The following is a 114,979-nucleotide window of genomic DNA, read 5'->3' on the forward strand; positions in this document are numbered from 1 at the left end:
CCAGGCAGCATCTTCGTAGGAGACAAAAGGCCCGGCATCCCGGTTAATCCGTATCGTTGCCTGCACGTCCGGGCTGCGGCGTCCGGTTCCCTGCATACGGCCCGGACAGAAGATAACATAGTTGATACCTGCCTTGCGGATGATATCAATACATGCACCATGAAGGGCGTAGGCCTGTTCAACCCAGCTGCCCAGGTGCTGCAGCTCTTTGTAATTCGGCGTGATACCGTCTTCAGCCATGACATTGGTTGTACCACCGGGCCAGCAGAGTTTTTTAACACCGTTGCGCTTCACAGCTGCTGCTAACTCACGGGCCAGATCAGGAGCCGCCCCTCGTCCTGAAAGAACAACATCAATATCCTGCATTGCTTTATCAAGCACCTGTGCATCTGTTCCATCACCAACATGGATGTTTTCCAGTTTGGCAAGGGTGGCTTCTCCAAGGTCATCCCGAAGCTTTTCCTGATTTCTCACCAGAACAGATACAGGCAGGTCGCGTTCCAACGCCTCCAGAACCAGGCATTTACCCAGACCCCCCACACCAACAATTAAAACACGCAAAGGCTTCATACTTCTCTCCGGATAAAAAGATATGGCGGCCTCTGGTTGCAGCCGCAAATCTGGAGTGCAGGCTGCGTTTGCAAGGCCAGGGAACGAACAGACCAGACAACAACTATACCTGGGCAACCGATACCACACAAGCATCCAGGCATCTGCAGCCGCCACTTTGTGTGGTCACCGGGCAAAACAGCAGACGACTCGTTGCATCTATTCTTCAATTGGAAAATGGCAAAGGAAAGGGAACGTATGGGGTAAAACTCATTTTCCAAACCATGCCAAAGGCGAAGTAGAAGCTGTGCACTCACTGCTGAGGGCCCGGCAGTGGCGGCAAGCCGAGTTCTTTAAGAAAGGCATTATGCTTTGTCGCTGCCGCCAGAATGTCTTTTTCAATGGCTGTCAGTTCCTGGTGTACGCTCGTCAGGTCGATTTCCGGTTCCGGTTCGGCGGTGCTGACATAGCGGGAGATGTTCAGGTTCCAGTCATTGGCCTTGACCTCATCCATCCCGACGCGCCGGGCATACCGCTTAATGGGCTCTTCCGGGCGCTCTTTATAGGTGTCGATAATCTTTGCAATGTGCTCTTTGTTGAGATGGTTCTGGCGCTTACCCTTTTCAAACTCCTTTTCCGCATTGATGAACAGCACGTCATCTGATTTTTTACACTTCTTGAGTACCAGAATACATACCGGGATACCTGTGGAATAAAACAGGTTGGCCGGCAGACCGATCACTGTGTCGATATTACCGTCTTCCAGCAACTTCCGGCGGATGCGTGCTTCTGCTCCGCCACGGAATAACACACCATGGGGCAGGATAATGGCCATTACGCCGTCATCCTTGAGGTAGTGGAATCCGTGCAGCAGAAAGGCAAAATCTGCTGCAGATTTTGGTGCAATGCCATGGTTTTTAAAGCGCATGTCTTCGCTGGCCTCGTCCCGCGGTTGCCAGCGATAGCTGAAGGGCGGATTGGCCACCACGGCATCAAACTTTGGTTTTTTTGCCGGGTTGGTCTCGCGCAGCCAGTCCCACTCGTTTGTAAGCGTGTTGCCATGATAGATCTCAAACTCGGTATCCTTCACCCCGTGCAGCAGCATGTTCATTCGTGCCAGGTTATAGGTGGTAACGTTGTACTCCTGGCCATAGATTTTGCCAATGGTGCCCCCGGCCGCGAGCATACGCCGCCGCACATTCAAGAGCAGCGAACCCGAGCCGCAGGCGAAGTCTAAAACGTTATTGAGTTTATGCCGTGGACCGGTCTCCGGCGATTGACTGTCCAGAATAACAATGCCGGAAAGAATGTCAGATATCCGCTGCGGTGTGTAGAATTCGCCGGCTTTTTTGCCTGAGCCGGCAGCAAACTGATCCAGTAAGTACTCATAAGCGTTGCCGAGCATGTCTGTATCAATCGAGAACTCAGCCAGCTCTTCGGCAATCCGCTTGATAATGGTGCAGAGTTTGTCGTTGCGATCGGTATAGGTTTTGCCAAGCTTATCCGAGGCCAGGTTGATCTCGGAAAACAATCCGGCAAAAGTGCTTCCAAAGGACTCGTTCTCAATGTACTTGAATCCTGCCTGCAGGGTGTTCAGCAGTTCGTTGTTCTGTGTGTTGGCAAGGTAGGCAATGCTGGTCCACAGGTATTCGGGCTTGATGACATAGTGAGCCTTGCGGCGCATCTGTTTTTCAAACATCTCAATGTCATCCGGGTTTTCCTCATACCACACTGACAGGGATGTGCGTCCGCTATTTTCAACACTGTTCGGGTCTGGATAGTCCCTGCCAAGTTCCTTTTTTGACGCAGTCTCGTAGTTGTCCGAGAGATAGCGTAAAAATAAAAACGCGAGCATATAGTCGCGAAAGTCATCGGCATTCATGGAGCCACGCAGATCGTCTGCGATCTTCCACAGAGTTTTGCCAAGTTCCTGCTGGTCGTTTTGAGTCATAAGATATTTCTTATTTTTGAGAGCTATCTATTCGGGAATAACTCCCGGTTGAAAGGATAATGGTTGATGAAGTCGTGAAGAATCCTCCGAAAGTGCTCTTTGTTTTCTGCGAGCATTTCCCGTGGCTCATAGAGCGAATAATTGCCGTGATTAAGAATGTTGATCAGTCGTGTGTGCAACACATCTTCCACGTCATCGTCACCCTGCCGGATACAAGCGGAAAAGTTGTCGTAGCCGTGAAAGCTGGCGGTTTTTTCCAGGATGGCTCGGAGCATATTGAAGTGATGTGTATAAAGCTCGCCACTTTGTTCAGCCTCGTACAGTCCGGCCAGTGCTGCCACATGATGAAAAAACGGCGTTTCGCCGGTATCACGGAGAGTGTACTCGTTTGACACCCGATCGCACGCTAGAAAAAACCGATCGCGCCGATTCTTCTTTCGTTTAATTTCGTTGTACAGTACGTTGAAGAATAGCGCGTGGTGAGTGGAAATTACTGTTTTAAGTTTGCTTTCTGGATTCTTCAACAATCTGGCCAGGTGTGTTGCAACGGCAACCGCATTTTGATCATCCAGCGACGATATCGGGTCATCAATATAGATATACCGAACCCAGTTATAGGGGCCATTGCCATCGTCGTCCAGTGTGAGTTGGACAATGGCAAGGAAAAAGCACCAGATGAAGATATTCTCTTCGCCGCGTGAGATCTTAATACCATCTTCGATACGATGTCCGTCACCATCCGACACTTCGCGCGAAAAGCTCACTTCCCACCTGTCGGTGTTGATACGAAAGTCAAAATCTACGTAGCGGCTGAGCAGGGGACGGATGCGGGTATCCATCTCCAATTCTTCGAGCCCGGCAAAAAATCGCGATTGGGAATTAAGACGCAAAACTCGTTCGCTGTCGTTATCCAGGTCGTTATCCCATGTGAACAGATCTTCGGTAAAAGCGTTGAAATAGAGCGTGTCACGTTTGTCCTCATCAGCAACATCTTTACCAAGATTCTTGAACGCGGTGGACAGTCGCGTTTTGCCAATGCCGTTGTAAGCGTAGAGCAGGATGAATTTCTTGTTCATCAGCTCATCACGCAGGTGTTGGGCCAGCGCAGGCAGGTCCGAGAAAGGCTGAATGCTCATATCTGTCTTCTTCGCAGCCAGGCCATACCCTTGCTCGTCAATCGATATTTCTGCAAAGGACTGCGGGGCTTGTCAGGGATGGTCATTTCCATCAAGCCCTGATCAATAGCTGTTTGCTGATAATGTTCACGAAAATGTTTCTCATCCTTCAGCCCCAGAGCGGCCATCAGTTCAGCGCGGCTCATTTCACCCTGAAGTGTCTCAAGCAGTCGACCTACTTCAGGGGTAGCTTCGGGGGTAGCTTCGGGGGTAGCTTCGGGGGTAGCTTCGGAATTTTGCTCCTCAACAAAGCCTGGATGTATGGGCAAACGGATCAAGAATGAACTGCGCTCATCATCACTTTCAAACACGGGCCCAGGTGAGCCGTTAGCTTGCATTACCCGAAGAATTTTTGGAATACCCGTAGATCGGCCTTCAGTAAGATTCAATTCTTTTAAAAATTCACCGATACGGCGATTGCGATAACGACGACTGACGGCACGGCCTGCCTGCAGGTCTTCCATGCGGATGGAACGATCTGGGCCGGGAAAGCTCAGCACCATCAGTTCTTCCGGGGTGATGCGCACCTCAACCGGTTCGCGGATCTCATAAGAACGGTGATATACTGCATTCACCACCGCCTCTTCAACGGCCGCCAGCGGAAAGTTCCAGAAACGCTCTGCCTGGGGGCGATCAGGATGTTTGATAACCGTTTCCTTCAGGTAATTGCGAGCAATGTAATCCACTGCATCGCGGGTAATATGTCCCAGCGGCCCGATAAATTCCTTTTCTTCAAAGCGGTCGCCGCCAGCACCCTCGGGAAAATACACCACGTCAATCTGGCTGGCCGGGAAAAATCGATCTGGGCGGTCATTGAAAAACAACAGTCCAACATTCTTCGGAAATGCCATCTCCACCGGACCGCCAACAATATTCATGCGCCGTCCCAACTCTTCAACACTCAATGTTGCCGATCCATCTGCCAACTCACTGCCGATTTCCTGTAGGAACTCACGTATCAGGTGCGTTGACAGATCGGCAAGACCGGCACCCTGATGGTAACGGTCGTCAAAAGGCACCGTGGCGGCCAGCGATAACAACTCACGTTCATCGGCACCTTTTGCCCGCACGGTACTGGTGTGCCTGCGCAGGTAGAAAGCCCACTCGGCATTCTTATCACCCAACCGGACACGCGCCTTATATGGGCGGGTCTCTCCACCCGGCACCCATAACACCAGAATCAACCTGCCCCGCACCTCATAGGTGGCGGTCAGTGGATGATAAGGCGGCTGGATTGCTGCATTCCCCAGGTTCAGCAGTTCCTTCTGGATACGGTCAATCTGCTCCGACAGTAAGCCCGCAGGCGGCAAGACCGGCTGACCGTTTTGTTCTTCAACACCAACCACCACATAGCCACCGCCCAGATTGTGAAAGTCATTGGCAAAGGCACAAATACTGTGCAACACCGCTTCAGGATTCCAGCCCGTCTTGTATTCCACCCGCTCGCTTTCAATGGTACGCAGATGAAGCAGGGAATTAAGGTTGATGGGGAGTTTGGTGGTCATGACAGTCCCACCTCTTCCAGCACTGGAAACAGTTGCTGCATCAGGCCTTTTTTGTGGTCTTTCAGGGCGTCGATGCGTTTGCTTTGGGCAATGATTTGGTCGTCGAGTGAGGAGAGGCAGTCAGCGATTTTTCGTTGTTCGGTGTTGGTCGGTGGAAGTGGAATCACGAATGAGCGTATTTGCGCAAAATTTAAGCCTTGGCGGTTTCCGCCTGCCTGGAAACTGTCTATCTGCCTCTGCCCACGTTCGGAAATCAGGAACTGATTAAGCAAAATGGGGTTCAATTCTTCTATCTTTGTTCGAATAATACAAACGTGTTGATTTACATTCCCACCAGCAATTTTGTCATCAGCTACGGCGCTACGACCGATGGATGCGCCGGTAATATTCAATAGGACATCGAGCATGTGAATCTCAGTGGCATCAAATGAAGAGTGGGTACTTTCATCTATAAATACCAGATCATCGAGAAAAAGTTCGCCACAGCCAACATTTTGGCTACGTATGAACGGTCGTCCAGTTGTCTTATAGTTTTTGTCCCCACCGCGTGGCGTGATGCCACTTCCAACTTTGGTTGTTATGTTATGAAGGACATGCTCTTCCCATTTTCCCCTATCCTGAAACTCAGGAAAGCGGAGGCGGGGGCGGGTTTTGCCTTCACGGGGGAAGAGCTGTTGCATCAGCCCTTTTTTGTGATCCTGCAAAGCTGCCAGCTTCCGCCCTTCTGCCGCAATCAGATCATCCAGCGAACCCAGACAGTCAGCGATTTTTTGTTGTTCGTAAAGGCCAGGGAAGAAAACATGTATTTGAGAAAAAGCCTCAAACTTTAGGTTGAGAGTATCTTTGACCAAACCTTGAGAATAGCGTCTGAACTGTCTAATTAGTTGTTTAGTCTTGAAGTAATAGGAGAAAAAACGACTATCGACTTGGTCTTTGGGGGTACAAACGGTATAGGCTGGACTTACAAGCCCCTCGTTTGTCGCCAGTGCACTCCGACCTTCCCACATCCGCATGGTGTTATATGCAATATCTCCAGCGGAAACACGTAAATACTTTGATTTATTCGCACTAGAATTGTCTTTCCGACCGGAGTTCTGCTGCAAAATCAGCCCCTCTTTTTCCGTGAGCGAGAGTAGTGGAATGTCTTCATCTCCAGTTTCCTTTCTCTCCACGAAAAGATTCCCGAGTGCATCATTATTCCACTCTCCCGCATCCCTAAACTCCGGAAACCGCAGCCTTGGCACCAGCCCTTTTTTTTGTGTCTTCTGTTTATTCATCTTCCTGCAGCTTGTCGGGATTATTAAGGGGTCTTTTTTCAGCCAAGGTCATGCTGTGTATCAGTTCATTTTGCATGGTTATTCTTCTCTGATTTTCTGCACCAGTTGCTTGCCCGCTTCTGTCAGGCGGTATTGCTGCAATCGGCTACTGGGTTTGTCCGGCCGAGTCATTTCAATCAAGCCCATATCCAGCAGACGGCGAATTTGTTTGTGCAGTTCGCCCGAAACGCTCTGGTGACCAAGTTGTCGAGCCAATGCCTGCTTGCCTGCTTCGGCCTGCGCGATCAGTAATACCAGTCTGGCAGCCAAACGTGACTCTAGCTGTGACTCTAGCTGTGACTCTAGCCGTGACTCTAGCCGCTCGGCCTCGATTGGTGACATGATGGTTGTTGCGGTCAGATCTCTACTTGTTTGCCATTGGGGTGCGGGACGACGGATGAGTGCTGTAAATTGATTGCCACTGACCTCACTTTTCAGCTCTATCTGCGGCCACTCTTCCAGCGCACGAGGGATGCCGCTGCCAACTCCCCTGTAGGGCAAAATACGAAACGCATGTTCGCTCAGAGTGGGGTTGCGTCGGTTGGTTTTGCCGTGGCGGATATCGTCAAGACTCAAGCTGTCAGGCAGGTGGCCTGGGCTGATGATCTCGATACGGTCGGTAAAGATCAGGATGCGAATAGAGGCACTGGTAAAATAGTCACGATGTACCAGTGCGTTGACCAGCAGTTCCTGCAAGGTAATTTCTGGTATTTCCAGAATGCCGGGCGAATTAAAATCCTGCTCGCCTTGCACGCGGTGCAGGTTGCGTTTGATAAAGGCCAGTGCCTCGGTGTATTGGTGCTTTAGTGTGCCGCCGATATCCAGACTGTCCAGATAACGGGTATCTGCGATGCTCGTGCCGGGGAAGGTGACGGCTTTGATAGAGCATACCGGGCGCCAACGCTGAGGGTTACGACCAAACAACAACAAACCTGATAGATTCAACTCACGACCATCGCCCAACCCCAGATTTTGCAAAATAGCGTCCAGAGGCAAGTTGATTATGCTGTTACGGTCGCCATAGTGTTGGTTTAAGTATTGTCGGAAGACGGTTTCATCCAGATCCGCACTGGTGGTGTCGGCCACGGGCACAATATCAGCGTATACCAGTCCGGCACGCTGAAACATTCTTTGTAACTCTTCACGGGCAATCAGTTGACGCTTGTCTGCCCCCTGTTTGATCCAGATACGGCCCTGATGATCGAGATAGGGCTTGGAAACACCATCGGGAATGGTAACGATGATGACCATCCCTTGCTCGGTCAGTACATTTTCCGTTAGAAAACTGATAGGTGGGCGCATGTGCTGGCTGGCGGTATTGCTCAGCATTTGGTTGGTACGGCGCACCTCGGCAGTATCCAAGCCAGCGATACTGCCATCGTCATTAACGCCAATCAGCAAGGTACCACCTCCGCTGTTGGAAAAAGCCACCAACTCAGCGGCCAGTGCGTCCGGATGGTTGATGCTGCGCTTAAACTGCTGACGACTGTATTCTCCTAAGGCGATTTGCTCCAGCAATTGCGCGATGGCGGATTTATTGCTCATAGGCACTTAGTCCCGAGATGGTGCGTCCTGCCGCCTGTTTTTTGAGCAGCGGCACCAGGTCTTCCATGAGGGCCAGTTCGCGTATGCTACGTTCGCGCCAGCCAAGATCAAGCGGGGCCAGCAGATCGGAAAGCTGCTCACCGTCAAAGATCATGCGCTGCAGGATAGCATCCACAAAACCGGTCAAGGCTTGCGGCAACAGACCGTGTTTATCTGCAAGATCAGAGAGTTCCCTGGCCCGCTTCTCGGCCTTAAACTGTTGGTAGCCGTCTCTGATCTGCTTCTCGTCAAGGGGCTTGCCGGTTTCCAGTGAGCGGACGTACTCGCTGATTGTCTGGAGCTCATCAAGAAACTTGGCATCAGACTCGATCAGAGCAATGAGCTGTTCGCGGGTCATCTTGGCTGTTTTCTGGTCCTGCTTTGTGAAGCGGGCAATCAGATTCATGATGTAGTCATAGTCAATGGTTGCCGAGGCAAAGAGGACAAACTCAAAATCAAGCTGCTCAACCAGCGGGTTGCCTGAGCCGCCCGGTTTTTCGCGCTGCTCGCGCAGACGCTGGGCAGTCTCCAGATAGGCGCCGCGAAAGCCGCGAAGATCGTCTTTTGGAAGTATCTGTTCGATCTCTTGTTTTTGCTCGCTGGTGAGGTCGGTATACTGGTCGAGCTGGGTCTGCAGGCGTTGAATCTCCTTGAAGTGACTGATGAATCGGGCACGGAGGTCGTCGCCCTTGAGATTGGCAATGGCCTCGGGCCTGGGCTCAAGGCTCTGGGATTTTAAAAATGTATCCAGGCCGGCCTTGGCCTGCTTGAACTGTTCAATGACCTTGGGCGCCTTGTCCACCAGCCAGATCTCCCGACCCTTGTCAGCCTGGGTACCGGAGAACAGGGCAATGGCCTCGTCAACGCTATCCTGCTGACCCCGAAAATCGAGGATATGGCCATAGGGTTTGGAAGCGTTGAGGATGCGGTTGGTGCGGCTGAAAGCCTGAATCAGGCCGTGGTGTTTAAGGTTTTTGTCCACGTACAGGGTGTTGAGGTACTTGGAGTCAAACCCGGTTAAAAGCATATCCACAACAATGGTGATATCGATTTTTTCCGCGCCTTTTTGCGGTAGATCAGCGTTAGGGTACTGCTGGTCTTTGATGCGCTGCTGTACATCCTTGTAGTAGTCGTCAAATGTATGGATGGAGTGGTTGGTGCCGTAGGCGGTGTTGTAAGCGGCGATGATCTTTTCAAGTGCGGCTTTCTTCTTTTCCGGCTCGGTGATGTTGTCTGCTTTTTCCTGGGGCAGATCCTCCTGCAACTGGCGGACATCGGCATTGCCTTCTGCAGGTGGTGAGAAGACCGCAGCAATCTTGAGCGGTTTGAAGTCAGGGTTTTCGGTCTGGAGCCTGGCCTGCATCTCTTTAAACAGCTCGTAATAGGCAATGGCGTCATTGATGCTCGCTGTGGCAAACAGTGCATTGAAGCGCCGGTCTGCAGTGGCGGCATCGTGTTTGGCAAGAATGGCCTCGATGATGGCCTGCTTGGTCAGCGTATCACCCGGGGCAGGTGGATTCTGACTGTCGGGTTGGTAATAGTCCACGTGAAAGCGCAGGACATTGCGGTCTTCAATGGCATGGGTAATGGTGTAGGCGTGGAGTTTCTGCTGGAAGACATCTTCGGTGGTTCTGAGCGTTTGAATATTGCCGTCGATCTGTCTGACCGTGGCGTTTTTATCAAAGATGGGCGTGCCGGTAAAGCCAAAGAGCTGCGCCTTGGGAAAGAAGTCTTTTATGGTCTGATGCGTATCACCAAACTGGGAGCGGTGACATTCGTCAAAGATGATGACCATGCGCTTGTCGCGCAGCGGTTCAAGCTGGTCGGAATACTTTTCCCGGCCTCGCTGCTGACGTCTTTTGTTGCGCTGGCTTTGCTCGTCCAGGGCAAGGCCGAGCTTCTGGATGGTGGTAACAATAACCTTGTCGGCATAGTCGTCGGAAAGCAGCCGTCGCACCAGCGTGGCAGTGTTGGTGTTCTCTTCAACGCAACCTTCCTGAAAGCGATTGAACTCCTCTCGGGTCTGACGGTCCAGGTCTTTGCGGTCAACCACAAACAGGCATTTGTGAATGTTGTGATTGTCCTTAAGCAGCGTGGAGGCCTTGAACGAGGTGAGTGTTTTGCCGCTGCCGGTGGTGTGCCAGATATAGCCGTTGCCGCTGTTTTCCTCAATGCACCTGACAATCCGATCCACGGCATAGATCTGGTAGGGTCGCATCATCATCAGCTTCTGCTCGCCGGCCACCAGCACGATGTAGCGACTGATCATATCGCCGAGCGTGCATTTAGCCAGGAAGGCCTCGGCAAAGTCGTCGATATGTGTAATTTTGATGTTATCCTCGGTGGCGAATTGATAGATGGGGAGGAAACGTTCCTCGGCATTGAAACTGAAGTGTTGGGTGTTGTTGTTGGTGAAGTACCAGGTGTCTGTCCGGTTACTGACGATAAAAAGTTGCACAAAGCATAGCAGCGTGCGCGTATAGCCGTTACCAGGGTCGTTCTTGTAGTGGGCAATCTGCTGTATGGCCCGCCGGGGACTGATGCCGAGATTCTTGAGTTCGATCTGAACAGCAGGAACACCGTTGATCAGAAGGATCACATCGTAACGATGGTGGCTGTAGTCGGTGTTGATGCGCAGTTGATGGACAACCTCAAAGGTGTTTTTGCACCAGTCTTTAATGTTGACTAGGGTGTAATTAAGCGGCGTGCCGTCATCGCGGGTAAAGCTGTTGATCTCGCGAAGGAGGCGTGAGGCGGTAAAGACATCTGAAGTGACGATCCCGCCGAGCAATCGGTCAAACTCGCCATCCGTCAGGCTGACCCGGTTGAGGGCCTCAAATTTTTCACGAAAATTTTCTTCAAGGGCAGCCCGGTCGCGAATATCAGAGCGGATGGTGTACTTTAAATTGCTCAGCAGTTCGATGAACGCGGTTTCAAGATCCACTTCACGAACTGTTGGCGGCGTGTAGGTTACCGAACTGTCATATCTGGTATGAGAAGAGTGCATAATCGGGTCCTATGGATACAGGTACGGCAGCGCGTGGTAAGGTATCTTGCGTTCAGGTCCACTGTATCATCAATCCGGTGGCTTTGAACCCGTTGAAAATACAATTGATGCCTTTGACCTGATTGGCAGCTGCGCTTCATTCGGCGACCGCTGCATTAGACCACAGCAGTCTTAAAAACCAAGGGAAAAACACGGGCGAACTCCTTTCTGATAAAAGGTAAAAAACTCGTTGGGAAGCTGGAGAACGCGTTAGGACAGAGTGTTTAACCGGGTTCAATACACGTCTAACAGATTGACTTGCTAACCAGTAACCAATGCTATGAACCGAGTCACCCAATTAGTAACCAATGTTATGAGCTGAGTCGCCCAACCCGAAAGCAATGCTATGGGTTGAACTGCTTGCTCCGAAACCACAAGCCACCAGACACCACCTATATTTGCCAGAACTGAGAGCCAAAAGACAAACTGAAAAGACCCTTTGACGGTTTTATGATGCAATATCTGCTGGGCAATGATGCCCCCCGGCCAACCTCCCAGAAAATCAAGCAGATGTAAGGTGCTTTCGGGAGTACGCCACGCACCCCGCTTTGCTGCACGTTTATCGCCCGTGTACGCTAAAAATGAGATCAGGCTGCATAAGAAATATGAGCCGGCAATGATCAGGGGCAGCTTATGCAGAGCAGAGGCCAAGGCAACCAGCACCAATGCAAAAAAACCGAGGGTAATTCGTAGCCAAAAGAAGACTTGCGAACCTGAAATTCGCTGGGCTGCGGCCAAGCTGACCCTCGTGGCTTGCAGGCGCCCCTGAGAATCTTTGACCATGGAGTAAGTAACCGGATCTTCAATTATTGGTCTGCGAGATCGTGATTTGACGTTGCTGATGTGCACAAACACTCTGTTGCCGCCGCCCTTGGGCTCGATGAACCCAAAACCCCGATCATCGTTCCATTCTGTTATTTTTCCCGCGTATTTCAAGAATCCCTCCATGGACGGTCAGTCGTATTTTTGTCAGACTGCAGGCAACGACATCTTCCAATCCGTACTTTGGCAGCTGTTCAACTGCAACCGGCAATCTTTAGGCAGTGCAACATACCTTTGTGGGCCTGTCCTGTCCGGGACAGTTAATCTTGATCAGCACTTCCCAAAACGTATCACCCGTGCCTGGGATGGACCAAAGCACGGGTGCATTCTCTTACCAATACCTGCCCGGATCAATGTGCAGGTCTTCCGGGGCCTCAAAGGTCAAGGCAACGCTTACTTTCTGCGTTGCGCCGGCATTCACACTGCCTTCCCAGATCAGGATATTGGGATCATCCTCCTGGACGGCAGGGGGTGTGGAGGTCAGGTTGAGCTTAATACGTTCATCCCGAGACAACGGTTTGGGTTCTTCCAGGCGATAGGTCAGGGCATGGGGCGCTGCATTGGTAATGACCAGATCCCACTGACGTGCAAAGGTTTGCTTGCTCTTAAACAACCCCTTGTCCCCGGTTTTTTTATCCCGCAGGGTGGTCTTGCAGGTCAGGAAAGGATCCACACCAAAGAACAGGGTGCTTTTGGTATCAGATAAGGCAAACTGCCTCTGATCCACTGTGGCCCCGTCAATGAGAAAAAAGGCTGAGCCTTTGGGAAAGTCCCTGGGTTCGTCAAAACTGATCTTGGCCTGCACATAGGCCTTGGCATCGACACTGGGACGAAGCAGATGCACAAACTCTGCCGGCCAGCGCTCTTTTTTAAGACTGAAAACCCGTGTTTCTCCGGCAGGCAGGCTGCGCTTGCCCATATCCCAGGCCGCATAGGTGGTGTAGCGTACTTCCTGGGGCGCAGCAGGTGCAGCAGACACAGCTGCTTCCTCCGGGGTACTGCGCATGCGCATGGCTCCGGCGGCCGCATCCATTGCAGCTGCTTTACGCACTACACGGGGCTGGATCTCCCATGGCCTCAGCTTCCCGGGTTCCCCGCGAAAATCCGGCTGCATGGTGGCCAGGTGCAAGGCGACCTGGGACCAGTTCTGGCCCGAGCGTTGCCACACCTTGGCCTGCCAGGAAAAATCAATGACCTTTTCCTGCGGCCTGGCTTCCAGACGATACAGTGGTGTCCACCCACAGTCAGCCATGGTGTAGTCAAAGGAAAGCTCCTGCACTGCCGGTCCATGGGACAGTACAGTGACCTCCCACACACGGCGATTCTGCCCCGCAGCCTGATTTATTTCCTCTTCCACTCTGGTTATGGCCTGATTCACTTCCTCAAGTTGCTGGTCTAAAATCAACAGCTTCTGCGTATTTGCTTCTAAAGCCTGCCCTGTTTCAGTGGCCAGCTGCTGCAGGGCGGCTATGCTCTGTTCCACAGGTTTATTCTGCGCTTCCCAAAAAGATATCCGCCCCCGCAGCCCGGCTTGTTCAGCCAAAAGAGTATTGCGTTGGGCTTTGAGTGCAGCCAGACGGGAGTTTAGGGTGGTTAAGGCTTCCTGGTTTGGTTCTTGACGTGAAATCCACGTCACATCAGCAATGGTTGTCTCCCTGGGTAAGGCTCCAAAACGCAGGGTTGCCGGGTCGACCTGGTCAGGCAAGGTCAAAATATAGGACGTAAAACCGTCCTCACCAGCCACAGGGGTAACCCTGGCAACTTCTTCCACCACTGCTGAGGCGGGAAAAAGAGTCACCTGGACCGGTGCTGCCCAGGCTGTCAGGGGCATCAGAAGTAACACAAACACAGATACAGGAATCATACATCCTCCTTTGCTGTTGTTCTTTCAAGCCCAACGCCTGCATTAAGCCGTACCTTGAAGCGGCGTTGGTGAAGTGAGCGGTTGGGGAACTACTGCTTACGTTTGCGGGGTATCACGGCGGAAGAGTTCCCACTCCTCCACAACGGAGCCGTCAGGCAGATGGCACATGCCCTTTTCGCCGGACGCATCTTTGACAATTTCGAGCTTGCCGCCTTTTTGCACACAGTGCTCGGAAGCAGGATTGGCGATTGCCGCATCCGGGCCAGGCTCTTTGGAGCTGCACGCCATGAGCAACGGCAGAATAAAGAAGCTGGAGACAAGGGCACGGTTGCTTAAAAAACTCTTCATACAGCCTCTCTTTTGGTTGGTGGCCGAGTGTTGCTATTGAGCCGTGGTGCAAAGCAGCGTCGGCTTGAATGAACTGTCAGCACCGTTATCCAGGAAGTGAGTAGGTGACTTTTGTGTCATTGATGATGACAAGTCCTTGCTTCTCCATGAGCTTAAGAAGGGCGGCAAGTTCTTCCTCTACAAGTGCCTTCTGAAACAGCGAGCTGATCGTGCTGGACAGAGTCTTGACTGTACGGGGTTTGGAAGCGCCGCGTTGTTTGAGGTTGGCGACAACCACGGCGATCTTTTCCGATGGTATTCTGGAGTTCGCTGCTTTGACTATAGGCATGTCGGTAATGTCTTGAGAACGGCATGCTAAGATTTTTTTGGCTTTTAGGTGAGCAATGAGAGGGTCAAAGCCTGTGTCCTTTGAAATGATGTGGAAGTAAGCGTCAGGATCTGTGGCAGCCAGATGGCCGATGTAGTAAGCGATATGGAAGTCTAGGGCATTAGGTCCATTGCCTGAAATTTTGATGTAGCTGGCGCTTGATCCCAGTCGTTGAAGCTGTGCTGCCACATCAAAGGTAATCTTGGCTTGATTGGAACCTACAAAGACAATGACCTTGAAATGCTCTTTTTCAAGAACGGAGAGTGCAGAAGGCTGCACGTTCTCGTAGTCAATGAGTACATAGTTTGTCCGCATCCAGTCCCCTCAATATGCGTTGCCGGCAGTATAACAGGTGGAAACAGCTCCACCTTTTTTAATCAGATAGATGAAGTACAGGTCATAGACGAAATGACAGTTCAATACACTGATTATACGCCAAACCTAAATTCCACCAACTCTAAAATTCAGATGAATAGAGCAGTATTTGAGAGGCTTTGCAGAGTATCACGATACCAGTCGCAGCGGGCAGGTGGGGTGATGTGAATTTTTTGTTCCGGCTGTTCTCCGGGCGGTACGATCCATCCTGTCCGTTTTGGTTTTTGGGCAGGATGGCTGTGTAAGGTGGCAGCATCGGCTATATCGACAGCCGTCTAAAAGTATGTTCCCACACCAATACCAAAGTGGAAGCGCGGCTCGGTCGATTCAGCGGGCGGCCACTTCTTTATTTCGATCAGCCTGATAACCGGGTACTCGTAATCCATCTGCCCGATGGTGCGATGCTCACTGCCGGTCACCGTGCCCACCACCGAGATCAGTGTCCCCTGCGGGTAGATCGCCGGATCGGTAAACTGATCTGTCTGAATGATAAAGCGACCTTCAGAACTGATCTCGTCGCGCGGTCGGCCGCTGTTGTCCAGGGCCAGGTGCAGTACCAGCAGACGGGTGTCCGCCGCACTCACCTCGGAGGAGATGATCTTACCGCCCAGCATCACCACCGTGCTTGTATGGAGATAGGATTGTTGCTGCAGGGCTTGAAACGTACCGCTGTAGGTGACCTGCGAACGTGCCTTTTGCGACAGGCCACCGGCACAGGCTGAAAGGAACAAAATCGCTGCCAGCAGCGCAACAAACCTGATTGATTGAGCCATGCCACGCCTCCGTGTTGTAGGCATTGCCTGTTTTTTTGTTTTACCGCCAGCGGTGGTAGCGATGACGCCAGTGCCAGGGGTAGGGGCCCCACCAGGGGTCGTAGTAGTAGGGGTGGTGCCAGTAATCGTAAGGCCGGTAGGGCTGTATCGTTGGTTTGGGCCACAGGTACAGCTGCTCGATCTGTAAGCGCAGAAAGGGATACTCTGTTTCGGTGTGGCGTTCTGTGGTTGAGCTGCCTGCAATGGTACCGGCAACCGTGATCTTGCGCTCTTTGGTGTAGACTTCAGGATCGAGAAAACCATTGTACAGCAGAATCAGGCGTCCTTGAGACAGGTCCTTTGATTGGGGCTCCTGCCCCGAGCTCAGAGGTGTTTGCAGGGCCACTATACGGGTGTGATCAGCTTTGTTTTCAATAGAGAGCACATAGCCGCCCAGAATGACTGTTTTGCCGATGTGCTGTTGCGCTGCAGCAACCAGATCGGCAAAGGAGCTCTTCCTGAGTGTTGGATCGGCAACAGTTGTCAGCGGCAGATCAGCACAGCCGTACAGCAAAAAGATAACGATTGGTAAGACAGCTATCCATTTCAGTTGCATGGCAATCGACCTCCTCTTTGTGCGGAAACATTACCACAGCAGCCAGCACACATTCAATGAGAGCTGTCAGCCACGAAGATGATTTTGCTGTGAGGTAACCAGGGTTTTTCCACACCTCTTTTATAACCAATGAGTTCTTGACGCTGTTTTTGCAAGTTTTATGAGAGAGTAGGGGACCGTTCTGTGCAATTAAAATAACCGGTTGGCTTGACTGTCAAACCAACCAGTATGATTTTAAAAGGAATTGAATGGAAACAGGTTCCGTTCATTTTTATTTATATATCCTGTGGAGGTTTGTCATGGCATTGAGCGCAAGGAACCAGATAAAAGGCAAGGTCAAAGATGTGAAGAAAGGTATGGTTATGGCTGAGGTCACTGTGGAGGTAGCGCCAGGCGTTGAAATTGTGGCAGCCATCACCACCAGCTCTGTGGAGCGGCTTGGTCTTGCTGTTGGAAAGGAAGCTCAAGTGGCTATCAAGGCGACAAGTGTCATGCTGAATGCCTGAACCCCTCCTGACCGCTGACTCTCTTTCCTGACTGCGTCAGGAATCTTCCTCTTTCCGTGTTTATTCTCCTGCGCTATTGATCCTTGGAATACTGCAGGAGAATGCTTTTTCGGCATTGAGACGATCAAAAATAGTCTGATCGTCCACTATCAGACAGCTCTTTGATTGAGCTGTTTTTTTATTGAAATACCCGGTTTATAAGGCCTTAGAAGTGGAACCGAGGCAGGATACCGCACGGGTGATTACCCTTTAAAAATATTCTCACGATGGTAGTTGAGATAATGTCGATGGGGTCGTACATCGGTTCGTGGTGGCAAAATAAGTCTGCGATTTTCATTTAAAAGCCGCATGACGGTGTCGGGTAAACGATCCATTGCCACAAGGATGGAATAATCATCGTCGATAGAAACTAAACCACGATCAAACATCCAGTGCACTGTGCCGGAAAGGGCTATACCATTTCTGATAGAGTCAGGTCCATTTTGAGAGACCGGTTGGATATGCGCTGCTTGCACTTCTGCACGACCGCCACCGTTGATAATTTTAAGCCCGGTCATTGCGCAGGTATCTTGATAGACTTCTTTTACCGAGACAGCAAAGGCAACATCACGGAATGGCCGGGCGACAATTCGTTCAATGATAGAACGTTCATAGTGAGTCATTTCCTCCCCCAGCTCATAAGGGGTTACCGGCAGTGTCTGGTTTTCATCTACCGTTGCCTCTAGAGATTTTGTAAAGCCGGCTTGTAGAATGAGGTCATACTCTTTGTCGGGAATCAACCTCACCGCACGACCAAATGCTCCCCTATTCGTCTTCCCATCATTCTTCCGTTGCAGGCTGCTTTCATAATAATGATGCCCTTCTTTGAAGGGGACGGCGTGATCGAATTCAAGATAATCTGCAACAAAGGCATAGTAATGATTTTTGTGGATATGATCGCGTTCAATGCTCAATAAACGGGCAGTGGCGAAATACGACTGTCTTCCACCTCTACTTGACAGGTCCCCGGAAATTCGCCGAGGTTCGTAATATATAATCCAGTCGCCAATGGCTTTTTCTATTTGGCCTAGATAGGTGCCGGGGAAATGATAGCGTTCTTCTGGAAGGTCATCATAGGTTGGATTGACCTTGGTTGTTAAAACAGCCTTTGTCATAAAAAATATCTCCTCGCTCTCCGCCGGCTGAAGACACCTTGAATTCGTTCATCTCAAATAGCTTTCAACATCCTGTTTTCACGTATTTATGAGACCTGATCGTTCCCGTCGTTGTGAGTGTCTTCTTCTCTCGATAGACCGCTGCGCAACTTAGGAAGGCCTTTCCGAACAGTTTCGGCATTTACCGGATTCTTCTATTTTAACAGATCAGTGCAAAACAGCACCCATATCTTCACGTATTTTGAGAAGAATCACGCTGCAGCAAGCTTGAGGAGTACCATGATTTTTGCTCATGACGAGAAAGTCAGCCGGCAAGAAACCAGACGGACTGCTATGTAGCGGGCAGGAGTGTCCAGAGAATAGATTTTATATTTAAAGGTTGGCTATTTTTCAGTGCGGTCAGAGGATCGTGAAGATCTCTGAGAATATGATGAACAGTGCTGCTCTTGTTTGCTTTGGCATAAAAGCAGTCTCTTCACATTCTCCATGACAAAAACAGATGGTCAGTGTCTGATCATGGCCAAACATGAAGATATCAAGCTTCGGTGCAGTGACAGGGGGAACTCAAGTCTTTTCAGCAAAGCATTTTTTTCAAGTTAAACGTCATTTGCCTTTCAATATGAAAGCCGGAGCAGCCCGAAGTCACGAGCCGCTCCGGCTGCAAATCAGTTCGCTTCCTTCGCAAACATGAATCCGGCAGTCATGTCCAGGTAGTTCAGACCGGCATAATCAGGAAAGGCCTTTTTCACGCGAGCAACAAAGTCATCCCTGTCACTGCTTTGCGCGGCCAAAGTCTGTACTGCCTTGATATAGGCGATTTTGGTGTCCACATCGGCCAGGGTTTCCGGCGTATGGTGACTGGAAAGGATCAGGACATAGCTGTTGGCCTTCATGCTCTCCAGCGAAGCCAGAACCGCTTTGATGTGCTCTTGCCCGGCAAGAATGGAGTGGGTATCAGCTCCAAGCATGTGGGTATAGATAACCTTGATGGCCGGGAGCGCAATATCATAGCCGTCACCGGCTTCGATGATTTTAACATCAATGCCGCCGACCGTATTGGCTCCCGCCTTGAGCAGAGAGTCTATAGCGGGGATTTGCGTATTGAAACCCGCACCGAAAGTCTGGCTGAGATTGGCAATAAGCTCCTTGGTGGCCCCGGCAGTCATGGCCTGTTTGGCTTTTGCGGTGGCGTGACTTTTGGCGTCGCCGTACCATTTGCCGCCAGTGGGATGATAGGAAAGGAGAATGTCGGTGAGCGGCTTGCCCAGGCTGCCGACATAACTTTTCCACTCCGCGATGTCGGCGTCAAAGGACGGAGACTCCATGGCCACAAGGTTCTTTGTTGTTTCCAGCAGGAAGGACGCATCATGCATTGGGTCGTCCGTCTGGTAGGCATGGAGTTTCAAAGCCCCAAAGTCATAGACCTGAACTGTCCCTTGCCCGAGTTTTTTCTCCTGCATGGAGTTGAACCCGGCCGCCAAGGCGCTGCCAGCAAATAAGGTCATGGCCAGCACAGCGGCCAACTTGATAATCAATTTGCCTTTCATCATGTTCTGTTCTCCAGAGAGTAAGAGGTTATTATAAAAACGATTCGTCAATCGTCCGGTCTGCGCCTAAAAATACAATGCAAAGAACGCACTCAATCACTTTGAGTTTCCAGCTATCTTTATTTGTTGACAGCCAGGAGCGTCTCCCAGTGGCAGGTGTTTCCAGGCCGATTATTTTTCAGGGTGTATCAACTTCGACAGCATTACGAATGGCTTGAATCTCCGGCCACAGGCGAAATGCGTTCTCGCGCTGATAGACAAAGACAATGCCAAAGTGTCCTGTCTTACGCTCCACCCAGGGGTAGACCCCGAATGCGCCGATGCTGGAACTGCGCAGACAGACACCTGCTTCATCCCAGGACTCACACCAGTTGCCCAGGCTGTAGTGCCCGCCCTTGATGGGGTTTTCGGGCGCGGGAGTCATGAACGCTTTAGGTGTCTGGTCTTTCAGCATCTCATCGACGCTGTTTTTTGAGAGTACGCGTTTGCCTTCAAACACACCTTCATTGGCCATCATGCTTAAAAAGCGCAGATAGTCTGCTGCTGTGCTGACTGCGCCGCCCTGCAGCACGGGATTAAGCGTTTCCGCCAAGGGCAGCTCTGTGGCCGAATCCAGTCGCAGATGCGTCCAGTAGGTGTGGCTCATGCCTAAGGGAGTGGCGATTTTTTCCTGAAAGACCTGGGCCCAGCGCTTCCCGGTTGCCGCTTCCACCACCGCGCCCGCCACCTGGAATCCCGGCGCGCCATAGGCAAAAACTTCACCCGGCACACTTACCAGCGGCCGCTGGGCCACGTCCAGAGCCGATTGCTCCAACGTTATGCGGTGGTCCTGGGCCAAGTCGTAGTACTCGCCCCTGGCACCTGCCAGCCCGGAGGTTTGTGACAGCAGTTGGCGCAGCGTCAGCTTGCCGGCAGCAGGCGGCAATTTCGGCAGCCAGGTGGCAATGGGCGCATCCATTTGCAGCTTGCCCTCATCCACCACAGCCATGACCGTTGCTGCGGTCAGGAACTTTGATGCCGAAGCAATGGGGTATTGGGTGTCAGCTTTGATGTTGCCGAAGCTAGTCAAGGCAATGATCTTGTCCCTTATGCCGATACCAACACTGAAACCCCCGGATCCTTTGGCGATCATGGCCTCGGCTGCCTGCACTGCTTTCGGCGGAAGTACTGCGCCTTGTGCAATGGTGCTGTTTCCGGTTACTTCCGTTGCCTGTGCCCCGACGGTTGATCCCAACACAAGGCTCAGGGACAAAAAGAAAATACTAAGCATGTTCATAGGCCTTCTCCTTAAACACGTTTATTGTTCAACATAAGCAGCAGATGGTAGAGGCCACTGCTTTTACAGCTGCACAAGGGCCAGGCGTACCGGTACTGTGCCTGCGTTCCAGCTGTTATGGCCTTTTCCGCGGATGTCAGTGGTCAGGATACAGGTCCCGGGATGCAGCGTGAACACGGTGCCGTCGCCGGCTTCATAGCCCATTTCTCCGGCAAGGCAGATGACCCACTGCTTTCTGGGGCTGGGATGCCAGCCACCCTGCCAGCCCACCGGCAACTCGATCATTGCCAGTGATTGCACATCCATAGGATGGGAGACAAACATGGGCGGTGCCGGTGGCGCAAACTCGATTGCCGTCAGTTCCTGGGTAAAGTGAGGATCAACGCGGGAAACATCGTCCTCGTCAACAAACAGATGTAAAAAGGTCCAGTTGTGCATGATCACTCCTCTTTGAGGTTCTATTGTATCAGGCAATCAGCTTGACCCTGTTTTCTTTGCGGGGTTTGCCGGCAGGCACAGTACCGTCCGGATAACCCAGGGTCACAAAAGCCTTGGCCTCAAAATTTTCATCAATACCCCATTCTTTTTGCAGCCTTTGCCCAGGCTCACCGGCAAAGGTGGCTTCAGCGCGCATGACCATGCAGGAGCCAATGTTCAGCGAGTATGCCGCCAGCATCATGTTTTCGGCCATCATGCAGCAGTCAGCCACAGAGTAGATAAAATCTTTCGGGCCGAAAAAAATCAGCACTGTGGGCGCCCCATAAAACCCGCTGGCAATCTGCGGATCATCTATAATACTCGGCTGCTCTTTGGATACATGCCTGCCGGGTTTTGGTGTGCCGAAAGCCTGTTTGTTAATTTTGCCAAGCTCATCATTTATGGCCGCATTCTGACAGGCAACGACCAGACAGGATTGCCTGCCGCCCGCATTGGGCGCATAGAGTCCTGCTTCCAGAATCGTGTTGAGTTCGTCTTTGCTAATCTGATCGGGACGATACCTGCGGATAGCGCGACGTCCCAGAATGGTTCTCATAGTCTCGTTCATGGTCTTTCCTTATTTTTATCTAATTGGTTAAACTGTGATACTTTTCCAGCATTGCGGATCAGCACTGTAGTGGCTGCCGGTGTAGCCGTAGGCCACGGCCGGACATCCCCTGCAAAAACGCATGAGTTCGCACTGTGCACATTTTTCAAACCTGGCATAATTACGGTAGGCATCCATACGGTTTCCCAGGAAAATTTCCGTCAGTTTGTTGTTGAAGACGTTGCCGACAGCGCTTTCCATGCGACGGCAGGCGTACACCGTGCCGTCCGGTAAGATGGTCAGATGGGAGATGCCGCAGTTGCAGCCGTCGTAAATGGTGGCAGCGTCCAGACCTTCCGGAATTTGGAATAAACCCTTTTCATACAGAAACAGGGTCCACAGGTGATCCTTGAGATTGAATACTGTGCCGGAGTCCTTGTGCTTTTGAAATTTTCCCCAGCAAACCTCCAGCAGAGCACGATAATCTTTCGGGGTGATATGAGTGCTTTTATCAGGACTTGTCGGACTTGTCGGGCAATACCGGGTAAAGGCGAAAACATCGGCACGGTGTTTAACAACAAGATCAATGATCTCCGGAAGTTCACTGCTGTTCAGGCCGGAAACGGTTGTCATCACAACGCTTCTGATACCAGCCGTGCGGAGGCAGGCTATTTTTTCCAGGGTGGTTGCAAAAGAGCCGGGTTTCCTGATGGTGTCGTGGGTCTGCTCCAAGCCGTCAATGGAGAGCTGGTAACGCTCACAGCCGAAAGAGCGCAGTCTGTGACAGACAGCTTTCCAGCGTTTTTTCCATGGCCTCCCACGGCATGGTCCGGATGGGAATATGGTTATCTTTGGCAAAGATATAACAGTGCGCACAGCGCTGGTCGCAATTGTCTGTAATATGCCACTGAAAAGAAAAATATCTGTCCATCTGGAGTTACCTCAATACATCAGGAGAATGCGCTGCCCCGGTTGCAGAAGACAGGGCCGGGGCAACGCATCTTCCCACTTGCCTACTTGTCGTCACCGGCTCCGCAGGAGGCGGTTGTAGACGCTTTTGGCTTGTCATCACCCGCGCCGCAGGAAGAACCGCAGGACGCTCCGATAGCCATACAGGCTGTTTTGCTGTTCAGATAGCCCTGGGCACTCTTGGGAGAAGAAAAGCCGCCTTTGTTGTTCCATACGTTCAGTTGTGCAAGTTTGTTCATGTGATTACCTCACTGATTCAGGGTTTATGGATATGCCGCCGCAACAGGAGCGGCCGGCCTGGTTGGGTGATTAAGGTAGTTGCCGCCTCTTTTTTCGTAGTTGTTTTCTGTTTACAGACCGTGCACCTGGCTTCGATAGTTGCGCAGCCAGGCCTCTCCACGGTCTATAAGCTGCTGCAGCTCGCTGGTCATGCGGTCGAGGTCTTCTGGAAGGTTGCCGCGGATAGGCGAGGGCATGGTCACATGTTCCGCCTTGAAGACGGTCGGTACGGTGATACAGCGCAGAAATTCCTGCATCTCCTCAAAGCGCTCCACTTCGGTGGCTTCTGCAAACTTGCCTGCCCAGACATCCTGCATCAGCGGCGTATCCGGGAAGAGCGTCAGTTGTGAGGCGTAAATCATCGTCGGCCGGATGATGTTGCTCACACGAGCCGTCTCACGGGCATGACTCGGTCCGTATCCCCGGCCTCCCAGTCCACCGAGAAAGTTGCCGACAAAGTCCATGCCTGCTTCGCCCAGCTTGGACATCTGCTCAATGATCACATCAGAGGTGTAGCCCTTGTTCATGCGCTTGAGCAGAAAATCATCACCGGTTTCTATGCCAAAGTAAAAGCCGCCGTAACCCATCTTGGCCAGCTCACGGAGTTCTTCCACGCTCTTGTTTGCAAGATTGTCCACCCGGGCATAGCCACCGATGGTTTTGACCCAGGGCAGATGTTCGTGAATGAGATCGGCAATCTCATGCAGCCTCTTGGACGACAGAATGAACGGATCGGCTCCCTGGAGAAAAATACGGTTGTATCTGGCTCCATGTATTGCCAGTTCCCTGATGTCGGACACTATCTCTTCCATGGGCGAGGCCTTGAAGGGGGCATCTTTGTAAAAGGTACAGAAGACACAGGCGTCATGACTGCAGCCGCTGGTCACCTGAAGATACGCATCATCAGCCTCGTAGGGCGGACGGTTGATATCACTTGAAAAATGCATCTCTTGACTCCTTATCTTTCTCCGGATCGGATAAATATTTGCCATGGTGGAAAACGTGGGGCCATCTTCCTGCCTCTGTACACTAATGCATTGCCAAGGCTTTGAAAGTACGCACTTTTTTATCCGGTTAGTTACCTTTGGGTTAGAATTGTGTGAATCCAGCAGGTTGGCGAGGAAAACTTTTTTTGGACAAAATCAGCGGATTGAAGGCGGTATCCCGGTGTGGTATATTGTACGGGACGTGCGGCATCCATTGCTGTATGCAGCATCACCTCACAAGCTTTGGGGGAGTAATGATTGTAAAAAAAGACTTACCGGCCTGTCCTGTGGCGACAACGGTTGGACTGATCGGCAACAAGTGGAAACTGCTCATCCTGCGGGATGTGCTTGGCGGCGCAAAACGCTTTGGCGAACTACATAAAAGCCTGGAAGGCATCAGCCAGAAAGTGCTGACAGATAACCTGCGCTCCATGGAAGAAGACGGCCTGCTGACGCGCACGGTATTCCCGGAAGTACCGCCCCGCGTGGAATACAGCCTGAGCCGGCTTGGCGACAGCATGCGGCCGATTATCAAAAATATGGAAGAGTGGGGATTGAAGTATAAGGAATTGGCCGCAAAGGCGACGCAGGAGTAAAAGGCGGGCAGGGCATCTGTCCCGCCTATCTTCATTTCCCGCTCAATCAAGAGTGCGGCGGAAGAACCGGGCGGACAAAAGCATGACCACAATGCCGAACAGGGCCACGGGCCAGATTGAAGGCCAAAGGTCGGCCCAGTCACTGCCTTTGAGGAAAACGCCCCGCACGGAGCGGTTAAAACAGGTCAGAAACAATACACTCCCAAGGCCCGGCTATCTCTTTTTATTTTGTGGTCGTACCCCTGTTCTCGAAATTCGCCCAGCATTTAAGCCCGAAGAGCGGGGCGGCATTCTTTACAGCAGAGACAATGGCTTTCTCCACTACTCTTGCCGCCAGCAGACCAAGCGTGCTCAGATCCGCATCAACCTGTCCAGTCGCCATGGTGAAGACAGTGTCTCCATCGAACATGGAATGTGCGGGTCGCATCGTTCTCGCATAGCCGTCATGGGACATGGACGCCAGTTTGGTTGCCTGTGATTTGGTCAGCACGGCGTTTGTGACGACAACCCCGATTGTTGTGTTCCCGGCAAAGAGGTCTCTTTTTGAGGCATAAGACCGGATCATCACTGTTTCTGTGTCGGCGGGTCCATTCAGATCCTCGTTCAGCAGGCCGGCCAGCCGCTCGCCTGTTTCCGGATCAATCACATCTCCAAGACAGTTGACCGCCACAAGCGCTCCGATCTTCAATGTATCCACCTGCATGGCATAACACCCAAGCCCGCTCTTCATGGCCCTTTTCATGCCCAGTATCTTCCCCACTGTTGCACCTGTACCGGCACCAATACTGCCATTCGCACAGGTCCGGTCTGCAGCGTTCCGACACGCCTGATACCCCATCTCCCTGTCCGGCCTTACTCTATGATCGCCCACTGCCAGGTCGAACAAGGCTGCTCCGCATACAATCGGGACTCTGGTGACCTGCACGTCAAAACCGATGTCTCTTTCTTCCAGGTACTGCATCACACCAGAGGCCGCATCAAGACCGAACGCACTGCCTCCTGTCAGGAGGATTGCATGTACCTTCTCCACCAGGTTGACGGGATGCAGCAGGTCGCTTTCCCGGGTCGCCGGAGCACCGCCCCTGACGTCGATCCCAGCGGTTACGCCTTTTTCAGAGATGAGCACAGTGCACCCTGTGCCGGCATCCAGATTGTGGGCATGACCTGTTTGTATATCTTCTATTTCGGAAAAATCTATTTCCTGCATATTGATTCTCTCCCTGTCTCTGACATACATGCAATGCGCTTCATGCCGAATGCCCGAAATCAGCCGCTGCCATAAACGGCCGGTTGCGTTGAACTGTTCGGCACACAGCTCATTTCTTGCATTCCGGCACTGGAGCCGTCCACACAACAAATTGTTCGAGCGGTTCCAGCTTGTACGGTAGCGCCTCAATATCAAACGGCAATGATTTTTCCGAGACTGCGGCCAGAGTTTCATCCATGAGGCCATGTTTTTCGCAAAAGAAAGAAACCAGTTTAAGGTATCTGCGTAAAAGTAGAATTGATGGACGCCTGTTTTTTTCTTCCAGCCTGAAGTGGTTTAATTCAAACGGACACCCTGCTAAGAGTGAGTCAACCGAAAGTGAGGTGTTCGATGAGTGAGAAAAGAAACAGGCAGCGATTTACCAAAGAATTCAAAGAGGACGCCGTCCGACTGGTTTTGGAGCAGGGCTACAGAGGTTGGTCACGGAAGATTGGACAAGCCGTTCAGTGGAAAATCTGCTATCCGTAACGCCCTGAGATGGGTAGAACAAGGAGCAGAACATGGCAAAAGGAACGAGACGGAACCATTCAGCGGCCTTCAAAGCGAAGGTGGCCCTGGAAGCGGTAGCTCACCGAGAGTGCCGCCGGCGGTACTCTCTTTTTCCTGGAAAAATTGGCTGTTCCCCGGTACATCTGACAAAAATTGACTCGTTTTACGGCAACGGTAAACAATCTTATGATCGATTTCCGCCCCACGCGAGGACCTGTCATGCTCCACTGCTGCATCTTTCTCTGCGGCGCGGCCCTGATGGTCATCGAACTGACCGGCTCCCGCATCCTTGCCCCCTTCCTCGGCACCTCCCTGGTCGTGTGGACCAGTCTGATCGGCATCATCCTCGCCAGCCTCAGCCTCGGCGCCTGGTGGGGAGGCTCCCTGGCCGACCGATTTCCGCATCCCCGGCGGCTCGGTCGGATCGTCCTCCTTTCCGCCTGGGCCACCGCTGCCATCGGCCTGTCCAAGACCTGGGTGCTTGAATTTCTCCAGGGCGCGGGCAGCCTGCACACCGTCGCCATCATCGCCACCGTGGCCCTGTTTGCACCGGCGGCAATTCTGCTCGGCATGGTGCCGCCCTTTGCCGTCCGCCTCTGCCTGGAGGATCGAGAACATGGCGGCCGGACGGCGGGCAGCCTCTATGCGATCTCCACCGTCGGCTCCATTGTCGGCACCTTTCTCGCCGGTTTTGTCCTCATCGCCTGGGTGGGCAGCACCGCCATTCTCTTCATCACCGCTGCCTCCCTGGCCCTCGCCTCCTGGCTGGCCGATCCCGCGACCAAGGCCCTGAAGGGTGCGTCCATACTCCTTTTCGGTCTGGCCCTGTTCTTCTGCTGTCAGCAGGACCAATGGCAGGAACAGTATGGATTTCTCGACCGGGACACTCCGTACAACCGGGTGCTGGTCTATACCGGCAAGGAGGCAGGCAGCGACCGCCTCACCCGGGAGATGGTCACCGGGCCCCAGGGTCGGCAATCCGCCATGTACCTGGATGACCCCATTGCGTTAGCCCTGCCCTATACCCGGTTTTATCGCCTGGTCGAACATTACCGGCCCGACGCGCGCCGCATGCTGGTGCTCGGCGGGGGCGGCTACTCCTTTCCCAAATATGCCCTGGCTCACTATCCCGAGATGCACGTCGATGTGGTCGAACTCGACCCCGGCATCACACAACTCGCCCGCAGCCATTTCGGCCTGACCGACCACCCGCGCCTCGCCATTTTCGAGGAGGATGCCCGCACCTTTCTCAAAAAGGTTGCCACCCGTTACGACATCATCCTCTGCGACGTGTTCAACTCGCACTACTCCATCCCCTTTCACCTGGTCACGGTCGAGGCGGTGCAGCTGATGTGCGCCGCCCTCAACCCGGACGGCGTGATCCTGGTCAATCTTCTGGCCTCGCCCGAGGGTACGGCGAGCCGCTTTTACCAGGCCCTGCACGCGACCTTCCAAACCCGGTTTGCCTCGGTTGAGGCTTATGCGGTGGCCGATCCCGTTGACCGTCACCTGTGGCAGAATATAATGCTGGCCGCCGGTAGCAAGCCGCCAACCGGCCTGCCCGAAGATCCGGACCTGCAGCACATGCTGGCCCATGCGCTGCCCGTACCCGGCGGCACCATTGCTCCCTTCACCGACGAATACGCCCCGGTGGATCGCTACATCGGCGAGCTGAGCCTGCGACCCGCGCTCCACTGACGCCAAAATCCGCTGCCCGGGGTCCGTCCTCCACCGCGCCCCATCACGGACCCATTTTTTCGCGCACGTGCCGAACCTGGCCATCTCCTCCAGATAGGCATCCTTGCGGTCGAGATAAAAGGCCGGGGTCCGGGCGAAGTTCTTGCCCACCAGGCCATCAATGAAAAACTTGCTGATTTCCTTGTGCCGTTTAAGGACCAACCGGGAGCGGTAGAAGATCAGCCACTCCTCCAGCGACATCGCGCCAACGGCGACGTTGAACAGCACTGCCAGGGGAATGGAGAGGATCGAACGGAAGAAGTTGCCGATGACCGCGCTTTTCGGCAAGCCGCGGACAATATTATGGGCCGAGATATAGATGCGATTGCCAAGCATTCACCTCTTGTCTGACAATTTCAATGTCGTCAATTCGTCGGTTCAGACATTGGCCGGTGAGACGTTCAATTCGATCTCAGCCATATGCAGCCGGCGAAGAACATCCCGATCCCGTTTGGAGCTGTTGCAGGATTTGCATGCCCACACCAGATTGTCCGAACTGTTCCATCCACCTCTGCTTTTCGGAAGCAGATGGTCCATGTGGAGATCATCAATAGCTCCGCAGTAACAGCAGGACATCGGATAATCGTACTTCACTCTTTCATCATCAAAGAGTGAGCACCTGCTCATGGCTCCGGAAGTCAGACCTTTGTTGAGTTTGGCGCGAATCATGTAGGTGATTCTGTTGTATTTCTTTGCGCCGCTTTGTATGGCGGAGTGTGCGCAGGCGAGGTTTGCATATGACCAGGCAATGTGCTCCCTGACTGTTTTTTCTTCTGTCCTGTTCATGAAGTGCATTAAATGCAGAGATTGCAGAGCATGACAATGAGCTGAAAAATATCAGCCGGCATTAGATAAGTTGTTCTCTGTGATACAAATGTAGCCGAAATTCCAGGCTTTTTTTTAGGGGTCTTGAAAGCAACACCAACGTTAATAGTACTGCCGGATATATCCGTAAGCCTTGTCAAACAGATCCTGGTCTTTGATTTTGTATTTCACATAAATCACTTTGCGCAGGGCCTTCTGGACCTCACGTTCTCCGGCTTTGGTGTTTTGCCAGCCCGGAAAGCGGACCAGGCGCACAATCTCGTCAATATCAGCCACAATCCGCTCGACCACTATGGGCGTCTGGCCACTTTTCACTTCAGTAAACAATTCCGTCAGGGCTGTTTGGGCCTTATCCCGTTCATCGACCGGGTCTACTTGTTTTTCGGCTTGGACCACCTCCTTGGCCAGGGTGAGCAGTTCCTTGAGAAAATCCAGGCTGTGAAGCAGGCCCTGCTCGTGCCGTTCCTTGAGTTTTTCCAGGCGTTCACCCAGAGCAACAAACTTGGGATTTTCTTTGTGCTTGCGTAAACGGGCAATGAGCTTGATCTGAATTACCCTGGATTTCCGGTCAGGGTCTTGACCATCAAGAAGCCCTTCTAAAACTTCTGCATCCATAACCAGGGTCTCAAGATCATCGCGTACTGTTTCCAGATGAACATTTTCATGGACCAGGGTAATAGTTTTCGGCCCCAGTGCGTGCCAGAGTAACTTGCCTTTATCTGTCCCCGGTTTCACGGATTGATAGACCTGAGTCAGCCATTTAAAATCCTTTTCATAGGGACCAAGGCATGGATCAGGGGAAAGAGCCTCCCACAATCGAGAGAGCACAGAGTATTGAGCTGCAAAAGCATCCCTTGTTTCATTATTGGGCAGACAGTCTTGAGCAGCCATCAGTCCTTCATAGCCGCCAAGAGTGCGGTCTACCCCAGGAAAAAAGGCCAGAGCCCTGGTTATGACCCCAGGCAATTCTTTTTTCAGTTCATCCAGGTTGGAGATCACTTGCTGCACAGCCTGGTCATCAAAATCCAAAGCCGTGGCAACTTCATCAAAAATGCCCAGATAGTCCACAATCAGCCCATGTGTTTTGCCGGGATAGGTGCGGTTGGTCCGGCAAATGGCCTGGAGCAGACTATGGTCTTTCATGGGCTTATCCAGATACATGACCTGTAAAACAGGGGCGTCAAAACCAGTCAGCAGCTTGGAAGTGACAATCAAAAACTTGAGGGGATCGTTGGGATCACGAAAGCGGTCCAGCAGTTGTTCTTCCTGGTCTTTATCCAGTTTCCACTGAGCATATATATCGGATTTACCGCTTTGAGTATGCATGACAATGGCACTGGCGTCCTCTCCAATGAGCTTGTCCAGAGTTTTTTTGTACAGCACGCAGCACTCGCGATCAAAGGTAACCACCTGGGCCTTAAATCCATTGGGTTCTATTCTGGTCTTAAAATGGTTGGCAATATGCTCACAAATAGCCTGAACCCGTGTCGGGGCCTTGATCAGCACAGCCATTTTTGCTGCTCGTTTGGCCAGATCATCACGGTCTTCTTCATTTAAAGAATCGGTCATTTGAGCATAGGCTTGGTCAATGGCCTCCTTTTTGATATGCAGTCTTACATCCACAGCCTCAAAATGCAGGGGCAGGGTAGCCTGGTCCCGGATAGATTCCTGAAAAGAATAGCGGCTCATATAGCCCTGCTCATCCTCATCCGCACCAAAAGCCCAGAAGGTATTGCGATCACGTTTATTGATGGGCGTGCCAGTCAACCCGAAGAGAAAGGCATGGGGCAAAGCTTCGCGCATTTTGCGTCCCAAATCACCTTCTTGAGTGCGGTGCGCTTCATCAACCATGACAATGATGTTGGCCCGGTCGTTTAAGCGACCCTCTGCCTCCCCGAATTTATGGATAGTGGTGATAATGATTTTGCGCGTATCAGCGGCCAGCAAACCATGCAGTTCCTGCCGGGTGTTGGCTCCAACCATGTTGGGAATATCAGCAGCATTGAATGTGGCTGTTATCTGGGTGTCCAGATCAATGCGATCCACCACAATAATCACGGTGGGATTACCCAAAAAGCGGTGCATACGTAGCTTTTGGGCTGCAAAAACCATTAACAAAGATTTTCCTGAGCCCTGGAAATGCCAGATCAGGCCTTTTTTAGGGTAGCCCTTGACCACCCGCGAAACCAAAAGATTGGCTCCCTGGTATTGTTGATAGCGGCAGATTATCTTTATGCGTCGGTGTTTTTTATCCGTAGCAAAGAGGGTATAATTTTGCAGGATATCCAGGATCACATGAGGCCTGAGCATATCACGGACGGCTTGTTGAACCTCACGCAGGCCGGAAGAAGTTTGAAGTGTGAAAAGTGAAGGGTGAAGGTCGGATTCATTTTTCAGACTTCTCACTTCATCCTTCACACTTTGCGCCTTCCACGGTGACCACATCTCGACCGGCATTCGAACACTGCCATAATGGAAGGCGCGCCCCTCGGTGGCAAAGGAAAATACATTGGGCACAAACATCTGGGGCTGACCAATTTCATAGCCATTGTGAATATCACTGGCCCCATCCACCCAGGTCACTGCCGGGCGCACCGGCGTTTTGGCCTCTCCAATAATAACTGGCAGACCATTGATGAGCAGGACAATATCAAAGCGGCGTCCACCTTCCTGGATCGGGTAAACCCACTGGTTGGTAACTATGTATTGGTTGTTATTAGGGTCATCAAAATCCACAAGACGTATGGGAGTATGTTCGCCTCGATCCCCAAAGGGCATGGATTTCTCACCCCGTAACCATTGGGCAAAAAGTTCATTGGCTCGTACCAGTCCTTCACTGGTTACGGACATGATAATGGCTCGCAGGCGATATAAAATATCATCAGCGCGGTCAGGCTGGGCTTTGATTTCTGGATTGAGGCGTATGAGAGCCTCGCGCAACATGGGTTCTACCAGCACGTCGGAGTGCTGACGGGGCAGGTCTTCGGCGGGCACAAAGTGCCAGCGAAGGTTTGCAAGCTGGAGGGTGAGGTGAGAATCGAAAAAGTCGGCTTGCGGCTCGGCAACGCACCACTGATTGTCTTTATCAGTCAGGGTATCCAGAACGAGTTGTTCAACTGTGTTTTCTTCGTTGAACCAGGTCATATTTCTCTCCCGCATGGTTAGCCGACGGTTATGCGCCAATATGAACTTTCAGACTCTGTCAATTAACTGTTGACAATTAAAGACAGATAAGAATAATTTAAAAGAACTCATCGGCCAGCCAGAGCTGGTGTAAGAGCCGAAGGAGATGAGCCTGCCGTCTGAGCAGGCTTTCTTATATTATGCGGTTTTTATATTTTTTATCAAAATCGTTTCTTTTGTACGTGTTATCCACATAAAAGGATGTAATTAACCGCCTTGTGTTATCTGGAAATTTTTTCATAATCACTACAAAGTCACTATTCTTTATCCAGACATAGGTCTTGATAGTTTTATCTCCTTCCTCATAATCCCACGTTAATACTTCAGGTTCAGTCGGGTGTTCAATCAAGGGTTTTACCCATGGTAGCCGTTCGCATCGTCTTGGGTCGGGCAACCGTTCCTGTTTGCTATCTTCATGTTGAGCAGAATAAAATTTTCTTTTCCGCCGTGGGATCCTCTCTGTTTTATGGTACCGAGAAGTTAGGTGCCAGAATATTTTTTCTTTGCCTTCTTCCTTTTCAGAAAATATCCAAACATCATGTCCTGCATATTGCAAGTTTCCATCACGAATATCACGGCAAAAAATTCCATAGAGCATCTTATAAGTGTCGCCTGTCCAAGGATTGACAGAAGCCATTGCAGGTAACCAGTCAGGCATTCTCAAAACCTCCGCTACTTGGACGCCAAATACAGAGGTTGAATTTTTGTTCGGTTGGCAAGGTATTGCGATTCAGACTTAAGCCGGTTTTGTTTTTAATCTGTTCTATGATTTCAATCTTTGCGTTACTGTTGGATAAACCACGTGCATGATATGCTACAGCACCAATCAAAACATCCGCAAGCTGCATTAGGGCAATATCATGCGAACGGACATGCTGAATTTTTTCGATAATCTCTCTTGAAAAATCGTAATTTGCATTACGCAGGACCAGTTGTAGTTTTTGTAATTTCAACCTGCTACGCGTGTCTTTTATGTCTGGATAAATATGATATTTTCGGCCAGTGAATATGAGATTCCTTAATAGATAAAAGTACATTTTATAATACCAGTCATCATGTGTCTGGTTATGCTGCTGGTGATTTAGAACGGATTTGTCGGGAATCACCCAAGCCCGAAAGCCCATGGTGGGACTTGCAAAAAAATAATCAACAAGTTCCCGATAAAAACCAACCTTGGACGGAGATATTTTTGACCATTTGATCTCAAAAAATGGCGACAGGTGATGTTTGACTTTCAGTTCGGCAATAGCCTGGTTATGCTCAGCAGCCTCTGATTTAAAACACCACAGCGCACCAAGAACCATTGCCTTCTGTCCATCACAGGGCAAATGACAGCTTTCGTCACAGTAAATATTGATTATAGATTCCAAATTGACCTCATCTTTAAAACGAACAAAGCAGAAAATATATCTTTGTAACTATGTTCGAAGTTACGACGCCGCAGAGCGTGTCGAGAACCATCAGTTCGACCATGCTTTCTTCGTTAAACATGGATAGCTCCAACTAATAACTGATTCAAAAGAGCCGATTTTGTTTTTGCGATATTGTTTAAGTCTCTCCCAGCAGTGGCGATACTTGAGTCGATCAAATCAAATTTTACTGAAAAGACATTTTGTTCTTCTATTGGGATGACTGGTACTCTGAACTCTCGAATTTGAGTTAGTGTTATCCTTGTTATAGCAGTACCCTTCATCTCTCTGATAATTTCCCATTTTCCTCTCGGGCTTCTTAAAAAAGCCAAGAGAAATTTTGCATTTAGTTTTTTTGGATTTGCCCTAATAAACGCTACGCTTGAAAGTAGGCTTACCTCCTCTTCCAGATTAAAGTAGGCGGCGTTGCCAGTGTTGGCTCCATCCTTAGTAAGGACAATATCACCATATTGAACATCTGCTCTGCGATAGATATTTCTGTGTTCTTCTTCGGTTATCCAGCCACATTCAGAAATATCAAGATAGCCATCTCGAATATTCTTTGAAGTCATATATCTCCGTGGTCCAGAAGCAGATTGAGGGGAAAAATGAGTGCCATCTTGGACTTTCAAGCAGAGACTTCCAAGTTTCTCTCTATGTATATCGTGAGTTTTTCCCCAAACTGAATTACCTAGCCCAATTCTTGTCTGATTTAGCCTGTCAATAAGAATTTTTCTGGATTCCATCACTTCATCCGCTGCCCATAGGATCTCGGCAATGCGTTTTTGTTCATCAAGGGGCGGGAGGGGGAATTCAAATTCTTTAAGTGCTTTCCAGCTGGTTCGGGGTGACAGTGAGCCTGCCGAAGTATCCAGCGCATGATCAAAGAACGCATCGCTCTGGCAGATAAACGGTAAAAGTTCCGACAGTAACACCTTTCTGTTTTTTGACTCGAAGGTCAGGATATCCCCGGAACAAATACCATCAAACTCGGCGTAGGCGACCTTGCGTTGATAGGCCCGGCGTTTGCCGAAAAGCGTCTGCCCCGACACAAACTTGCGGGTAAATGAAGTGCCATCGGCAACAGAGTTCCAGCGGCGAATATGCAAATTCTCGGGGTCGATGTGTTCGAGTCCTACAACTCTCTCAATGTTGTTGGCCTCTGGATTACGCTCCACCAGATTGGCGTTCTTGACCACCTCGCCAAACTTGACCATCTTCCAGCCGGGCTTCAGGGATTGAGCACTCATTTTTCCATCCCCTCCAACAAGGCCGCGATCTCTTCCGGCTGGGGCAGTTGCCCCTTTAATTCCCGGGGAAGGGTCCGGGTAATTTCATAGGTAGCCACACCAATGGGCTTGCGGCTATTGTGCAGGGCATATTCCACAATGGTGCGGCTTTTTTCTTTGCACAAAACAATGCCAATGGATGGGTTTTCATCTTCCTGGCGGACTTGCCGGTCCAGCGCAGTCAGGTAAAACTGCATCTTGCCCACAAACTCTGGCTGAAACTCGCCAACTTTCAGCTCAATGGCCACCAGGCAGCGCAGTCGGCGATGAAACAGCAAGAGGTCGATAAAAAACTCTTTGCCATCAATCTCCAGCCGGTACTGGCTGCCCATAAAGGCAAACATACCGCCCATGGCCCGCAGGAAATCTTCGATCCGGACAATGAGTGCCCGCTCCAGCTCCCGTTCGCTGTGTTCTTCGCCCAGTTCCAGAAAATCAAAAGTGTATTCATCCTTGACCGCCAGCTTGGCCTGGGCGCGTAGCTTGGGCGTCAGCGCCTGGTCAAAGTTGGTCTGGCCCAGCAGTGATTTTTCGTAGCTTTGATTGCCGATCTGATGAATGAGAACATTTTTGGACCAGCCGAATTTACGGGTCATGCGGATGTAGAATTCACGTTCCAGGGGATCGGAACAGCGCTCCATGATGACGATGTTATGGCTCCAACCTATTTCTCGCACCAGTAGTGCGAGTTTTTCAACCCCCTGATAAGTTTCAAAGAATCCTTTCATTCTCCATAAGTTGGAGGATGAAAACCCACTCACGCCGGGAAATTCTGCTTGAATGTCAGCTGCAAGGCTTTCTACCACTGCCCTTCCCCAGCCTTCAGCATCCTGACGTTCTACAATCATGCGTCCAATATCCCAGTACAAGCCGACCAGTTCGGTATTGACTGCTTTCAACGCAGCGTACTGGGCTGAACGAACGCGCTCTTTTACTTCGGCGAGGAGGTGCGCGTAATCAGGGCCGGGAGTGTTCTTTTTCAGCTCGTTCATTCCTTTCTCCGCTTTAATGATCATGCTGCCGCGAAAACAAGTTGCCCGCACTCATTGGGTTCCCATATCTTCCCAAGTATAAAATATTTTGAGCTTGTTCCCCACATCACTGGGCAGCACTTTGTCATGCTGCAATCTGCCCACCACTATGCCTGGTGCGATACCAATTTCATCTGCAAAGGACTTGATTTCGGCCAATGTTGGTTTACCCGACTTGAGCAAGCGGCGCATTTGTGCTGGTGGGATAAGTGTTTTGCGGGCAAACTCATTGGCTTCCTCTTCTTTTTTACAGTCACGCTGACTGTCTTCAATAAAAACATCCTTGCGATTATGCAGAAGAATATGGGCGGCTTCATGAAAAAAGGTAAACCATAAGTGATCATTACTTTTATAACGCAGGCTGAGCTGAATAAGAGCTTTATCGCCAAGCCAGCGGGTTGCTCCCCAGATACCTACTTTGGGTAATTCCGGAACGAACACTACCGCGACCCCTGCTGAAGCACAGAGCTTGACGAGTTCGGGAGCAAGGATTTTCAGATCATTTTCGCTGGTCAGGGCTCTTATTGTATCAAGGGTAGCCAGAAAATGTTTGCGATCATAAGAGGCACAAGCAATCTGATGTGCCTTGATTTCTCCCTGGCGCAGCCAGGCACTGACAGCCTCAAAACTTTTTTCAAAGCGTTCAGTTTGCCGATAAGCCACCTGAAACTTGGCCCAAACAATAGGCCATTGTTCAGGTCCAGCTATGCCAAAAAAACTGAGTACTGCTTTAAGCTGTTCTTTTTTGTCCTTGATCTGAGGAAGCCATCCGAATTTTATCATGGCTTTAACCGGTACTTTGTCGAGCCAGCATAGATGGTTCTCAAGACGTTGTTGTTCTGCAAGACGGGTCTGATCATCTTGATATTGCCGTTCCAGATTGCTCCAGAAATGCGCTGGCCGCCCCAGAACTCTTTCCAGCTTTAAGGCTGTTTCAGGTGTAATGGGTGATTTGGCTTTAATAATTTCGTTGATAGTTTTTTTGGCAAGTCCGGTTCTGTCTGAGAGTTCTGCCTGGGTCATGTTCAGTTCCTCAAGGTACTCTTCAAGCACTTCGCCGGGTGTAACCAGGTAATCAGGGATGAATGTGTTTGTTTGGGTGTTAGTCATGGGTATCCTCCACCCCAAGAATTTTGATGGCTGTTACCTTGGGCCAGTCCAATCCGCCATCTGCAAGCCTTGGAACTGGATTATGGGCAGGAGTGAAAATCAGTCGGTAAGGATGATCCAGGTCAACAGATAGCTGGCCTTTACGATTTCCTTTCAATTCGTGACATCGTTCAGGTTTTGTATACGGTGGTGATAAATCATAAAGGGTTGCAGCAGCTCGCAATGCCTTCATGCGCAAGCGTATTTTTTTAGCTCGCTTGGGGCCATGAATCCGTTCAAGCTGTGCTCCTTCGTTAAACTCTTTTTCCAGCTTTCTTGTTTTGAAGGATATGTCCAAATTTATATTCCGTCAATAATGATTAACCTTTTAGGTTAATAGAATTTAAAATTTTAAACAATTCTTCCATGGAAGTCCTGAGGGCGAGAGAGCTTTTCTGCCAATCCGCAATGGCCTGTTGGAGGTTTGATGCTCCATAGCTGGCTTGATTTTCCGAAACATTGACTGCCATCTGTATTGGAGCACGGACATAAAGAGGTATGCTCAAATTGCAATTATTCTGACGGATTTCCTCATTACTCACTACACGGCCAAAGCCATCCTCATCATCAAAAGCCCGGTAGGCAGCAACAATGCGCTGGATGTGATCCTCAGCAAGAAAACTCTGTGCCCGTTCGCGGGTTACCTCGTTTACCGCATTGATGAGCAGCACCTTGTTCCGGCGTTCTCTGGGTTTGTGCATGCGACAGATGACCACACAGGCTTCCATGGGCGAGTTGTAAAAGAGGTTGGGACCAAGGCCCAGAACACATTCCAGCACATCATGACTGACAAGTTTTTCACGCATGGCCAGTTCTTCATTACGAAAGAGTACGCCGTGAGGGAACAGGATAGCGCAGCGACCACTTTTGGCCTGCATGCTTTTGATAATATGCTGCCAAAAGGCATAATCAGCCCGGCCCTGGGGCGGCGTGCCATAGATATTGCGTCCCCAGGTATCAGCAGACCAGGCCTCGCGGTCCCATTGCTTGATGGAATAGGGGGGATTGGCCAGGACCACGTCAAAGCGCATCAGCTGGTCGCCTGCCACAAAGGCAGGATTGGACAGGGTGTCACCCCGAACAATGTTAAAATCCTCAAGACCATGTAAAAATAGGTTCATGCGGCCAATGGCTGAGGTGAGCAAATTGCGTTCTTGACCAAACAAACGCAGGTTGCGCCATTCCTTGTTCCGGCCCTTGAGATGGGTCACAGCAGACAGAAGCATTCCAGCAGAACCACAGGTGGGATCGTAAATGGATTCACCTGATTTGGGCTGAAGTAATTCAGTCATCAGATGGACCACAGTGCGGTTGGTGTAAAATTCAGCAGCAGTGTGACCGGAATCATCAGCAAACTTTTTGATCAGAAATTCATAGCCCACACCCAGCTCATCTTCCGGACAATTGGCTAGCGAAAGGTTTTGTGAACTAAAGTGTTCGATGAGCTCACGGAGCATGTGGTCGGGCAGGCGGTCCTTATTGGTCCATTGGGCATCACCAAAAACACTGTACAGGGTATCAGGGTTAGCAGCTTCAATGGCTCGCAAAGCATCTTGAATGGCTTTGCCCACATCCTTGACCTGAGTACGCACCATGCGCCAATGGGCTTGTTCTGGAATTTGAAAACGATGTAATTCAGGCAGTAAAGCATACTCTTCATCCCCGCCTGATTCCTTCAGGGCCAAGGCCAATTCCTCATCATACACATCACAAAGCCGTTTGTAGAACAGCAGGGGAAAAATAAACTGCTTGTAGTCTCCAGCATCAATATGCCCACGGAGCAAGGTGGCTGCTCCCCAGAGGTAGGACTCAAGGGTGAAGGGTGAAATGTGAGGGGTGAGGGTTTTATCAGCCATTGGTTTTTGCTCTCTCACGCTTGGCTCGAATTTTACGAATGATACTGGTCAGGATGGCAATCAGTTCGTCTGCTTCCTGAATCAGGTCTGTCAGGCGGTCTGAAGAAACAAGATCCGTCTCGGATAACAAGCGAAGCCAGTAATGTGTTTCTCGTGCTTCTTTGCAGGCAATGCTGTATTTACTAAGAAAGTCGGCTTCACTCTGACTGGCCTGACCTTCCTCTATATTCGCCCCAATGGAGGTACCGGATCGGAACAACTGATTTGCGAGGGCTCGGGATATACTGGAAGAGCCCTCAAGATGTTTACACAGCGTGACAATACGTTTGGCAAAGTCAAAAGATCGTTTGGGCAGGTCTTGTCTCATTTCACACTTCACCCTTCATCCCTCACACTTCCAAAATGCTGCTTAAGCAGCATTTTGAGCCTGTCTTCGGCTGCATACGCTGCCTGTAGTGATTCCTTGAGGTTGGCAATGGCCCGGTCCATGGTTATGGATTCTTCCTCAATGACCGGTTCCACGTAGCGGGGAATATTCAGGTTGAAATCATTCTCGCGAATCTCTTCAAAGGTAACCACCCGGCAGATGCCTTCCACATCCTGGTAATTTTTGTACCAGCCATGAATGTTATGCACATGCTCTGGTAAAAGTTCATTCTGAGCACGACCAGCTTTAAACTCTTTGGAAGCGTCGATGAACAGAACCTTTTCCCGTTGGGAGACCGCCTTTTTATTTCGAAAAATCAAGAGGCAGGGCGCAAGGCCAGTGCCATAAAAGATATTTTGCCCCAGGCCGATGACTGCTTCCAGTATATCCATTTCCAATAATTTACGACGAATTTGCCCTTCTTGGGACATACGGAACAAAACACCGTGGGGAAGCACTACGGCCATGCGTCCTGTCTTGGTGGCCATGGACTTGATCATGTGCTGGACCCAGGCCAGATCTCCGGATCTGGCTGGAGGCAATCCGGCAAAATTACGACCGTAAGGATCATTGATCCACATATCCTCTCCCCATTTTTGCAGGGAAAAGGGTGGGTTGGCGATAACACAATCAAAGGTAGCCAGGCCATCACCCGAATAAAAGGCAGGGTGTCGTAAGGTATCGCCGCGTTCAATGTGAAAATCTTCAGCCCCATGAAGAAAGAGATTCATACGCGCAATGGCTGAAGTGGTCAGATTTTTTTCCTGGCCATAGAGTTTGCCGAGCATAAGGTTCTCATCACCACCATGCTTTTGCACATAATGTATGGCCTCAAGAAGCATTCCTCCTGTGCCGCAGGCAGGATCATAAATAGTTTCTCCGGCCTTGGGTGCCAGGATGCGGATCATTAAGGTGACCACAGACCGTGGAGTGTAAAATTCACCGGCTTTTTTATTGGTCAGGTCGGCAAATTTCTTGATCAGATATTCATAGGCCTGGCCCAGTACATCCGCCTGACATTGTTCATTGCCTAAATGAAGGGATGAAAAATGCTCGATCAGATCTTTGAGCAAGGCATCGGACAGACGATCTTTGTTGGTCCATTGTGCATCTCCAAAAATACCGTGTAAGGTATCTGGATTGGCCAGCTCTATGCAGCGCATGGCCTTTTGCAGGGCGTGACCAAGGTTGCTACTTTTGGCCCGGACATCTGCCCAATGACATCCTGCTGGAATTTGGAAGCGATGGTTTTCGGGAAACAAGGCATATTCCTGGTCACCGTCAGATTCAAGCAAAGCCTGGGCATATTCTTCATGGTACACGTCCGAGAGCCGCTTGAAAAAGAGCAGTGGGAAAATGTAGGTCTTGAAGTCAGCCGCATCCACAGGACCACGGAGGATATTGGCCGATTCCCAAAGATGGGCACAAAGTGTACTGTTATCCAAATTAACGAACCATTTTTTAAAGCAAGAAGGGGTTGAGTTATCGACCGTTATAGTGCCGATACTAGTCAAGGCTTATCATTTTGAAGCTGTTTTCAGTGATAACACCGGGTATGCTCCGCGTACAAAGGTTAACGTTTTATTCGGCAGAAGCACAAAGCAGTAGCGCCATGTTTTCCTGTCACTGATAGCAACGTGCAGGAAGAGCTTCGTACCATTGTTGAGCTGGTATGTTTTATTCTTAGGTTTTGGGTTGCGCACCTGAATTGCCGTTAACATGGGCCGTTGCCTCTCAGGACAGGTGTTTGGTTACAGTCAATCTGTGTCCGATTGTATACCCGGTTCTTGATACGGATGTCGATAGGCCAAAACAGAGGGCAGTGGGCAAAGGGCATAGAAAAACCCCGTTAATTCCAAGAATTAACGGGGTTATAAGGATTCCGGTGAACTGTACCGGATTATATTTCTGGTGCCGAAGAGAAGACTCGAACTTCCACTGGGTAACCCCAACTAGACCCTGAACCTAGCGCGTCTACCAATTCCGCCACTTCGGCATTGCGGCAGGAAATATGCTCGTCTCTGATCCGTTTGTCAAGCAATTCTTGTGAGATTGTTACTGATAATAAATGTGACACCACTTTAAGCCGGCGTAAGTGGCCGAAAGTTACTGACAGGAAGGTGCGAAAAAGGGTGCAACAGATGGCTGGAGCCTTTACCCGTCATGCTTTTGCCGTTGATTGCAGGAAGGGTCGAAGGGCTCGGTACTGAGGGAAGATAACCTGTGTTGTGCCGGGGGTGTTCGGGTTGCTGTGGTGCTATGAACTGTTTGCGTGTTTTCCGGATTTGGAGTACATATCCTCTCTTTAATGTTTGCGATAATATCTTTTTCAATTGTCTGGCTCATAGCCATGCAGAAAGGCTATTCGATGCCGCCTGGTTTCCATGGAAATTTTCACCGATCTCAACGAGATACACACGCCTTTTCGGCAAGCGCACGTAACTGTCGGCAACTTTGACGGTGTTCATTTAGGTCATCAGAAACTGTTTGACCAGGTAGTGGCGCGGGCGCATCAGAACAACGGGACCAGCGTTGCCGTGACGTTTGATCCGCACCCGTTGAAAGTCTTGAGTCCGCATGGCATCCGTCTGATTTCAACGACTGCACAAAAAATTGAACTGATCAGGCGGGCCGGTATAGATGTGCTGGTCATTGTTCCGTTCACCGTTGAGATGGCAAACACCACTGCTGTCGAGTTTGTTGATCAGATTCTGCTCGGTCGGCTGGGGATGCGCGACCTGGTGGTGGGCTATGATTATGCCATGGGCAAACAGCGTCTGGGTGATACTGTTTTTCTGCAGCAGCAGGGAGAAGAAAAAGGGTTCACTGTTATGGTGATGCCTGCCCATTATGAGCAGGGCATGCTGGTGTCGAGCAGCAGAATCAGGGAGCTGGTGGCTGCCGGAAAGATGGGGGATGTCCGTCGTCTTCTCGGTCGATACTACCAGATCCGGGGTATTGTTCAGCTCGGCCGGCAGCGGGGAGGCAAGCAACTCGGATTTCCTACGGCCAATCTCTATCTTTCAGAAGAAGATCTCTGCCCGAAGCGCGGTGTCTATGTAACGCAGGTGATCTATGATGGCCGGCAGTACGGCGGAGTTTCAAACATCGGATACAATCCGACGTTCGGCGATACAAGCCTGGTCGCAGAAACACATATCTTTGACTTTAGCAGAGATATTTACGGACGCCCGTTAAAGATTAATTTGCTGCGTCATCTTCGCAGTGAAGTTAAATTTGCTGGATCGGATGCCCTGATCCGGCAGATCCGCCGTGATATCGAGGTGGCGCGGAAGGTGCTCGTCAAGGAGCAGCAGAGACGACTGATCGCCTATCATGACAAGTCGCTGCCGGGGGCGGCATAAAGTGTCTGCTGCAGACAGCCGGGTCTTGCGTCTGTCCCGATCGTGCCTATACTTAAAAACAATTTTCTGAAATCACGTCCGAACGTCTATCGGACAGAACGAGCGCATTTAGCCGCGGAATACAGGTTGCCATTATGACAGAAGTGCAGAAGCAGGAGCAGAAGGTAAGTGATTTGACAGAGGTTATTGCCGAGCTTGAAAAGATTGTGGAGGAAAAGCCCAACAACGTCATGGCCCGGCATCATCTTGGGTTGGTGTACAGAAAGGCCGGCAGAGTGGAAGATGCCATAAAGCAGCTTGAAAAGACGATTGAGCTGGACAATCAGTCCATGGAGAGCATGATCAACCTCGGGGCCATTTATTTTGACCAGGGTGATACTGACCGGGCTCTGGAATTAAATGAACAGGCGTTGGGTATCAGTCCGACCATGGCGGAGGCACATGTCAACATCGGGCTTATTCGCCAGCATCGTGGTGAAGTTGAGCAGGCCATTGAGTGTTATTCCCGTGCTGTACAGATCGATCCCAAGCTTATCACCGCGTGGATCAATCTGACTTCGGCCTATACCATGAACGAAGAAGATGCCAAAGCCGTGGATGCGGCACGTCAGGCGGTTACCCTTGAGCCTGATTCACCCATGGCGCGTAACAATTTGGCTGTGGCCCTCTATTTCAACGACGAGTTTCAGGAGGCACAGCGTAACATGGAGAAGGCAGAGGAGTTGGGGTACAGTGTTGATCCCAGGTTCCGCGATGCCTTGCAAGCTAAGTTAGGATAAGAGATGCGCAGTAGACCCGAACTGATCAGCAAACCCTGGTGCCCTTTTTGCGGTATGGATGTTGCCCGTCCATCCTTTGGTACCCAGCGTAAAATGCTGGAGTTTCCCATGGGAACCTGTGAGTGTGGGGCTGTGTATGTTGCCGAAGCCACAGGTCACAACATCGGTGCAGCCATGGTCGAGTGTCTTGTCAACGCCTGTAATGAGCAGTGGGAGTTGGCCTGGGAGCTTGATCCTGAGGAAGATTACCTGACCGGCCTTCTTGAAGATTATGACGAGGTGAGCCATCAGGTGGTACCGACACGCAACCTTGATGGTCGTGCCGTGCGTGGTGTGCTGTACTTTGTTCGCATGAATCAGGAACCTGCAGAACTGGTGCAACGCTACGAGCAAAAGACAAAAGCAGCACCGACAGCCGGTCGTCAGGAAGGTGCCGGGCAGGGCGAACCGGTTAAACCATCCACCAGCCCGACCCGTCATGAAAAACGAGATAAGCAGAAAGCCGACAAGAAGCTGGTCCGTGAGCTGGCCCAACGGGTTGATATTGATGCGCTGGTTGCACTCTACTTTGATGATCGCAGGGTGTTACGTTACCTGCAACGGCTTTTATATGAACCAAACCCGGATGTCCGCTATCGGACAGCCTGGGTGATCGGTCAGGTCAGCGGCCGAGTGGCTGATCATGAACCCGGCGCCATTGCCGACCTGTTGCATCGTTTGTTTGCAGCCTGTGCTGATTCAGCAGCCACTTCTTGGGGAATGCTTGAGACCATCGGTGCTGTCATTGCGGCGCGGCCGGATATCTACGGGGCCTTTACCAGGCACCTCTATAGCTATATGGGGGATCCGGCCCGTCGAGAGGCTGTACTTTGGGGATTGGGTGAGATCGCAGATGCGAAACCTGAACTTATCCGGACTATACCGTTTTATTCTCTGTTTCCGGTGATGAATCACCCCAATCCGGTTTTACGCGGGTTAACGCTGCGAATGCTTGGTCGGATACGGGCCAAAGAGGCCGGGTTTCAGATCATGGGTTTACAGCACGATACCACCCCCATCACCATTTATGAAAAGGGACAACCTCTGGAAACAACAGTGGCCGATTTGTCTGTCCAGGCCACCGAAATCATTCATAAGGAAGATGCTGATGAGCAATGAGTTTATTCAACCTTTAAACACCATCGGCCCGATGAAAGAGGGGGGCGAGATTGATAATCTTGACGATAATCCTGCCCGACAGGATTATCGCGGGGGACGTAAATTACTCACCGAAGGTAATTATGTCCAGGCAGCACTCGCCTTTCACAATGCTTTGCTGGGATTTGAAGAGCAGGGTGATCAGGTTGGGGTGGCTAACGCCTCCGATCGACTCGGTGACACCTGTCTGGCCCGTGGTGAGTATGCCATGGCGATTGCCAATTACCAGCGTACTGCTTCCATTTGTGAAACACAGGATGATAGCTTCTCTCTCCTGGCGGTGAACAAGAAGATGGCGACCGCCTACCGGAAGCTTGGTGACGGGGAAAAGGCTTTGGAGTTGTTGTATGACATGCTGGAGCATTACCGTCTTATTCACAATCCTGAAGGAGCGGTGGCAACACTTACTCTGATTGGAGAGACCTATGAAGAGCTGGGTGAGCTGCCCAAGGCAGCGGACGCCTATCGTTCCATAGCCGGTATTCACAGTCGGTTTAAACATGACCGCCTGGCAAAAGAATTTGCTGAACGGGCCGACGCTCTTGAACAGGATCGGTAAATGTTCACCGGAATCATTCAGGGATTAGGGATTCTCTACGAAAAACGTCCGGCAGGCGGCGGGATGATTTTTGGTTTAGAGACCGAATTCGACCTGATCGATCCTGAAGAAGGAGAGTCCATTGCCGTCAACGGTGTATGTTTAACCGCGCGCAATATCAGAGGGAACCGGTTTTATGCTGATGTCTCGCCGGAGAGCCTGCGACGAACAGGGCTTGGACGGTTGCAGGCCGGCGGTAAGGTTAACCTGGAAAGAGCACTGCGGCTGTGTGATCGCCTGGGCGGACATCTTGTCAGTGGGCATATTGATGCCCAGGGGCAGATAAAGGAGCGGAGAGAGGTTGGTGACTTTACCCTGTTCACCTTTAGTCTGGATACCGGTTTCACCAGATATGTTGTTGAAAAAGGCTCGATCGCCATCGATGGTGTGAGTCTGACAGTGAATGAGTGCGGGCACGATAGATTTTCAGTGTCGATCATTCCCCACACCCTTGCCGTCACCTCCCTTGGCAGGCTGCGGGAGGGCGACTGGGTCAATATTGAAGTTGATATGATTGGCAAATATGTGGAAAAGCTGTTGACGGGAAAGGCGGCTGACAGCGGATCCGGCAGAATAAATTCTGCTTTTTTGATTGAACATGGTTTTATATGACACTTTGCAAGTGCTCTGTAGTCAGCCATGGGTGGTGAGATAACTAAGGGGATGACCAAGACAGATGTCTCCCGTGAAAGAGGGCATTATGGCAGTCAGTTCGATTGAAGAGGTTGTAGAGGATATAAAAGCCGGAAAAATGATTATCCTGGTGGACGATGAAGACCGGGAAAATGAAGGTGACCTGTGCATGGCTGCAGAACTGGTGACTCCGGAAGCAGTCAATTTTATGGCGACTCATGGACGGGGACTGATCTGTCTGGCATTGAGCCCGGATATTGTTGATCAGCTGGATCTGCCGATGATGGTTCCTAACAACCAGTCACCTTTTGGTACCGGGTTTACCATCAGCATCGAGGCGCGCACCGGTGTCAGCACCGGTATATCCGCAGCAGATCGGGCCCGGACCATTGAGGCGGCGGTCCATCCCCAGGCCACCCCGCGTGATATTATCAGCCCCGGCCATATCTTTCCTTTGCGGGCCCGGGGTGGTGGAGTTCTGGTCCGTACCGGGCAGACCGAGGGTTCCGTTGATTTGGCCCGGATTGCCGGTTTACGTACCGCAGGCATTATCTGTGAGGTTATGAAAGAAGACGGCACCATGGCCAGGATGCCTGATCTGGAGATTTTCGCTGAAGAGCACGGCCTGAAGATCGCTACCATCGCTGATCTGGTTGCCTATCGGCTTCGCAAGGATATGCTGGTGCGCCGGGCAGCGGAGGCGCGGCTGCCTACTTCTCATGCCGGTGAATTTCGGGTGATTGTCTATCAGAACGATGTGGACAGGCAGGAGCATGTTGCCCTGATCAAGGGGGAGATCACCCCGGATAAACCGATAATGGTGCGGGTTCATTCCGAATGCCTGACCGGAGACATCTTCGGTTCAGTCCGTTGCGACTGCGGATTTCAGTTGCATGCCGCCATGCGGATGGTTGAACAGGAAGGTGCAGGTGTGGTGCTGTATATGCGCCAGGAAGGGCGGGGGATAGGTCTGGTCAATAAGCTGAAGGCGTATAAGTTGCAGGACAGCGACGGCCTGGACACTGTTGAGGCCAACCTGCGGCTCGGGTTTAAGCCTGATCTGCGGGATTATGGGATCGGCGCTCAGATCCTGCGTGATCTGGGTGTGCGCAAGATGCGACTTTTAACGAATAATCCCAAGAAAATTATCGGGCTGGAAGGATACGGGCTGGAGGTGGTGGATCGTCTTCCCATCGAGATCCTCGGAGAAGAGGAAAACAGGGACTACCTGCGGACAAAGCGTGATAAAATGGGGCATATTTTGGAACTGTACGGCGACATGCCGATAGGGTCTGTCACCAGAGATCCGTAATTCAGCAACAGGAAGAACAGTATGGCACACTATCTTGAAGGGCACCTGCAAGGTACAGGACGGAAGATCGGCATTGTCGTTGCCCGTTTCAACTCGTTCATCTCTGAAAAATTACTGGAAGGGGCGATTGACAGCCTGGTACGTTCCGGTGTGAATAGTGACGATATCGTGGTCGCCCGGGTTCCCGGCGCGTTTGAGATTCCTCTGGCTGCCCAGAAGATGGCCCGTTCAGGGAAACACGACGCTGTTATCTGCTTGGGAGCGGTCATACGGGGGGCAACGCCGCACTTTGATTATGTTGCCGGTGAAGTGGCAAAGGGCACTGCACAGGTCATGCTTGATACCGGTATTCCGGTATTGTTTGGTGTGTTAACCACGGAAACCATTGAACAGGCCATTGAACGGGCAGGTACCAAGGCCGGTAACAAGGGGTCGGACGTGGCGGTTGCAGCTCTGGAAATGGTCAACCTGTTCGATGCGATTGGTTGATTTGCCTCATCTGTTTTTTTAAATATCAGCCGGTGACGGGTAGCTGGGGTACGGAAGATGGGCCTGCGTCGTAAGTCCAGGGAGTTAGCTCTGCAGTTTTTGTTCAGCCATGATTTTCAAAAGCGTGTGCTTGCTGCCGAGTCGTTGGCCTCTGATCTGGATTTTTTTTGCCGAAGTTTTGATATTACGCAAAAAGCCGTACCCTATGGCCGTCAGCTGATTGAAGGGATCAGTGCTCACCTTGAGGATATCGATAAGCTGCTGGCCGAGCATTCCCATAATTGGAGGATCGAGCGCATGTCCTCGGTGGATCGGAATATTCTCAGAATTGCGATCTTCGAGATGCGCTACGGTCCGGAAATTCCAGTGCAGATCGTTATCAACGAAGCCCTGGAAGTTGCCAAACGTTACTCCATCCACGAATCAGTTGCCTTTATTAACGGTATCCTTGATGCAATCCAGGCTGCCGTGCCTCAATAGCCGCCGGCGTATCGCCGCTTTGGTAGCAGCACTGTCAACACTCATGGTACGTTTGTCTGTCTGCGTTTCTTTCCCGATTCATCCGGGACAGGCGTATGAACACGAAGGATGCGTCCGACTGAAGACGGGCCTGCTGCAGTGGGGTTCGCTCTTTGCGGCCCATATCAGAGGGTCAGTCGATATCGCTCCTTCAGCAGCCGATGTGATGGAAGGTGTGCAGACAGTGCTGCCCCACGTTTTTCCAGCCTGCTCTTCTGTCCCGGTTACTGCATAGATGTCTGTAAGCCTGCCGATGCTTTAATTTAGACCCGGACTGCCTGGTCCTTCAGTTTTTTGTCCTGTTTTTTTTGCCTGCTCCAGGCATCTCTCCTGGCAGTGTGTATGGAATTTCCTGATCTGCTGGATGGATCTTTCCGGTGCCTGTGCACGCTGCGTTTTGCTCTTTTGTGGCAAATGAGGTAAAAACACGCGACCCTCTGCCTCTGGAGACATCAGCTGATCCCGCCTGTGGCTGATGTGATAGCAAAAAAGAGGTGTGTCTGTACAAAACGGAAAATAAAAAACAGCGAACATCATTCGGGAAAGGGAGATGGACGACATTCAGACAGGTGCAGGAAGCAGAAGAAGACAGGATGTAAAAGTTCTTGTGCTGCTGTTTCTCGCACTTTTTTTATTGATTGCTTTGGGGAGTTATCTGGTGCCGTTGCTGGACGCCGAACCGGTGCGGCAACAACCTTCCGCTAACTTATGTGGTGTGCTGGGGTTTTATACAGCGCACTATCTGTTTTCATTCTTTGGGATTATTGCCTTTTTCCCGATTTTGTTATTGGGATATGCGCTCATTCGCGTCCTGTTTATACGAACGATCCACCATCGGCTGCCATCTATTGTGGCCGGTGTGTCCGGTATTTTGTTGAGCACCTCCGGTCTGTTCGGGGGAGTTGAACAGCTGTTTGTACCAGCCTCCCTCATTGTTCCCGGCGGTTATGTGGGATCTTTGCTGTGGCATTTCCTGAACAGTGTGATCGGTACGGCCGGGACAGTGCTGTCATTGGCACTGCTGTTCTTGTTTTCCCTCATGGTTACCCTGCATTTCTCTCCGTTTGGTTTTATGCGGCGATCTCCAACAGAAATAACGGAACATGACGATCTTCTCGAGGCTGAACCAGAGGTTCAATCACCGCCGAACAAACCACGGTACAGACTGCCATCGCTGAAGACCCGGAAAGAGACACCGCCCATTGAGGAGGAAGAGGCGGTGTCTTTGCCTCCCGTACACACCGCACCAAGCTCTCCAGGGAAAACAGACAGGGTCCGGGAGGCTCTACCGGTCACCTCGTCCCTGGTCGATTTTCAGCGGCCGCCGCTCTCTTTGCTGGACCAGACAACAGCCGGTAAGGTGGAGCTCAGCCGGGAGCACTACTATGAGGTGAGTTCCACGCTGCTTGCAAAGCTGCAGGATTTTGGAGTGCAGGGAACCATTGCCGGCATTTCTCCGGGACCGGTTGTCACCACCTACGAGTTTTCACCCGCACCCGGTGTCAAGATTAACCGTATCGTCACCCTGGCAGACGATCTGGCCATGGTACTCAAGGTTGATCGGGTACGCATTGTCGGCTCCATTCCAGGTAAGGCGGCGATCGGCATCGAAATCCCCAACCCTGTCCGGGACACTGTCTACATACACGATATTTTAGAATCTAAGGAATATCGGGAGGCGCGATCCGTCCTCAGCCTGGCATTGGGATTTGATGTTGTAGGACAACCGGTTGTTGCTGATCTGGCCCGCATGCCGCACTTGCTTATTGCCGGTGCAACCGGTGCCGGTAAATCTGTGGCCATCAACGCTTTTATAGCCTCCATACTCTATAAAGCCACGCCGGCTGAGGTCAGACTGTTGATGATTGACCCCAAGCGTATAGAATTATCCGTCTATGAGGATATCCCGCACCTTCTTCACCCGGTGGTAGTGGAGGCGAAACTAGCCTCGCGGGCTCTGCTGTGGGCGGTACGGGAGATGGAACGGCGGTATCGTCTGCTTGAAGAGCGCCGGGTGAAATCGTTTACCCGCTACAACCAGGTATCGGACGATAAATTACCCTATGTTGTCATTATTGTGGATGAACTGGCTGACCTCATGATGGTGGCATCAAAAGATGTTGAAACCTCAATCGCCCGTTTGGCTCAAATGGCCAGAGCCGCGGGGATGCATATTATATTGGCAACTCAAAGACCGTCGGTCGATGTCCTGACAGGCCTGATCAAGGCGAATTTTCCAACCCGCATCTCGTTTAAAGTTTCTTCCAAGGTCGATTCCCGGACAATTCTCGATGGCTCAGGTGCAGAACATCTGCTGGGTATGGGTGACATGCTGTTTCTACCGCCCGGGGCAGCAAAGCTGCAACGTATTCACGGGGCCTACATATCTGAACAAGAAACAGACAGATTGGTGGGCTATCTTAAGGATCAGGGGGTGGCAGACTATGACGAGGCTGTCCTGCAGGACATTGAAGAGGACACCTCGGCAATGGATGAGACCGAAGAGCTTTACGATGAAAAGTATGATGAGGCAGTCGCCATTGTCACCGAGACCGGACAGGCATCGATTTCCATGGTGCAGCGGCGGTTGCGGGTGGGATATAATCGCGCCGCCCGAATCATTGAAGTGATGGAAAAGGAGGGGATAGTCGGCCCGGCGGATGGCTCGCGGCCGCGTGAAGTGCTGGTTCGACCTTCGTATGGTGATATGGAGTAGTCATTGTCAGTAAAGTTTTGCCGTATGAAAGGGGGAATGGACGATTTGTGCAGGGTAATAAATACTGCTGTCAAATATGATCAAAGCATCCATCCATAATTCTGATACTTTTGATAAATTTTGCTGTTCAGCCTTGTTTTGACGATTTTTCTTGACATCGGGAAGGTAACAAATTAAAAATGTGCATGCGTAAAATGAGTGACCGTTCATTTTTATTCTGCATGTCAAACCAACTGAAATGCGTTGAAAATCGGGTTGGTCATTTGTTTGGTCGAGGTAGAAAAACGGATGGCTGCGCAACAGTGCTTGCTCTTGTTGATGCAAGAGGCTTTTGGCAGCTCAAATTGGGTGTCATAACGGAAAATCCTAGTGAGGAGGTAGTTTAATGCCAAGTTACGTAGATCCTTCGAAATGTGACGGTTGCAAGGGTGGAGATAAAACCGCCTGCATGTATATCTGTCCTAATAACCTGATGGTTCTCAACGTTGAGTCTATGAAGGCGTACAATCAGGAGCCTGATGCATGTTGGGAGTGCTACTCATGCGTGAAGATCTGCCCGCAGGGTGCAATTTTTGTTCGTGGTTACGATGACTTTGTTCCAATGGGCGGACAGGTTCATCCGATGCGTTCTTCTGATTCCATCATGTGGACTGTGAAGTTCCGCAATGGTAATATCAAGCGCTTCAAGTTCCCGATCCGGACCACTGCTGAGGGTGCTGCTAATGAGTATCCCGGCGAAAGGGGTGCAAGCCTGGATGATGAGTGCTTGCTGCTGGAGAGCAACTTGCCGACCCCTACCAAACTGGCAAAGTAGTCTGCGCCAGACAGAGATAAAACGTGCTATTCTGAAAATACTACTGAGGAGATATTAGTATGGCATTACCAAATAAGCCGAAAGGTGAGCTTCCTGTCGTTGACAATCCTGAGGTTGCAGAACATACATGTGACGTGTTGATTGTTGGTGGTGGTATGGCTGCATGCGGCACGGCATTTGAGATTACTAAGTGGATGCCCGAAGGCATGAAGGTGCTCCTGGTTGACAAGGCTGCTCTCGAGCGTTCCGGAGCTGTTGCTCAGGGACTTTCCGCTATCAACACCTACATCGGCGAGAACCCGATTGAAGACTATGTCAAGATGGTTCGTAACGACCTGATGGGCGTTGTTCGTGAGGACCTGATCTATGACCTCGGTCGCCACGTTGACGAGTCTGTCATGCTGTTTGAAGAGTGGGGTCTGCCGATCTGGAAGCGTGCGGAGGACGGTGGTAACATGCCTGGTGACAGGCCGGCAAAGAGCCTGCGCGAAGGTGGTACCCCTGTTCGTACCGGTCGATGGCAGATCATGATCAACGGCGAGTCCTATAAGCCCGTTGTTGCAGAGCCTGCCAAGAAGGCACTGGGCGAAGAGAACGTCATGGAGCGTGTCTTTATCGTCAAGATGCTGCTTGACAAGAATAAAGAAAACACCATTGCCGGTGCTGTAGGTTTCTCCACCCGTGAAAATAAAGTTCACATCTTCAAGTGTAAGGCCGCCATGGTTGCCTGTGGTGGTGCGGTAAACATCTTCCGTCCGCGTTCAACCGGTGAAGGAAAGGGGCGTGCCTGGTATCCGATCTGGAACGCCGGCTCCACCTACACGATGTGCGCTCAGGTCGGTGCTACTCTGACCATGATGGAAAACCGTTTCACCCCGTCGCGTTTTAAAGATGGTTACGGCCCGGTTGGCGCTTGGTTCCTCCTGTTCAAGGCCAAAGTGCAGAACGGTCTGGGTGAGTTCTATGCGAACAGCCCTGAGGTTAAGGATGAGCTGTCGAAGTTCATGCCCTATGGTCAATCTGCAGTTACCCCGACCTGTCTGCGTAACCACCTGATGCTCAACGAGCTGAAGGCCGGACGTGGCCCGATTTACATGGCAACAGACGTGGCAATCAACGCGTTTGTCGATGCTCAACGTGCTGCCGGTAAAGACGAGAAAGAGCTGAAGAGATACTGGAAGGCCCTTGAGTCTGAGGCCTGGGAGAACTTCCTGGATATGTCCGTTGGTCAGGCCGGTCTGTGGGCAGGTATGAATATCGAGCCTGAGAAGGTCGGCTCTGAGATTATGCCGACAGAACCCTACATGCTGGGCAGCCACTCCGGTTGTTGCGGTATCTGGACCTCGGGTCCGATGGAAGACTGGGTGCCTGAGGTTGACGGTCCGCGGTCCCATCAGTACAAGTGGGGTTATAACCGCATGACCACGGTGAACGGCCTGTTCACAGCAGGAGACGGTGTTGGGGCTTCCGGCCATAAGTTCTCTTCCGGTTCCCACGCTGAAGGTCGTATCTGTGCTAAGCAGATGGTGAAGTATTGCCGCGACAATGCTGATTTCACCCCGGAGCTGGCGCAGACTGCTCAGGAGTTGGTTGATGAGATCTATGCACCGGTGCGTTTGTACAACAAGCATGTAGACGCATCAACTGCCGCAGATGTCAACCCGAATTACTGCAAGCCCGCCGGTATGATGATGCGGCTTATGAAGGCCACTGATGAGTATGGCGGAGGAGTTGCCACCTATTACATGACCTCTGGCAAGCTGCTGAACATCTGTCTCGACCTTCTTGCGCTGATGCGTGAAGATGCTGAGAAGATGGCAGCAGGTGACCTGCACGAGCTGATGCGTGCATGGGAAAATTATCATCGCATCTGGTGTGTCGAGACGCATATCCGCCATATCGAGTTCCGTAAGGAGTCCCGTTATCCTGGATTCTACTATCGGTCTGATTATCCGACCTGTGATGATGAGAACTGGAAATGCTTTGTTAACTCCACCTTTGATCCAAAGACCAAAGAGTGGAAGTGCGAAAAGGTTCCATGCATCAACATTATTGAGACCGAGCCTTGGATTTAATTAGATCGCGGTCTTGATAGTAGATAAGTAAGATGATCTCCAGACTCTCCTGTAGGGTCTGGAGATTTTTTGTGTGAGCTTGTTATTTTGTTTGAGTTGATACGAAAGATGAAGTAGTTTCCTGTCTTTCGTATCAATTGAGCCAGAAATCACCTTTCATGAATACCAGCAGTAATGGAGGCTTGGCATGAGTAACACTGCAGGCAATGGTGCGATACTGGTTGTTGGTGGCGGTATGAGTGGTTTAACCGCTGCGCTCGAAGCTGCCGAAGTCGGTAAAGATGTTTTTATCATCGAAAAGACCGCTTCTTTTGGTGGCCGGGTTGCCCAGCTCCATCAGTATTTCCCAAAACTCTGTCCCCCGATCTGTGGACTCGAGATTAATTACAGACGGATTAAGGACAATCGGAAGATCCGGACCTACACGCTGACAACTGTCAAGTCGATCAGCGGCGGCCCGGGTAACTATGAGGTACAGCTGGAAACAGCACCGCGATACATTAATTCCAACTGCACAGCATGTGGTGATTGCGCCCTTGTCTGTGCTGAAGAAGTTGATGACGATTTTAACTTTGGCATGAAAAAAATCAAGGCGGTCCACTTGCCTCATGAAATGGCGTTCCCGCGGCGGTTCGTGTTGGATAAGGAGGCCTGTTCGGCTGAATCCCTGGCCGCTATCAAGGGTGCATGTAAGTACAACGCGGTTGATTTGGACATGCAGCCTCAGACCTTCACCCTGCAGGTAGGGGCTATTATCTGGTCGACAGGATGGAATCCTTACGATGCCAACAAGATAACCAACCTGAATTACGGTTCCTCCAAGGCCATTATCACCAACATGATGATGGAGCGTCTTGCCGCAGAGAACGGTCCCACTAAAGGAAAGATTCTCCGTCCGGGTGATGGTGCAGAGCCGGCATCCTTTGCCTTTGTCCAGTGTGCGGGGTCGCGGGATGAAAATCACCTGGAGTACTGTTCTTCTATCTGCTGTCTGGCAACTTTCAAACACATCTCCTATATACGCGCCCAGTACCCGGAGGCAAAGATCTATGTTTTCTACATAGATTTACGTACACCTGGACGGTATGAGAAGTTTCGGGGCAAATTTATTGATGATCCGAACACTGTTTTTATCAAGGGTAAGGTGGCAGATATCACCGCTGAGCGAGATGGTGGTGTCACTGTAACGGCTGAAAATGCGGTCGATGGAGGGAAAATCCACCAGAAAGTTGACATGTGTGTACTGGCCACAGGTATGCAGCCGGCAATTGGCGAGCAGGGGAAGGCGCTCGGCCTGACCATGGACGGCAACGGTTTTATTGTGTCTGAGGCAGCGAAAGGTATGTTCTCTGCCGGTTGTGCGAAGGGTGCGGTCGAGGTGTACACAAGTGGACAGTCCTCCACGGCAGCTGCTCTTCAAGCCATTCAGATCGGACGGTAGGAGGGAAGTCAATGAAGAAAGTGTATGGTGCATATCTTTGTACTGGTTGTGGCATTGGCGAGGTCCTCGATGTTGATGGGTTGAAGGATGCCGCCTCAGATGCCGGAATTCCTATGAAGGAGCACAACTGTCTGTGTGGTGCTGATGGACGTGCTTTTATTGAAAAAGACATCGCAGATCAAGGTGTCAATACCATTGTTGTCTGTGCATGTTCACCGCGCGTGATGCAGCAGGAGTTTGATTTCGGCGAGCAGACGATCACCGTTCGAGGTAATCTGCGTGAGCATGTGGCCTGGACCGGATCTCTTACTGAAGAGGGGAATGTCGACGAGTTCCTTCAGGAAATGGGAACCGACTATGTCCGTATGGCCGTAACCCGTGCCCAGAAGACTGAGCTGCCGGAGCCGTACAAACTGGAAAGTATCAGTAAACGAATTCTTGTGATGGGCGGCGGTATTGCTGGGCTTACCGCAGCAAAAGAAGCGGCAAAGGCCGGCTACGAAGTTACCCTTGTTGAAAAGGAGGCAGAACTTGGCGGCAAGGCGCTGGGTTGGCGGAAGATGTTCCCTACAACCTATCCTTATGCCGAACTCGAGGCTTCTAATATCACAGACCTCATCGCTGCTGTACAGGGGGATGGTAAGATCACGGTGAAGACAAACTGTGAGGTTGCCCGTATCAGCGGTGCTCCTGGTGAATTTAATGTTACTTTTAAAGAAGCGGGCACAAAAACCGAGTGGGATGCTCCTGCTAAAGTGACGGCAGAGGACCAGGATCGTATCACCAAAGGTGAGATGGAGGATCCAAATAAGGACTTTCAGAAGTATACGAATAAAAATCCTGACGGCGAGTTGTTTGGTGCTGTTGTTTTGGCAACCGGCTGGAAACCGGCTGATGTTTCTGAGTATGATCACCTGGGCTACGGTAAACTCGCTAACGTCGTGACCAATGCCGAGTTTGAAAAATTAGCCAAAAACGGTAAGGTCCCGGCTCGGGTTGCCTTCATACAGAGCCCGGGCGGTAAGGATAGTGACGCCGATTTCCCCTACTGCGGTTCGGTTACCTCAATGGTTGCTCTGAAACAGGCGAATTATGTTGTTGAGGACAATCCGGTTGACGGGAAAGCCTATATCCTCTATCAGCACATGCGCACACCTGGAAACGCTGAACTTTTTTATAAGAACATGCAGGCACGTGATAATGTTTTTATGACAAAAGCAGCGGTCACGAAGGTTGCGTCTGCAGGTAATGCGCTGCTTGTTGATGTTGAGGACAATCTGATCGGTGAGGATCTGCAGCTCGAAGTCGACATGGTTGTGCTTGCCGCCGGAATGGTACCAACGACTGCAGGCGAGAATGTCATCAACCTTGCTTATCGGCAAGGCCCGGCATTTAGTGATCTGGGACTGTTTGAAGGGTATGCCGACTCCAATTTCATCTGCTTTCCCTACGAGACCAGACGCACAGGTGTTTACAACTGTGGTGGAGTGCGCAGGGCGGAAACCATGGAAGAGACCATTGATGACGCCATGGGTGCAGCGTTGAAGGCGATTCAATGTATTGAGTCCGCAAACAGGGGTGTTTCTGTTCATCCACGTTCAGGCGACCAGACTTATCCGGATTTCTTCTTCCAGCGCTGTACCCAGTGCAAACGCTGTACAGAGGAGTGTCCATTTGGTGCCCTGGATGATGATGATAAGGGGACACCGCTGCCTAACCATACCCGCTGCCGCCGTTGCGGTACTTGCATGGGAGCCTGTCCGGAACGGATCATCAACTTTGCCGATTACAGTATCGACATGATAGGTTCGATGGTAAAGACGATCGAAGTTCCTGATGACGATGAAGATAAACTGCGGGTTGCGGTCTTTGTCTGCGAAAATGACGCTTATCCGGCTATTGATATGTCCGGCATGCACCAGAACAAGATAAATCGATTGGTACGGTTTATTCCGGTTCGTTGTCTGGGTTCAGTGAACATGGTCTGGATTAAAGACGCGATGTCTTCCGGTATGGATGGCGCTCTTCTGCTCGGGTGTAAGTATGGTGACGATTACCAGTGTCACTTTGCCAAGGGATCTGAGATCGCTACCAAGCGTATGGAGAACATCGGTGAAACCCTTGGTTCGCTTGGTCTTGAACCTGAGCGTTGCGGGGTGCGTGAAATTGCGATTTCCGACTATGACAAGCTTCCGGCAATAATAGATGAGTTTGTTGAGGAAATTATCGCCATGGGACCGAATCCGTTCAAGGGATTCTAAGTGGAACAGGCACCGTAGCCGTCATCTTATCTGTCGAAGATGACGGCTGCCCCATTCTGCCGTAATTGGCTCAATGACGAGTTGTGGTGATTTTTATAGTTTTCGACAGGAGGAACTCATGTCTATGCACGTGCAACCTGATATTGAATTTATTAAAGCTTTAAAAGAGGTTGGTGGCGACACGTTAAAACAGTGCTACCAGTGCGCAAGCTGTTCAGTTGCTTGTCAGGTTTGTACTGACAGCCATCCATTTCCCCGTAAACAGATGGTCCTTGCCAACTGGGGTCTTGCTGAAAAAGCCATGATGGATCCCGGCGTGTACCTCTGCCACCTGTGTGGCGATTGTACCGAGATATGTCCTCGTGGGGCAAGGCCTGGCGATGTAATGGCCGCTATCCGCGCCTATGCGTATCGCGCACTGGGTTGGCCTAAGGCGCTGGCTGATCTCTGCAGTTCTGCCAAAAATCTTCCCATGCTCATTGGGATACCCTCAATTGTGATTTTTGTTTTATGGCTTATCTCCGGCGGGATGCACATTCCATCGGGGGAGCAGTTCGCCAAAGTCGGCTACACTCATTTTTTTGGTCATTGGGATTTTAAATGGCTTTCTAAGAACGTACTGTTCATCGACATTATTTTTCTGACAGCGGCTGGTATTGCTGTAACCTCCGTCTACAAGGGGGTCTCGCGCCTGTGGAGGGGAATGTCGGAGGCAACCGGTCTGACTGAGGTGCCATACCGGCCTTCAGTGATCCAGTTTGTCAAGCAGTTCTTGTGGCCGTCTATTGTTGAAATCCTTGAGCATTCACGCTTCAAAAAATGCACGGCCCACTCAGACCGGGTAAGAGGGCATCTGCCTTTGGTTTTTGCATTTATTGGCCTGTTTTTTGTTACGTGCTATTCCATGTTTACTCAGGATGTGATCGGTATCTTCATACCATCGATGCACGGTCCGATTTCCATGTGGAATCCTGTTAAATGGCTGGCTAACGTTGCGGCGGTGGCCATGATTGTTGGTATAGGCATTCTTTGGATGAACAGAAGCCGGATGGAGGCCACCGGTAAAGCAAAAAACACCTTTTACGATTGGTTTTTGATCTGGATCATAATGGGTGTGGGGGTAACCGGCTTAGGTGCGGAACTGTTACGGTTGGTCGGGATCCCCTCTCTGGGATACATTGTTTATTATCTTCACCTTATCTCCGTTGCCATGCTCTTTCTTTATATGCCGTACACGAAGTTTGCCCATATAGTGTACCGCACTTTTGCCATGGCGTTTGAACGTTACCGTGATTCATCCTTTATTAAGGATCCGTTGAACGCCTGAATCGCAGATCTCTAAGCAGAAAAACCGGGGGTTCGGCCCCCGGTTTTTTTATTTGTATGAAAAAATATATTGATTTATTGTTTTTACGGAGTATATTTGTCGGGCTAAAGCTGGCGTAGCTCAATTGGCAGAGCACCTGATTTGTAATCAGGGGGTTGCGGGTTCAAGTCCCATCGCCAGCTCCAGAGATTCAGCAGTGCAAAATAAACGAGTATAGTGAGTGGCGGGTTTGTGTTATGCCTGCCTTTTTTGCATGTTACAGCGGAGGGGTTCCCGAGCGGCCAAAGGGAGCAGACTGTAAATCTGCCGGCGGAGCCTTCGGAGGTTCGAATCCTCCCCCCTCCACCAGTTTTAAGACAGATGTGCTGCAGTTTAAGATGTCGGGTGTCTGGCGGGAATAGCTCAATGGTAGAGCATCAGCCTTCCAAGCTGAGGGTTGCGGGTTCGAGTCTCGTTTCCCGCTCCACACTTCCTTTTTAGGTGTACTGCACAGGGTGTTTTGCAGTTTGATTTGTGATCTCCGCCCACGTAACTCAGTGGTAGAGTACCTCCTTGGTAAGGAGGAAGCCATCGGTTCAAGTCCGATCGTGGGCTCCAGGTATTAATTACGCATATACTTTTTTTGATTGAATCTGTACGAATTTTTGTCCAAGGAGACCTGAGATGGCGAAAGAGAAATTTACCCGGACGAAGCCGCATGTCAATGTCGGAACGATTGGTCATATTGATCATGGTAAAACTACCACGACTGCTGCGATAACCCGTGTTTTGTCCACCAAGGGTATGGCTAAGTTCACGGAGTTTAACGAGATTGACAAGGCTCCTGAGGAGAAGGAACGTGGAATAACCATCGCCACCTCGCATGTTGAATATGAGACCGAGAGTCGTCATTACGCTCACGTTGACTGTCCGGGTCATGCTGACTACATCAAGAACATGATCACCGGTGCTGCCCAGATGGATGGTGCGATTCTTGTGGTTGCGGCGACCGACGGTCCTATGCCTCAGACACGGGAGCACATTTTGCTTGCCCGTCAGGTTGGTGTTCCGGCGATAGTTGTCTTTTTGAACAAGTGCGACATGGTTGATGATCCCGAGCTGATCGAGCTTGTGGAGATGGAGCTTCGTGAGCTGCTTGACAAGTATGATTTTCCTGGTGACGAGATTCCGATCATCCAGGGTTCAGCTTTGCTGGCACTTGAGAATCCTGAGGATGAAGAGAAGGCGAAGTGCATCTGGGATCTGATGGCAGCTGTTGACAGTTATGTACCTCAACCTGAGCGTGCGATTGACAAGCCGTTTTTAATGCCTGTTGAGGATGTTTTTTCAATCTCTGGTCGTGGTACGGTTGCGACCGGTCGAATTGAGCGCGGTGTTGTCCACGTTGGGGACGAGGTTGAGATCGTTGGCATTCGGCCGACAGTGAAGACCACCTGTACCGGTGTGGAGATGTTCCGCAAGTTGCTTGATGAGGGTCAGGCCGGTGACAATATTGGTGCATTGTTGCGTGGTGTTAAGCGTGAGGAGATAGTTCGCGGTCAGGTTTTAGCGAAGCCGGGTTCGATCAAGCCGTACAAGAAGTTCAAGGCTGAGTGTTATATATTGACCAAGGAAGAGGGTGGTCGCCACACGCCGTTTTTTAACGGTTATCGTCCTCAGTTTTATTTTCGGACCACCGATGTCACGGGTGTCTGCACCCTGGATGAGGGTGTAGAGATGGTTATGCCTGGTGACAACATTCATATTACTGGTGAGCTGATCACCCCGATCGCCATGGAGGCTGGCCTTCGTTTTGCGATTCGGGAAGGCGGTCGTACTGTAGGCGCCGGCGTTATTAGCGAAATTATTGGATAAACCTTTCCTTGCTCTAAGAACATTGAGATCGCAGGTATAAAGCAGCCGGGCTCGTCCCGGCTGCTTTGCTCTGGTGAGGCAAATCATGAGAGATATAATCACGCTGGCATGTCAGACATGCAAGCAACGTAATTACACGACAACCAAAAATAAGAAAACGATCCCGCACAAGCTGGAGCTGAAGAAGTTCTGTCCTTTTTGCAAAACACACACCTTGCATAAGGAAGGGAAATAGCAGGTCAGTAGCTCGAATGGTAGAGCACCGGACTCCAAATCCGGGGGATGGGGGTTCGAATCCCTCCTGACCTGCCATCTGATATCGAAGAGATGTCTTTTTATTTTTCAAGAAGTGTGGCGTTAAAGGAACACAGGGTATGAGCAAGGCGGAGATTGAGGCCAAGAAAGGTGGAGGGGATCTCAAAGTTAGATCACCTTTCCATCCATTTCGGATCAAGCAATTTTTGCAGGAAGTTTATGCGGAATTTCGAAAGATAGTTTGGCCTGCAAAAAAAACAACCGCCGGTTTGACAGGCTTTGTCATCTTGCTCGTTGTCATTATCTCGCTGTATCTTGGTTCTGTTGACCTGTTGTTGGGAAAGCTTGTGGCCACCGTTCTTAATTGACAGGAGAGCAGGCAGATATATGGCAAAGAAGTGGTATATCGTTCATACGCATACCGGGTTTGAGGATAAAGTTAAAGCATCGTTAGAGGAGCGGATAAAGACCGGTAATCTTGAGGACAGTTTTGGTGAAATTCTTGTTCCAACGGAGCAGGTCGTCGAGATGGTAAAGGGAGTACGCAAAACCTCTGCACGAAAGTTCTTTCCCGGGTACCTCTTGGTGAATATGGAGATGGATGAGAGCACGTGGCATCTGGTGCAGGGGACGCCGCGGGTCACAGGATTTGTTGGAATAAATTTGAGCCAAACAGGAGGAGACAGGGATATTTATAAGAAAATCCCATCTCTTTCCGAAGACGAGGCTCGCAAGATTATAGGCCGTATCGAAGATGGGGCGAGTAAACCCAAACCAAAGATAATCTTTGAAGAGGGAGATGCTGTCCGCGTCGTTGATGGGCCGTTTGCTAATTTCCAGGGCGTGGTTGAAGAGGTTTTTCCGGAGAAAGGAAGGGTGAAGGTGATGGTCTCGATTTTTGGTCGATCCACACCTGTGGAACTCGAATATATTCAGGTGAGTAAAGGGTAACACCTGGTTTTGTGGAGAGCGTTTGTAATGGCAAAAAAGATACAGGCATATATAAAGTTGCAAATCCCGGCAGGGAAAGCTAATCCATCTCCACCTGTTGGTCCGGCACTTGGCCAGCACGGGGTAAATATAATGGATTTCTGTAAAGCTTTTAACGCCCAAACCCAGGCTGCAGGCGACACTATCGTTCCTGTGGTCATTACGGTTTACGCCGACAGGTCATTTAGCTTTATCACCAAGACCCCGCCGGCATCTGTACTGTTAAAAAAAGCTGCGGGTGTTGCAAAAGGCTCGAGCGACCCCAAGAAAAATCGTGTTGCTGAATTGGATAAGGCCAAGATCCGGGAGATAGCGGAGATTAAGATGCCTGATCTCAACGCATATGATCTTGACCATGCTGTCCGTATTGTTGAAGGGACCGCACGTAGTTGTGGAATTACTGTGGTTAAATAACTCGTAAAAAGTTCCGTTTATTCGTTTACCTGTGTCTTTTTTGGACACCAGGGAGAGTAAAGAGGGTGCTATGCCGAAACGTGGGAAAAAATACAAAAACGCTGTCAGCGATATGGATCGACTGAAGATGTTTGATCTAAGCGAAGCGTTGGAAAATGTTTTAAAGGTAAAGTTTGCTAATTTTGATGAATCCGTTGAGGTCGCAGTCCGCCTGGGGGTTGACCCCCGTCATGCCGACCAGATGGTACGATCCAGTGTGATTTTGCCAAATGGCACTGGTAAGACTGCCCGGGTGCTTGTTTTTGCTAAAGGCGAGAAAGAAAAAGAAGCACTTACCGCTGGTGCTGACTTTGCTGGTTCTGATGAGCTGATCGAAAAGATCAAAGGTGGTTGGCTCGAGTTTGATAGAACTGTAGCCACCCCGGATATGATGGGCGAAGTAGGGAAAATCGGCCGTATTTTAGGCCCGCGTAACCTTATGCCCAATGCCAAACTCGGTACCGTTACCTTTGACGTGGAACGGGTTGTAAATGAGATTAAAAAAGGGAAGGTTGATTTCAGGGTTGATAAGGCCGGCGTTGTGCATGCTGCCATAGGAAAATGCTCCTTTGGAGTCGACAAACTTGCTGACAACATCCTCACATTTGTTGATCGTCTTGTCCAGCTGAAGCCTTCGACCAGCAAGGGGGTTTACTTGAGGTCAATCTCAATTTCCAGCACCATGGGTCCCGGTTTTAAAGTGGATCCTTTGCAGGTTCGTACCTTAATAAAAACCACATAGGAATGTGTGTGTTTGTTGTTTGAATGTAGATTGTTTTAGGCCAGGTGTTATTCTTATCATCTAGGGGCGGTCAGAGACAGCAGGGGCAACTGTTTAATAACGCGATGATTACGCGTTCCCTGCCGAGACCAGGCAGTATTCCATGCTGCGGATGAGAGAAATTCATTCCTCTTTCTGTTTTTTGACAGTCCCCCATTGCAACGAAAGGAGGTATCGACGTTGAATCGCGATCAGAAGACCGCTATAGTCAGTGAACTCAACAAGACTTTTTCTGAAGCTAAGTTTGCTGTGGTCGCTGATTACCGCGGCTTGAAAGTGACTGAGTTGGAGAAGTTGAGAAAGGACCTTCGTGCTAATGACGCAAAGGTACGGATTGCTAAAAACACATTGCTTCGACGCGCTGTTGTCGGGACACCGTATGAGGTGCTGAGCGATTCGTTCAGTGAGAGTACTGTTGTCGCTGTTGGATTTAATGAACCTGTTGCGCCGTCTAAGGTGCTGACCGCCTTTGCTGCAGAGTTCAAGGCGTTTTCAATCCGTACAGCTGCCCTGGAAGGAACGCTGATAAGCGCCGATGATGTGGTTGCCTTATCGAAGTTGCCGGGAAGAGAAGAGCTGCTCGCTAAGCTCTTGGGTACGATGTCTGCTGTTCCGACAGGTTTTGTCCGTGTGCTCAGTGCAGTTCCGCAAAAACTACTCTATGCGCTTTCCGCTGTTAAAGACCAGAAAGAAAACTAAAATCAAAGATCGCCAAATGTAATTTGACGAAAGATCTTGCTGTTATTTTCCAGTAAGGAGGAATGAAAATGGCTGTAACAAAAGAAGATGTTATTGATTTCATTGCAAACATGACCGTTCTTGAGCTTTCTGAACTTATCAAGGAGCTGGAGGATAAGTTTGGGGTTTCAGCAGCTGCTCCCGTAGCTGTTGCAGCTGCAGCAGGGCCTGGTGAAGCCGGTCCTGTAGCTGAAGAAAAAACTGAGTTTGATGTCATCCTGACAGGTGCAGGCGATCAAAAAATCAAAGTTATCAAAGAGGTCCGTGCCCTGACCTCACTGGGCCTTAAAGAGGCTAAAGATCTGGTTGAGGGTGTGCCTGCTCCCATTAAAGAGGGTGTTAATAAAGAAGAGGCCGAAGCTATCAAGACACAGATTGAAGCGGCTGGCGGTTCGGTCGAAATCAAATAACTATTTCTCTCTCAGCAATCGGGTTTTTCCGATAGCGATCCTAATCGCAAGGTAACGCTATAGGGGCATCTCGCCCCGTAGCGTTACTTCGTTTGTAGGAATTGACTTTTTTTACTTCCTATTCGTTGTTCTGTATACGTACAAAAATAACTGTCCATGAATAACACAATCTGTATCACGCGAAATTTTTTGAGGGGACTATGAGAAGAGTACGCAAAAGTTTTGCCAAAACACATCAAGTTATAGAGCCACCCCATCTCATAGCAATGCAGCGGGAGTCGTATGAGAGTTTCCTTCAGCGTGATGTTGCGCCTGAGCAACGACGTGACCAGGGATTACAGGCCATCTTTCAAAGTGTCTTTCCCATTACTGATTTTAATGGTCTCTGCTCGTTACAGTTTGTACGATACTCCTTTGGGGAACCTAAATATACGGTCTCTGAATGCGTAGTTCGCGGGATGACCTATGAAGCGCCGCTTAAAATTACAGTACGGCTCATCACCTTTGATGTTGACGAGGAGACCGGGGCTCAGTCGGTTCGCGATATCAAAGAGCAGGAAGTTTTTCTTGGCGCGCTGCCGCTCATGACTCAGGATGGAGTTTTTGTCATTAACGGCACTGAGCGGGTTATTGTTAATCAGCTGCAACGCTCTCCTGGTCTTTTTTATACACACGATGATGGGAAATCCCATGCTTCCGGAAAGCGTCTCTATTCAGCTCGTATTATTCCGGTTCGCGGTTCATGGCTGGACTTTGAGTTTGATATCAAAGATATACTGTATGTCCGCATCGACCGTCGCAGGAAACTGCCGGTCACTGTACTTCTCAAGGCATTGGGCTACAGTGATGAGGAGCTCCTCAATGATTTTTACTATTCGGACGAGATTCATTTTGATGGCCAGAATTATTCGATAGCCTTCAACACTGTCACCTTTGTTAACCAACGCCTGACAACCGATATTATCGATCCTGCCGACGGTTCTGTCATTGCCAAAACAGGCAAAAAGATAACCAAAACCCTTGCCAAAAAGATTGAAAATCTTGGCGACTGTTTTCTGCCGATCACCCTTGAAAATCTGTGCAGTCGAGTTTTTTCTCACGATGTGGTGAGTGAACAGACCGGTGAAGTCCTCGCAAAGTGTAATGAGCCTGTTACTGAGACTGCGCTGCAAGCCATTGCCGAAGCCGGGATCACTCAATTTTCTCTGCTTTATATCGATGGTACACACTTTAGCAGCTCATTTCGCGAAACACTGCTGGCTGATAAGATAAAAGACACTGATGACGCTCTTGTCGAAATATACCGGCGTTTACGTCCATCCAGCCCGCCTACTCTGGAAGTCGCTAAATCATTTTTTGAGAATCTTTTTTTTAACCCTGCCACCTATGATTTGTCTGAGGTCGGGCGATACAAGATAAATTCGAGGTTAGGGCTCAACACCGCAATTGAGGTGCGGGCTTTAACCAGGGAAGACATCGTTGAGAGTGTTCGGCACTTGGTACGTATTAAAGATGAGTTGAAAGATGGGGACGACATTGACCATCTTGGCAATCGTCGGGTACGAACAGTCGGTGAGTTGTGCGAAAATCAATTTCGCATGGGATTGGTCAGAATGGAGAGGGCAATCAAGGAGCGGATGACCCTTCAGGAAATTGAGACTTTAATGCCGCATGACCTGGTAAATCCTAAGCCGGTCACCTCTGCAATCAAAGAGTTTTTCGGCACCAGTCAGCTCTCTCAATTTATGGATCAGACTAATCCACTTTCAGAAGTGACCCATAAAAGAAGACTTTCCGCACTTGGACCGGGAGGTCTGTCCCGGGAACGAGCCGGTTTCGAGGTGCGGGACGTCCATCCAACCCATTATGGACGTATTTGTCCTGTTGAGACGCCGGAAGGACCGAATATCGGTCTTATCGTCAGTCTTGCCACCTATGCGACAGTCAATCCCTATGGCTTTATCGAGACCCCTTATCGACATGTTACAGATCGAACGGTCTCTGAAGACTACACCTACCTTTCCGCCTTACAGGAAGAGGAGCATATTATAGCCCCGGCCAATGTGGCCATGGCCGATGGTCGACTGGCCGATGATTATCTGATCGCTCGCCATGAAAGCGAGGTGTCCACAGTGGCGGCCGAAGAGGTAACCATGATGGATATTGCGCCTAATCAGATGGTTTCAATCGCTGCATCGCTGATACCGTTCCTCGAAAATGATGATGCTAACCGGGCCTTAATGGGCGCGAATATGCAACGTCAGGCAGTACCGTTGATCAAACCGACGGCTCCGGTCGTCGGGACCGGTGTTGAGCAGTATGTGGCGAGGGATTCCGGTGTGTGCCTGCTTGCCGGCGGTGACGGTGTGGTCGAGGAGGCTGATGCCAACAGAGTTGTTGTCCGTTACGATGAGCCGGGTGTTGATGGATTTGAGACCGGTGTCGGTGTTTATCATCTGTCTAAATATAAAAAATCAAATCAGAATACCTGTTTTAACCAAAGGGCCCTGGTGTACCCCGGTGATCGCGTTGTAAAAGGAACTGTTCTTGCCGATGGCCCATCTACCGAGAGTGGGGAGCTTGCACTCGGCAGAAATGTGACGGTTGCGTTCATGCCCTGGCGAGGTTACAACTTTGAGGACTCTATCCTGATTAATGAGCGGTTGCTGAAGGAGGATACCTTCACCTCGGTTCACATTGAAATTTTTGAGATCATGGCCCGGGATACCAAACTGGGCAAGGAAGAAATTACACGTGACATCCCAAATGTTGGTGAAGAGGGGTTGCGCAATCTTGATGACTCAGGGATCGTCCGTATAGGTGCTGAAGTTCGTTCCGGAGACATGCTGGTTGGCAAAGTCACGCCAAAGGGTGAGACCATGCTTTCTCCGGAAGAGAAGTTGTTGCGTGCAATCTTTGGCGAAAAGGCAAGTGATGTTAAAGACTCTTCCCTGCGCGTTCCTCCTGGTGTTGAAGGTGTGGTTATTGATGCCAAGGTGTTTTCCAGAAAGGGTGTTGATAAGGATGACCGCACTTTAATGATTGAGGAGATAGAAATTGATCGTCTCAATCGTGACATGGAAGATGAGCTGAGAAGCTTGAGGAAAGGCGTACGCAGTGCGTTTGTCCATCTGCTTGATGGCCGTACTGTGAAGAGTGATGTCAAGAACAAGAAGGGGAAGATTCTGCTCAAACTGGGCAAGCAGTTGACTGCGGATATTCTCAACCAGGTGAGCTTTGACGAGTTACAGGAGCTTGATTTTGCTGAGAAAGCAAAGTTTGCCGATGAAATTGAGACGATTTTTCACCGGTACGCGAGTCAGTCAATTCTTGTCCGCAACCGCTACCAGGGAATTGTGGAGCGAATGGAAAAGGGCGATGACCTTCCCCCGGGCGTTGCCAAAATGGTTAAAATATATGTGGCAACAAAGCGCAAACTGGCTGTTGGTGATAAAATGGCCGGCCGGCATGGCAACAAGGGTGTTGTTTCCCGGTTGTTACCTGAAGAGGATATGCCGTTTTTTGCCGATGGCACCTCTGTTGACCTTGTTCTCAATCCATTGGGTGTGCCCTCCCGAATGAACGTCGGCCAGGTACTTGAGTGCCATCTTGGCTATGCTGCAAAGAAACTTGGCGAAGAGTTGTCGGCAATTGCAAGACGAAACGAGATCGGGCTTTTGAAACAACGTTTGCAATTCCTTTATTCTCCTGAGGAGTACGCCAAAATTACCGAGGGGATGAGTGATGCTGAGCTGCTGGATTATATGGCAAAGCATATGCACGGTATTCTTGTCGCCACACCGGTTTTCGACGGTGCTTCAGAAATGGAGATCAGAAAGTTGCTGGTGGAAGCCAGTGGCAGCGAGGATGGTCAGGTAACGCTTTATGATGGTTTAACCGGTGAACCTTTTGATAACCAGGTAACGGTTGGGACCATGTATATGTTGAAATTGCATCATTTGGTTGACAATAAAATTCATGCCCGTTCAACAGGTCCTTACTCTTTGGTTACCCAGCAACCTCTCGGCGGGAAGGCTCAGTTCGGGGGACAGCGACTTGGTGAGATGGAAGTGTGGGCAATGGAGGCGTATGGCGCGGCCTATACGCTCAAAGAGTTCCTCACCGTAAAGTCTGATGATGTTGAAGGACGAACGACAATGTACGAGAAAATTGTCAAAGGCAACAACTTTCTGGAAACAGGCATGCCGGAATCTTTCCATGTTCTTGTAAAGGAGCTCAAAGGGCTTTGTTTAGATATTGAATTGCAAGAATAGTCTGAGAGTGCTGAACATTGTGAGTAAATTATGGCGGCATCGGGTCGCAAAATTTAACGCAACCGGATCGATTTGAACTGTAAATAGGTGATTACGTGGAAGAACTGTTTAGTTTTTTTGCAAAGCCAAAGGGTCCTGTAACTTTCAACAAAGTGAGGATTTCTCTCGCTTCTCCGGAAAAGATCAGAGAGTGGTCCCATGGAGAAGTAAAAAAACCTGAAACAATTAATTATCGTACCTTTAAACCGGAGCGTGATGGGCTCTTCTGTGCCAAAATCTTTGGCCCGGTTAAGGACTATGAGTGTAATTGCGGTAAGTATAAACGGATGAAACACCGTGGTGTTGTTTGTGAAAAATGCGGTGTTGAGGTTATCCAGTCAAAGGTTCGTCGAGAAAGATTAGGACATATCGAACTCGCTGCGCCAGTCGCACATATCTGGTTTCTCAAGAGTTTGCCATCGAAAATCGGGGCTATTCTTGACATGACCCTGAAACAGCTGGAGCGTATTCTTTACTTTGAGGCATATGTTGTTGTTGCCTCCGAGGTTGACGAGTTACCCGCCAGCACGCTGCTGAATGAGGAGCAGTACCGAGTTGCCCTTGAGGAGCATCCCGGTAAATTTAGAGTAGGCATTGGTGCTGAGGCTATTCGCGAGCTGCTTGTATCGTTAGATTTGAAGCAGTTGTCCGACACCTTGCGTCAGGAAATGAAAGAAACCGGTTCGGTAACCAAACGTACTAAATTCGGAAAACGGCTCAATGTAGTCGAGGCATTTCGTGACTCCGGCAATCGTCCGGAATGGATGATCCTTGAGGTTATTCCCGTCTTACCACCGGATTTACGGCCACTTGTCCCTTTGGAGGGCGGTCGTTTTGCAACCTCGGATCTCAACGATCTGTACCGACGGGTTATTAATCGGAATAACCGTTTGAAAAGGCTGCTCGAACTTGATGCCCCCGATATCATCATTCGCAACGAGAAGCGGATGTTGCAAGAGGCGGTGGATGTTCTGTTCGACAACGGTCGCCGCGGGCGAACCATTACCGGACCGAACAAGAGACCCCTTAAGTCGCTTTCAGACATGTTGAAGGGTAAGCAGGGGCGGTTCCGACAGAATCTGTTGGGCAAGCGTGTCGATTATTCCGGTCGTTCAGTTATTGTTGTTGGACCACATCTTCGGCTTCACCAGTGTGGACTGCCCAAGAGGATGGCTTTAGAGCTGTTTAAGCCCTTCATTTACAACAAATTAGAGCGGGAAGGTTATGTAACGACCATTAAAAGCGCTCGAAAAATGGTGGAAAAGGGCGTCAAGGAAGTATGGGATGTGCTTGATGATATTGTGCAGGAATACCCGGTTATCCTCAACCGTGCTCCAACTCTGCACCGCTTGGGCATGCAGGCGTTTGAGGTTGTCCTCATCGAAGGCAAGGCTATCCAGCTGCATCCGTTGGTGTGCGCTGCGTTTAATGCCGACTTCGACGGTGATCAGATGGCCGTTCATGTTCCTCTTTCAGTTGAGGCACAGGTCGAAGCACGCGTCCTGATGATGTCCACTAACAATATTTTATCCCCGGCAAACGGTGTCCCTATCATAATTCCAAGTCAGGACATCGTTCTTGGATTGTACTATATGACCCGTGAGCGTGTCGGTATGAAAGGCGAAGGTTCAATTTTCGGATCTCCTGCCGAAGCCCGCGTAGCGTATGATCACGGGGCCGTCCACATGCAGGCCATGGTTAAAGTCCGGGTTAGGGATACCCTTGTTGATACCACCGTCGGTCGGATTCTGGTGGGAGAGCTGTTGCCCCATAAAGTCCCGTACTCACTGGTTAATAAAGAGTTGGTCAAAAAAGAATTATCTTTTCTGATCGACTATGTGTATCGGCACTGTGGAACCAAGGACACCGTTATTCTCGCCGATCGATTGAAAGATCTGGGGTATGAACATGCAACTCGGGCCGGTATTTCAATTTGTATAAATGACATGAAGATTCCTGTCCGCAAAGAGGAGTTTGTGGAGGATGCGGAACGTGAGGCCGCTGATGTTGACCAGCAATATGCGGATGGTCTGATCACTGATGGAGAGAAATATAACAAGATTATCGATATCTGGTCGAAAGCCACGGATAAGATCACCAAGGAGATGATGGATGAAATGGCCGTGGAGTACGTGGCCGATTCTTCAGGAGTGGTACGCGATATAAAGAGTTTTAACACCGTGTATATCATGGCTGATTCCGGTGCCCGCGGTTCCAAAGATCAGATTCGACAGCTGGCGGGTATGCGAGGGCTCATGGCAAAACCGTCCGGTGAGATTATCGAAACACCGATTAAGGCCAATTTTCGGGAAGGATTAAGTGTCCTTGAGTACTTTATCTCAACTCATGGAGCTCGTAAGGGACTGGCGGATACGGCACTGAAAACGGCCAACTCCGGTTATTTAACCCGAAGGCTTGTTGATGTTGCCCAGGACACGACCATTGTGATGAAAGATTGCCAGACAATGCGCGGTACTTTGGCAGAACCTCTGATTGAGGGTGGCGAGGTTATAGTGCGCATCGGTGAACGTATTCTTGGTCGTGTAGCTCTGGAAGACGTTGTCGACCCGCACACCGGCGAGATGCTGGTGGAAATGGATGAGGAGATCACTGAGGATCGGGTTGAGGCCATTGAAGCGGCGGGTATTGATCGGGTTTATATCAGATCTGTACTGACCTGTGAGGCTAAGCGTGGAATTTGTGCCATGTGCTATGGTCGTGATCTTGGACGTGGGCACATGGTTAACATCGGTGAAGCGGTGGGCATTATAGCTGCTCAGTCCATTGGCGAGCCGGGCACACAGCTGACCATGCGTACATTCCATATCGGTGGCACGGCCCGAGGAGCAGTGGAGCAGGCAGAGGTCCGTACGCAACGAGGAGGACAGATCTGCTATAAGAATCTGCATGCAATTGTCAATGATGAGGGGTTTCAGGTGGCGATGAGCCGTAATGCCGAAATCACCGTGCTGGACGATTTGGGTGTGGATAGGGAACGATTCCCAGTCCCCTATGGGGCAACACTCCGGATTCGTGAGGGCCAATCAGTCGATCCGGGTACTGTCATAGCTGATTGGGATGCCTTTTCCATTCCCATTGTCGCCGAAGTCGGCGGTAAGATAAAGTATGGTGATGTGGTTGAAGGTGATACCATGCAGGAGCGTGTCGATCAGATCACTGGAAAGGCAAGCAAGGTGATTACACCGGGTACGTCAGCCAAGCAGATGAACCCTCGCATTTCACTCAAGGATGAGCGCGGTAGAACTGTCAAGCTGCCCGGGGAGGAGGTAGCAGCCCGTTATCCCCTTCCTATTGGTTCGATTATCACGGTCAATGAGCATGACATGGTTTCTCCGGGAACGGTTATTGCCAAGATTCCACGTGAGACAACCAAAACAAAAGACATCACCGGTGGTCTGCCTCGGGTTGCCGAGTTGTTTGAAGTTCGTAAACCAAAGGAGCCGGCAATTATATCGGAGGTTGACGGGAGGGTCAGTTTCGGCAAGGACCTCAAAGGTAAACGTCGGGTGATCGTGACTCCTGAAATTGGCGAGCCTAAGGAGTATTTGATACCAAAGTCGAAGCACATCACTGTCCATGAGAATGATAGAGTGGAAGCGGGTGATCCTCTAATGGAAGGAATTCGTCTGCCCGCCGATATCCTGCAGGTGAAAGGTGCAGAGGAACTGGCGCGCTTTTTAGTGAATGAGATTCAAGAGGTCTATCGTCTCCAGGGAGTAAAAATAAACGATAAACATATCGAGACAATTGTGCGGCAAATGCTGAAAAGAGTACGGATTTCTGATGCTGGAGATTCACGATTCGTGCTTGATCAGCAAATTGAGTGGTGGAAATTCCAGGAGGAAAACGAGCGTTTACTGCGTGAAGGGCTGCAGCCCGCTTCGGCGGAACCGCTACTGTTGGGTGTGACTAAGGCTTCTCTGTCAACAGATTCATTTATATCTGCCGCTTCTTTCCAGGAGACAACCAAGGTGTTGACGAATGCGGCAATGGCGGGAAAAGTTGATGATCTTTCCGGATTAAAAGAGAATGTGATCATGGGGAGGTTGATAACCGCTGGGACAGGGTTGACGCGGTACAGGTTGCATGAGGAGAAAGAAGAGTGACGAATATAGACGTTGATTTTCCATTTACATTGTATTATAATTATTCCTTTATATATTTTTGTTTAGCAAAAGAGCACCGTGCTACTTTCTGAGGAGCTGACTGCATGCCTACGATTAACCAATTGGTCAGAAATCGACGCAAGAAGATAACCAAAAACACCAACACTCCCGCCTTGCAGAGTTGTCCGCAAAAGCGCGGGGTCTGTGTCCGGGTGTATACGACGACTCCCAAGAAGCCGAACTCGGCTTTGCGAAAAGTTGCAAGGGTTCGTCTGACAAACGGAATTGAGGTTGCTTCTTATATACCAGGGATTGGACACAACCTGCAGGAGCACTCGGTTGTGCTCATTCGAGGTGGTCGTGTTAGGGACTTGCCGGGTGTTCGGTATCATATTGTACGTGGAACCCTGGATACACTCGGGGTTAACGAGCGGCGGCAGGGTCGATCAAAATATGGGGCTAAGCGCCCTAAATAAATTTCGTCACATGATGTGGGGCGGGTGAAGGTATGCCTAGAAAGAAGATGTTGGAAAAGCGGTCGGTTGCTCCTGATCCAAGGTATAATTCGGTGTTGGTGGCAAAATTTACTAACGGGCTGATGGTTGCGGGTAAAAAGACCGTTGCCAGGCGGCTCTTTTATGATGCCATGAGTATCGTCGGCAACAAGCTGCCCGATCAGGAGCCGCTCGTTGTTTTTGAAGAGGCCATGGAAAATGTCAGGCCACGGGTTGAGGTGAAGAGCCGGCGTGTTGGTGGGGCGACTTATCAGGTGCCCGTAGAGGTACGTCCGGAGCGAAGAAATGCGCTGGCCATCAGATGGATTATAAATAATTCAAAAGGGCGATCCGGTCAAACCATGTCGGAGCGACTGGCTGCCGAATTGCTGGATGCTTTTAATAATCGAGGTGCCTCGGTTAAGAAAAAAGATGATACGCATAAAATGGCTGAGGCAAACAAGGCTTTCGCACATTACCGTTGGTAACAGGATTTTAGCTGCGTGTGCAGGAAAGTGGATTGACAAAGAGAGGGTTCTGGGTTAAAAACAACGGCATTTTTCTGAAGCTTTAAGCTGGAGGATGTTGTTTACGTAGAGCAGGGTGAAGGTAGTGGCAGGGGGAGAACCATTAGCCAGTGTGCGCAATATAGGCATAATGGCCCATATCGATGCGGGAAAGACAACCACTACCGAGCGTATCCTGTTTTACACTGGTCGCTCTCATAAGTATGGAGAAGTTCATGATGGTGCGGCGATCATGGACTGGATGGAGCAGGAGCAGGAGAGAGGGATAACGATCACTTCAGCCGCCACGACCTGCAATTGGCGAAACCACCGGATCAACATTATTGACACTCCCGGTCATGTTGATTTTACAGTCGAAGTTGAACGCAGCTTGCGTGTGCTGGATGGGGTTGTTGCTGTTTTTTGTGCTGTTGGTGGTGTGGAGCCGCAATCTGAAACTGTTTGGAGGCAGGCGGACCGCTATAAGATTCCGCGAATTGCCTTTGTTAATAAGATGGATAGGGTCGGGGCATCGTTTCACGGGTGCCTCGAGGAAATTGAAGATCGATTGGGCGCTAATCCAGTGGCGGTCAACCTCCCGATCGGTTGTGAAGAGACCTTCTCCGGGGTCATCGATTTGGTGGAGATGCAGGCACTCCGATTCGATGAGGCGTCCCTGGGGCAGGTGGTTATCAGTGAACCTATACCAGATTCACTAGTTGGCGAATCATCGGCTGCCCGAATGACACTCCTCGAGAAGTTGGCCGACTTCGATGAGGGGGTCATGGAAAAATATTTAAATGATCAAGAGATCCCTTCTGACGAGCTTCGTGCAGCTTTGCGTAAAGCAACGCTTGCTCTTGAGGTCGTGCCGGTGCTTTGCGGGTCTGCATTCAAGAATAAAGGGGTGCAGCCCCTGCTTGATGCCATAACAGCTTATCTGCCGTCACCTGTTGATATTCCGCCGGTTGAAGGGCTGGATAAAAAAGGGGAGACGCTGGTACGTAAGGCTGGTGCGGATGAACGGTTATGCGGGTTGGTTTTTAAACTGCAAACAGATCCCTATGTAGGAAACCTGGCCTTTATTCGTATCTATTCCGGGGTGCTGAGGGTGGGTGACAGGGTAACAAACCCTCGTAACGGAAAGACTGAAAAGATTCCGAAACTTTTAAAGCTTCATGCCAATAAACGCGAAGAGGTTGATTGTATATCAGCAGGCGATATCGGCGCTGTGGCGGGTCTGAAGTTTACCGGCACCGGAGATACTCTTTGCGCTTTGGGCGATTATATACTGTTGGAGCGGATACAGTTTCCTGAGCCGGTAATAGGCATTGCCATTGAACCGAAGACAAAGGCGGATGAAAAGCATCTTGCTGAAAGTCTGTCTAAGATCGCCCAGGAAGACCCAAGTTTCAAGATTACAGTCAGTGACGAAACTGGGCAGACAATAATAGCAGGCATGGGGGAGCTGCACCTGGATATTATTGTCGAGCGACTTGTGCGTGACTTTAAGGTGGCCGCTAATATTGGTAAGCCGCAGGTTGCCTATCGAGAGAAAATCACACAGCCATGCAGGGCTGAGGGTCGGTTTGAATCGATGGGGACTGGCAAGGAACAGTTCGGTCATGTTGAAATAGAACTGTTGCCCGGGGAAAAAGGATCAGGGAATCAATTTTACTGCTGCGTTGATGAGGATGTTATACCCTCTGCCTTTGTTGAGACAATACGTAAAGGGGTATTGGGTAGCTTTGATTCCGGGCCACTGGTCGGTTATCCGATGATTGATGTTGTTGCAAGGTTGGTTGGTGGTTCGTACGATGAAAACAAGTCGACGGACATGGCCTTCGGCGTTGCCGCTACAGTGGCTTCCCGAAAGGCTGCGGTGCAGGGGCATCCTGTGTTGCTGGAGCCGGTGATGGATCTCCAGATTGTGTCTCCTGAAGAGTATTTGGGTGATGTGCTGAACGACCTGAATAAAAAAGGTGCTCAGGTGCAGGGCGTGGAAGTCGAACGCGGTAGACAGCTTATATTTGCTAAGGCACCACTGGCAGAGTTGTTTGGATATTCGACGGATTTACGTTCAGCCACCCAGGGCAGAGCGACGTTTACAATGATTTTCAGTGAATTTGCAGTGGTCCCTGATAGGCGAGCTGAAGTCACTCTGCAGAAAATAAAAGGGGTCTAACTGCAAAATTTAAGATCAAGGTGTATGAGATGGCGAAAGAGAAATTTACCCGGACGAAGCCGCATGTCAATGTCGGAACGATTGGTCATATTGATCATGGTAAAACTACCACGACTGCTGCGATAACCCGTGTTTTGTCCACCAAGGGTATGGCTAAGTTCACGGAGTTTAACGAGATTGACAAGGCTCCTGAGGAGAAGGAACGTGGAATAACCATCGCCACCTCGCATGTTGAATATGAGACCGAGAGTCGTCATTACGCTCACGTTGACTGTCCGGGTCATGCTGACTACATCAAGAACATGATCACCGGTGCTGCCCAGATGGATGGTGCGATTCTTGTGGTTGCGGCGACCGACGGTCCTATGCCTCAGACACGGGAGCACATTTTGCTAGCCCGTCAGGTTGGTGTTCCGGCGATAGTTGTCTTTTTGAACAAGTGCGACATGGTTGATGATCCCGAGCTGATCGAGCTTGTGGAGATGGAGCTTCGTGAGCTGCTTGACAAGTATGATTTTCCTGGTGACGAGATTCCGATCATCCAGGGTTCAGCTTTGCTGGCACTTGAGAATCCTGAGGATGAAGAGAAGGCGAAGTGCATCTGGGATCTGATGGCAGCTGTTGACAGTTATGTACCTCAACCTGAGCGTGCGATTGACAAGCCGTTTTTAATGCCTGTTGAGGATGTTTTTTCAATCTCTGGTCGTGGTACGGTTGCGACCGGTCGAATTGAGCGCGGTGTTGTCCACGTTGGGGACGAGGTTGAGATCGTTGGCATTCGGCCGACAGTGAAGACCACCTGTACCGGTGTGGAGATGTTCCGCAAGTTGCTTGATGAGGGTCAGGCCGGTGACAATATTGGTGCATTGTTGCGTGGTGTTAAGCGTGAGGAGATAGTTCGCGGTCAGGTTTTAGCGAAGCCGGGTTCGATCAAGCCGTACAAGAAGTTCAAGGCTGAGTGTTATATATTGACCAAGGAAGAGGGTGGTCGCCACACGCCGTTTTTTAACGGTTATCGTCCTCAGTTTTATTTTCGGACCACCGATGTCACGGGTGTCTGCACCCTGGATGAGGGTGTAGAGATGGTTATGCCTGGTGACAACATTCATATTACTGGTGAGCTGATCACCCCGATCGCCATGGAGGCTGGCCTTCGTTTTGCGATTCGGGAAGGCGGTCGTACTGTAGGCGCCGGCGTTATTAGCGAAATTATTGGATAAGAGGCCACTGATGATTCCTGCAGATAAAATTCGTATCAGATTGAAAGGGTACGATCACAAGCTACTTGACCTTTCCACAAAAGAGATAGTTGATACCGCGAGGCGAACAGGTGCCACAATTGTCGGGCCTATACCACTGCCCACCAGTATCAGTAAATATACGGTGTTGAGATCACCGCATGTTGACAAGAAATCCCGTGAACAGTTTGAAATGCGGACCCACCGGCGACTGTTGGATATACTTGAACCGACGCAGCAAACCATTGACTCTCTCATGAAGCTTGAGTTGTCGGCCGGGGTTGATGTTGAAATTAAATTACCATGATCTGGCAAGTATGATGCTGTTCGCCAAGGTATAAGCATCTCTAATGTTTAAGAATGGAAGCTGGGTAAACAAATGCCGAATTCGATTGGAATTTTAGGAAGAAAGCTTGGAATGACCCGAGTATACGATGAAAATGGTCGCTCTGCGCCTGTGACGGTCATAGAAGCGGGACCTTGTAGGATCCTGCAGATAAAGACCAAGGCAAAGGAGGGCTATAATGCGCTCCAGTTGGGTTTTCTTGAAAAGAAAAGCCAACGGCTGAATAAGCCGGAAGCCGGACATTTTAAGCGATCCGGTGGTAAGGGTTATTACCATATTAAAGAATTCAAGGTAAATGACCCAGATGCTTATGAAGTGGGGCAGACCGTTCAATTGGCCGACATTTTCTCGGTGGGTGACCTCGTTGATGTGTCGGGCAAAAGTAAAGGCCGGGGGTTTCAAGGCGTTGTTAAACGCTATGGCTATCGGGGCGGTCGAAAGACGCATGGTTCAACGTTTCATCGTGCCCCGGGATCAATTGGATGTAGTGCTACTCCTGGAAGGGTGGTCAAAGGGAAAAAGCTTCCCGGAAGAATGGGTAACGAGTTGGTCACCAAAAAAAATGTAAAGGTCATAGACATTCGCGTTGAGGAAAATGTCCTGCTTTTGCATGGTGCTGTGCCTGGTGGTAAACAAGGTGTCCTCAATATTTGTCCAAAGCCCTGATATCTGGAATTGTGCTTAAGGAGATTCCCATGGCTGTCTGTACAGTTCTAAATTCTCGCGCTGAAAAGGTCGGCGAGATTGAGTTAAATGATGCATTGTTCAATGTAACAGTAAACACCGGAGTTTTGCATGAAGTCGTTTGTATGCAAAGAGCAAACAGGCGCAGTGGTAATGCAAGCACGAAGACCCGCGGTGAGGTGAGAGGCGGCGGAGCGAAACCTTGGCGTCAAAAAGGAACCGGCCGGGCTCGTGCAGGGAGCAGGAGGTCGCCGTTGTGGCGTGGAGGCGGGACTGTTTTTGGTCCGAGACCTAAGGATTACAGCTATACTCTACCTAAAAAGGTAAGAAAGCTGGCTCTGAAGATGGCTTTAAGCGCACGTCATCAGGAGGGAAATCTGGTTGTCATTGATGCGTTTGAGCTGCCTGAGGTTAAAACAAAAGGATTTCTCGGGGTTATGTCCAACTTTGCATTCAAAAACTGCCTGATAGTCACCGATCAGGTTGACCAGACGGTCTCCTTATCCGCACGAAATGCAGTGGGATTCAAGGTGCTTCCGGTAGCCGGCCTGAATGTATACGACATCTTAAAGTATTCAAAACTTATGCTTGTCCAGCCGAGTGTGCCCAAAATAGAAGAGAGGTTGATGGCGTGAAAACAGTCTACAAAATTCTGGAACGTCCGTGTCTGACTGAAAAAGGGAATCTTCTTCAGGAAACTGAAAATAAGGTTGTGTTGAAGGTAAACACTCGCGCCAATAAAATTGAAATAAAAAATGCCGTCGAAAAACTTTTCGATGTTAAGGTGGCCAAAGTTGCCACTACGAACATGGTTGGCAAGAAAAAACGAGTAGGTGTCAAGTCGATAGGTCGAACAAGCAATTGGAAAAAGGCTTATGTCACTCTTGCTGAAGGGAAAATTAATTTTCTGGATGAGCTTTAAAACGTTCCTGATTGATCACCTAAGCTGAGATTATACATAGGAAACACAATGTCTATAAAAATCCACAAACCAACATCTCCTGGCCAGCGCAATCATGTGTCCGTTCGTCAAGAAGTGCTTTCTGATAAAAAGCCTGAAAAGGGTTTGCTCGAACCCCTCAAGCAATCGGGGGGGCGCAACGTTTACGGTAGGATAACCGCCCGTCATCGAGGCGGCGGCCATAAAAGAAAGTACAGAATTATAGATTGGAAGCGGAACAAAGTCGGTGTCACGGCTACTGTCCAGGCAATTGAATATGACCCGAACCGATCAGCAAACCTTGCGTTGCTTAATTATGCAGATGGTGAAAAAACCTATATTCTTGCCCCGAATGGTCTTGCCGTAGGGGACTTGGTTGTTGCTGGGAAAGACGCTGATATTAAACTTGGCAACTGTTTGCCGATGATCAATATACCGTTGGGTACCGTTATTCATAACATTGAGATGAAAATCGGTAAGGGGGGGCAACTGGTTCGTTCAGCTGGTGCTTCCGCTCAGCTGATGGCCAAAGACGGGAACCAGGTATCAGTCAAGCTCCCTTCCGGTGAGGTGAGAAAGTTTCATAAAGACTGTAGAGCCTGTATTGGCCAGGTCGGTAACCCAGAGCACTCAAGTCAGAAGTTGGGTAAAGCGGGGAGGAGCAGGTGGCTCGGTATACGTCCTTCGGTACGGGGGGTTGCCATGAACCCGGTCGATCATCCCATGGGGGGTGGGGAAGGCAGGAGTTCGGGTGGAAGGCAGCCATGTTCACCCTGGGGCATGCCTTCTAAGGGGTTCAAGACGAGAAAGCGAAAGAAGTCAGACCGCGACATTGTCAATAAACGCGGCTAATTGAGGAGAATTCACACATGGCCCGATCTGTCAAAAAAGGCCCCTTTGTCGATGATCACCTTCTGAAAAAGGTGGAGAACGCACAAGCAACAGGGTCACGAAAAGTTATTAAAACATGGTCACGTAGGTCGGATATACTGCCTGAAATGGTTGGGTTGACATTTGCCGTCCACAACGGAAACAAGTTCATCCCAGTCTATGTCACCGAAAACATGGTTGGACATAAACTCGGAGAATTCGCACCGACAAGAACCTACTATGGGCATGCCTCCGACAAAAAAGGCAGATAAGCTCATAACATTTAAGATATTGCTTTGAGGAGTCGAACGATGGAAACAAAAGCCGTCGCTAGAAATATCCGCATTTCACCACAAAAAGCGCGTCTGGTTGCCGATGTCGTTCGAGGAATGAATGCTGGAGCAGCTGTTACAACCCTGCGTTTTATGCCCAAAAAAGCAGCAAGAATAATACGTAAGGTGTTGGAGTCTGCGGTGGCAAACGCAGATCAGCTTGAATCGGTTGACGTTGACAACCTTTTTATAAAAGAGATTACAGTTGATGGCGGCCCGATGTTGAAAAGATTCAGGCCTCGTGCTCAGGGACGTGCTACTCGTATTTTAAAAAGGACGAGTCATATTTCTATAACTGTGACTGAGCCTTAAGCAAAAATAAAAAAGATAAAGCAGCAATTAACAGTGAGGAACGGAGGCGTATCTTGGGACAAAAAGTCAATCCAATAGGGCTGCGAATAAATATCACTCGATCCTGGGAATCTATTTGGTATGCAGACAAAGAGTATGCCAAAAATCTTCATCAGGATCAGCTCATTCGTAAATACCTGAAGCAGCGGCTCTATCATGCTGGAGTTTCCCGTATAATTATCGAACGTACCGGTGAAAAGGTTAAAATTAAACTGTTCACAGTACGTCCAGGTATTGTTATCGGCAAAAAAGGTGCTGAAATTGAAAATCTGAAAAAAGAACTGGAAAAGAAGTTTCAGCGTCCATGTTTCATAGATATCCAGGAAGTACGCCGCCCGGAAGCTGATGCCCAGTTAGTTGCTGAAAATATTGCTTCCCAGCTTGAACGACGGGTGGCCTTTCGTCGGGCCATGAAAAAGTCGATTAACTCTGCCTTACGATTTGGCGTGCAAGGTATTAAAGTGTCATGTTCGGGTCGCTTGGGCGGTGCGGAAATGTCACGAACGGAATGGTTCAAGGAAGGGCGGGTTCCACTGCATACACTTAGAGCGGATATTGATTACGGAACAGCTGAGGCTAAAACAACCTACGGAATAATTGGTGTTAAGGTCTGGATATTCAAAGGGGAAATACTTGCTGCGGAAAAGGAACCTGTTCTTGAGCAATCTCTGTAGAGTGCAAGAATCAACCTCATTTTTTCGTTTGTATTTGAACTAGGAGCTAGAAGTTATGTTAAGCCCACGAAAAGTTAAATATAGAAAACAGTTTAAAGGAAGAATGCGTGGGGAAGCTTACCGGGGTTCTGAGCTGACCTTCGGCGATTTTGCCCTTAAGGCAGTCGGGCGAGGCCGGATAACCTCTCAACAGATAGAGGCAGCTCGTATAGCTATTAACAGACGGGCGAAACGTGGTGGCCAGCTGTGGATCAGGGTTTTTCCGGATAAACCCATCACTAAAAAGCCTGCTGAAACACGAATGGGCAAGGGGAAAGGGTCGCCGGATCATTGGGTGGCAACTGTCCGTCCCGGCAGAATCCTGTATGAGATAAAGGGGGTACCTGAAGAGGTTGCGAGAGAGGCCCTGCGTCTTGCTGGTTTTAAACTCCCATTTCCTACCACAGTTATCAGTAAGAGTGAGACTATATGAAGATCAAAGAGTTGCGTTCTCTTTCCGGTGAAGAACTCCTGAAAATGAATCAGGATTTATCTGAAGACCTTTTTAGATTACGTTTTAAACATGGGATCCGAAGGTTGGAAAACCCGGCCAAGCTTCAGTCGCTACGTAAAGATATAGCGAGGATCAAAACCATACTCACTGAAAAACAAATGGATAGCTAAGAAAATAACTGCGAGCGGATGAGAAGATGAGCAAGCAAGTGAAAAAAAATCGGCAGGGCTTCGTTGTAAGTAACAAGATGGACAAGAGCGTTGTTGTGGTCGTTGAGCGTAAGGTCCCTCATAAATTATATGGGAAGTATATACGCCAGCGGATCAGATATATGGCACATGATCCGGAAAACCAGTGCCAAATCGGCGATATTGTTCTTATTGAAGAGTGTCGACCGCTTTCCAAACGAAAACGATGGCTTGTACGTAATATCATCCAACACGCCGCTTAACGTACATTGAGCTTCAATATATCATTAGCGATGGATAACATATTGTATCGGGTGAGTTTATGATCCAGACAGAAACCGTATTAAATGTCGCCGATAATTCCGGTGCCAAGAAAGTACTCTGTATAAGGGTACTGGGCGGGACACGAAAACGTTACGCAGGTATAGGTGATATAATCCTTGTCACTGTTAAGGAAGCAATTCCTCATGCAAAGGTCAAGAAAGGTGATTTGCTTCATGCCGTGGTGGTTCGAACGGCTAAGTCAATCAAGCGACCTGAAGATACCTTTGTCAAGTTTGACGAAAATGCTGCGGTGTTGCTTGCAAGTAATGGAGAGCCTGTAGGGACACGAATTTTTGGTCCTATTGCAAGGGAGTTGCGTTCTCTCGGCTTTATGAAAATCATATCTCTTGCGCCAGAAGTCTTATAAGGCACAGCTACCGCAGTATAGAGGCAGATATAATGGAACACGGAAAGTGCAGATTAAAGGTAAACGACAAGGTTGAAGTGATTGCCGGCAAGGACAAGGGCAGGGTCGGCAAAATTTTGAGAATAGACAATAAACATAGCCGTGTCGTGGTCGAACGTATCAACATTGTCAAAAAACACCAGAAAGCCACGGATGCAACCCAGTCCGGCCAGATAATCGAGAGAGAAGCAGGAATTCATATTTCCAATGTAATGCTTGTCTGTCCTGAGTGTGTTGAGACTGTCCGGATAGGAAAACAGATCCTGACAGACGGCACGAAGGTGAGGATTTGCAAGAAATGTCAAGCAACGATTGAAACGCCAAAAAAATGAGGCTGGTGACGGAGACAAGATGTCTACTTTAAGAGAACATTATAATAAAGAAATCAAGGCCTCCTTGCAGAAAGAGCTCGGTATTTCTAACGTCATGCAAACCCCGAAAGTTGAGAAGATTGTTTTGAGTATGGGGTTGGGTGAAGGTGTGCAAAATCCTAAAGCGGTGGATAAGGCTGCTGAGGAGCTATCGTTGATCGCTGGACAAAAGGCGGTGGTCACCCGTGCAAAAAAGTCGATTGCGACCTTTAAGCTGCGTGCCGGAATGCCGATCGGTGCCAGGGTTACTCTCCGTGGAGATCGGATGTACGATTTTTTGTCCCGGTTGGTGAATATCGCTTTGCCACGTGTAAGGGACTTCAGAGGGGTTTCTTCGAAAGGTTTTGATGGTCGCGGGAATTACTCTTTGGGGGTTGCAGAGCATATTATATTCCCTGAAATTGATTATGACAAAATAGATCAAATACGCGGGCTGAATATCACTATAGTGACCAATACACAATCTGATGAACATGCACGAATTCTTTTAAGCGAGATTGGCATGCCGTTTCGGAAAAAATAAATTTAGGACACTTGAATTAAGGTTTTAGGAGGGATCAGTGGCAAAAAAATCACTCATTGCCAAAGCTGAAAGGGCACCAAAGTTTTCTGTTCGCGCGTACAACCGTTGTCCTTTGTGTGGACGTTCCAGAGCGTATTTGCGCAAGTTTGGAATTTGCAGACTCTGTTTTCGTAAACTCGCCTCCAAGGGTGAGATCACCGGTGTCACTAAATCAAGTTGGTAGAAGCAAAAAGAACTGATACCTGCCTTATCATTTTAATAGAGGTACCATCATGTCAATGAGTGACCCTTTAGCCGATATGCTAACTAGAGTCAGGAATGCAACAAAAGCCGGATTTTCAACAGTTGAAATACCACTGTCCAATCTAAAGGTTGATGTTGCAAAGGTAATGAAACAAGAAGGGTATATTGCCGATTACTCCGTAAACGAGAGTGGTGTTCAGGGCGTTTTAAAAATTGATTTAAAATATGGTGAGAACAACGAGACTGTCATCAAGGGGTTAAGGCGCGTGAGCAAGCCCGGGTGTCGTCGATATCATCGATCGGATAAAATACCTAAAGTAATGAGTGGGTTGGGCGTTGCCATACTGACTACCTCCAAAGGAGTCATCACCGATAAGCAAGCTCGACAAGATAATGTGGGTGGCGAACTGCTTTGTGAGATTTGGTAATCCTATTGTGTGAATAAGGAAAAGAGCATGTCTAGAATTGGAAAAATGCCTATAACAGTACCCAAAGGGGTGACTGTTGAAATACAGGGAACAAATATTAAGGTTACCGGCACAAAAGGCGTTCTTGAAAGAGATGTGCGCCCCGAAATAGAGCTGGAACTTACCGAAAACCAACTTGTGTGTAAACCTAAGGGGACCAGCAAACGTGTTTTAGCACTGTGGGGGCTCACCCGTTCTCTGATCGACAATATGGTAACCGGGGTAAGTACTGGTTTTACCAAAAAATTGCTCGTTGAAGGAGTGGGGTATCGCGCAAGTGTGCAGGGGAATACCCTGACGTTGAATGTAGGTTATTCGTCAGCAGTTAATTATCAGTTACCTGACGGGGTTGCTGCAGTTACCGAGAAGGATAACTCAATCACTCTGCATGGTATCGATAAAGAGCTTGTCGGGTTAACCGCTGCTCAAATTCGCCACATCAGAAAACCTGAACCTTATAAGGGCAAAGGAATCCGGTATGCGGATGAATATGTTGCTCGTAAGGTTGGTAAAGCTGGTGGTGCAAAATAACGTAATCAAGTGACTTATCATGGCAAAGACAAGCTCGAAAGTAACAGCACGAAGAAAAAGGGTACAACGGATCAGAGTGAAAATCTCAGGTACTTCCGAGAAACCACGAATGAGGATCTTCAGAAGTAACCGCAATATCTATGCTCAGCTCATAGATGATGTGCACGGAAAGACCCTGGCTGCCTGCTCTACCGGCGATAAAGGGTTTGCAACGGATGACCCGGCAGATAAAAGTCAACAGGCTCGACAAGTCGGACTTCTTATAGCCGCCAGAGCGAAAGATCTCGGCATTACAAAGGTCGTCTTCGACCGAGGCGGATATCTGTACCATGGGCGTGTTAAAGCTCTCTCCGAGGGTGCTCGAGAAGGCGGGTTGCAATTTTAATGTAGGTGACAACTAAACTCATAAGGTTCTAATGAACGTGGGGGTGTTTCTTGGCTGAATTTAAACGAGCTAAAGAGGAAGCTCAAGAAGAGCTTATTGAGAAGATAGTCTATATCAACCGAGTTGCAAAGGTTGTTAAAGGCGGCAGGCGCTTTAGTTTTAGTGCAATAGTTGTCGTCGGTGATGGTAACGGTAATGTAGGATACGGCCTTGGAAAAGCGAATCAGGTCCCCGAAGCAATACGCAAAGGGATTGAACAGGCGCGAAAAGATATGAGAAAGGTTTCGTTGACCGACGTATCAATCCCCCACAACATCACTGGTAAGTTTAAATCCGGCTCTGTCATGTTAAGGCCCGCCGCAGACGGTACTGGTCTGATTGCCGGTGGTGCTGTACGAGCGGTGTTAGAAGCTGCCGGGGTGCAGAATGTCCTCACCAAATGTCTTGGATCGAATAATCCGCATAATTTAGTCAAGGCAACTTTAGACGGACTGCGGAACTTGAGGACAGTGGAGGAAGTGGCCAGGCTTCGCGGGATCGATGTGCAAGAGATAGCAGTAAACCAGTGAGTTATAAGGTAAACGTTATGAAGGAAACTGTAACATTCTCCATGATTCGAAGCAGTATCGGGAGTACTCAAAAAGTACGTGCCATATTGACAGGGCTGGGGCTCTCTAAAATGCACAGGAAGGTTACCAGGAAGAACACCAAGGAATTGCGTGGGATGTTGGCGAAAGTGCAACACCTCGTCAAAATTGAGGATTAAGTCATGTTAACGTTGAACAATCTTGTTCCGGCTGAAGGGTCCCGTCGTCCCAAGAAACGTGTCGGCAGGGGGCCTGGGAGTGGTTTGGGAAAGACATCGGGACGAGGTCATAAAGGTGCTCGTTCACGCTCAGGATACAAGATCCATCCTGGGTTTGAAGGCGGTCAGATGCCCTTGTACCGGCGGCTGCCCAAGCGTGGCTTTACTAACCTCTTTAAGAAAACGTACACCCTTGTCTCGCTCGATCAGCTTAACACCTTTGAAGCTGGCAGCGTTGTTAATACTGAGGCGCTCGTTGCAGCTGGAATTCTTGATAAAAATGGGCCCGTTAAAGTATTGGCGAATGGTGAGATAACCAAAGCACTGACAATAGAACTAGAAAAAATCAGCCATGGGGCAAAAGAGAAAATAATTGCAGCTGGCGGGGTTATAAAGGAATAATCGATGAGTGGAATTGCCAGAGCCGCGAGTATACCTGAACTGCGCAAGAGGGTAATATTTACCCTCTTGATGCTGTTCGTATACCGAATGGGGGTGCAAATACCTACCCCTGGAATAAATGGGGAAGCCCTTGCAGCATTTTTTGAGCAAAATGCGAGTACCCTTTTTGGCATGTTCAACATGTTTTCAGGTGGGGCACTGGAAAATTTTTCCATTTTTGCCCTCGGCATCATGCCATACATTTCAGCATCGATTATAATTCAGTTGCTGACTGTTGTTGTCCCTCATCTGGAAGCCCTCTCCAAAGAAGGAGAGTCTGGTCGTAGAACCATCACCAAATATACTCGTTACGGTACAGTTCTTCTCTCTGTTGTACAGGGATTTTTTATTGCCAGTGGACTCGAAGGCATGACGAGTCCCAATGGTGTACCGATTGTCATTGATCCAAGTCTTCAATTCAAACTGTTAACGGTTTTAACCCTGACGTCAGGGACCGCTTTCATTATGTGGCTTGGTGAACAGATGACCGAACGGGGCATTGGTAACGGGATATCGATGATAATTTTTGCCGGTATCGTTGCCCGGATGCCTGCAGCGGTTGCTCACACTGTCGAGCTTATGCGGTCAGGAGAACTGTCTCTGCTCTTTTTGCCAGTCATCATCACCATGATGGCCATGGTCGTGGGACTTATCATTTTCATAGAAACTTCTCAACGACGTATACCTATTCAGTACGCAAAAAGAGTTGTCGGCAGGAGGGTATACGGTGGACAAAGTTCTCATCTGCCGATGAAAATTAATGTGTCAGGTGTTATACCACCGATTTTCGCCTCCTCAATCATGATGTTTCCAGCGACTATCGGCTCTTTTATTAAGATTGATTGGGTGCAGCAGGTGTCTGCTATCCTTTCTCCGGGCACAATTTTTTACTACATACTCTTTCTGACTCTGATTGTTTTCTTTTGTTTTTTCTATACGGCCGTTACCTTTAAGCCAGATGACGTTGCTGAAAATCTTAAAAAAAATGGCGGGTTTATACCTGGAATCCGACCCGGGAAAAAAACAGCTGAATTCCTCGACAAAGTTTTAGTCCGGATTACGGTTGTCGGCGCAGTATATCTTGGTACTGTGTGCATAATGCCAACCCTGCTCATCGAGAAGTTGAATGTTCCTTTTTACTTTGGAGGAACGGCCTTACTTATCGTTGTTGGGGTCTCCATTGATACCATCGCTCAAATTGAATCACACGTGGTAATGAGAAACTATGATGGCTTTATGAAATCAGGGCGGATCAAAGGGAGACGTTAGTTTATTGTGGTTGGATCAGAATCAAGCAACAGTATTACTTTAAAAACAGCAGAAGAGATTGAGCTGCTTTTTCATGCAAACCAGATTGTCGCCGGTGTACTACATCTGCTGGAACAGACAATTCAACCAGGTATTACCACTTTTCAGCTCGATAAACTAGCGGAGGAATTCTGTCATGATCATGATGGCATTCCAGCTTTCAAAGGGTACAGGGGATTTCCCGCAAGTCTTTGTGCTTCAGTCAATGAGGAAGTTGTGCATGGAATACCATCCAAGCGCAAGGTATTAAGAGAAGGTGATATAGTCTCCCTTGATTTCGGTGTACTCTATCAAGGCTTCTATGGTGATTCGGCGATTACTGTTCCAGTTGGCCAGATCAATACTATGACATCCACGTTGATTGAAACCACAAAAATTGCTCTGTACAAAGGGATTGAACAGGCAGTTGTGGGGAATAGAGTTTCTGATATATCAAGAGCAGTCCAGCAGGTTGCAGAGCAGGCCGGGTTTTCTGTGGTTCGCCAATTTGTGGGACATGGAATTGGCAGCAACCTTCATGAGCCACCCGAGATCCCTAATTACGTCCAACGGCATGCTTCGCCGAGACTTGCCGCAGGTATGGTCCTGGCAATCGAACCTATGGTCAATATGGGGGCGGCTGGAGTTAAAATACTAAAAGATCAGTGGACGGTGGTTACACAAGATAATAAATGGTCAGCCCATTTTGAACACAGTATCACCATCACAACGGAAGGCCCAAGGATACTAAGTGAGCTTGATCAGAGCAAACATGATTAGTTGACAGCATATATGCTAAAATACTTGAAACAAAAAAAGTAATTATTTATAATGACTTTTTTTGTGACTCATTAGGAGTGATGTAGCTTATGGCCAAAGAAGAAGCCATAGAAGTCGAAGGTACCATCATAGAGCCCTTGCCAAACGCTATGTTCCAGGTTGAACTAGATAACGGACATAGAGTTTTGGCACATATTTCGGGAAAGATGCGGATGCACTATATTAAAATTCTTCCCGGAGACAGGGTGACGGTAGAACTTTCCCCTTATGATTTAACGAGAGGTAGGGTTACTTTCCGAGCAAAGGGCGGAAAGGGAAAAAGTAAATAGAGTTTGTTTGAGGCGTGAGATGAAAGTGCGATCTTCTGTTAGAAAAATATGCAGTGGCTGCAAAATATATAAAAGAAAAGGAGTTGTACGAGTGTCTTGTGTTAACAAGAAACACAAACAACGCCAAGGCTGAAGTTACGGCTTAAGGATTAAAGTTAAGTTACTTAAAAAGGAGTACGGACTTGGCACGTATAGCTGGGGTAGACTTACCAAGAAATAAGCACATGGATCGGGCCTTGACATACATCTATGGTATAGGTCTGACATCGGCCCGTCAGATTCTTGACAAGGCCGATCTGCCATATCAAATGAACAGTGATGATTTAAGTGCCGATGATATCAACCGGGTACGTATTGTAATTGAGAACGAATACTTGGTTGAGGGCGATAGGCGACGTGAAGTGTCGATGGATATAAAACGCCTGATGGATCTAGGGTGTTATCGGGGGAGACGACACCGAAGAGGTTTGCCGGTTAATGGGCAGAGAACCAAGACAAATGCACGTACACGAAAAGGTCCTCGCAGGGGCGCTGCGATCCGTAAAAAATAATATAAATGTCGGTTAACCTGATAAGGCCGACGAGGTAGCATTATGGCAAAAGCTGGCAAGGCGAGCGTTAAAACAAAGAAGAAAGAAAAGAAAAATGTCCCTGAGGGGATCGTGTTTATCTATTCCACCTTTAATAATACCGTCATAACAGTGTCTGATCGGCAGGGGAATACCCTCTCGTGGGCGAGCGCCGGTGTTCTTGGGTTCAAGGGATCCCGAAAGTCGACTCCTTTCGCAGCACAGAATGCTCTGAATGACGCTGTTGCCAAGGCAAAGGAACATGGACTGCGTAAGGTCGAGGTCTATGTCAAGGGTCCAGGCCCCGGACGGGAGTCCGCTTTGAGAGCGCTTACCACAGTTGATCTGGATGTTACCCGTATCATTGACGTTACACCTCTTCCGCACAACGGCTGTAAGCCTCCAAAAAGAAGGAGAGTTTAACTGTCAGGGGCTGCGGTCTTTTTCTATTATTCCTGATAGACGACATAAGTAAGCATTGGGGGTCAAAATTGGCTAAATATACTGGAGCTTCGTGCAGGTTGTGCCGGCGCGAAAATTTGAAGATGTTCTTGAAGGGTGATCGGTGTTATTCCGACAAATGCTCTTTTGAGCGTCGATCCTTTGGTCCGGGGCAGCATGGGCAAAATCGATTTCGTAAGGTGTCAGACTATGCCATGCAGTTGCGCGAAAAGCAGAAAGTCAAGCAAACATACGGGATGCTGGAAGCGCAATTTCTTCGTTTTTTCAAGAATGCCGATAGAGCCAAAGGGGTATCAGGGGAGAATTTACTCGTCCTGTTGGAGAGAAGGCTGGACAATGCTGTTTACCGGGCTGGATTTGCCAGTTCACGGGCACAAGCGCGGCAGATGGTTCGACATAACCTCTTTAATGTTAATGCTCAAAAGGTTGATGTCCCTTCGTTTCTTGTTAAACCCGGAGATGTCATCGCTCTGAAGGAAAGCAGGCAAAAACACCCGCTTATCATCGATAACCTTGAAGGTGCTGCTCGCAGAGGGGTGCCGACCTGGTTAGAATTAGATCAAGCAAAGTTTCAATGTTCTGTTAAAGCAATGCCTAACCGTGATGAAATAACGATGCCAATTCAGGAACGACTCATAGTAGAGTTGTGTTCCAAGTAACTTCTATCGTTAGGTATGTTCATGGAACAACACATGCGGGATGATAATCCTTTTTATAATAACTGGCACATGCTCATCGCCCCCGAGAAAATCGAGGTCGATGAAAAATCACTTACCTCCTGTTTTGGGAAATTTGTCTGCCAGCCGCTTGAGAGAGGTTTTGCTGTCACGATTGGTAACTCACTGCGTCGGATAATGCTCTCTTCCATACGTGGAGCAGCCATCACTTCGGTACGTCTTGACAATGCGATGCACGAGTTTACCACGATTGATGGGGTCCATGAGGATGTCTCTGAAATCATTCTCAACCTAAAGCAGATACGCTTACAGTTGCTTGGCCCTGAAGCGCGTATTGTCTCCATTGAAAAGGTGGGCCCAGGCCCGGTTGTAGCCGGGGATATTGCAGGCAGCGGATATGTTGAGGTGTTAAATCCCGCACAAAAAATCTGTACAGTAACCGGGGATACCACTTTTCGAGCGGAGCTTGAAGTGCAATGGGGTAAGGGGTATGTAGCTGCTGAGATGAATAAGCAAGAAGGGCAGCCCATAGGTGTAATACCTATAGATTCCGCTTTTTCACCTATTGTACGTGTCCAATATGATGTAAGTCAGGCACGTGTCGGACAGCAGACCGACTATGATCGTTTAACAATGGAAATCGAGACCGATGGCAGTGTTCAGCCGCAAGACGCTTTGGCATATGCAGCTAAAATACTGAAAGAACAGATGACCATCTTTATTAATTTTAATGAAGAGGATGTTAAAGCCCCGGTCGACCTGGAAAAGGGAAAAGATGAAAAATCTTATCCGCCGTTTCTCGATAAAAATGTGGAAGATCTTGAGCTTTCAGTCCGTTCAGCAAATTGTTTGAAAAATGCCCAGATTCAGTACATTGGGCAATTGGTAGCAAAAACAGATGCCGAAATGCTGAAGACCAAAAACTTTGGTCGTAAATCTCTCAATGAGATAAAAACGTTGCTTGCAGAGCATAATCTGACTTTGGGCATGAAGTTTGACGATTGGACTCCGCCTGAGAAGCGAGAGGAGATCGTCGAAGAGTAACGAACAGACTTGTATTGACGGGACAATTTTCCTAAGAGGATAAAATAGATCATGAGACACAGAAAAGCTGGCCGACGGCTGGGACGCACCACTTCACATCGTGAAGCCATGTTAAGGAATATGGTGACATCGTTGCTTGATGAAGAGCGTATTGTGACAACAGTAGCAAAGGCCAAGGAGGCGCGACGTATAGCAGATCAGATGATAACCCTGGGCAAACGCGGGGATCTGCATGCTCGCAGGCAGGCAATGGCGTATATACGTTCGAAAGAAGTTGTTGCAAAACTGTTTGATCAATTAGGAACTTTGTACGCGGACAGGAATGGCGGATACACGCGCATAATTCGGACAGGTAACCGCTTAGGAGATGCTGCCCCCATGGTTATCCTTGAATTGGTTGAGTATAAAGACGAAGCAAAGGTTGCCGTCTCCTGAAACAATCGACAGCCGGATTTGTTTGTATGGAAAAGAGCTGGTGTGCCACGCATACCAGCTCTTTTTTTGTGTTTTTACCGCCTTGTATTCTGCTGTTTTTCTCAGTACTGCCTTGGTACGATCTGATGCAGCTTATCCTCTCGCTGTTTGCATTTTTTAAAAGCTCTTTTCGACGACAGTCCAGTGCATTTGCCCAGATAGAAATTTGGTTTTCATTGTTCCGTACTGCTCTGGCCGGTTGTTGAAGCTTTCAAAGCCTTTTGGCTTATCTGGGAGTCTTTGCTATGATTGTGCTTTGTGTGATTGAAATAAACAGTTTTACCTGCTTGCCAAGCAGCCTTGATTCAAAAATAGAGTCCAATGAACAGAATCGTATCAAAAAAACTGCAGATTGGTATTGATATGGCCGACCACCCATGCCTGCCCTCTGATCGTACACAGCTCGACGAAAGACCTTTTCACTTTCATTGTCATCCACAAGTCAGTTGTTTTCTTGTTTGCTGCTATAACGTTGATTTGCTCCTTTATCCTTTTGATGTGATCCTGTTAAAAAATTCTCTGGGCATTCATTCTGAGGATTTTCTTCAAAAACACGTCATCGTGTGTGCAGGAAGTCATTCTTATTTCCCGGGAATACAATTAAAGATGACTGAAGATACGTCACGTGCCTGTCCTTTTCTTGCAGTGAACGGATGCCGTGTGTATCGTAGCCGTCCTTCCGCTTGCCGTACCTATCCTTTGGAAAGAGGTGTTGAACGGCTCCCCGGCACTCAAAAACTTCGGGCACATTATTTTTTAACCCACCATCCATACTGTAAAGGGCATCAGGAGTCGCGTACGTATACAGTTGAGCAGTGGGAGCGTGAGCAGATGCTCCACGAGTGCAATGCATACAATGATCGCTGGGCAGAACTGGACGCGTTTTTTGCCACAAATCCCTGGGCCGGTGAGGGACATGCCGGTCCATACCAGCAGTTGGCCTTTATGGTGTGTTATAATATTGATGGCTTTCGAGGATATACTGAACAGCATCGACTGCTCAATGCTTTTAAACTATCCAAAAATGAACGGCGACGTATTCAAAACGATGACGGGGCGTTACTGTTGTTCGGTTTTGACTGGCTGGAAACTATCCTGGGTGGTCAAACCAGATTAAGCAGAAAATAGCACAGGGACTTTACTTGAAATTCATAAGCCAACATGATATTAAAAAAGGTTTAATATAAAACGTGCATAAAAATGCACCTGAACGACACACACCCCGATGGTACTCTTTGGTGTCCTTGAAGTGAGGATATGAGTGTGGGGTGGAGGACAAAACCAAATCAGAGGAGATAAACAATGGCAGCAATCACAATGCGGAAGATGCTTGAGGCGGGCCTTCATTTTGGTCACCAGACCAGACGCTGGAACCCTAAAATGAAACCCTATATCTATGGCCCCCGCAACGGCATATATATTATTAATCTGGATATCACTATGAAACTGTTCAGGAAAGCATACAGTTCAATGGTGGATATTGTAGAAAATGGTGGGTCGGTTCTTTTTGTCTGCACCAAGAGACAGGGGCAGGCAATTATTAAAGAAGAGGCCGACCGTTGTGGCATGCATTATATCAACCACCGCTGGCTTGGCGGGATGTTGACAAATTTCCAGACCATTAAGCACTCTGTGGAACGACTGAAAAAAATTGAATCAATGCAGGAAGATGGGTCCATTAATTTGTTCCCGAAAAAGGAAATTCTGCAGATGGAAAAGGAGCGGGTCAAGCTTGATCGAAACATCGGTGGAATAAAGAATATGCGCAGTCTGCCGAGTGCACTTTTTGTTATTGATCCCAAAAAGGAACAAATTGCAATTGACGAAGCCAATAAATTGGGAATTCCTGTGATTGCTCTGACCGATACAAACTGTGATCCCGATGGGATTAATTTTGTTATTCCTGGCAATGATGATGCGATCAGGGCAATCAAGCTGATGACTACAATGATGGCCGAGGCGGTGAACGAGGGCAAAGCTCGACGCGGCGAGGAGACAGAGGCCAGTGTTGATGAGCTTGAGGAGGCGATGGCCGCTGGACCGGGAGAAGAGTTGGCAGCAGAAATGGACGAGGAGTAAGATCCCCTGCCAACATATTGTCTTTGTATTGTGTCTGATGAGCCGACGGAAGGATGGTGATTTTCGTCGGTTCATTCATCCTTAGGTGAATGTATATATTTAATCGACGTGTTGTACAAAGGAGAGGGAACGTGAAGATAACAAGCCAGATGGTAAAAGAGCTGCGCGATAAGACAAATGCCGGCATGATGGATTGTAAGAAGGCTTTAACGGAAACTGCAGGTGATCTGGAGAAAGCTGTTGATCTGTTACGGCAAAAAGGACTGGCAGTTGCCGCAAAACGTGCCGGCCGCGAAACTAAAGAAGGTGTGGTAGAGGCGTATATCCATGCCGGTGGCAAGCTCGGGGTCATGGTTGAAGTTGCCTGCGAGACAGATTTTGTAGCGAAAACAGATGATTTCAGAGCATTTGCAAAAAATGTTGCCATGCACATTGCCGCGGCAAATCCTATTGCCGTGAGTCGTGAGGGGGTTCCTGAGGACCTTTTGCAACGTGAGACTGATATTTATACCAATCAGGCGCTTGAATCCGGCAAGCCTCAACAGATTGTAGAGAAAATTGTTGCCGGGAAAGTCGAGAAGTACCTTGCTGAAATCTGTTTACTCGAACAAAAATATATTAAAGATCCCGATCTGTCTATTCAGGATTTACTGAATGAACTGGTTGCCAAGATGGGAGAAAATATCTCGATCAGAAAATTTGCCCGTTTCCATATTGGTTGATGTTTGTGCGCAGTTATAATCCGATGTGCAAATTTTTTCATTCTTCTGACGGGTTGAGATTCGGTTGCCGGGGGCGACAAAATGAAATTTAAGCGGGTACTCCTTAAGATCAGCGGTGAGGCGTTGATGGGAGAGGGCTCCTATGGTATCAGCCCTGAAGTAATCAGGTTTTTATCTCAGGAAATACAGGCACTGTACAATCTTAAAATCGAGCTTGGCCTGGTGGTGGGAGCGGGGAACATCTTTCGTGGAGTTGCCGGAGCTGCGAGTGGAATGGATCGAAGCTCAGCAGATAACATGGGAATGCTTGGCACAGTCATGAACTCTTTAGCCGTTCAGGACGGCCTGGAAAGTCTTGGCATCCCTGCTAAAGTTATGTCGGCAATTACTATGTTGAACGTCTGTGAGCCGTATGAACGGCTTAAAGCAATAGAACATCTTGAACGTAAGCGTATCGTGATTTTCGCCGCCGGAACCGGCAACCCTTATTTTACAACAGATACAGCTGCAGTCCTTCGGGCACTTGAGATTAAAGCCGATGTGATCATGAAAGCCACACGGGTCGACGGAGTGTATGATCGTGATCCTGAAAAAGATCCCGGAGCGATACGCTATCACACCCTCACCTTTTCCACCGTACTTCGAGACGATCTTCGGATTATGGATGCTGCAGGCATTTCCCTTGCCCGTGATAATGATTTACCGATTTTTGTTTTCAATATGACCGAACCGGGAAATATTGTCAGAGCCGTCATCGGAGAAGATGTCGGCACACTCATTACCAACTGACAGTTCATTGCGGCCGTAAAATACAGAACAGGACGGCTTTGCATACTTTATTAAATCCAGCGTAAACTGCCATGAGGTACCATGTCAAACGTGATTATACCGCAACTGCAAGAGAAGATGTCGGCAAGTGTCGATGCCTTGAAGCGTGAACTTGTTAAAATTCGAACGGGGCGAGCGTCACTTTCGTTGCTCGACGGCATTAAAGTGAACGCCTACGGCTCGCAGATGGCCATGGATCAGGTCGGATCCATGACCATCCCGGAAAATAATATGATTGTCATTAAACCTTGGGATCCACAACTGCTGCCGGGTATTGAAAAGGCGATTCTTGCCTCAGACTTAGGCCTGACGCCGCAAAGTGATGGCAATGTTGTTCGTCTGATTATTCCTGCCCTCACCGGTGAACGTCGTAAAGAGCTGGTCAAACAGGTGAAGAAAGTCGGTGAAGAGTATAAAATTGCTGTCCGCAACGTGCGCCGTGATGCCATTGATACCTTGAAAAAAATGAAAAAAGACAAGGACCTTTCTGAAGACGAGGTGTTTCGGCTGCAGGAAGAAGCGCAAAAACAGACCGATACATTTATATCGCAGATCGATGAGATTGTCGCGGGGAAAGAAAAAGAAGTTCTCGCGGTTGGTTAATACTTCATTCTCCTCGTGTGCATGGTGGCAACCGACTTGCCCATATCTATCCCCCGCCATGTTGCCATTATTATGGATGGTAACGGACGTTGGGCGGAAGAACGTCATCGACCACGACTGTTTGGTCACAAAGCCGGTGTTGACTCTGTCCGTGAGATCGTAGAAACCGCGCGAGAGATTGGGATATCCGTTCTCACCCTGTATGCCTTTTCTACAGAAAACTGGAATCGCCCTCATAACGAAGTCAAGGGGTTGATGGCTTTGCTGAGGAATTATCTGCAGGCGGAACTCAGGACCATGCTGCAGAATGATATCCAGTTGCGCTGTCTGGGCGAACAGGAGCAACTGCCGGACGATGTCGGTCATATCCTGCAGCAGACTATTACCGAAACCAGCGTCTGCCAGGGCATGATCCTCAATCTTGCCTTGAGTTACGGGGGGCGTAACGAACTGGTACATGCGGTTCAGAGCATCGTTCAAAAGTGTCAGGAAGGTCTGCTGGACCGGCACACGGTATCGGAAAGCACCATCAACGACCATCTGTTCACCGCAGGACTTCCTGATCCTGATCTTCTCATACGAACAGGAGGTGAACATCGCCTGTCGAATTTTCTGCTCTGGCAAGCCTCCTATACTGAACTGTACTTTACCGATACCCGCTGGCCTGATTTTAAACGCAAGGAGTTTTTACAGGCTCTGCAGGTCTTCCATCACAGGCAGCGCCGATATGGCCGAACCGGTGCGCAAGTCGCAGGGGAGTAAAGAAAAATGAACCGTGTCATCCCTGGTGCCTTCATGGTGGCGGGTTGGCTTTTACTCCTTTTTTGGGGGACTGCCGAATTTTTTTGGGGAGTTGCCATTGCAGGTACTGTTGTAGCGCTCATCGAGTTTTTTCGGATGGTTCTGCCGAAGTTAACCGGCATGCCACTCTATCTATCCGTCAGCTGCTGTCAATTGCCGGTATTTGCAACCTTTTATGGAAGAGGTGATGTTGTGCTGGCGGGGGTCATGGCCAGCCTGCTGGCTGTTGTCGCCCTTGCTCTGCACCGGTTTGGAAGGGTGAATGATACTCTTGACTATATGACAGCCTGTGGTCTTGCTATACTCTATGTTGCCCTTTGTCTTGCTCATATCGTGCTGATTCGCCACTTACCGGACGGTGCATTCTGGTTGACCATGCTCGTCGGTATTGTTGCCGGTTCAGACACAGGTGCCTACTATGCAGGCCGAGCCTTTGGCCGGCGTAAACTCTTCCCCATAATCAGCCCCAAAAAAACCGTGGCCGGTGTTGTTGGTGGGATGTTTGCAGGGGTGATTGCGGCTGAGGTTATCAGCCTGTTGTTCTCTAAAAACGTGAACCCCTTCATCCTGGCTGTCGTGGCGATGGGGCTTATAGCAATCGGTATTGCTGGTGATCTGACAGAATCGATGATCAAACGATCGGTCGGAGTCAAAGATTCGGGTACCATTCTTTTCGGCCATGGCGGCATCCTTGATCGACTCGACAGTCTGTTACTTGCAAGTCCTGTGCTGTATTATCTGCTCCACTTCGGCATTCTTTCATGAAAGCCCTGTCGTTGCTCGGTTCCACCGGATCAATAGGTCAAAATGTATTAGCGGTGGTTCGGCAATTCCCTGACCGTTTCAAGATTGTTGCTCTTTCTGCAGGGCAGAACATCCGGTTGCTTGCTGAGCAGGTGATTGAATTTTCACCGGAGTGGGTTGCCATAGGCAACCCGGATCTGGTTCCGGCGCTGGCCGAACTGCTTCCAGGCAGCTACCGTCATCGAATAATGGTCGGTACCGAAGGAAACTGCCATCTCGCTACCTTGCCTGCAGTGGAAATGGTGGTCTCGGCGGTGGTGGGGGCAACCGGTCTTTTGCCGGCGCTTGCCGCCATTCATGCCGGAAAGGATATCGGCTTGGCCAACAAAGAGACTCTGGTCATGGCCGGTCGTCTGATCATGGATGCGGTTCATACCCACGGTGTTCGGCTTTTACCGATCGATTCAGAACACAGCGCCATTTTTCAGGCACTTGAGGCAGGACGTCGCGAGGATGTGGCCCGGATCATTCTCACTGCCTCTGGCGGACCTTTCCGGACATGGGAGACTGAGGCCTTGACCGATGTTGGTCCGGATCAGGCTTTAGCACATCCCAACTGGTCTATGGGCAGAAAGATTTCCATTGATTCGGCCACCCTGATGAACAAAGGTCTTGAGGTTATTGAAGCCCGTTGGCTTTTCGATATCGATCCCGCTCTGATCGAAGTTGTGGTACATCCTCAGTCGATAGTCCATTCGCTGGTTGAGTACAAGGACGGCTCGGTGGTCGCCCAGCTTGGCATACCGGATATGCGTATTCCCATTGCCTATGCCCTCTCTTACCCGGAACGGCTTGATCTCGGACTCAACCGGCTCAGCCTGACACAGTGTGGTTGTCTTGCTTTTGAACCGCCGGATCTGGAGCGTTTTCCAGCCCTGCGGATGGCGTATGCCGCCCTGACCATGGGGGGGACAATGCCGGCGGTTCTGAATGCCGCCAACGAGGTTGCTGTTGAAGCTTTCCTTGCCGGAAAGATCGGTTTTACCCGGATTACAGCCATCGTGGAAACTGCCATGGGAGAGATCCTCAATGCCGATGAACTGGAATTGCAAAGTATTCTGGAAGCAGATCAGATGGCACGCATGATAGCTCAACGAGAGATCTGTTCGACCTGATTGCAGTTTTCAGATACTCTTTCGCCATTATTTCATACTCTTCTTCGTATTTGGAATGAACTCTGTTTTATCTTTCATAGTCGTCCTTGGTGTTCTTATCTTTGTTCATGAACTCGGTCATTTTTTATTTGCAAAAGCCTTTGGTGTCCGGGTACTGAAATTTTCCCTGGGATTCGGCAACAAGCTGATCGGCTGGCAGCGGGGCGACACGGAATATCTCATCAGTGCCTTTCCGCTCGGCGGATATGTCAAAATGTTCGGTGAGCAACGTGGTGAACCTGTAGAACCGGCTGAACAACATTGCTCGTTTTCTCATAAAAAAGTGTGGCAACGATTCGGTATTGTTTTTGGAGGCCCTCTTTTTAACCTCGTGTTTGCCGTCCTCCTCTTTTTCAGTATCTTTATGGTCGCCGGAATGCCCGAACCTGTGGATTCCACTAAAATAGGTGAGGTGACGGAAGGGTCTGCGGCTGAGCAGGTCGGCCTGAAAAAGGGAGATCTCATTGTCACCATTAACGATAAACCTGTCATGTCCTGGCTGGAGGTATCAGACACCGTAAAAAACAGCCATGGGCAGGAAGTGGTGCTGGTGGTGGACCGTCAGGGAGTGGAAATGGTTTTTACGGCAAAACCTTCCATGGAAAAAGTAAAGAATTTGTTTGGTGAAGAGGTTGGCGAAAGGTACATGCTCGGCATCGTACGCAGTGATGAGATCCGCTATAAAGAGACCACACTTGTGGAATCCGGCGAAGCGGCTCTGGTGCATACCTGGAATCTTGGTTATCTGACAGTCATGGGTATTGTCAAGATGATCCAGCGGGTGATTCCGGCCAGTGAGTTGGGAGGGCCGATACGTATTGCTGAGATGGCTGGTCAACAGCTGGAAGCCGGGTGGATGAACCTATTGTATTTCATGGGGTTGCTGAGTGTGAACCTCGGTATTTTAAATCTGTTGCCGATTCCGATTCTTGATGGCGGCCACCTGGTCTTTCTCTCTCTGGAGGCTTTGCGTCGTCGACCGTTGAGTGAACGGACCATGGAGATCAGTCAGAGGGTGGGGATGGCTATTCTTGGCACACTGATGATTTTTGTGTTTTATAATGATATCCTGCGATTGTTTAAAAGATGGCTGATGTCCTGATCCTTGCCATCGAAACAGCAACCGGTTGCGGCAGTGTTGCGGTAACCCGTGGAGTCGGCCATACCGGGAAGATAGTGGCCGAGTATACCTTACAGCCCGACACACCCCATTCCCGGCATTTACTTGGGTTGATCCAAAATATCATGGCGACCGCCGGACTCCGGTGGCAGCAGCTGACTGCCGTAGCGGTGAGTCAAGGTCCGGGGTCCTTTACGGGTTTGCGCATTGGTATGGCTGCGGCACAGGGAATAGCTCTGGCTGCCGCTCTACCTCTGTTAACGATACCGACACTGGATGGGTTGGCAGTTCAGTTGCCTCCGGTGAACTGGCCGGTCTGCTGCCTGCTTGATGCAAGAAAGCAACAGGTCTATGCCGCTGTGTACCGTTTCCGTGAAAAAGGGTGGGAGCGGACCAGCCCGTTTCTTGTCATGAAGCCCGAGGAGCTGGTCTTGTCTTTTCAGGAGCCGACCCTGGTTCTTGGCCCCGGTCTGCCAGCATACAGAGCCATCTTTCATGGGCACCCCATGGTCCGACAGCTGCATACAACCCCGGTGACGCCCCGGGCGGCGGCAATTGGACTGTATGCTGCCGACCTGCTGGTACAGGGAAAAATACAGGACAATAAACAGGCAGCACCACTCTATGTTCGTGCTTCTGAAGCAGAGGTGAACCTGTTGACCACGAAAGAACAGACAGATAACGGACGATGATTATTCGGAAAAAAACCCGTACAATCCAGATCGGGTCAGTACGTATTGGTGGTGGACATCCGATCACGGTCCAGTCCATGACGAATACCATGACCACTGATACTGAAGCCACGGTCAGGCAGATCCATCAGCTGGAGCGGGCTGGATGTGAAATTATCCGAGTAGCTGTGCCGGATATGGACGCTGCCAGGGCACTGGTCCGTATTCGCGAACAGATCACCATACCGCTGCTGGCAGATATTCATTTTGATGCCCGTCTGGCAATAGCTGCCATGGAACATGGTGCCCAGGGGATTCGTATCAATCCGGGCAACCTGGGCGGAGCGGATCAGCTGGCCCGGGTGGTGGCGGCCGCCAAACATCACGCTACACCCATACGCGTTGGCGTTAATTCCGGGTCTATTGAAAAACATCTTCTGGCCCGTTACGGGTATCCTACCCCGGATCGTCCAGATGCCTTGATCGAAAGTGCGTTGACAAATGTCCGTTTACTGGAAAAACAGGGGTTTTACGATATCAAGATCTCGATCAAATCCTCTGACACCCTGACCACAATCAGCGGCTACCGGCAACTGTCAGCAATGACGGACTACCCTCTTCATCTGGGTGTTACTGAGGCGGGCGGCCTTATTCCCGGGACGGTCAAGTCCAGTGTGGCCTTGGGAATACTGCTTGCCGAGGGGATTGGTGATACCTTCAGAATTTCCCTGACCCGTGATCCGGTGGAGGAGATTCGGGTGGGGTTTGAGCTGCTCCGGTCGCTGCGTATCCGGGAACGAGGTCCGGAGTTGATCTCATGTCCGACCTGCGGCCGGACACGCATCGACCTGTTTTCGTTGGCCGAGACGGTGGAACGGCATCTGCAGACATTGCAATCGCCGCTCAAGGTGGCGGTCATGGGATGTGTCGTCAATGGGCCGGGGGAAGCCAGAGAGGCGGATATCGGTATTGCCGGTGGCCGTGGTGTCGGCATTATTTTCAAGAAAGGCACGGTCTACAAAACCGTACCAGAGGCTGAATTGGTACCGGTTTTCATTGAAGAGCTGAATAAGTTGGAAGCTGAACGACAAAAAGGGTGTTGAACCAGGGTCTGGGACTGATGCTACGGTTCGTCCCGATCTGTATGAACGGAGAGTTAAAATGCGTTATTCTCAGATGTTGTTGCCCACAACCAGGGAGACTCCGGCAGAGGCTGAAGTCATCAGTCATCAACTGCTGGTACGCGGGGGATTTATCCGAAAACTGACGTCAGGTATGTATACCTACCTCCCTCTTGGTGTGCTGGCGTTGCAGAGGGTGGCCAACATCGTACGAGAAGAGATGAACCGGGCCGGGGCCCAGGAGATCCTTATGCCCATGGTCCAGCCCGGTGATTTATGGATGGAATCGGGACGATGGAAAAAGTACGGACCGGAGTTGTTGCGGTTTCGTGACCGACACGACCGTGACTATTGCCTCGGACCGACGCATGAAGAGGTGGTCACTGATATTGCCCGTCGGGAACTGCACTCTTACCGGCAACTGCCGGTCAACCTGTATCAGATTCAGACCAAATTCCGCGATGAGATCCGCCCGCGTTTCGGATTAATGCGCGGTCGTGAATTCATGATGAAGGATGCCTACTCCTTTGACAGCGACGACTCCGGAGCCAACCTGAGCTACGAGACTATGCGGCAGGCATATGTACGTATCTTTCAGCGGTGCGGCCTGGAATTTCGAGCTGTAGAGGCTGACAGCGGTACCATTGGTGGCTCCTTTTCCCATGAGTTTATGGTTTTGGCCGAGGCCGGTGAAGACACTTTGGTGATCTGTGATGCCTGCTTGTATGCAGCCAATGTGGAAAAAGCCGCAATTGCGCCAAGGCAACCCGTTGCTCAGAGTGTTGCCCTGATGGAGATGACCAGGGTGGCGACACCGGGTATGAAACAGGTGGATACAGTTGCCGATTTTCTGTCCGTGAATGCCACCGACATCATTAAGACGATGATCTATCAGGCGGACGGGGTATTGGTGGCGGCGCTGGTTCGTGGTGACCGTAAGGTACAGACGGTCAAGTTGAAGAATCTTCTGGGAGCAGGTGAGATTGAATCGCTGACCGATGAGCAGGTCTGGCAGCAGGCTCGCCTTCCTCTCGGGTATGTAGGGCCGGTGGGCCTGCCGTTGAAAATTATTGCTGATCAGGAAGTGATGGCTATGATCAACGCTGTGGCCGGTGCCAATGAAAAGGGATACCACTATACCGGAGTGAATCCCGGACGGGACTTTCAGCCTGCAGTGGTCGGCGATCTGCGGCAGGTTGCAGCGGATGATAGCTGCCCCCTGTGTGCAGGCCGTCTGCGCCTGACAGAAGGTATTGAGGTCGGCCACATCTTTAAACTGGGTACCAGCTATTCCGAAGTCATGAAAGCCTCTTTCCAGGACTCTGACGGTCTGGATAAACCGTTTATCATGGGGTGTTACGGTATTGGTGTCAGCCGGGTCGTCGCAGCAGCCATTGAACAGAACCACGATGACAGGGGGATTGTCTTCCCGGTTCCACTGGCCCCTTTTCAGGTGATTATTCTTAACCTGGGGCCTAAAGAGGATGATTATTGTCAGGCTGCGGAGCGGCTCTATACCGAGCTGCGTGATGGTGGCCTTGACGTACTGTATGATGATCGGGATGAACGGCCCGGTTCCAAGTTCAATGATGCCGACCTCATCGGGATTCCTTTTCGCCTGACTGTTGGTAAAACCTTTGCAAAGGAAGGCAAGGTTGAGCTGAAAATACGAAAGACTGGGGAAACGCGGATCTTGACAATGGAGGCGATGGTTTCGGAGGTAACTGAACTGGTCAAGCAGGCACTTTCCTGTTAAAAGTAGTCGAGACAATGACTGGTAGACTGAGGCCGATTGCCCGGTTGCGACCGTTGCAATCTGCTCTTATGGGTAACTCCCCCTACAACAACATGTAAATAACATGTCGAATATTAATCCTCTGCTCTCCTTGGCGTCAGCGTACCTGCCCGGAGTCGATCTCAGTCGCTTGAGTGAGGCCTACGAATTCGTCTGTGAACGACATAAGGGACACCGGTACCCCACAGGTGAATCGTATGTCGACCATCTTCTGGCAGTCGCTTCAACCCTGGCTTCAATGAAGCTGGACCTTGACACTGTTGTTGCCGGACTTCTGCATGGATCGATCAAAGAAGGTGTCGCCACACTGGATGAGCTCAAAAAGAAGTTTGGTGAACCGGTCGCCAATATCGTCAACGGCACAACCCGTATTACCAATGTACGGTACAACAGCCAGCTTGCACACGAAGCCGGGAACATCCGCAAGCTCCTTCTGGCAATGGGTGCTGACATCCGTGTGCTTTTGGTCAAGCTTGCAGATCGTCTGCAGGATATGCTCAACCTCGATGCCCTGGATACAACCGAGCAACGCACCAAGGCACGGGAGACCATGGATCTGTATGCTCCCCTGGCGAGCCGGATCGGTATCGAATGGCTTAAACGCGAGCTGGAGGATCTATCCTTCAAGTATCTTTTTCCTGTTGAATATGCCGACCTGACAGCTCACATGGAAAGCACTCTGGCAGAGCGTCAGGCCTATGTCGATGAGGTCATTGATATTCTGTATGCTAAATTGCGTGCCAATAAAATTGAGCCGGTACGGATTGTCGGCCGTCCAAAACACCTCTATTCGATTTACAAGAAGCTGATGGTGCAGAAAATTCCCCTGGAACGTGTCTATGACAAGGTTGCTTTCCGGATCATCGTCAACAGTGTCAAAGACTGTTACCAGACCTTAGGGACCGTTCATGCCGACTGGCCGCCGGTACCCGGACGGATTAAGGACTGGATCAGTGCGCCGAAGTCAAACAACTATCAATCGTTGCACACAACCGTTTCCGGACCGGATGGTCATTTTATTGAAATCCAGATTCGGACCATTGAGATGGATCGGATAGCCCAGGAGGGAGTTGCTGCACACTGGGCCTACAAAGAGGGACAGCAGATCACCGATGGTGATGCACGTTTGTTTAAAGAGCTAAAACAGCTGGTGCAAACTCTGCAGGATGTTGAGGATCCGAACGAGTTCATGGAATCCGTGCGTGGTGAGTTGTTTGAGCCGGATGTCTTTGCCCTGACACCAACCGGTGAGGTCCGTGAACTTCCCCGGGGGAGTACACCGATCGATTTTGCGTATGCCATCCATACCGCCATTGGTGACACCTGCGTTGGCGCCAAGGTGAATGGTCATATTGTTCAGCTGAAACATCAGCTGCAAAATGGCGACATTGTTGAGATCTTTACCCAGAAAAATCAGCATCCCCGTCGTGCCTGGCTGCAGTTTGTCAAGACAAGCAGGGCACGTACCCGAATTCGTCAGTATCTGCGACGTGAAGAAAGGGAACGGGCACTGAAACTCGGTCGCGAAATCTGCGAACGCGAACTGCGAAAGTACGACATCCGGTTTCGCAGTTTGCTGAAAAGCGGCCACTTGCGTCTATTGTTAAAGGAGCTGAACTGCCAGTCACTGGATGATCTGCTTATTCGGGTTGGGAACGGCTCCATAACGATTCCACAGCTCGTCCGGACACTCCAGCCTGAAGAGTTCCGTGAGGCTGAAGAAAAACGCCATAAAGCCGAACTGATCGAACGTGCCCAGCGAACTGCGGCCGGCATTCGACGGGAAGCGGGCAAGGGTAAGGCGAATGATATTGCCGGGATTGATGGTATGCTGATGAGGATCAGTCAATGCTGCCACCCGATTCCCGGTGACCCTATCCTGGGTTTTGTGACCACCGGATCCGGGGTTTCAATTCATAGGGCCGCCTGTCAGAATTTGTTGGCCACTGACCCCGGACGTTGGCTGGAGGTAAGCTGGTCCGATGCACCACAGTCGACATATCGCACCGCCTTACGGATCAGGGCGGAGAACCGGAAAAGTCTTCTTGCTGATATCAGTTCCACCATAAGTGCTGACGATGCTGATATCGTTGAGTTAACGGCTCGAACCACCACAGAAAATATTGCTGAACTGGATGTGCTGCTCGACATTATTGATCTGAAGCATTTACAGGTCCTGCAACAGCATCTCCTGCAGATGCCTGAGGTGCTTGAGGTCCGCCGTTCCTGATTGTGTGTGGTGAAGGATGTGATCAGCAGCCATCAGGAGGTGTTTGTGTGCTGTGCAGTTTGCGGCAACGAAGTTGAGGTGACCGGGCATCGATGTCCGTTTTGTCATGCACAGCAGCCAACCTGTTCCGAGCACATAAAAAGACCGCTGCACCGGCTGGTTAATCTGAAAATGGGCAAGCCGGTGGTGGAGCAGGCCCTTGATCGTTTGGCCGTGGTCCTCCTCAGCAGCAGTCAAGAGGGGCACAAGGTGTTGACGTTGATCCACGGCTATGGATCGAGTGGAACCGGTGGGGGCATTAAACTGGCGGTTCGTCGACAGCTGCAGGACTTTGTGCAACAGGGAAAAGTTCGCACTGTTATTCCGGGTGAAGAGTTTGAGGGACGTTCCGCCCGTGGACGGCAACTTGTCCGATCGTATCCTTTTCTTGCCGGGCATCGTGATCTTAATCGCGCCAATCCCGGTATCACCGTGGTTATTCTCTGAGCCGGCCGAGTACCATCAGCCGGCTTCTATCCGCGTTTACCTTACAAAGGAGCAGTTATGCGCAGTGGTAACCGTCCGGCCGACGGAATGCGACCGGTCAGTCTTGAGTACGGCGTTCAACCCCATGCCGACGGCTCGGTGTTACTTCGGATCGGTAACACACATGTGCTGTGCAGCGTGACTGTTGAAGATAAGGTGCCGGCCTTTCTCAGGGGAAAAGGGCAGGGATGGCTAACGGCTGAGTACGGTATGCTGCCCTGTGCCACCCATAGTCGTGGCCGGCGCGAGGCTGTTTCCGGGATGTCCGGGCGGACATATGAAATTCAACGCCTGATCGGACGATCACTGAGAATGATGCTTGATCTGCAGGTGCTGGGTGAACGAACGCTTCGGATTGATTGTGATGTGCTGAATGCGGATGGCGGCACCCGTTGTGCCTCGATTACCGGCGGTGCTCTTGCCGTTCGCATGGCTCTGCGGCGGATGGTCGTGCAGGGACAGCTGGCGTCCATGCCGTTGCTTGTACCGGTGGCAGCCGTCAGTGCGGGTGTTGTTGGAGGTCGGCCTCTGTTGGATCTCGATTATTCTGAAGATTCCACTGCTGATGTTGATGCCAATTTTGTTATGAGTGGCGATGGTCGGTGGATCGAGGTGCAGACCACTGCCGAAGGAGCCCCGTTCCATCCCGATCTCTTCATGGCCATGGCCCGTCTGGCCGCCGAGGGCGGACAACAGTTGTTTGCTCTTTGGGAGGGGGAGGAATAAATACGCTGCCGCTTTGCAAGTGTTTACTTGTCTGCAGATCAGGGGCGGCGACTGTACAGATTAAACGATAGTGCCGGCAAACTGGATGGCTTCCAGATACAGTCTCGGTAGTTTGGTGCAGTCTACTTCCAGTTCTTTTCCAGCCGCCAGACAGCGCTGCCAATTGCCCCTTTCATACGCCGCTACAATCTCAAGAAAGGGTTGGTATGCCCCCTGGCCCAGTATCAAAACATCTTTAATGGCACCGCTCAGGGGAAGTTTCTCCATTGCCTGAACCATCGGTATATCGACAATGGCATCAATTAAGGAGAACAGGCCCAGTAGAAAAAGCTCCGAAGCACTGACATCCTGCGGACACTGTCCGGCGATGAGTTCGCAGAACCGTGCTCTGACTATGGACAGACGCATCAGCTCTCTTGGTTTACTCTCTGCCAGCTCCGAGATCAAAACCAGCGTTACAAACCGCTGGATCTTTTCTTCCCCCAGATAGGTAATGGCCTGCCGGACAGATTCCACCTCTTTGAGTAAATAAAAAAAAGCTGAGTTGATATAGCGCAGCAACTTGAACGTCAGGACGACATCAGTGGCAATGATCTCTTCAAGTCTGGATGTCGTGATATTCGGGCTGTTCACCTCGGCAAGCAGCCGCAGCAGGTTGGCTTTGCTGGGTGCAACTTCAGTCAGTTGCAGTGGTTCCGGCCTGGCAAAGAAATACCCCTGAAAGTAATTAAAACCCAGCCTTCCGGCCTGCTCAAATTCTTGATGCTCCTCTATGTTCTGTGCCAGATACTTGAGATGCAACCCTGCGAGTTGTTGCCGCATCTGTTGTATCTGTTCCGGGGTTGATCGTTGCCAGTTGATCTTGATGATGTTGACCAGTGCGACCAGAGGCAATGCTTCTTCCGAATGGACAAAGTCATCAATTGCCAGGATATACCCATTTTGGGAAAGAGAATAACACGCAGCCAACACCTCCGGGTCAGGGCTGGAGATGTTGGGAATGTCGATGATCATCTTTTGTTTCGGAAAGGCCTGCGCAATCTCTTTGACGAGAAGATTAGTCGTGAAATTGATAAAACAGGGCTTGGAACCGGTAATCTTTTCTATGTCTTCAGTGAGAAAGGATGTGGAGAGCAGGCGGGCGGTGATGCGGTCGTTGCTTTGATCGGGCGGGGAACAGGCGACAGTTTTGTTGTAGAGCAACTGGTAGGCAAAGAGATTCTTGTGGATATCAAAGACCGGCTGTCGGGTAATATGCACATTCATAACGTCCTGAGAGATGAGATCAACAGAATGCCTCTACAGTGGAGTATAGAATAAAAGAGAATGTACTCAAAACGTTTTATGCGCTAGTACGGCAGTCTGGAAAAAATCATTACACTGTCCGGAGTGACGGGTTCTTTCTGCTGGAGGATACGCAGCTGTGAGGGATGTATGAAGTGACCACGGGTGATCTCTTCCGGCTGCAGGATAAAGGGACCTTCACTGGTACAGCAGTAGACGCGTCCCCACACCCGGTTATGGCTGTCTTCATAGTATTGATCAAACAGATGTCTGAGGCGGACATCGCCGATGCCCAACTCTTCCCGCACCTCCCGTAATGCACACTCCTGATAGGTCTCTCCGGCCAGGACAACGCCACTGGCAGCGATATCCCAGTAGCCGGGGTAGATATCTTTGTTCAGCGTTCGTTGGTGGATAAACAACTCTCCTGTCCGGTTAAACACCAGCACGTACGAGGCACGATGCAGGAGATTTTGCTGCCGCATAACAGACCGGGTGGTTACACCCAAAGAGATATTTTCCTGATCAACGATCTCTATCAGTTCCTGGTCCGGGGTGGCAGGCATGGGTACATCCTGGAAGCAGATCAGAACCGGTGCTGGTGCTGCAACTCCCAGCACCGATGCATACGGCGGTTACGTTGAAAGTCGGGTGGAATCGTTTCCGCACTGATTTCCCGCACCGCAAATTCACTGTCCAGTGTCGTGTCCAGGGTAAATTTTCGGGAGTTAGTGGAAAAGATAAGGAGACCGTCCCTGCTGAGCCGCCGCATCGCCAAACGAAGGAGAACGGCATGATCTTTTTGTACATCAAAGACCTGTTGTCGGTGCCGAGAGTTGGAAAAGGTTGGCGGGTCGACAAAGATAACGCCGAATCGTTCCGTTGCTGTTGTCAGCCAGTGCAGGCAATCAGCCTGAACAGTCTGATGGAGCGGTCCGCCATAGCCGTTAAGGGCCAGGTTGGCTCTGGCTCTGGCAAGGTAGACCTCGGAGATATCAACAGTGGTTGTGGCTGCTGCGCCTCCCATGGCTGCATAAACTGTTGCCGTCCCTGTGTAGGCAAAAAGATTGAGAAATGTTTTTCCCTGAGACAACTGTTGCAGCCGTGCCCTGGTCAGTCGATGGTCAAGAAAGAGTCCGGTGTCGAGGTAGTCGGTGAAGTTCACCAGAAAACGGGCGCCTCCCTCCCGGACTTCGTATAACGTGCCGGTGTCTGCTGTTTTTTGATACTGTTGCGGTCCTTTCTGCTTTTTTCTGGTTTTAAGAAACACCCGGCTGCGGGGCAGGGAGAAGAGAGAACGGATCACATCCAGGGCGAGGTTGAAACGCTGTTCCGCCTTTTGCCTGTCAACCGTGGATGGTGCCGCATACTCCTGAACATGCACCCATCCTTCGTAGATATCGATCGCCAGATTGTACTCGGGAATATCAGCATCATACAGACGAAAACAGGAGATCTCCTCACTTCTTGTCCATGGGAGCAGTGCTGCCCAGTTTTTCATGAGTCTTTGCGCAAGGTCCTGACCAGTGGTTCCGGATGGAAGTGGTGTCAACGTCCAGTCAGGCGCCTGTTTTGCAACCGAGCTGCTTTCTTTGCCAATGAGCAGCTGGCATCTGATCGGACCGTTATAGAGACGCTGACGATCCTTCCACTGTACTCCGACCATTTCAGCCAAATCCGGGTTGGCAGTAAAAAAGCCGAGCGTCCATCCGGAAAAACGGGTGCGGAAGATCCGTCCCAGACAACGGTACAGGTATTTGACCGTCTCCTTATCGGCGAGCCGTTCACCGTAGGGAGGGTTGGTCAGAAGACAGCCGTGTGTTCCCGGCGAATGCAGCTGAGCCAGCTGCCGATGCTGGATAACAATCACGTCGCGCAGCCCGGCGGCAACAGCGTTCTTTCGCGCTGCAGCCACCACTCCGGGGTCGGCATCATAGCCGATAAACTGCGGCCAGACTTTGGGCATACTTCTGTTTTCCTGTTCAAGCGCCTCCTGTACCAGCCGTTCCCAGAGCAGGTGATCGTGTTTGTTCCAACCCATGAAGCCAAAGGTTTTGCGTAGCAGGCCCGGTGCACTGTTGCTGATCATGAGAGCCGCCTCGATCAGCAGGGTCCCGCTGCCGCACATCGGATCAAGGAGAATCGGTTCTTCACCGATCCGTTGCGGCCAGCCGGAGAGGTGCACAATGGCCGCGGCCAGGGTTTCCTTGAGCGGGGCCTCGCCGCTGCCGGTACGATAGCCTCTGCGGTGAAGACTTTCACCCGACAGATCAAGGGAGAGAGAGGCAGCCGTTCCCTGGATATGGAGATTGAGACGAACATCAGGATCGCTGATATCAACGTTCGGGCGTTTACCAAAGCGTTTGCGAAATTGATCAGCAATGGCATCTTTGACCCGAAAGGCGGCAAACTGACTGTGATTGATGGCTGCAGATGCGTTCACAAGTGTGGTATGCACTGCAAAGGTCGATTTTACAGTAAAATGGTCATCCCAGTGAATCGTGCCGACATGCGAGTAGATTGCATCCGGATCAGGTGCATCAAACCGGGTCAGCTCAAGCAGGATTCGCGAGGCAAATCGTGACCAGAGACAGGCCCGGTATCCTGTTTCCAGGTTGCCGATCCAGGTGACGGCTCCCTGCTGTCTGGTGACAGAGCTTCCGCCGAATCCCTGAATTTCCGCCTCGACCAGCTCTTCCAGCCCGGAGGCACAGGTGGCGGTGAACTGTAACGGTTGTTTTTTTCGCTTTCTGGCTTTGCGGGGTGAGTTGAGCATGGAAAATGGTGGGTAATGGTTGATTGGCTGTGGTGCTGCAGGTGCCTGACACATCAACGGTGTTTCTTTGGCGTCTGCAAAGAGCACTGGGTGGATATGTGCATTTTTATATGCAATAAATGCCGGTGAACAAACAGTCTTCAGGTTCACACGGGATTCATTACCAAAGCAGTCTTATGATTTCTGTCAGCAGCTGCATACCTGATCCTGTGCGACAAGTAAACAGCAAGCTGCAGGGGATGCTATCTGTGCTGGGCGTCTCTACATGGTAGGCAGACAACAGAGAAAGCGGGTAGTCCGGCCTGTTGGCGAGATAGAGGTGTCTCCTGCGGCAATGCGGCGATGATCTTCATCTGCCCTGGCCCTGTTTTTTTGTCGGGGTATACGTGTACCCCTGCCTGTCCTGAGCGTTGTCCCTCTGTCTGGCGGCTGTCTGTTGCCCGTTCTCAGGCAACAGGATCAGTGGGCGTTTTCGGAGCCATTCTCCTTGCTTTGACCATGTAGTACAGTACCGGCACTGCCATCCGGCTGATGAGCAGTGAGGCAACTTCTCCGAACATCAGGGCAATGGCTAATCCCTGGAAGATCGGGTCAGCAAGAATAACCGCCGCTCCAACCACAAGAGCGAGAGCTGTGAGAAGCATGGGGCGGAAACGAATGGCCCCGGCTTCAACCACTGCTTCGGCAAGCCCCAGGCCGTGGCTGAGGCGCAGTTCAATAAAGTCGACCAAGATGATCGAATTCCGCACCACAATCCCGGCTCCGGCCATAAAGCCGATCATCGAGGTGGCGGTAAAAAATGCGTTTAATCCCCAGTGGGCGGGCAAAATCCCGATTAAAGAGAAGGGGATGGCCGCCATCACCACCAACGGAGTGATATAGTCCTTAAACCAACCGACCATCAACATGTAGATGAGTACCATCACCGCACAGAAGGCCAGACCGAGGTCGCGAAATACTTCCAGGGTAATATGCCACTCACCGTCCCATTTTATGGCCGGTTGGCTTTCCAGGAAAGGTTGCGTCAGGTTGTAGATGGTGATCGGTTCGTCCCGGCCGCCGAAATCAGCGCTGTTGAGCTGTGCAAGCTGTTGATTCATCTGCAGAATCGGATAAACAGGGCTTTCAGCTGCTCCGGCCACGTCGCCCAGCACGTGGATGACTGGTTTAAGGTTTTTACGGTAGATGGGTTGGTCAACGGATTCTTCTCGTACCCGGATAAGTTCGCCCAGCGGGACGAGAGGCGCCTGCGGATCAGCCTGTGGTCGCACACGTATTGACAGGATGTTTTCAACTCGTGCCCGCTGTGCCTGCGGCAGCTGGACAAGAACATCGATCTCTTCTTTATCCTTAGGTTGGTGAAACAGGTCAACAGACTGCCCGGCGAGTGCCATTGCAACGGTCTGAATAATCTCTGCTTCCGAAAGTCCGTTGAGAGCAGCCTTTTCCTTGTCAATCTCAAGAACAAGTTTCGTTCGTTCCTGTTCCCGATACCAATCAATATCAACCACACCCTCGGTAGCGCTGAAGATATTTTTGACCACGGTTGCCAGCTTTACCCGGCTCTCCTCGTCCGGTCCGTACACCTCAGCCACCAGAGTCTGCAACACCGGCGGTCCTGGAGGAACTTCGGCAACCGCCGCTGTAGCACCGTAACTGGCTGCAATCCGGGCGATTTCCGGACGTACATGTTTGGCTATCTCGTGACTTTGCCTGCTTCGCTCACCCTTGGCTTTGAGGTTGACCTGCACATCGGCCACCGTGGATCCGGAGCGAAGAAAGTAGTGTCGAACGAGGCCGTTGAAGTTAAACGGAGAGGCAGTGCCTGCATACAGTTGATAGTTGACCACCTCAGGTTCACGGGCCACCACATCGGCCATTTCCATGGCAACCCGTGTTGTCTGTTCCAGTGTGGAACCCTCCGGCATGTCCAGGATGATTTGAAATTCCGATTTGTTGTCAAAGGGCAGCATCTTTACCTTCACGCCACCGAAGAAGAGCAGTGAACCGGAGGCCAGGAGCAGCAGGAGAATGAGCAGAAAGAACAGAAGTCGCCACCTGGCATGGGCAAGCAGTGGATCCATGACCCGGTGATAGAGCCGGGTGAACCAGTCGTCAGGGGCGTGGTCCGGGTCCAGTTGTTCACCCTGTTCGTCTTTTGCGGGCCGATGGAGGATGTGGATTGCCGCCCAGGGAGTGACAGTAAACGCAATCAGCAGGGAGAACACCATGGCCGCCGAAGCACCGATGGGAATGGGCCGCATGTACGGACCCATCAGGCCGCCGACAAAGGCCATGGGTAAGATCGCGGCAATGACCGCCCAGGTAGCCAGCGTGGTCGGGTTGCCGACCTCAACAACAGCGGTTACCGCAATGTCCCGCAAAGAGACCTGTCTGCTGCCCTGAAGCCGGATATGACGGACAATATTTTCGACAACCACAATGGCGTCATCAACGAGGATACCGATCGAAAAAATCAGGGCAAAGAGGGTGATACGGTTCAGGGTATACCCGTAGAGATAGAAGATCAGCAGGGTGAGCGACAGGGTGGATGGAATGGCGATCAAGACGACGATTGATTCGCGCCACCCCAGAAACAGGAGAATGAGCAGCACCACACCGAAAACCGCTATTCCCATATGGAGGAGCAGTTCATTGGATTTTTCGGCTGCAGTGGCCCCGTAATCGCGGGTGATGGTGACCTCGATATCCTGCGGGATCAGCGTTCCTTTGAGGCTGTCGACTTTACGCAGTACTGTCTGCACAACATCAACGGTGTTGGCACCCGGCCGTTTGGCTATTGACAGGGTCACCGCCGGTTCAACGGTATGGTCCTGTTTGCCGAACAGGACGTAGGATTGCGGTTCTTCCGGTCCGTCATGGATGGAGGCGACCTCGTGGAGGTATACCGGTGCATTGTTGTGCACCCCGACAACCACCTGTCTGAAATCTTCAACCGAGGCAAGAAAGGTGCCCGCCTGGATCAACACCTCGGTGTTTTCGGCCTGCAGGGTACCGGCCATGGACTGACGGTTAGCCTGCTGAAGACGCTGGACCAGATCAATCGGGCTCAGATGACGGGCCTCCAACTGTATTGGATCAAACAGTACCCGTATCTGGCGGCGACTCCCGCCGATGACCTTTGTTTCCGCTACCTCAAAGATTGACTTGATCGCATCGTCGACTTCAGTGGCCAGGCGGCGCAGAGTAAAGTGATCGTATCGGGTTGAGTGCAGCGTTAACGCCAGGATCGGCACATCATCTATGGTGTGTGGTTTGACCAGCGGCAGGGAAACACCGTGGGGAATGCGATCAAAGTTGGTTTGCAGTTTCTGGTTGAGAGTAACAATTGATTTCTCAAGATCTTCACCGACAAAAAAACGAGCAATCAGGAGGCACTGGCCAGGCATTGAGGTCGAGTAGATGTACTCAATCCCCGGGAGTTCATAGAGCAGCTTCTCCATGGGAACAGCCAGACGCTGCTCCACCTCCTTGGCGGTGGCACCGGGCATGGTTACCATCACATCGATCATCGGGACCTTGATCTGCGGCTCCTCCTCCCGCGGCAGCAGAAACACCGCAAAACAACCGAGTAACAGTGAAGC

At 50.2% G+C, this 114,979-nt stretch carries 118 protein-coding genes, 6 tRNA genes and 2 pseudogenes (2 of these 126 cut by a window edge); 83 read left to right on the plus strand and 43 right to left on the minus strand.

The genetic code is table 11. The features are described 5' to 3' along the window. The 13 genes from HP555_RS07195 to HP555_RS07255 all read right to left on the minus strand — a co-directional run. Positions 1–570: the 5' portion of an NAD(P)-dependent oxidoreductase gene (locus HP555_RS07195; protein WP_199261005.1), read on the minus strand. It extends 78 nt beyond the left edge of the window; the window shows 570 of its 648 coding nt (coding positions 1–570); the start codon lies at positions 568–570; its stop codon lies off the left edge, out of view. Between the two features lie 292 nt (positions 571–862). Beyond that, complete coding sequence (locus HP555_RS07200) at positions 863–2,500, minus strand: type I restriction-modification system subunit M (protein WP_199261007.1); 1,638 nt, start codon at positions 2,498–2,500, stop codon at positions 863–865. Positions 2,501–2,523: 23 nt separating this feature from the next. After that, complete coding sequence (locus HP555_RS07205; RefSeq protein ID WP_199261009.1) at positions 2,524–3,636, minus strand: AAA family ATPase; 1,113 nt, start codon at positions 3,634–3,636, stop codon at positions 2,524–2,526. Continuing rightward, positions 3,633–5,180: a Fic family protein gene (locus HP555_RS07210; protein WP_199261011.1), complete on the minus strand. Its 1,548-nt coding sequence runs from the start codon at positions 5,178–5,180 to the stop codon at positions 3,633–3,635. Before HP555_RS07210 ends, HP555_RS07205 begins: the two co-directional genes overlap by 4 nt. Next, a complete protein-coding gene (locus HP555_RS07215) occupies positions 5,177–6,457 on the minus strand; it encodes a restriction endonuclease subunit S (RefSeq protein WP_199261013.1) in 1,281 nt (426 codons plus the stop codon). Before HP555_RS07215 ends, HP555_RS07210 begins: the two co-directional genes overlap by 4 nt. A gap of 78 nt (positions 6,458–6,535) precedes the next feature. Beyond that, positions 6,536–8,041 carry an RNA-binding domain-containing protein gene (locus HP555_RS07220; protein ID WP_199261015.1) on the minus strand — a complete coding sequence of 502 codons (1,506 nt, stop codon included), beginning with the start codon at positions 8,039–8,041 and terminating at the stop codon, positions 6,536–6,538. After that, positions 8,031–11,087, minus strand: a complete 3,057-nt coding sequence (locus HP555_RS07225; RefSeq protein ID WP_199261017.1) for a type I restriction endonuclease subunit R — start codon at positions 11,085–11,087, stop codon at positions 8,031–8,033. Before HP555_RS07225 ends, HP555_RS07220 begins: the two co-directional genes overlap by 11 nt. Before the next feature lie 300 nt (positions 11,088–11,387). Further along, the gene (locus HP555_RS07230) at positions 11,388–12,062 is read right to left on the minus strand and encodes a DUF1294 domain-containing protein (RefSeq protein ID WP_199261019.1); all 675 of its coding nucleotides are present in this window, start codon (positions 12,060–12,062) and stop codon (positions 11,388–11,390) included. Between the two features lie 217 nt (positions 12,063–12,279). Further along, positions 12,280–13,812 carry a DUF4139 domain-containing protein gene (locus HP555_RS07235; protein WP_199261021.1) on the minus strand — a complete coding sequence of 511 codons (1,533 nt, stop codon included), beginning with the start codon at positions 13,810–13,812 and terminating at the stop codon, positions 12,280–12,282. Positions 13,813–13,908: 96 nt separating this feature from the next. Further along, the gene (locus tag HP555_RS07240) at positions 13,909–14,160 is read right to left on the minus strand and encodes a putative hemolysin (RefSeq protein ID WP_199261023.1); all 252 of its coding nucleotides are present in this window, start codon (positions 14,158–14,160) and stop codon (positions 13,909–13,911) included. Positions 14,161–14,245: 85 nt separating this feature from the next. Further along, positions 14,246–14,842, minus strand: coding sequence for a PIN domain-containing protein (locus tag HP555_RS07245; RefSeq protein ID WP_199261025.1), 597 nt, complete (start codon positions 14,840–14,842; stop codon positions 14,246–14,248). A 335-nt stretch (positions 14,843–15,177) separates the two neighbouring features. Then, positions 15,178–15,675 (minus strand): Slp family lipoprotein, encoded by a 498-nt coding sequence (locus tag HP555_RS07250; protein WP_199261027.1) that lies wholly within the window; start codon positions 15,673–15,675, stop codon positions 15,178–15,180. A gap of 40 nt (positions 15,676–15,715) precedes the next feature. Continuing rightward, positions 15,716–16,270 (minus strand): Slp family lipoprotein, encoded by a 555-nt coding sequence (locus tag HP555_RS07255; protein ID WP_199261029.1) that lies wholly within the window; start codon positions 16,268–16,270, stop codon positions 15,716–15,718. A gap of 299 nt (positions 16,271–16,569) precedes the next feature. Here HP555_RS07255 and HP555_RS07260 point away from each other — a divergent pair, with 299 nt between their 5' ends. Further along, positions 16,570–16,776: a TOBE domain-containing protein gene (locus HP555_RS07260; RefSeq protein ID WP_199261031.1), complete on the plus strand. Its 207-nt coding sequence runs from the start codon at positions 16,570–16,572 to the stop codon at positions 16,774–16,776. A 242-nt stretch (positions 16,777–17,018) separates the two neighbouring features. Here the strand turns inward: HP555_RS07260 and HP555_RS07265 are convergent, their stop codons facing one another. The 9 genes from HP555_RS07265 to HP555_RS07300 form a co-directional block, all read right to left on the minus strand. Then, entirely contained in the window at positions 17,019–17,930 is a 912-nt protein-coding gene (locus HP555_RS07265) for an HNH endonuclease (protein WP_199261033.1), read from the minus strand. Positions 17,931–18,595: 665 nt separating this feature from the next. Continuing rightward, positions 18,596–19,480 carry a hypothetical protein gene (locus HP555_RS07270; RefSeq protein ID WP_199261035.1) on the minus strand — a complete coding sequence of 295 codons (885 nt, stop codon included), beginning with the start codon at positions 19,478–19,480 and terminating at the stop codon, positions 18,596–18,598. Positions 19,481–19,655: 175 nt separating this feature from the next. Continuing rightward, positions 19,656–20,753, minus strand: coding sequence for a serine hydrolase domain-containing protein (locus HP555_RS07275; protein ID WP_199261037.1), 1,098 nt, complete (start codon positions 20,751–20,753; stop codon positions 19,656–19,658). A 63-nt stretch (positions 20,754–20,816) separates the two neighbouring features. After that, on the minus strand, positions 20,817–21,191 hold the full coding sequence (locus tag HP555_RS07280) for a cupin domain-containing protein (protein ID WP_199261038.1): 375 nt from the start codon (positions 21,189–21,191) through the stop codon (positions 20,817–20,819). Between the two features lie 28 nt (positions 21,192–21,219). Then, positions 21,220–21,798 (minus strand): nitroreductase family protein, encoded by a 579-nt coding sequence (locus HP555_RS07285; protein WP_199261040.1) that lies wholly within the window; start codon positions 21,796–21,798, stop codon positions 21,220–21,222. Positions 21,799–21,825: 27 nt separating this feature from the next. Next, entirely contained in the window at positions 21,826–22,554 is a 729-nt protein-coding gene (locus HP555_RS07290) for an SPASM domain-containing protein (protein WP_233249296.1), read from the minus strand. Beyond that, positions 22,535–22,708: a hypothetical protein gene (locus HP555_RS14105; RefSeq protein WP_233249307.1), complete on the minus strand. Its 174-nt coding sequence runs from the start codon at positions 22,706–22,708 to the stop codon at positions 22,535–22,537. Before HP555_RS14105 ends, HP555_RS07290 begins: the two co-directional genes overlap by 20 nt. An 82-nt stretch (positions 22,709–22,790) precedes the next feature. Continuing rightward, entirely contained in the window at positions 22,791–22,985 is a 195-nt protein-coding gene (locus HP555_RS07295; protein ID WP_199261044.1) for a hypothetical protein, read from the minus strand. A gap of 111 nt (positions 22,986–23,096) precedes the next feature. Continuing rightward, complete coding sequence (locus HP555_RS07300; protein ID WP_199261046.1) at positions 23,097–23,972, minus strand: radical SAM protein; 876 nt, start codon at positions 23,970–23,972, stop codon at positions 23,097–23,099. Positions 23,973–24,265: 293 nt separating this feature from the next. Between HP555_RS07300 and HP555_RS07305 the strand changes: the two genes are divergently transcribed. Further along, positions 24,266–24,607 (plus strand): winged helix-turn-helix transcriptional regulator, encoded by a 342-nt coding sequence (locus HP555_RS07305; protein WP_199261048.1) that lies wholly within the window; start codon positions 24,266–24,268, stop codon positions 24,605–24,607. 42 nt (positions 24,608–24,649) lie between these two features. On the opposite strand, the pseudogene HP555_RS14365 reads toward HP555_RS07305, so the two are convergent. The 3 genes and pseudogenes from HP555_RS14365 to HP555_RS14220 all read right to left on the minus strand — a co-directional run. Beyond that, positions 24,650–24,814, minus strand: a pseudogene (locus HP555_RS14365) (ABC transporter permease); the annotation flags it as partial. Positions 24,815–24,830: 16 nt separating this feature from the next. After that, on the minus strand, positions 24,831–25,814 hold the full coding sequence (locus HP555_RS07310; RefSeq protein ID WP_199261050.1) for a P1 family peptidase: 984 nt from the start codon (positions 25,812–25,814) through the stop codon (positions 24,831–24,833). A 109-nt stretch (positions 25,815–25,923) separates the two neighbouring features. Beyond that, positions 25,924–26,052 carry a hypothetical protein gene (locus tag HP555_RS14220; protein ID WP_269846835.1) on the minus strand — a complete coding sequence of 43 codons (129 nt, stop codon included), beginning with the start codon at positions 26,050–26,052 and terminating at the stop codon, positions 25,924–25,926. Positions 26,053–26,204: 152 nt separating this feature from the next. Between HP555_RS14220 and HP555_RS14370 the strand changes: the two genes are divergently transcribed. From HP555_RS14370 to HP555_RS07320, 3 genes are all read left to right on the plus strand, one after another. Continuing rightward, positions 26,205–26,342 carry a transposase gene (locus HP555_RS14370; protein ID WP_408639827.1) on the plus strand — a complete coding sequence of 46 codons (138 nt, stop codon included), beginning with the start codon at positions 26,205–26,207 and terminating at the stop codon, positions 26,340–26,342. A 207-nt stretch (positions 26,343–26,549) separates the two neighbouring features. Further along, positions 26,550–28,061, plus strand: coding sequence for a fused MFS/spermidine synthase (locus HP555_RS07315; protein WP_199261052.1), 1,512 nt, complete (start codon positions 26,550–26,552; stop codon positions 28,059–28,061). A 183-nt stretch (positions 28,062–28,244) separates the two neighbouring features. After that, positions 28,245–28,451 carry a hypothetical protein gene (locus HP555_RS07320; protein WP_199264582.1) on the plus strand — a complete coding sequence of 69 codons (207 nt, stop codon included), beginning with the start codon at positions 28,245–28,247 and terminating at the stop codon, positions 28,449–28,451. Positions 28,452–28,553: 102 nt separating this feature from the next. Here HP555_RS07320 and HP555_RS14280 read toward each other — a convergent pair. The 13 genes and pseudogenes from HP555_RS14280 to HP555_RS07380 all read right to left on the minus strand — a co-directional run. Further along, a pseudogene (locus HP555_RS14280) lies at positions 28,554–28,895 on the minus strand (HNH endonuclease); the annotation flags it as partial. 132 nt (positions 28,896–29,027) lie between these two features. Beyond that, positions 29,028–32,069 (minus strand): type I restriction endonuclease subunit R, encoded by a 3,042-nt coding sequence (locus HP555_RS07330; RefSeq protein WP_199261054.1) that lies wholly within the window; start codon positions 32,067–32,069, stop codon positions 29,028–29,030. A 172-nt stretch (positions 32,070–32,241) separates the two neighbouring features. Next, positions 32,242–32,766, minus strand: coding sequence for a hypothetical protein (locus HP555_RS07335; RefSeq protein WP_199261056.1), 525 nt, complete (start codon positions 32,764–32,766; stop codon positions 32,242–32,244). Then, positions 32,759–33,478 (minus strand): DUF3800 domain-containing protein, encoded by a 720-nt coding sequence (locus HP555_RS07340; RefSeq protein ID WP_199261058.1) that lies wholly within the window; start codon positions 33,476–33,478, stop codon positions 32,759–32,761. The genes HP555_RS07335 and HP555_RS07340 overlap by 8 nt, the downstream gene beginning before the upstream one ends. Positions 33,479–33,591: 113 nt before the next feature. After that, positions 33,592–34,767 (minus strand): restriction endonuclease subunit S, encoded by a 1,176-nt coding sequence (locus HP555_RS07345; protein ID WP_199261060.1) that lies wholly within the window; start codon positions 34,765–34,767, stop codon positions 33,592–33,594. Next, positions 34,764–35,798, minus strand: a complete 1,035-nt coding sequence (locus tag HP555_RS07350; RefSeq protein WP_199261062.1) for a PDDEXK nuclease domain-containing protein — start codon at positions 35,796–35,798, stop codon at positions 34,764–34,766. The genes HP555_RS07345 and HP555_RS07350 overlap by 4 nt, the downstream gene beginning before the upstream one ends. 51 nt (positions 35,799–35,849) lie before the next feature. Then, positions 35,850–36,947, minus strand: coding sequence for a HigA family addiction module antitoxin (locus HP555_RS07355; RefSeq protein WP_199261064.1), 1,098 nt, complete (start codon positions 36,945–36,947; stop codon positions 35,850–35,852). Further along, the gene (locus HP555_RS07360; protein ID WP_199261065.1) at positions 36,940–37,284 is read right to left on the minus strand and encodes a type II toxin-antitoxin system RelE/ParE family toxin; all 345 of its coding nucleotides are present in this window, start codon (positions 37,282–37,284) and stop codon (positions 36,940–36,942) included. Before HP555_RS07360 ends, HP555_RS07355 begins: the two co-directional genes overlap by 8 nt. Before the next feature lie 22 nt (positions 37,285–37,306). Then, complete coding sequence (locus tag HP555_RS07365; protein ID WP_199261067.1) at positions 37,307–38,842, minus strand: type I restriction-modification system subunit M; 1,536 nt, start codon at positions 38,840–38,842, stop codon at positions 37,307–37,309. After that, positions 38,835–39,209 carry a four helix bundle protein gene (locus HP555_RS07370; RefSeq protein WP_199261069.1) on the minus strand — a complete coding sequence of 125 codons (375 nt, stop codon included), beginning with the start codon at positions 39,207–39,209 and terminating at the stop codon, positions 38,835–38,837. The genes HP555_RS07365 and HP555_RS07370 overlap by 8 nt, the downstream gene beginning before the upstream one ends. Before the next feature lie 8 nt (positions 39,210–39,217). Beyond that, complete coding sequence (locus tag HP555_RS07375; RefSeq protein ID WP_233249105.1) at positions 39,218–40,714, minus strand: type I restriction-modification system subunit M; 1,497 nt, start codon at positions 40,712–40,714, stop codon at positions 39,218–39,220. Positions 40,715–40,789: 75 nt separating this feature from the next. After that, positions 40,790–40,990: an Arm DNA-binding domain-containing protein gene (locus tag HP555_RS14375; protein ID WP_408639828.1), complete on the minus strand. Its 201-nt coding sequence runs from the start codon at positions 40,988–40,990 to the stop codon at positions 40,790–40,792. A 188-nt stretch (positions 40,991–41,178) separates the two neighbouring features. Further along, positions 41,179–41,265 (minus strand) — tRNA-Leu (locus HP555_RS07380). A gap of 388 nt (positions 41,266–41,653) precedes the next feature. Here HP555_RS07380 and HP555_RS07385 point away from each other — a divergent pair. The 9 genes from HP555_RS07385 (at position 41,654) to HP555_RS07425 (ending at position 50,877) form a co-directional block, all read left to right on the plus strand. Continuing rightward, the gene (locus HP555_RS07385; protein ID WP_199261071.1) at positions 41,654–42,634 is read left to right on the plus strand and encodes a bifunctional riboflavin kinase/FAD synthetase; all 981 of its coding nucleotides are present in this window, start codon (positions 41,654–41,656) and stop codon (positions 42,632–42,634) included. Between the two features lie 134 nt (positions 42,635–42,768). Further along, entirely contained in the window at positions 42,769–43,413 is a 645-nt protein-coding gene (locus tag HP555_RS07390) for a tetratricopeptide repeat protein (RefSeq protein ID WP_199261073.1), read from the plus strand. A gap of 3 nt (positions 43,414–43,416) precedes the next feature. Further along, positions 43,417–44,571: a DVU0298 family protein gene (locus HP555_RS07395; protein WP_199261075.1), complete on the plus strand. Its 1,155-nt coding sequence runs from the start codon at positions 43,417–43,419 to the stop codon at positions 44,569–44,571. After that, entirely contained in the window at positions 44,561–45,169 is a 609-nt protein-coding gene (locus tag HP555_RS07400; RefSeq protein ID WP_199261077.1) for a tetratricopeptide repeat protein, read from the plus strand. The genes HP555_RS07395 and HP555_RS07400 overlap by 11 nt, the downstream gene beginning before the upstream one ends. Next, positions 45,170–45,820 carry a riboflavin synthase gene (locus HP555_RS07405; RefSeq protein WP_199261079.1) on the plus strand — a complete coding sequence of 217 codons (651 nt, stop codon included), beginning with the start codon at positions 45,170–45,172 and terminating at the stop codon, positions 45,818–45,820. It abuts the gene before it with no gap. Between the two features lie 88 nt (positions 45,821–45,908). Then, on the plus strand, positions 45,909–47,153 hold the full coding sequence (locus tag HP555_RS07410; RefSeq protein ID WP_199261080.1) for a bifunctional 3,4-dihydroxy-2-butanone-4-phosphate synthase/GTP cyclohydrolase II: 1,245 nt from the start codon (positions 45,909–45,911) through the stop codon (positions 47,151–47,153). 21 nt (positions 47,154–47,174) lie between these two features. Continuing rightward, positions 47,175–47,642: a 6,7-dimethyl-8-ribityllumazine synthase gene (gene ribH / locus HP555_RS07415; RefSeq protein WP_199261082.1), complete on the plus strand. Its 468-nt coding sequence runs from the start codon at positions 47,175–47,177 to the stop codon at positions 47,640–47,642. A gap of 57 nt (positions 47,643–47,699) precedes the next feature. Continuing rightward, positions 47,700–48,122, plus strand: a complete 423-nt coding sequence (gene nusB / locus HP555_RS07420; protein WP_199261084.1) for a transcription antitermination factor NusB — start codon at positions 47,700–47,702, stop codon at positions 48,120–48,122. A gap of 589 nt (positions 48,123–48,711) precedes the next feature. Beyond that, entirely contained in the window at positions 48,712–50,877 is a 2,166-nt protein-coding gene (locus HP555_RS07425) for an FtsK/SpoIIIE family DNA translocase (RefSeq protein WP_199261093.1), read from the plus strand. A gap of 6 nt (positions 50,878–50,883) precedes the next feature. Here the strand turns inward: HP555_RS07425 and HP555_RS07430 are convergent, their stop codons facing one another. Then, positions 50,884–51,201, minus strand: coding sequence for a hypothetical protein (locus tag HP555_RS07430; RefSeq protein ID WP_199261095.1), 318 nt, complete (start codon positions 51,199–51,201; stop codon positions 50,884–50,886). A gap of 61 nt (positions 51,202–51,262) precedes the next feature. Here HP555_RS07430 and aprB point away from each other — a divergent pair, with 61 nt between their 5' ends. The 69 genes from aprB (at position 51,263) to rph (ending at position 107,314) form a co-directional block, all read left to right on the plus strand. Further along, the gene (aprB, locus tag HP555_RS07435; RefSeq protein WP_199261096.1) at positions 51,263–51,691 is read left to right on the plus strand and encodes an adenylyl-sulfate reductase subunit beta; all 429 of its coding nucleotides are present in this window, start codon (positions 51,263–51,265) and stop codon (positions 51,689–51,691) included. Between the two features lie 59 nt (positions 51,692–51,750). Further along, a complete protein-coding gene (gene aprA / locus HP555_RS07440; protein WP_199261098.1) occupies positions 51,751–53,766 on the plus strand; it encodes an adenylyl-sulfate reductase subunit alpha in 2,016 nt (671 codons plus the stop codon). Positions 53,767–53,953: 187 nt separating this feature from the next. Then, positions 53,954–55,207, plus strand: coding sequence for an NAD(P)-binding protein (locus HP555_RS07445; protein WP_199261100.1), 1,254 nt, complete (start codon positions 53,954–53,956; stop codon positions 55,205–55,207). 11 nt (positions 55,208–55,218) lie between these two features. After that, on the plus strand, positions 55,219–57,468 hold the full coding sequence (locus tag HP555_RS07450) for an FAD-dependent oxidoreductase (protein ID WP_199261102.1): 2,250 nt from the start codon (positions 55,219–55,221) through the stop codon (positions 57,466–57,468). A 118-nt stretch (positions 57,469–57,586) separates the two neighbouring features. After that, positions 57,587–58,795, plus strand: a complete 1,209-nt coding sequence (gene qmoC / locus HP555_RS07455; protein WP_199261104.1) for a quinone-interacting membrane-bound oxidoreductase complex subunit QmoC — start codon at positions 57,587–57,589, stop codon at positions 58,793–58,795. A gap of 109 nt (positions 58,796–58,904) precedes the next feature. Next, positions 58,905–58,980, plus strand: a tRNA-Thr gene (locus HP555_RS07460). Between the two features lie 78 nt (positions 58,981–59,058). Beyond that, positions 59,059–59,143 (plus strand) — tRNA-Tyr (locus tag HP555_RS07465). A 43-nt stretch (positions 59,144–59,186) separates the two neighbouring features. Then, positions 59,187–59,261, plus strand: a tRNA-Gly gene (locus HP555_RS07470). Between the two features lie 56 nt (positions 59,262–59,317). Further along, positions 59,318–59,392, plus strand: a tRNA-Thr gene (locus HP555_RS07475). Between the two features lie 66 nt (positions 59,393–59,458). Then, on the plus strand, positions 59,459–60,649 hold the full coding sequence (gene tuf, locus HP555_RS07480; protein WP_199261106.1) for an elongation factor Tu: 1,191 nt from the start codon (positions 59,459–59,461) through the stop codon (positions 60,647–60,649). Between the two features lie 82 nt (positions 60,650–60,731). Then, complete coding sequence (rpmG, locus tag HP555_RS07485) at positions 60,732–60,884, plus strand: 50S ribosomal protein L33 (RefSeq protein WP_408639846.1); 153 nt, start codon at positions 60,732–60,734, stop codon at positions 60,882–60,884. 1 nt (position 60,885) lies between these two features. Continuing rightward, positions 60,886–60,961: transfer RNA gene (locus HP555_RS07490), tRNA-Trp, on the plus strand. 62 nt (positions 60,962–61,023) lie between these two features. After that, complete coding sequence (gene secE, locus HP555_RS07495; RefSeq protein WP_199261110.1) at positions 61,024–61,272, plus strand: preprotein translocase subunit SecE; 249 nt, start codon at positions 61,024–61,026, stop codon at positions 61,270–61,272. 19 nt (positions 61,273–61,291) lie between these two features. After that, positions 61,292–61,855: a transcription termination/antitermination protein NusG gene (nusG, locus tag HP555_RS07500; protein ID WP_199261112.1), complete on the plus strand. Its 564-nt coding sequence runs from the start codon at positions 61,292–61,294 to the stop codon at positions 61,853–61,855. 27 nt (positions 61,856–61,882) lie between these two features. Further along, on the plus strand, positions 61,883–62,308 hold the full coding sequence (gene rplK / locus HP555_RS07505) for a 50S ribosomal protein L11 (protein ID WP_199261114.1): 426 nt from the start codon (positions 61,883–61,885) through the stop codon (positions 62,306–62,308). A 70-nt stretch (positions 62,309–62,378) separates the two neighbouring features. Then, the gene (gene rplA, locus HP555_RS07510) at positions 62,379–63,089 is read left to right on the plus strand and encodes a 50S ribosomal protein L1 (protein ID WP_199264515.1); all 711 of its coding nucleotides are present in this window, start codon (positions 62,379–62,381) and stop codon (positions 63,087–63,089) included. 219 nt (positions 63,090–63,308) lie between these two features. Then, positions 63,309–63,827 carry a 50S ribosomal protein L10 gene (gene rplJ, locus HP555_RS07515; RefSeq protein ID WP_199261116.1) on the plus strand — a complete coding sequence of 173 codons (519 nt, stop codon included), beginning with the start codon at positions 63,309–63,311 and terminating at the stop codon, positions 63,825–63,827. 68 nt (positions 63,828–63,895) lie between these two features. Continuing rightward, positions 63,896–64,276 carry a 50S ribosomal protein L7/L12 gene (rplL, locus tag HP555_RS07520; RefSeq protein WP_199261118.1) on the plus strand — a complete coding sequence of 127 codons (381 nt, stop codon included), beginning with the start codon at positions 63,896–63,898 and terminating at the stop codon, positions 64,274–64,276. 200 nt (positions 64,277–64,476) lie between these two features. Continuing rightward, positions 64,477–68,550 (plus strand): DNA-directed RNA polymerase subunit beta, encoded by a 4,074-nt coding sequence (gene rpoB, locus HP555_RS07525; RefSeq protein ID WP_199261120.1) that lies wholly within the window; start codon positions 64,477–64,479, stop codon positions 68,548–68,550. A 95-nt stretch (positions 68,551–68,645) separates the two neighbouring features. Further along, on the plus strand, positions 68,646–72,716 hold the full coding sequence (gene rpoC, locus HP555_RS07530; protein ID WP_199261122.1) for a DNA-directed RNA polymerase subunit beta': 4,071 nt from the start codon (positions 68,646–68,648) through the stop codon (positions 72,714–72,716). 104 nt (positions 72,717–72,820) lie between these two features. Then, complete coding sequence (rpsL, locus tag HP555_RS07535; protein ID WP_199261124.1) at positions 72,821–73,192, plus strand: 30S ribosomal protein S12; 372 nt, start codon at positions 72,821–72,823, stop codon at positions 73,190–73,192. A gap of 32 nt (positions 73,193–73,224) precedes the next feature. Beyond that, positions 73,225–73,698: a 30S ribosomal protein S7 gene (rpsG, locus tag HP555_RS07540; protein ID WP_199261126.1), complete on the plus strand. Its 474-nt coding sequence runs from the start codon at positions 73,225–73,227 to the stop codon at positions 73,696–73,698. Positions 73,699–73,822: 124 nt separating this feature from the next. After that, the gene (gene fusA / locus HP555_RS07545; protein ID WP_199261128.1) at positions 73,823–75,901 is read left to right on the plus strand and encodes an elongation factor G; all 2,079 of its coding nucleotides are present in this window, start codon (positions 73,823–73,825) and stop codon (positions 75,899–75,901) included. A gap of 29 nt (positions 75,902–75,930) precedes the next feature. Beyond that, on the plus strand, positions 75,931–77,121 hold the full coding sequence (gene tuf, locus HP555_RS07550; protein WP_199261106.1) for an elongation factor Tu: 1,191 nt from the start codon (positions 75,931–75,933) through the stop codon (positions 77,119–77,121). 13 nt (positions 77,122–77,134) lie between these two features. Next, positions 77,135–77,446 (plus strand): 30S ribosomal protein S10, encoded by a 312-nt coding sequence (gene rpsJ / locus HP555_RS07555; protein WP_199264516.1) that lies wholly within the window; start codon positions 77,135–77,137, stop codon positions 77,444–77,446. Positions 77,447–77,518: 72 nt separating this feature from the next. Continuing rightward, positions 77,519–78,151, plus strand: a complete 633-nt coding sequence (gene rplC, locus HP555_RS07560) for a 50S ribosomal protein L3 (RefSeq protein ID WP_199261130.1) — start codon at positions 77,519–77,521, stop codon at positions 78,149–78,151. A gap of 29 nt (positions 78,152–78,180) precedes the next feature. Continuing rightward, positions 78,181–78,804, plus strand: coding sequence for a 50S ribosomal protein L4 (gene rplD / locus HP555_RS07565; RefSeq protein WP_199261132.1), 624 nt, complete (start codon positions 78,181–78,183; stop codon positions 78,802–78,804). Beyond that, positions 78,801–79,091 (plus strand): 50S ribosomal protein L23, encoded by a 291-nt coding sequence (rplW, locus tag HP555_RS07570; protein WP_199261134.1) that lies wholly within the window; start codon positions 78,801–78,803, stop codon positions 79,089–79,091. The genes rplD and rplW overlap by 4 nt, the downstream gene beginning before the upstream one ends. A 48-nt stretch (positions 79,092–79,139) precedes the next feature. Continuing rightward, the gene (gene rplB / locus HP555_RS07575; protein ID WP_199261136.1) at positions 79,140–79,961 is read left to right on the plus strand and encodes a 50S ribosomal protein L2; all 822 of its coding nucleotides are present in this window, start codon (positions 79,140–79,142) and stop codon (positions 79,959–79,961) included. 17 nt (positions 79,962–79,978) lie between these two features. Beyond that, positions 79,979–80,251, plus strand: coding sequence for a 30S ribosomal protein S19 (gene rpsS, locus HP555_RS07580; RefSeq protein WP_199261137.1), 273 nt, complete (start codon positions 79,979–79,981; stop codon positions 80,249–80,251). 39 nt (positions 80,252–80,290) lie between these two features. Next, positions 80,291–80,623 (plus strand): 50S ribosomal protein L22, encoded by a 333-nt coding sequence (rplV, locus tag HP555_RS07585; RefSeq protein WP_199261146.1) that lies wholly within the window; start codon positions 80,291–80,293, stop codon positions 80,621–80,623. A gap of 53 nt (positions 80,624–80,676) precedes the next feature. After that, entirely contained in the window at positions 80,677–81,336 is a 660-nt protein-coding gene (gene rpsC / locus HP555_RS07590; RefSeq protein WP_199261148.1) for a 30S ribosomal protein S3, read from the plus strand. A gap of 55 nt (positions 81,337–81,391) precedes the next feature. Further along, positions 81,392–81,808, plus strand: a complete 417-nt coding sequence (gene rplP, locus HP555_RS07595; protein WP_199261150.1) for a 50S ribosomal protein L16 — start codon at positions 81,392–81,394, stop codon at positions 81,806–81,808. Beyond that, positions 81,805–81,999: a 50S ribosomal protein L29 gene (gene rpmC / locus HP555_RS07600; protein WP_199261152.1), complete on the plus strand. Its 195-nt coding sequence runs from the start codon at positions 81,805–81,807 to the stop codon at positions 81,997–81,999. The genes rplP and rpmC overlap by 4 nt, the downstream gene beginning before the upstream one ends. Positions 82,000–82,025: 26 nt before the next feature. Continuing rightward, positions 82,026–82,280 (plus strand): 30S ribosomal protein S17, encoded by a 255-nt coding sequence (rpsQ, locus tag HP555_RS07605; protein WP_199261154.1) that lies wholly within the window; start codon positions 82,026–82,028, stop codon positions 82,278–82,280. 59 nt (positions 82,281–82,339) lie between these two features. Further along, the gene (gene rplN, locus HP555_RS07610) at positions 82,340–82,708 is read left to right on the plus strand and encodes a 50S ribosomal protein L14 (RefSeq protein ID WP_199261156.1); all 369 of its coding nucleotides are present in this window, start codon (positions 82,340–82,342) and stop codon (positions 82,706–82,708) included. A 32-nt stretch (positions 82,709–82,740) separates the two neighbouring features. Continuing rightward, positions 82,741–83,079, plus strand: coding sequence for a 50S ribosomal protein L24 (gene rplX, locus HP555_RS07615; RefSeq protein WP_199261157.1), 339 nt, complete (start codon positions 82,741–82,743; stop codon positions 83,077–83,079). A gap of 19 nt (positions 83,080–83,098) precedes the next feature. Continuing rightward, complete coding sequence (gene rplE, locus HP555_RS07620; RefSeq protein ID WP_199261159.1) at positions 83,099–83,641, plus strand: 50S ribosomal protein L5; 543 nt, start codon at positions 83,099–83,101, stop codon at positions 83,639–83,641. Positions 83,642–83,678: 37 nt separating this feature from the next. After that, the gene (locus HP555_RS07625; RefSeq protein ID WP_199261167.1) at positions 83,679–83,864 is read left to right on the plus strand and encodes a type Z 30S ribosomal protein S14; all 186 of its coding nucleotides are present in this window, start codon (positions 83,679–83,681) and stop codon (positions 83,862–83,864) included. 49 nt (positions 83,865–83,913) lie between these two features. Then, the gene (gene rpsH / locus HP555_RS07630) at positions 83,914–84,312 is read left to right on the plus strand and encodes a 30S ribosomal protein S8 (protein ID WP_199261169.1); all 399 of its coding nucleotides are present in this window, start codon (positions 83,914–83,916) and stop codon (positions 84,310–84,312) included. A gap of 27 nt (positions 84,313–84,339) precedes the next feature. Continuing rightward, positions 84,340–84,882 carry a 50S ribosomal protein L6 gene (gene rplF / locus HP555_RS07635; protein ID WP_199261171.1) on the plus strand — a complete coding sequence of 181 codons (543 nt, stop codon included), beginning with the start codon at positions 84,340–84,342 and terminating at the stop codon, positions 84,880–84,882. A 19-nt stretch (positions 84,883–84,901) separates the two neighbouring features. Continuing rightward, positions 84,902–85,267, plus strand: coding sequence for a 50S ribosomal protein L18 (rplR, locus tag HP555_RS07640; protein WP_199261173.1), 366 nt, complete (start codon positions 84,902–84,904; stop codon positions 85,265–85,267). A gap of 50 nt (positions 85,268–85,317) precedes the next feature. Next, complete coding sequence (gene rpsE, locus HP555_RS07645) at positions 85,318–85,836, plus strand: 30S ribosomal protein S5 (RefSeq protein ID WP_199261175.1); 519 nt, start codon at positions 85,318–85,320, stop codon at positions 85,834–85,836. 41 nt (positions 85,837–85,877) lie between these two features. Next, complete coding sequence (gene rpmD, locus HP555_RS07650) at positions 85,878–86,033, plus strand: 50S ribosomal protein L30 (protein WP_269846870.1); 156 nt, start codon at positions 85,878–85,880, stop codon at positions 86,031–86,033. Between the two features lie 3 nt (positions 86,034–86,036). Then, positions 86,037–86,474, plus strand: a complete 438-nt coding sequence (gene rplO / locus HP555_RS07655; protein ID WP_199261179.1) for a 50S ribosomal protein L15 — start codon at positions 86,037–86,039, stop codon at positions 86,472–86,474. 3 nt (positions 86,475–86,477) lie between these two features. Further along, positions 86,478–87,782 carry a preprotein translocase subunit SecY gene (secY, locus tag HP555_RS07660; protein WP_199261181.1) on the plus strand — a complete coding sequence of 435 codons (1,305 nt, stop codon included), beginning with the start codon at positions 86,478–86,480 and terminating at the stop codon, positions 87,780–87,782. 6 nt (positions 87,783–87,788) lie between these two features. Continuing rightward, complete coding sequence (gene map, locus HP555_RS07665; RefSeq protein ID WP_199261183.1) at positions 87,789–88,580, plus strand: type I methionyl aminopeptidase; 792 nt, start codon at positions 87,789–87,791, stop codon at positions 88,578–88,580. Positions 88,581–88,669: 89 nt separating this feature from the next. After that, on the plus strand, positions 88,670–88,909 hold the full coding sequence (gene infA, locus HP555_RS07670; RefSeq protein WP_199261185.1) for a translation initiation factor IF-1: 240 nt from the start codon (positions 88,670–88,672) through the stop codon (positions 88,907–88,909). A gap of 19 nt (positions 88,910–88,928) precedes the next feature. After that, entirely contained in the window at positions 88,929–89,042 is a 114-nt protein-coding gene (rpmJ, locus tag HP555_RS07675; RefSeq protein WP_199261187.1) for a 50S ribosomal protein L36, read from the plus strand. A gap of 49 nt (positions 89,043–89,091) precedes the next feature. Further along, positions 89,092–89,460, plus strand: coding sequence for a 30S ribosomal protein S13 (gene rpsM / locus HP555_RS07680; protein WP_199261189.1), 369 nt, complete (start codon positions 89,092–89,094; stop codon positions 89,458–89,460). 42 nt (positions 89,461–89,502) lie between these two features. Continuing rightward, positions 89,503–89,901, plus strand: a complete 399-nt coding sequence (gene rpsK, locus HP555_RS07685; RefSeq protein WP_199261191.1) for a 30S ribosomal protein S11 — start codon at positions 89,503–89,505, stop codon at positions 89,899–89,901. A gap of 68 nt (positions 89,902–89,969) precedes the next feature. Then, positions 89,970–90,599 carry a 30S ribosomal protein S4 gene (rpsD, locus tag HP555_RS07690; RefSeq protein ID WP_199261199.1) on the plus strand — a complete coding sequence of 210 codons (630 nt, stop codon included), beginning with the start codon at positions 89,970–89,972 and terminating at the stop codon, positions 90,597–90,599. A gap of 21 nt (positions 90,600–90,620) precedes the next feature. Further along, the gene (locus HP555_RS07695) at positions 90,621–91,661 is read left to right on the plus strand and encodes a DNA-directed RNA polymerase subunit alpha (protein ID WP_199261201.1); all 1,041 of its coding nucleotides are present in this window, start codon (positions 90,621–90,623) and stop codon (positions 91,659–91,661) included. A 51-nt stretch (positions 91,662–91,712) separates the two neighbouring features. Then, the gene (gene rplQ / locus HP555_RS07700; RefSeq protein WP_199261203.1) at positions 91,713–92,096 is read left to right on the plus strand and encodes a 50S ribosomal protein L17; all 384 of its coding nucleotides are present in this window, start codon (positions 91,713–91,715) and stop codon (positions 92,094–92,096) included. A gap of 402 nt (positions 92,097–92,498) precedes the next feature. Then, entirely contained in the window at positions 92,499–93,263 is a 765-nt protein-coding gene (locus HP555_RS07705) for a YkgJ family cysteine cluster protein (RefSeq protein WP_233249298.1), read from the plus strand. 174 nt (positions 93,264–93,437) lie between these two features. Further along, positions 93,438–94,214, plus strand: a complete 777-nt coding sequence (rpsB, locus tag HP555_RS07710) for a 30S ribosomal protein S2 (protein WP_199261205.1) — start codon at positions 93,438–93,440, stop codon at positions 94,212–94,214. Positions 94,215–94,345: 131 nt separating this feature from the next. Continuing rightward, positions 94,346–94,936 (plus strand): translation elongation factor Ts, encoded by a 591-nt coding sequence (tsf, locus tag HP555_RS07715; RefSeq protein WP_199261207.1) that lies wholly within the window; start codon positions 94,346–94,348, stop codon positions 94,934–94,936. Positions 94,937–95,017: 81 nt separating this feature from the next. Further along, positions 95,018–95,725 carry a UMP kinase gene (pyrH, locus tag HP555_RS07720; protein ID WP_199261209.1) on the plus strand — a complete coding sequence of 236 codons (708 nt, stop codon included), beginning with the start codon at positions 95,018–95,020 and terminating at the stop codon, positions 95,723–95,725. Positions 95,726–95,806: 81 nt separating this feature from the next. After that, positions 95,807–96,367, plus strand: a complete 561-nt coding sequence (gene frr / locus HP555_RS07725) for a ribosome recycling factor (RefSeq protein WP_199261211.1) — start codon at positions 95,807–95,809, stop codon at positions 96,365–96,367. 36 nt (positions 96,368–96,403) lie between these two features. Further along, positions 96,404–97,129: an isoprenyl transferase gene (locus HP555_RS07730; RefSeq protein ID WP_233249107.1), complete on the plus strand. Its 726-nt coding sequence runs from the start codon at positions 96,404–96,406 to the stop codon at positions 97,127–97,129. Positions 97,130–97,135: 6 nt separating this feature from the next. Next, the gene (locus HP555_RS07735; protein WP_199261215.1) at positions 97,136–97,933 is read left to right on the plus strand and encodes a phosphatidate cytidylyltransferase; all 798 of its coding nucleotides are present in this window, start codon (positions 97,136–97,138) and stop codon (positions 97,931–97,933) included. Then, on the plus strand, positions 97,930–99,087 hold the full coding sequence (locus tag HP555_RS07740; protein WP_199261217.1) for a 1-deoxy-D-xylulose-5-phosphate reductoisomerase: 1,158 nt from the start codon (positions 97,930–97,932) through the stop codon (positions 99,085–99,087). Before HP555_RS07735 ends, HP555_RS07740 begins: the two co-directional genes overlap by 4 nt. 55 nt (positions 99,088–99,142) lie before the next feature. After that, complete coding sequence (rseP, locus tag HP555_RS07745; RefSeq protein ID WP_199261219.1) at positions 99,143–100,228, plus strand: RIP metalloprotease RseP; 1,086 nt, start codon at positions 99,143–99,145, stop codon at positions 100,226–100,228. Then, the gene (gene tsaB / locus HP555_RS07750) at positions 100,213–100,938 is read left to right on the plus strand and encodes a tRNA (adenosine(37)-N6)-threonylcarbamoyltransferase complex dimerization subunit type 1 TsaB (RefSeq protein WP_199261221.1); all 726 of its coding nucleotides are present in this window, start codon (positions 100,213–100,215) and stop codon (positions 100,936–100,938) included. The genes rseP and tsaB overlap by 16 nt, the downstream gene beginning before the upstream one ends. Further along, the gene (ispG, locus tag HP555_RS07755) at positions 100,935–102,020 is read left to right on the plus strand and encodes a flavodoxin-dependent (E)-4-hydroxy-3-methylbut-2-enyl-diphosphate synthase (protein ID WP_199261223.1); all 1,086 of its coding nucleotides are present in this window, start codon (positions 100,935–100,937) and stop codon (positions 102,018–102,020) included. The genes tsaB and ispG overlap by 4 nt, the downstream gene beginning before the upstream one ends. A gap of 58 nt (positions 102,021–102,078) precedes the next feature. Beyond that, entirely contained in the window at positions 102,079–103,794 is a 1,716-nt protein-coding gene (locus HP555_RS07760) for a proline--tRNA ligase (RefSeq protein WP_199261225.1), read from the plus strand. A 103-nt stretch (positions 103,795–103,897) separates the two neighbouring features. After that, on the plus strand, positions 103,898–106,063 hold the full coding sequence (locus HP555_RS07765) for a RelA/SpoT family protein (RefSeq protein ID WP_199261227.1): 2,166 nt from the start codon (positions 103,898–103,900) through the stop codon (positions 106,061–106,063). 18 nt (positions 106,064–106,081) lie between these two features. Further along, positions 106,082–106,549: a hypothetical protein gene (locus HP555_RS07770; RefSeq protein WP_199261229.1), complete on the plus strand. Its 468-nt coding sequence runs from the start codon at positions 106,082–106,084 to the stop codon at positions 106,547–106,549. Between the two features lie 57 nt (positions 106,550–106,606). Beyond that, positions 106,607–107,314 carry a ribonuclease PH gene (rph, locus tag HP555_RS07775; RefSeq protein WP_199261230.1) on the plus strand — a complete coding sequence of 236 codons (708 nt, stop codon included), beginning with the start codon at positions 106,607–106,609 and terminating at the stop codon, positions 107,312–107,314. Between the two features lie 60 nt (positions 107,315–107,374). Here rph and HP555_RS07780 read toward each other — a convergent pair whose 3' ends face one another. From HP555_RS07780 to HP555_RS07795, 4 genes are all read right to left on the minus strand, one after another. Beyond that, entirely contained in the window at positions 107,375–108,580 is a 1,206-nt protein-coding gene (locus tag HP555_RS07780) for an EAL and HDOD domain-containing protein (protein WP_199261232.1), read from the minus strand. A gap of 83 nt (positions 108,581–108,663) precedes the next feature. Next, entirely contained in the window at positions 108,664–109,164 is a 501-nt protein-coding gene (locus HP555_RS07785; RefSeq protein ID WP_199261234.1) for an NUDIX hydrolase, read from the minus strand. A 20-nt stretch (positions 109,165–109,184) separates the two neighbouring features. After that, positions 109,185–111,524 (minus strand): bifunctional 23S rRNA (guanine(2069)-N(7))-methyltransferase RlmK/23S rRNA (guanine(2445)-N(2))-methyltransferase RlmL, encoded by a 2,340-nt coding sequence (rlmKL, locus tag HP555_RS07790; RefSeq protein ID WP_233249108.1) that lies wholly within the window; start codon positions 111,522–111,524, stop codon positions 109,185–109,187. 296 nt (positions 111,525–111,820) lie between these two features. Continuing rightward, positions 111,821–114,979, minus strand: the 3' portion of a protein-coding gene (locus HP555_RS07795) for an efflux RND transporter permease subunit (protein ID WP_199261236.1). 90 nt of this gene lie beyond the right edge of the window; 3,159 of the gene's 3,249 nt are visible here — the last part of the coding sequence; the start codon falls outside the window, past its right edge; its stop codon occupies positions 111,821–111,823.

This window comes from Desulfobulbus oligotrophicus, from assembly GCF_016446285.1.
In the GTDB taxonomy this organism is placed as follows: domain Bacteria; phylum Desulfobacterota; class Desulfobulbia; order Desulfobulbales; family Desulfobulbaceae; genus Desulfobulbus; species Desulfobulbus oligotrophicus.

Bases quoted from the DNA above. Each gene is read 5' to 3' on its own strand.
- tuf (WP_199261106.1), top strand. From the start codon at position 75,931: ATGGCGAAAGAGAAATTTACCCGGACGAAGCCGCATGTCAATGTCGGA.
- HP555_RS07395 (WP_199261075.1), top strand. From the start codon at position 43,417: ATGCGCAGTAGACCCGAACTGATCAGCAAACCCTGGTGCCCTTTTTGC.
- rpmD (WP_269846870.1), top strand. From the start codon at position 85,878: ATGATTCGAAGCAGTATCGGGAGTACTCAAAAAGTACGTGCCATATTG.
- ribH (WP_199261082.1), top strand. From the start codon at position 47,175: ATGGCACACTATCTTGAAGGGCACCTGCAAGGTACAGGACGGAAGATC.
- rseP (WP_199261219.1), top strand. From the start codon at position 99,143: ATGAACTCTGTTTTATCTTTCATAGTCGTCCTTGGTGTTCTTATCTTT.
- HP555_RS07305 (WP_199261048.1), top strand. From the start codon at position 24,266: ATGATTGTAAAAAAAGACTTACCGGCCTGTCCTGTGGCGACAACGGTT.
- rpmC (WP_199261152.1), top strand. From the start codon at position 81,805: ATGAAGATCAAAGAGTTGCGTTCTCTTTCCGGTGAAGAACTCCTGAAA.
- rpsK (WP_199261191.1), top strand. From the start codon at position 89,503: ATGGCAAAAGCTGGCAAGGCGAGCGTTAAAACAAAGAAGAAAGAAAAG.
- HP555_RS07780 (WP_199261232.1), bottom strand. From the start codon at position 108,580: ATGAATGTGCATATTACCCGACAGCCGGTCTTTGATATCCACAAGAAT.
- tuf (WP_199261106.1), top strand. From the start codon at position 59,459: ATGGCGAAAGAGAAATTTACCCGGACGAAGCCGCATGTCAATGTCGGA.
- tsaB (WP_199261221.1), top strand. From the start codon at position 100,213: ATGGCTGATGTCCTGATCCTTGCCATCGAAACAGCAACCGGTTGCGGC.
- HP555_RS07370 (WP_199261069.1), bottom strand. From the start codon at position 39,209: ATGAGACAAGACCTGCCCAAACGATCTTTTGACTTTGCCAAACGTATT.
- rplK (WP_199261114.1), top strand. From the start codon at position 61,883: ATGGCAAAAAAGATACAGGCATATATAAAGTTGCAAATCCCGGCAGGG.
- HP555_RS07355 (WP_199261064.1), bottom strand. From the start codon at position 36,947: ATGACTAACACCCAAACAAACACATTCATCCCTGATTACCTGGTTACA.
- HP555_RS14375 (WP_408639828.1), bottom strand. From the start codon at position 40,990: ATGTTAACGGCAATTCAGGTGCGCAACCCAAAACCTAAGAATAAAACA.
- HP555_RS07345 (WP_199261060.1), bottom strand. From the start codon at position 34,767: ATGAGTGCTCAATCCCTGAAGCCCGGCTGGAAGATGGTCAAGTTTGGC.
- HP555_RS07205 (WP_199261009.1), bottom strand. From the start codon at position 3,636: ATGAGCATTCAGCCTTTCTCGGACCTGCCTGCGCTGGCCCAACACCTG.
- rpmJ (WP_199261187.1), top strand. From the start codon at position 88,929: ATGAAAGTGCGATCTTCTGTTAGAAAAATATGCAGTGGCTGCAAAATA.
- rplV (WP_199261146.1), top strand. From the start codon at position 80,291: ATGGAAACAAAAGCCGTCGCTAGAAATATCCGCATTTCACCACAAAAA.
- HP555_RS07765 (WP_199261227.1), top strand. From the start codon at position 103,898: ATGTCGAATATTAATCCTCTGCTCTCCTTGGCGTCAGCGTACCTGCCC.
- HP555_RS07330 (WP_199261054.1), bottom strand. From the start codon at position 32,069: ATGACCTGGTTCAACGAAGAAAACACAGTTGAACAACTCGTTCTGGAT.
- HP555_RS07255 (WP_199261029.1), bottom strand. From the start codon at position 16,270: ATGCAACTGAAATGGATAGCTGTCTTACCAATCGTTATCTTTTTGCTG.
- HP555_RS07425 (WP_199261093.1), top strand. From the start codon at position 48,712: ATGGACGACATTCAGACAGGTGCAGGAAGCAGAAGAAGACAGGATGTA.
- rplR (WP_199261173.1), top strand. From the start codon at position 84,902: ATGGCAAAGACAAGCTCGAAAGTAACAGCACGAAGAAAAAGGGTACAA.
- rpsQ (WP_199261154.1), top strand. From the start codon at position 82,026: ATGAGCAAGCAAGTGAAAAAAAATCGGCAGGGCTTCGTTGTAAGTAAC.
- rpsS (WP_199261137.1), top strand. From the start codon at position 79,979: ATGGCCCGATCTGTCAAAAAAGGCCCCTTTGTCGATGATCACCTTCTG.
- HP555_RS07735 (WP_199261215.1), top strand. From the start codon at position 97,136: ATGAACCGTGTCATCCCTGGTGCCTTCATGGTGGCGGGTTGGCTTTTA.
- rplN (WP_199261156.1), top strand. From the start codon at position 82,340: ATGATCCAGACAGAAACCGTATTAAATGTCGCCGATAATTCCGGTGCC.
- rplP (WP_199261150.1), top strand. From the start codon at position 81,392: ATGTTAAGCCCACGAAAAGTTAAATATAGAAAACAGTTTAAAGGAAGA.
- HP555_RS07295 (WP_199261044.1), bottom strand. From the start codon at position 22,985: ATGAACAAACTTGCACAACTGAACGTATGGAACAACAAAGGCGGCTTT.
- rplF (WP_199261171.1), top strand. From the start codon at position 84,340: ATGTCTAGAATTGGAAAAATGCCTATAACAGTACCCAAAGGGGTGACT.
- rph (WP_199261230.1), top strand. From the start codon at position 106,607: ATGCGCAGTGGTAACCGTCCGGCCGACGGAATGCGACCGGTCAGTCTT.
- HP555_RS07275 (WP_199261037.1), bottom strand. From the start codon at position 20,753: ATGAACATGCTTAGTATTTTCTTTTTGTCCCTGAGCCTTGTGTTGGGA.
- HP555_RS07215 (WP_199261013.1), bottom strand. From the start codon at position 6,457: ATGAATAAACAGAAGACACAAAAAAAAGGGCTGGTGCCAAGGCTGCGG.
- HP555_RS07240 (WP_199261023.1), bottom strand. From the start codon at position 14,160: ATGAAGAGTTTTTTAAGCAACCGTGCCCTTGTCTCCAGCTTCTTTATT.
- HP555_RS07300 (WP_199261046.1), bottom strand. From the start codon at position 23,972: ATGCATTTTTCAAGTGATATCAACCGTCCGCCCTACGAGGCTGATGAT.
- HP555_RS07385 (WP_199261071.1), top strand. From the start codon at position 41,654: ATGGAAATTTTCACCGATCTCAACGAGATACACACGCCTTTTCGGCAA.
- rpsL (WP_199261124.1), top strand. From the start codon at position 72,821: ATGCCTACGATTAACCAATTGGTCAGAAATCGACGCAAGAAGATAACC.
- HP555_RS07785 (WP_199261234.1), bottom strand. From the start codon at position 109,164: ATGCCTGCCACCCCGGACCAGGAACTGATAGAGATCGTTGATCAGGAA.
- HP555_RS07760 (WP_199261225.1), top strand. From the start codon at position 102,079: ATGCGTTATTCTCAGATGTTGTTGCCCACAACCAGGGAGACTCCGGCA.
- HP555_RS07200 (WP_199261007.1), bottom strand. From the start codon at position 2,500: ATGACTCAAAACGACCAGCAGGAACTTGGCAAAACTCTGTGGAAGATC.
- nusG (WP_199261112.1), top strand. From the start codon at position 61,292: ATGGCAAAGAAGTGGTATATCGTTCATACGCATACCGGGTTTGAGGAT.
- infA (WP_199261185.1), top strand. From the start codon at position 88,670: ATGGCCAAAGAAGAAGCCATAGAAGTCGAAGGTACCATCATAGAGCCC.
- HP555_RS07225 (WP_199261017.1), bottom strand. From the start codon at position 11,087: ATGCACTCTTCTCATACCAGATATGACAGTTCGGTAACCTACACGCCG.
- secE (WP_199261110.1), top strand. From the start codon at position 61,024: ATGAGCAAGGCGGAGATTGAGGCCAAGAAAGGTGGAGGGGATCTCAAA.
- HP555_RS07695 (WP_199261201.1), top strand. From the start codon at position 90,621: ATGGAACAACACATGCGGGATGATAATCCTTTTTATAATAACTGGCAC.
- HP555_RS07280 (WP_199261038.1), bottom strand. From the start codon at position 21,191: ATGCACAACTGGACCTTTTTACATCTGTTTGTTGACGAGGACGATGTT.
- rpoB (WP_199261120.1), top strand. From the start codon at position 64,477: ATGAGAAGAGTACGCAAAAGTTTTGCCAAAACACATCAAGTTATAGAG.
- rpsG (WP_199261126.1), top strand. From the start codon at position 73,225: ATGCCTAGAAAGAAGATGTTGGAAAAGCGGTCGGTTGCTCCTGATCCA.
- rplE (WP_199261159.1), top strand. From the start codon at position 83,099: ATGTCTACTTTAAGAGAACATTATAATAAAGAAATCAAGGCCTCCTTG.
- HP555_RS07210 (WP_199261011.1), bottom strand. From the start codon at position 5,180: ATGACCACCAAACTCCCCATCAACCTTAATTCCCTGCTTCATCTGCGT.
- rplL (WP_199261118.1), top strand. From the start codon at position 63,896: ATGGCTGTAACAAAAGAAGATGTTATTGATTTCATTGCAAACATGACC.
- HP555_RS07450 (WP_199261102.1), top strand. From the start codon at position 55,219: ATGAAGAAAGTGTATGGTGCATATCTTTGTACTGGTTGTGGCATTGGC.
- HP555_RS07350 (WP_199261062.1), bottom strand. From the start codon at position 35,798: ATGAACGAGCTGAAAAAGAACACTCCCGGCCCTGATTACGCGCACCTC.
- nusB (WP_199261084.1), top strand. From the start codon at position 47,700: ATGGGCCTGCGTCGTAAGTCCAGGGAGTTAGCTCTGCAGTTTTTGTTC.
- HP555_RS07250 (WP_199261027.1), bottom strand. From the start codon at position 15,675: ATGGCTCAATCAATCAGGTTTGTTGCGCTGCTGGCAGCGATTTTGTTC.
- rplA (WP_199264515.1), top strand. From the start codon at position 62,379: ATGCCGAAACGTGGGAAAAAATACAAAAACGCTGTCAGCGATATGGAT.
- HP555_RS14220 (WP_269846835.1), bottom strand. From the start codon at position 26,052: ATGGATGAAACTCTGGCCGCAGTCTCGGAAAAATCATTGCCGTTTGAT.
- aprA (WP_199261098.1), top strand. From the start codon at position 51,751: ATGGCATTACCAAATAAGCCGAAAGGTGAGCTTCCTGTCGTTGACAAT.
- HP555_RS07235 (WP_199261021.1), bottom strand. From the start codon at position 13,812: ATGATTCCTGTATCTGTGTTTGTGTTACTTCTGATGCCCCTGACAGCC.
- HP555_RS07315 (WP_199261052.1), top strand. From the start codon at position 26,550: ATGATCGATTTCCGCCCCACGCGAGGACCTGTCATGCTCCACTGCTGC.
- HP555_RS07310 (WP_199261050.1), bottom strand. From the start codon at position 25,814: ATGCAGGAAATAGATTTTTCCGAAATAGAAGATATACAAACAGGTCAT.
- qmoC (WP_199261104.1), top strand. From the start codon at position 57,587: ATGTCTATGCACGTGCAACCTGATATTGAATTTATTAAAGCTTTAAAA.
- pyrH (WP_199261209.1), top strand. From the start codon at position 95,018: ATGAAATTTAAGCGGGTACTCCTTAAGATCAGCGGTGAGGCGTTGATG.
- HP555_RS07390 (WP_199261073.1), top strand. From the start codon at position 42,769: ATGACAGAAGTGCAGAAGCAGGAGCAGAAGGTAAGTGATTTGACAGAG.
- HP555_RS07265 (WP_199261033.1), bottom strand. From the start codon at position 17,930: ATGACAAAGGCTGTTTTAACAACCAAGGTCAATCCAACCTATGATGAC.
- HP555_RS07270 (WP_199261035.1), bottom strand. From the start codon at position 19,480: ATGATGAAAGGCAAATTGATTATCAAGTTGGCCGCTGTGCTGGCCATG.
- HP555_RS07260 (WP_199261031.1), top strand. From the start codon at position 16,570: ATGGCATTGAGCGCAAGGAACCAGATAAAAGGCAAGGTCAAAGATGTG.
- aprB (WP_199261096.1), top strand. From the start codon at position 51,263: ATGCCAAGTTACGTAGATCCTTCGAAATGTGACGGTTGCAAGGGTGGA.
- rpsH (WP_199261169.1), top strand. From the start codon at position 83,914: ATGTCAATGAGTGACCCTTTAGCCGATATGCTAACTAGAGTCAGGAAT.
- HP555_RS07705 (WP_233249298.1), top strand. From the start codon at position 92,499: ATGGCCGACCACCCATGCCTGCCCTCTGATCGTACACAGCTCGACGAA.
- ispG (WP_199261223.1), top strand. From the start codon at position 100,935: ATGATTATTCGGAAAAAAACCCGTACAATCCAGATCGGGTCAGTACGT.
- HP555_RS07285 (WP_199261040.1), bottom strand. From the start codon at position 21,798: ATGAACGAGACTATGAGAACCATTCTGGGACGTCGCGCTATCCGCAGG.
- HP555_RS07335 (WP_199261056.1), bottom strand. From the start codon at position 32,766: ATGCCTGACTGGTTACCTGCAATGGCTTCTGTCAATCCTTGGACAGGC.
- HP555_RS07410 (WP_199261080.1), top strand. From the start codon at position 45,909: ATGGCAGTCAGTTCGATTGAAGAGGTTGTAGAGGATATAAAAGCCGGA.
- HP555_RS14105 (WP_233249307.1), bottom strand. From the start codon at position 22,708: ATGGACAGATATTTTTCTTTTCAGTGGCATATTACAGACAATTGCGAC.
- HP555_RS07405 (WP_199261079.1), top strand. From the start codon at position 45,170: ATGTTCACCGGAATCATTCAGGGATTAGGGATTCTCTACGAAAAACGT.
- rplB (WP_199261136.1), top strand. From the start codon at position 79,140: ATGTCTATAAAAATCCACAAACCAACATCTCCTGGCCAGCGCAATCAT.
- HP555_RS07445 (WP_199261100.1), top strand. From the start codon at position 53,954: ATGAGTAACACTGCAGGCAATGGTGCGATACTGGTTGTTGGTGGCGGT.
- HP555_RS07245 (WP_199261025.1), bottom strand. From the start codon at position 14,842: ATGCGGACAAACTATGTACTCATTGACTACGAGAACGTGCAGCCTTCT.
- rplC (WP_199261130.1), top strand. From the start codon at position 77,519: ATGCCGAATTCGATTGGAATTTTAGGAAGAAAGCTTGGAATGACCCGA.
- rplX (WP_199261157.1), top strand. From the start codon at position 82,741: ATGGAACACGGAAAGTGCAGATTAAAGGTAAACGACAAGGTTGAAGTG.
- HP555_RS07220 (WP_199261015.1), bottom strand. From the start codon at position 8,041: ATGAGCAATAAATCCGCCATCGCGCAATTGCTGGAGCAAATCGCCTTA.
- secY (WP_199261181.1), top strand. From the start codon at position 86,478: ATGAGTGGAATTGCCAGAGCCGCGAGTATACCTGAACTGCGCAAGAGG.
- frr (WP_199261211.1), top strand. From the start codon at position 95,807: ATGTCAAACGTGATTATACCGCAACTGCAAGAGAAGATGTCGGCAAGT.
- rpsB (WP_199261205.1), top strand. From the start codon at position 93,438: ATGGCAGCAATCACAATGCGGAAGATGCTTGAGGCGGGCCTTCATTTT.
- rplQ (WP_199261203.1), top strand. From the start codon at position 91,713: ATGAGACACAGAAAAGCTGGCCGACGGCTGGGACGCACCACTTCACAT.
- HP555_RS07365 (WP_199261067.1), bottom strand. From the start codon at position 38,842: ATGGCTGATAAAACCCTCACCCCTCACATTTCACCCTTCACCCTTGAG.
- HP555_RS14370 (WP_408639827.1), top strand. From the start codon at position 26,205: ATGAGTGAGAAAAGAAACAGGCAGCGATTTACCAAAGAATTCAAAGAG.
- rplD (WP_199261132.1), top strand. From the start codon at position 78,181: ATGGCTGTCTGTACAGTTCTAAATTCTCGCGCTGAAAAGGTCGGCGAG.
- HP555_RS07740 (WP_199261217.1), top strand. From the start codon at position 97,930: ATGAAAGCCCTGTCGTTGCTCGGTTCCACCGGATCAATAGGTCAAAAT.
- HP555_RS07400 (WP_199261077.1), top strand. From the start codon at position 44,561: ATGAGCAATGAGTTTATTCAACCTTTAAACACCATCGGCCCGATGAAA.
- rplO (WP_199261179.1), top strand. From the start codon at position 86,037: ATGTTAACGTTGAACAATCTTGTTCCGGCTGAAGGGTCCCGTCGTCCC.